Consider the following 87,029-nt stretch of genomic DNA (forward strand, 5'->3'; position numbering starts at 1 on the left):
CCAACCCCTGCTCTCAGTGCGCGGGCTCAATGCCTGGTATGGCGAAAGCCATGCGCTGCACGGCGTCGATCTCGATATCTGGCCCGGTGAAACCATTACGCTTCTGGGTCGCAATGGCGTCGGCAAAACCACAACGCTGCGCGCGATCATGGGCATCATCCGCAAGCGGACCGGCACCATCACGCTTGATGGCAAAGACATTCTGCGCGTGCCGCTGCATCGCATTGCCCGCACTGGCCTTGGCTTCGTGCCGGAAGAACGCGGAATCTTTGCAACGCTCAACGTGCATGAAAACCTGCTGCTGCCGCCCGTAGTCGGCAAGGGCAGCGGAGCCATGTCACTCGACGAGATTTACGAGCTCTTCCCCAATCTCTATGAGCGCCGCAACAGCCCCGGCACCAAGCTTTCGGGTGGTGAACAGCAGATGCTGGCGATTGCCCGTATCCTGCGTACCGGCGTGAAGGTGATGCTGCTTGATGAACCGACCGAAGGGCTTGCGCCTGTCATCATCCAGCGCATCGGTGATGTGCTGGTGGAGCTTAAAAAGCGCGGCATGACCGTGTTGCTGGTCGAGCAGAACTTCCGCTTTGCAGCCAAAGTCGCGGACCGCTTTTATCTGATGGATCATGGTGTGGTGACGGAAAACTTCCCAACCGCCGAGCTGCCAGCACGGATGGCATCGCTCACGCAAGCTTTGGGGGTCTGAACCAATGACAATGATTTTCGGAATACCTTTGCAAGCGCTTCTCGGGCAGTTGCTCGTCGGCCTTATCAATGGCTCTTTCTACGCCATGCTGAGCCTCGGCCTCGCCATCATCTTCGGGCTTTTGCGCATCATCAATTTTGCCCATGGCGCGCAATATATGCTCGGCGCATTTGTTGGCTACCTGCTGTTAAGCGGCCTTGGCATCGGCTATTGGCCAGCGCTTATTCTCGCTCCACTGATCGTGGGTCTGGGCGGTGCCATCATCGAGCGCGTTGCACTTTCAAGGCTCTATAATCTTGATCCGCTCTATGGCCTGCTGTTCACTTTTGGTCTGGCGCTCGTGATCGAAGGCACTTTCCGCTATTATTATGGTGCTGCCGGTCAACCCTATGCCGTCCCGCCATCACTTGCAGGCGGCAATAATCTCGGCTTCATGTTCCTGCCCAACTATCGCGCATGGGTGGTGGTGGCGTCACTCGTCATCTGTATCGGCACATGGCTGCTGATCGAGAAGACCAAGCTCGGTGCTTACTTACGCGCCGCAACCGAAAACCCGACACTGGTCAAAGCCTTCGGCATCAATGTGCCACTGCTGCTCACCTTCACCTATGCGCTGGGTGCTGCCCTTGCTGGCTTTGCCGGTATCCTCGCAGCCCCCATTTATCAGGTCAGCCCGCTGATGGGGTCCAACATCATCATCGTGGTCTTTGCCGTGGTCGTGGTCGGCGGAATGGGTTCGATCCTTGGCGCTATCATCACCGGCTATGTGCTGGGGCTGGCTGAAGGTCTGACCAAGGTGTTCTATCCCGAAGCTTCAAGCATCGTCATCTTCGTTATCATGGCTATCGTCCTTCTGGTGCGACCCGCCGGACTGTTCGGGAAGGAGGCCTGATATGACTGATACTGTTCTCAAAGCAACGGCGGCAAACCATCAGGCAAAAGCGCCAGCCCTCAACAGCCTTTCGGCGGTCGTTCTGGCGATTGCGGTGGCTGGATTGATCGTAGCACCCTTCATGGTCTACCCGATCTTCCTGATGAAGATGCTGTGCTTTGCGCTCTTTGCGTCCGCATTCAATCTGCTGCTCGGCTATACCGGCATTCTGTCATTTGGCCACGCAGCCTTCTTTGGCGGTGCTGCCTATGTGACGGCTCATGCGGTCAAGGAATGGGGTGTAACACCCGAAATCGGCATCCTGCTTGGTATGCTGACAGCCGCGGGTCTCGGCCTCATCATCGGCTATCTCGCCATCCGCCGTCAGGGCATCTATTCAACGATGATCACGCTTGCGCTTGCGCAGATGTTCTTCTTCTTCTGTCTGCAAGCGGCCTTTACACACGGCGAAGATGGTCTTCAGGGTGTGCCACGCGGCTATCTCTTTGGCTTCATCGACCTCAACCAACCGATGAATATGTATTATTTTGTGCTGGCGGTGTTTGTGATCGGGGTCTTTGCGATCTGGCGCATCATCAATTCGCCATTCGGCATGATCCTTAAATCCGTGCGCGAAAACGAAAACCGCGCCGTGTCGCTGGGCTATTCCGTCAATCACTACAAGCTTGCAGCCTTTGTCATGTCGGCAGCACTTGCAGGCCTTGCAGGCGGCATGAAGGCACTTGTCTTCCAGTTTGCCACACTCACCGATGTGGGCTGGCAAATGTCGGGCGAAGTGATCCTGATGACGCTGCTTGGCGGCATCGGAACGCTGATCGGCCCTATCGTCGGCGCAGCCTTCGTAGTCGCTCTTCAGAACTATCTCGCAACCTCGGACTTCCCCGTGACAATCGTTACTGGTGTCATCTTCATGGCCTGCGTTCTGCTCTTCCGTAGAGGCATCGTAGGCGAGTTCTATGCATCGCGGCTTGGAAAGAAATTGTTCGGATAACCGGCACTCCCGGAGCCGCATACTCATAAGATAGCGGCTCCACCTTTTTACTGGATATGAAATCATGACCGACACCTACGATTACATCGTGGTTGGCGCGGGCACGGCTGGCTGCGCCCTTGCGAACCGCCTTTCCGCAGATAAGAACCGTTCCGTGCTGCTGCTTGAAGCAGGTGGTAAAGACAATTATGCGTGGATTCATATCCCGGTCGGCTATCTCTATTGCATCGGCAATCCGCGCACCGACTGGTGTTTCACCACAGAAGCGGAAGCGGGCCTGAATGGGCGCTCGCTCGGCTATCCACGCGGCAAAGTGCTTGGTGGCTGCTCCTCAATCAATGGAATGATCTATATGCGCGGACAGGCACGCGATTATGATCTGTGGCGACAGGCCGGTTGCGACGGCTGGGGCTGGGACGACGTTTTGCCCTTCTTCAAAAAATCGGAAGACAATTTCGCGGGCGCAGATGATCTGCATGGCGCAGGCGGCGAATGGCGCGTTGAAAATGCCCGCCTGCACTGGGATATTCTGGATGCTTTTCGTGATGCAGCCGTTGCTGCCGGAATTCCAGCAACCGACGATTTCAATCGCGGTGACAATGAAGGCGTATCCTATTTCAAGGTCAACCAGAAGCGCGGAATTCGCTGGAATACGGCCAAAGCCTTTCTGCGCCCAGCCCTTGATCGCCCCAACCTGCGCGTTGAAACCGGCGCCCATGTTCGCCGCATCGAGATCGAAGAGCTGCGGGCAACCGGCGTCACTTTCGATCAGAATGGGACAACCCGAACCGTCAAAGCAAAACGCGAGATTATTCTGGCAGCAGGTGCCGTCGGCTCGCCGCAGATATTGGAGCTTTCAGGCGTAGGGCGTGGCGATGTGCTGCAACAGGCAGGCGTTGCGCCTAAACTCGAACGCAGACAGTTGGGCGAAAACCTGCAGGATCATCTGCAACTGCGTTGCGCTTATAAAGTAACCGGCATTCCAACGCTCAATGAAAAGGCGAGCAAACTCTTCGGTAAAGCCATGATCGGCCTTGAATATTTCCTGCGTCGTTCAGGCCCCATGTCGATGGCACCCAGCCAGCTCGGTGTTTTCACTCGCTCGGACCCATCCTATGAAACAGCGAATCTGCAATATCATGTGCAGCCACTGAGCCTTGAGAAATTCGGTGAAGCCGTCCACCCCTTCCCGGCCTTTACCGCATCCGTCTGTAATCTGCGCCCCGACAGCCGTGGTTCGATCCACATCAAGTCCCCCGATCACCGGACCCAACCGGCCATCCAGCCGAACTATCTTTCCGCAGAAAGCGACCGCCGTGTTGCAGCCGATTCCATCCGCCTCACCCGTCATATCGTGGCGCAGGCGCCTTTGCAGAAATATCACCCGGAAGAATTCAAGCCCGGACCAATCTATGAAACGCAGGAGCAGCTGGAAAAAGCAGCGGGCGATATCGGCACCACGATTTTCCATCCGGTCGGCACCTGCCGAATGGGTGTAGATGCTGAAGCGATTGTCGATCCGCGTCTGCGACTTAACGGCATTCAGCGACTGCGCGTGGCCGATGCCTCGGTCATGCCAGGAATCACTTCCGGCAACACGAACTCACCCACGTTGATGATTGCCGAGAAGGCCGCCCAGATGATTATTTCGGATAATTATTAGAACCAGATTCCGGTCAGCCCCGTGAGCGGAAATGGCAATCCGCTCACGGGCCTGTGAACGCAATTTCACAATCGTTGAATCTCGTGAAGCTGAAATAATTTTCCTTGTTTATTGCCGTGCAAACGGGAATTATCGGCATCAAGGTGGGCAGGGGGAGAAAGATCATCTAACATGATCACTTTCCGGGACCGGCTCTCCAAAAAACTTTAGACAAGGAAAATAAGAATGTCGTCAGTCCTTTCCCGCTATTCGCTGACCCGCCGCGCGGGTCTGAAAGCTGCCCTCTTCACCGCTGCAGCTCTCACAGTTGGTTTTGCGAGCGCGCCAAGCCACGCAGAAGACAAGACCATCAAGGTCGGCATCATGGGCGGCGAAGACGAAGACGTCTGGAAAGTCGTTGCCGAAGAAGGCAAGAAGCACGGCCTCAACATCGAGCGCGTGACCTTCAACGATTACAACCAGCCAAATGAAGCGCTGGAACGCAAGGAAATCGACGCGAACGCTTTCCAGCACAAGCCTTACCTTGACGAACAGATCAAGCAGCACGGCTACAAGATTGGCGTTGCAGGTTACACCGCTGTCTGGCCAATCGGCATCTATTCGCGCAAGATCAAGAGCCTTGATGAACTGAAAGAAGGCGCAGTTGTCGGTGTGCCGAACGACCCATCGAATGAAGGTCGTGCGCTCCGCGTTCTCGAAGCAAGCGGCCTCATCAAGCTGAAGCCGGAAGCAGGCATCCTCGCAACGCCAATCGATGTGATTGAAAATCCAAAGAAGATCGAAATCAAGGAACTCGACGCCGGTGTCGTCGGTCGCTCGATTGATGATCTCGATGTCGCAATCGTGAACAACGACTGGGCAGCTAAAGCTGGCCTGAAGAAGGAAGAAGCGATCGGTTGGGAATCCAAGGAAAACAACCCATACAACAACTTCATCGCGGTCCGCACCGAAGATGAAAATGCTGAATGGGTAAAGAACCTTGTTGCCTCCTTCCAGAACGACGCCGTCAAGGCCGAGCTGGACCGCGTTTACAAGGGCACAGGCATTCCGGCCTGGAACTAATTGCTATGAGTGACTGAAAGACCGCGCCGGAAAAAGCTTTTCCGGCGCGGCTTTTATTGACGTAAGCGAAAAAATTGCCCAAAAGCATCGGCGGTGAGCATTAGCTCCATGGCTTAGCCAGGCCTCATCTTTCCTTGAAGCCTTATCCGATTGCAGTTTGCCGCTGTTTTACAGCGGTGCATCTAACTATAGAAGAAACGACCGTGACCATTGAACAGCCACCTGCCGCATTAGCGCCCATCGTCGAAATGAAAGACGTGCGCCGAATGTTCGGCGAAACGGCTGCGATCAGCGGTGTCTCTCTTTCCGTCGCACGCGGCGAAATTCTCGGCATCATCGGTCGCAGCGGCGCGGGTAAATCCACGCTGATCCGTTGCGTCAATGGCCTTGAGAAGCCCGACAGCGGTTCAATCCTGATTGAAGGTCGTGAGATCACCGGCCTTGGTGAAGACGCGCTTCGCCCTGTGCGCCGCCGCATCGGCATGGTGTTTCAGCACTTCAATCTCATGTCGGCCAAAACCGTGGCGCAGAACGTAGCTTTACCGCTCAAGATTGCGGGTATGCCAAAAGCTCAGCGCATCAAGCGCGTGGCAGAACTGCTGGATCTCGTCGGTCTCTCCGACAAGGCAAAGCAATATCCGGCACAGCTTTCCGGTGGCCAGAAGCAGCGCGTCGGCATTGCGCGCGCACTTGCTGCCGAACCCGCTGTTCTGCTTTCTGACGAAGCCACCTCAGCGCTCGATCCGGAGACAACGCAGTCGATTCTGGCTCTGCTCAAAGATATCAACACCAAGCTTGGCCTGACCATCCTGCTCATTACCCATGAGATGGAAGTTATCCGCCGCATCGCCGACCGGGTGATCGTGCTGGATCACGGCGCAATCGCCGAAGTAGGTCCGGTCTGGAAAGTCTTCGCCAATCCGCAGTCGCCCATCACGCAAAGCATGTTGCAAGTGCTGGAGCCGGAACTGCCTGCCGTATGGCGCGAGCGCCTCAACAAGACCGGCGATCTTGCCATTCTCAAGGTCAAGCTTTCAGGAACCGCCGCCAAGGGCGCATTCTTCAGCGAAGCGACACTTGCGACCGGCATTGCGCTTCAACTGATCCATGGCGGTATGGATACCATTCAAGGCGAGCCGGTTGGAACCATGTTCATTGGCCTGCCCACGCAGGACAAGGCAAAACTAGACGCCGCACTCGCCTATATCAACACCCATGCAGACGCCACGGAGGTTCTCGGCTATGTCTCAGGCAATGCTTGATCTTCTCTGGCGCTCCTTCTGGGAGACCATGATCATGACCGGCTTTTCGAGCCTGATTTCGCTCGTCGTCGGTCTGCCGCTGGCACTCATCATGATTCTGACCGAACGTGGTGGCCTTGCGCAAAACCTGACAATCAACGCCATTCTCGGTGCCATCATCAATGGCTTCCGTTCAGTGCCTTTCATCATTTTGCTTGTGGCACTCATCCCGGTAACGCGCTTTGTTGTCGGCACATCAATCGGCACATGGGCATCCATCGTGCCATTGTCGATTGCCGCGATTCCTTATTATGCGCGCATCGCAGAAGTCTCGCTGCGCGAAGTGGATAACGGCCTCGTGGAAGCTGCCCGTTCGATGGGCGCAAACCGCTGGACAATCGTGCGTGAAGTGCTGGTGCCGGAAGCACTTCCGGGCATTATCGCAGGCTTCACCGTGACCATCATCACACTCATTGGCGCGTCTGCAATGGCCGGTGCCATCGGTGCAGGCGGTCTTGGCGATCTGGCTATCCGCTATGGATATCAGCGCTTTGAAACGCAGATCATGATTGCTGTGGTGATTATTCTGATCATCATGGTGTGCGGAATTCAGCTGATCGGCGATTATCTCGTCAATCGCCTCGACAAGCGCAACCTGCGTTCACGCAGCTAAACTACAGACTGAGGGTGTTTATCGCACCCTCCGTCTAAAACCTGCTTCCAGCGTATTGCCATCAGGGTCGAAGACGAGAGCCGCATAATAGCCCATCTCTTCCGGCCCCTGATAGGCCGGTGAGCCGCTCTCCCTGCCGCCACCCTGAACTGCTGCCCGGAAAAAAGCCTCCACATCTTCACGGCTGCTCGCATTGAACATCAGATGAAGATGGTTGCCCGGCTTGCCTTCAGCCACGCCTGCGTCCGCTTTCTGCCCTTTGTGTATCCATAGAAAGGGCACAGGTGCCCTCTCGCCGCCACTCACAAAGAAACCGCTATCCGAATGTGGAATAACAGCGAGCCCAAGTTTAGGCATGCAGCTTTCATAGAAAGAAAGGCTGCGGCGGAGGTCTTTGCTTTGAAAGCCGATGTGATCGAAGAGCGACATAGCAATGATTATATGTCGGCTTTTAATAAAGAAAAGCGGCGCCCCCTATTTTGGAGAGCGCCGCTGTAATTATTCTCGTAAAAGATGGATTAGTGTCTGTGGGGCGTTTTCGAATTTGACGTTTGAAACAGCATTAATGTCAGCCGGGATTCAAACGTCAAATCCAATCCACTAGCCGCGTGTGCGTGCCAGTCCGGCCTTGGCAGGCTGATAGTTTGCATCAAGCTGAATAGCGCGCGAATAAGAATTCGCAGCCTTGGCCTTGTCGCCGCGCTGTTCATAGACCAGCGCCTGATTGGACCAGCTTTCAGCAACATTGCCATCAAGGGTGATCGCCGTGTTGAAATCGTCAAATGCGTTGTCGTAATCGCCCAGCGCCACATAAGAAATGCCGCGACCATTATAAGGTTCAGGCGCTGTTGAATTAAGCGAAATCGCTTTCGAGAAATCCTCAATTGCCTGCTTGTGCTGGCCCTTGGCCTGATAGATCAGACCACGGTTGTGGTAAGCGCGGCCATCGGTCGTCTGCAACGAGATTGCCTGGTTAAAATCGCTAAGCGCCTGATCGAGACGTCCAGCCAGACGATAGACATTACCACGTCCGACATAAGCTGCATCATATTGCGGGTTGATCTGGATCGCGCGGCTGTAATCCTGTGCTGCCTTGCCGCTGTCGCCCATATAACGATAAATCAGCGCGCGGTTTGCATAGGCCTGATAGAAATTCGGGTTGAGCGCAATTGCCTGATCGAAATCACGCAGCGCTTCCTTATAACGGCGGGCCTTGCCATAAGCCGATCCGCGCACGTTGTAAGCTTCGGGATCGCGCGGGTTGCTCTGAATAACGCTGGTGAGCGAGCTGATGTTTTCGCTCGAACCCTGTGCACGATCAACCGTGCTCAATGCGCTATGTGTGCTAGAGCTTTGGCAACCAGCAACCGCAAGAGCCAGAACTGCCGTGACCGCCAATAGGCTGTTTCGTGCAAAATGAGAGCCTGTTGATTTTCCGGCCTTCTCAACAAAGTTCCCGGACGAATGCATCACCTTAAAGCGTGTTGGCAACGACAGCGTTCCTTTCTGCTTGATCGGAGCGAGGGACCTGAAACCCTGAACTTCCGTCAACTTTGTCCCCGGCTGATACAACAGCCACAATACTATATTTGTCTCTATAGCACAGCAAAAGGCCGCAGGAAAAACTGCGCCTTGAAATGCACCCGAAAAACGAAACCGGCTTTCGGATAAGATAGGCGTAAACTCAACTCTTGGAAGCCCGGATCTGATACTATCGGATCTTTGCTCCAGATGGATCAACGCCACAATAAAGGTCAGTATATGGCGGTCCGCTGACACTTCAAATCGGCATGTCTTATCTCGTGAAGCGAACGAGATCATGCTCTGACCTTCAGACATGCAAAAACCGGCGCGAGCCATAAGCTGCACCGGTAAGCAAAAGGCGCCACAAAGGCGGCGCCAATCTCAGGTCACTTAGCGAGCTGCGGTACGACCGCCGCCGATAAGACCTTCACGCTGTGCGCGCTTACGAGCCAGCTTGCGAGCGCGACGAACGGCTTCTGCCTTTTCGCGGGCGCGCTTTTCAGATGGCTTTTCATAATGGCCACGCATCTTCATTTCGCGGAAGATACCTTCGCGCTGCATCTTTTTCTTCAGAGCGCGGAGAGCCTGATCAACATTGTTATCGCGGACGAGTACCTGCACGTGTAATCCCGTATCGGTTAGAATTTCGGTTGAGCCTGAGGCTTTAAGGGCGTCTCTTAACGATGTTCAGTCGACAGAGTCAACTGTCTAAACGCCGAAAGGCTCCCAAGCTTCGCAACATAAACGCTGCAAATTGGGGCTGGCATTACCAGATGGCCCGGCTTTTGTCCACCTCAAGATAAGACTTTGCCCAGCCCTGGGTACAAATAATGGCTTCACGTCGAATTATAATGACCAAATCAGCCTTTATAGGCTAGAGAGCACGCGCTTTTCGCACAATTCAGCCTCATTGCTCCGTCATGAGCTACAGGCTGGTGAAATGTACCGCCCATCCCCATTCATTGATTCCTTCTGTCGAGATTTATGTCTTTCCACAAACGACTCGTTATTCAATTCACAGGCTATGAAGGCCTGCACCCGAAAGCCGTCCGCGTGCGTCATGCGCAAGCGTTGAAGGACTTCGACCGTTTGTGGCACGCAAAGACCAAATTACCTCCGATGAAAGACGAGTCGGATGACTGCGGCAGCCTGACAGCGACGACCAATGGCAATGGCTGGCAGACGGAAACCGAATTCTGTCAGTTTGGCACCGCAGACATCTTTGACGACTACGCAGCCCGCTCTACACCCATGCGTATGCTGACGGGCTTCCGCGCCTTCATGAACATTTTCTTCACAGGCACCCTGCTCCGCTATCTGCTGACCAGCTGGCGCTTCGTGATGTTCTTCATGTGGCCGTTTCTGCTATCCATCGTCATTATCGCAATCGCGGCCCTGATCGCTTCTGCGCCAATGCTTGCTGGTTTCCCATCCTGGAACCTTGTCTGGTCCCTGCCGCTTGCCGCAGTTATCGCGACATTGCTCGTGCGCTGGCCGGGCGACCGATTCTTCATGTCCTATCTGCTCGATGACTGGTCGGCTGCCTATGATCGTATCTATAGCCGCAACGACAAGCTCAAAGCACGTCGTCGCGCCTTTGCGGAAGCACTCAAAAAGAAGATTGAGGAAAGCAACGCCGACGAAGTGATTATCGTCGCCCATAGCCTTGGAACGGTTCCAGCCGTGGAAGCGCTGGCAGATGTTCAGCATGAGCGCCCCGACCTGCTCACAAAGCAACCTGTGTCTATGCTGGCCATTGGCTCGTGCCTTCTGATGATCGCTCTTCACCCAAAGGCACGCGACTTGCTTGAAGACGTGGGCGTGGTGATGAATGAAAGCCCTGTGCTCTGGTCGGAGTTTCAGGTTCTTACCGACATCATCCACTTCTACGGCTCAGATCCGGCGAAGGCGCTGAAGATAAAGGCCGAGAACCCGCCGCTCATCCATCGTATCCGCTTCAAGAACGTACACAGTGAAAACCGCTATAAGCGTTCAAAGGGCAATTTCTTCCTGATGCACCTGCTTTATATGCGCGGTGCCGAGAAGAAGAACTTTTACGACTTTGGCATGTTTCTGCATGGCCCGTTCTTCTTCCGTGAGCTAATGACAACCCACAAAGACAAAGCCGCCCCACTTGATGAAGAGGGACGGCTTCAAAACTCTTAAAGATCGGCACTTACGCCTCTGGTGGCTCCACCACGGCGATGGTAAGCCATGTCGCCGTGAGCGCTGGCTTGATGGTGTTCTCAACTTCCAGCGTCACTTCGTAATGATTGACCACCCGGCCCGATGGGCGAATATCGGCATCGGCAAGCTTGAAACGGGCGCGCACGCGTGCGCCTGTCTTGACCGGTGACATGAAGCGCACTTTATCGAAGCCGTAATTAATGCCCATGGTGGCACCCTGCAGCATCGGCAGCGCTTCAAAAGCCAGTGTTGAAAGCAGCGATAAAGTCAGAAACCCATGCGCAATCGTGCCGCCAAATGGCGTTTCCTTGGCTGCGCGCTCCGGATCAACATGGATGAACTGATGATCATCCGTTGCATCGGCAAACTGATTGATCATTTCCTGCGTGACTTCACGCCACTCGGAACATCCGATTTCCGTGCCGATCGCCTCGCGCAACTGGTCGAGCGTAATTGCGTCCTTCATTCCCTCAAACTTTCTGCTGAACTGATAACGCCTTCTTTAACCTATAAAAAAGGCCCGGCAAATCATAACCTCACGCGGCAACCAGTATTTCACGGGCGATATCATCCCAATGGCCGAAAACGTGGCTCGCACCCTTGGAAGACAAGCGTTCTGCATGACCTTCATAGGTATGACCACCACCCGTATAGCCAAAGGCCGTCATACCGGCTGCAATCGCGCCTTCAACGCCAAACGGCGAATCTTCGATCACCACGCAGCATGCCGGATCAACGCCCATTTTGTCGGCTGCAAAAAGGAAAAGATCAGGTGCGGGCTTGCCGCGCTTGACCATGCTCGATGAATAGACCGCATCACCGAAGTAATGGTTGATACCCGTCTTCTCCAAGCTAAATGCAATGCGCTCCGGCTGCGAGGAGGATGCAACGCAACGCTTGTGCGGCAGGATTTTCAGAAAATCGGCAATGCCGACTGCTGGCTGCAAATGTTCGGCAAACAGAACCTTCGTTTCAGGCCAGAACTGGCTCAAAGCTTCTTCTGGGAGACGATGGCCCGTCAGTCCGGCAATCATTTCAAGAATATCTGCCTGCTTCATGCCGATGCCTTTTGCAACCGTACCCTCCGGCAGCATCATGCCGTGATTGGCATAAACCTGCTCAAACGCGCGGCAGGAAAGCGGCTCGCTATCGACGAGAACACCGTCGCAATCGAAGATAACGAGGTCGAAGGGGGATGCGTTGCTCATAAAGGCTCCGATGGAATGCATATGGGGAATGCGTATTTTGTCGCGCCGATTTGAGATGCGCGCTTTTCACTGTTGATATAGAGACTGTTCGTCCATTGCGCATCTATAACAATATAAGCGTGACAAAATTATCGCGAAATAGATGGTTAGAGCATAAGTCCTGTCGGCGTGAAACGAGGATCGATAAGATTATGCTTCAAATAAAAACGGTTAGAGCGCCAATCTGGTTTTTTCAGATCGAAACGCACTAAGTAATTTGCGGAGACTCTCATGACGACGAATGTGGCACTGGTTGGGCTGGCGCGAGACTTGCAATTGCGCGCTGAAACCGGAAAACCAATCCGCATCGGTCTTATCGGTGCTGGTGAAATGGGCACGGATATTGTCACACAAGTCGCCCGTATGCCCGGCATTGAAGTGGGCGCCCTTTCTGCCCGCCGTCTGCCGAACACCTTCAAGGCTGTCCGCACTGCCTATGGCGACGATGACAATGCACGCGAAGCCAACAGCGAAAGCGCTATGACCAGTGCCATCGAAAGTGGAAAGATCGCAGTCACCGGCGATAATGATCTGATCCTCTCCAATCCGCTGATCGATGTCATCATCGATGCAACCGGCATTCCGGAAGTCGGCGCTGAAACCGGCATCAAGGCCATCGAGCATGGCAAGCATCTTGTAATGATGAATGTCGAAGCCGATGTCACCATCGGGCCTTACCTCAAGGCACAGGCCGACAAGCAGGGCGTCATTTATTCGCTGGGCGCAGGTGACGAGCCTTCCTCCTGCATGGAGTTGATCGAGTTCGTTTCAGCCCTTGGCTATGAAGTGGTCTCTGCTGGCAAGGGCAAGAACAACCCGCTCAATTTTGATGCCATCCCTGACGACTATCAGGAAGAAGCCGACCGCCGAAACATGAATGTCCGCCTGCTGGTCGAATTCATTGATGGCTCAAAAACCATGGTCGAGATGGCAGCCATTGCCAATGCAACTGGCCTTGTTCCTGATATTGCCGGGATGCATGGCCCCCGCGCCAGCATCGACCAGTTGAGCCAAACCCTTATCCCACAGGCGGATGGCGGCGTTCTCAGCAAAAGCGGCGTCGTTGATTATTCCATCGGCAAAGGCGTTTCGCCGGGCGTGTTCGTTGTGGCCAAGATGGACCACCCTCGCCTTAATGAGCGCCTTGAAGATCTGAAGATCGGCAAAGGCCCTTATTTCACCTTCCACCGCCCATACCACCTCACATCGCTGGAAGTGCCGCTGACAGTCGCGCGTGCCGTTCTGTATGGCAAATCCGATATGGTGCCGCTGCCAAAGCCGGTGGCGGAAGTCTGCGCGGTCGCAAAGAAAGACTTGCAGCCGGGTGATCATCTCGATGCCATCGGTCAATATTGCTATCGTTCATGGATCATGACGACACCGGAAGCACGCAGTGCCAAGGCCATTCCTTGCGGCTTGCTACAAAACGGCACCGTCACTGCACCAATCAAAAAGGGTGAACTCATCACCTATGCCAATGCAGCACCACAGCCCGGCTCCAAGATTGCCGAGCTGCGTGCATTGCAGGACAAGATGATCTACGGCTGATCTAACTTATTCGATTATAATAAAAGGGCGGCTCGAAGCCGCCCTTTTTGTTTCTTGCCAGAACACCCCGGCCTTATGAGATTCGGGGAAATGGCGTGCCGAAAATGGTGGGGTTCGAGCACCGGAGCGGAGTGTACTTAAAGTACATGAGCACCGGAAGCGCAGAACCACGCCATTTGCAGGCCGCCAGAACCCGAATATCGAAGGCCTAGTGATCCAAAGCCTTAACGATGCTTTCAACCATCTTCTTCGCGTCGGCAAAGAGCATCATGGTGTTGTCGCGGAAGAACAGCTCGTTTTCAACGCCAGCATAGCCTGAGCCCATGCCGCGCTTGATGAAGAGCACTGTACCGGCCTTGTCGACATCGAGGATCGGCATACCGAAAATCGGCGATTGCGGGTCGGTCTTCGCTGCCGGATTGGTCACGTCATTCGCGCCAATCACGAAGGCAACATCAGCCGTCGCAAATTCCGAATTGATGTCTTCAAGTTCAAACACTTCATCATAAGGCACGTTGGCTTCGGCCAGCAGCACGTTCATATGGCCAGGCATACGACCGGCAACAGGGTGGATTGCGTATTTCACTTCCACGCCTTCGGCTTTCAGCTTATCAGCCATTTCACGCAGCGCATGCTGTGCCTGTGCCACTGCCATACCGTAACCCGGCACGATGATGACCTTGGATGCGTTCTTCATGATGAAGGCTGCATCGTCAGCCGAACCCTGCTTGACCGGACGCTGTTCCACTTCGCCGCTGCCCGCAGCTGCCACGTCACCGCCGAAGCCACCAAGAATAACCGAAATGAACGAGCGGTTCATGCCTTTACACATGATGTAGGACAGGATCGCACCGGATGAACCGACCAGCGCACCGGTAATAATCAGCGCCAGATTGCCAAGCGTGAAACCAATGCCTGCCGCAGCCCAGCCCGAATAGGAGTTGAGCATGGAAACGACAACCGGCATATCTGCGCCACCAATCGGGATGATGATCAGCACACCGAATACCAGTGCCAGAATGACGATCAGCCAGAACACGAAATGGCTTTCGGTGTTGGTCAGAACGGCAATCAGAATCACGATTGCAGCAGCCAGCGCCGCATTGATGACATGACGCCCCGGCAGCATGATCGGCTTGCCCGACATGCGGCCATCAAGCTTCAGGAACGCAATGATCGAACCGGTGAAGGTGATTGCACCAATCGCAACACCCAGCGACATTTCGATCAGCGCCTGACCGTGGATCTGACCCACTTCGCCAATGCCGAAGGAATGCGGTGAGTAAAGGGCTGCGGCAGCAACGAGAACGGCTGCAAGACCAATCAGCGAGTGGAAGGCTGCCACGAGCTGCGGCATGGCCGTCATCGCAATTCGGCGTGCAATCACTGCACCAATACCGCCACCAATGGCGATACCGAGGATAATCAGCACCAGACCGCCAAAGCTTGGACGTGCCAGCAACAGCGTGGTGACGATGGAAATACCCATACCGATCATTCCATAGGTATTACCCTGACGGCTGGTGGTTGGGTGCGAAAGGCCGCGCAGTGCCAGAATGAACAGGACACCGGAGACCAGATAAAGGAAGGCTGCGAGATTAACGCTCATGATGGCTCAGCCCTCACTTTTCTTTTTTCTTGTACATGGCAAGCATACGCTGGGTAACCAGAAAGCCGCCAAAGATGTTTACGCTTGCAAGGATGAGCGCGATGAAGCCGAAGCCGGTTGCCCAGCCCGAAAGCGAAAGACCGACGGCAAGAAGTGCGCCGACCACGATCACCGATGAAATAGCGTTGGTAACAGCCATAAGCGGCGTATGCAGTGCAGGCGTCACCTGCCAGACGACGTAATAACCGACGAAAATCGACAGAACGAAAATCGCAAGGCGGAAGACAAACGGATCAACCACGCCACCGGATGCGGCATGGGCGGCGGCAGCTGCTGCATCACCTAAACCGCCTGCATTTTCCGCTGCCTGCCTGACGGCATCTGCCGCCTGATTGAGGCTCTCAAGAGCTTTTTCAAGTGCTGTATCGGACATTATGCCTCTCCTCCATCAGCGGAAGTTTTTGCAGCTTTTGCCGGTGCTTTTCGGGTTGTCTTGGCTACAGGCTTTGCCGTGGCAGACGCCGCTTCCTTTGCAGCCTCTGCCTTAACAGCAGGCGCTTTTGCCTTCGGTGCGGCTTTAGGTTTAGCGACCTTCTCAGCCACAACGGCTGGCGCTGCTTCGACTTCTGCTTCGGCCTTGGCAAACGCCGGATGCACGACTTTGCCCTCGTGGGTCAGAAGTGTTGCCTTTACCAGCTCTTCCTGCGGATCAAGCTTGAGAAGCTTTGCTTCCTTATCGACCAGCGTTTCGAGGAATGCATAAAGATTGCGCGCGTAAAGCTGCGAGGCAGTCGCCGCAATCCGGCCCGGCACATTGAGATGACCGACGATCTTCACACCGTTCACATCTGCAACCTGACCGGCAACTGCACCTTCGACATTGCCGCCGCGCTCAACTGCGAGATCAACCAGCACAGAACCCGGACGCATGGCTGCGACCATTTCCTTTGAAACAAGACGCGGGGCGGCACGACCCGGAATAAGCGCCGTGGTAATGACAATATCCTGCTTGGCAATATGGTCAGCAACAAGTGCCGCCTGCTTCGCCTGATATTCCTTCGACATTTCCTTGGCATAACCGCCAGAGGTTTCCGCCGCCTTGAATTCCTCATCCTCGACCGCGATGAACTTCGCGCCAAGCGAAGCGACCTGCTCCTTAGCAGCCGGGCGAACGTCGGTTGCAGTCACAACCGCACCCAGACGACGTGCAGTCGCAATCGCCTGAAGTCCGGCAACACCTGCACCCATGACGAAGACGCGGGCTGCAGGCACCGTGCCAGCAGCCGTCATCATCATTGGCATAGCACGGTCATAGACGTCGGCTGCATCAATGACGGCCTGATAACCGGCGAGATTGGCCTGCGACGAGAGAACATCCATCACCTGCGCGCGCGTTATACGCGGCATAAATTCCATCGTGAAAGCGGAAATACCGGCCTTCGCAAGAGCTGCAACCGCTGCTTCCTGACCGTAGGGATCAAGCATCGCGAAAAGTGCTGCACCCGGTTTATACCCTTTGAGTTCCGCATCGTTCGGACGGCGCACTTTCAGGATAACATCTGCCGCTTTGGCGTCAGCCGTAGTGCCTATGCGCGCGCCAGCGCCTGAAAACTCGGTATCGATGATACGCGATTTTTCGCCTGCGCCTTTTTCCACCACGACATCAAAACCAAGCGCGATGAATTTCTTCACCGTCTCGGCAGATGCCGCAACGCGGGTCTCGTTGGGATCACTCTCTTTCGGAATGAATATAGTCTGGGCCAACTGGTTTCCCTTTCGTGGCTTAATCCGACCTCGCAGCCGGGCACAATCCGGGCTTCCGGGAAGAAGCCCCCTTAAAATGATGAAACAGACGACATGCATAAAGCCCCGGCAAGGTGCGAGCTGCACCCATACCAAGGCATTCGATCAAATCATGCGGATTATTGCTGGTTTAGATCCTTAGAGGAGGAACCAGGCAGCGGCGCAGATCAGAACAAACAGAACGGTCGCGGAGAAAAAACCACCCGCGAAAAAGCCGAACGCCATGGCAACCAGGAGGGCAACAACTGCCACTGTGCCCCATTTAAACACACCCATGAAACCAGCATAAGTTTTATCATGCTCTGGATAATCCATCGGCGCGCCGAGTTCAGCCGGAGCTGTAGTGTGATGTTCTGCCATTTTGTAGTTCCACCCATTCAGATATTTTGACTATTCTTAGTCAGACTATCTGTGATCTTTAACGCGCATGCAACCTCAACCGGACCTTGCCTCAGGCTTTGGTCCCCGGCTGTTTGTCGCAGCGCCCCTCCACTCAGTCTGTGACCGCATATGCGGCTACGGCAGCTAACTAACCAGAATTTTCAGAAATTTCTATACTAAAATATTTAGAGCAACTTTCAAAAAGATTTAAATTATCAAAAGTAAGGATCATGCGTATAAATCGCATAGACTCCACAAAAGATTTTATATGCCAAGGCCGGTATATTTCGCTGTTGGCAGGATCGTCAGCGGACCAACACCATTGCTCAGATTGCCGAACATTGCACGCCGCTCATGCGGCTGTGACTTGAAGAACGGGAAGCGGACAGCAACCGCGTCGCGAATATTGCGAATGGGTGCAGCGCCCAGTCCGACCTTGATGCCATAGCCCAGATGCTCACGCGCTTCGGCCATGACAGTGGTGCCGAAAATACGTTTGTAAAATGCCATATGCTCTGGCTTCACCGATGCAAGACATTGATCCGCTTCAAAAAATTCCGAAGCCATCGCAGCAATGCGCAAGGTGACATAGGGAATAGCAGGATATTCGCTCAGCAGATCCGGGTCCGCTGCAAAGCGTGTAGGGTCAACAAAAGCCATGCCGCTGTTGAGCAGAGGATCAAGAATATCGGGAAAGAGCGCATAACTCGTGCCACGACGATGGTCAGGCGTGATGTAATGAATACGCAATGTACTCACTAATTGCCCGTCAATATGAATGCCGAAGACAAACGCATGACTGTCACGATCAATGTCATCAACAATCGATGGCACTTCCGCTTCATGCATCACGTTCGCACTTCGGTAAGACCGGTAACGCAGGCGTCCAATCTCTTCGAGATCTTCCGCGTGTACGATGCGTCGATATTCCACCCGATCCAGAAACTGCAATAGCTGCCGCGCGAAATTGGATAGCGGTGGTTGCCCACCAGAGACAGCTTCATTCGTCATTCAAATAGCATCCGCACCCCGTCAAATCAGTGCGCAGAATAAGGTGCTTTATAAGCGTGTAAAGGTGTAACTTTGAGTTTTTGTCACTTGCCAGTGACAGAAACTCTCATTCACCCTGGATCGCCCGACACGCAGCCGCCAATGCACCTTAATGAGAATTGGAATGGCCGCTGAAACGGCCACTCCCTCTTTGTGCCGATCACTGAATAGAGTTAGCCAGAGACTGGAACATCTCGATTGTTTCAGCTTTCACCTGCTGACCATCAATATTGTAATTGGCGTAGGCCGATGTTTTGACGATTACCACGCGTTTGGCCGGATTGACGTAAATAAACTGGCCGTAAATACCGACAGCAGCGAAATCACCTTGGGGCTCAACCGGAATCCACCATTGATAACCATAGCCAAACGGTATCTTGCCTGACGCATCTTTGCGTCCGGGCATCAAATACGGCTCGTCTGGCGTTACAGAATCGTGAACCCATTGCGCCGGCACGAGCTGCTCGCCAAGATAGTTCCGGCCTTCATTCATATAGAGCAATCCAAAGCGGGCATAATCACGCAACACAGCATTAAGGCCACCCGCAGCGACAACTTCACCCTTCTGATCAGCAAGCCAATACGAATCAGCCTCTACGCCAAGTTTCGACCAGAGCTTGTCCTCAAAATAGTTTTGGATTGGCACACCAGTCGCACCTTCCAGCACCAAGGCGAGAACTTGCGTATCTGCTGAGACATAGCGATTGACTGTGCCTGGCTTGATTTCGTTCTTCAGATGCGCGGTGAAATCGATGACCGACCCCGTAACCATTTGCACAATGTAGCGCACGATATCCGAATTGAGATCGCCGTAATTTTCGTTGAAACCAATGCCCGACGACATCTGCAGAACGTTTTTAACAGTCACGCCCTTATAGCCACCCTCCGCGAGTACCGGCGCATAATGATCGACTGTCTCATCGAGTTTGATCTGACCATCACGCACCGCATTGCCGATCAGAAACGAAACGAACGATTTCGATACAGACATCGCGATGGACTGCGTTTTCTCGGTGTTACCGCGTGCATATTCTTCATGCACGATCTCACCATCCTTCAGAACAATGAAACCTGTTGTTTCCGTCCGTTTGAGAAAATCGGCAAGATTGTCTGTCTCGCCTTTATATGAATAGGTTTCAGGCAATGGCCGCTCGGCCTTCGGCAGCGGACTGACATCACCCGCGCGCGCAACCCGGATCGACGGATAGATCTTATAGAGGGTGCGGAAATTTTCATCGATCACATCAGGCTTGAAAACCTGAGAATACTGATAAACCGCCCAATATTCGTGTAATTTCTTCCTAAAAATCGCAGCACTGACAGCCGCGATAATAATGATTAATATTATTAAATATAAGAAAAAACGGAAATGCCGTTTCATTTCCCATCCTTGCTATTTTACTTATAAAGTAATAACTGAATTACTTATGCCGCTCAAAGACATGGCACTATCTTCACCTTTATTACAAGGAGGAAAATAGCTAAATTTTGCTATGATAAAATAGGGGAATTATCGGTACTGATATGGTTTCACAGAATTGAAACCGCCAGACTTATCCAAAACTCCATCAGTATGCCTCATGGAGTTTTGGATAAGCCCGAGTGGCGATTGAACTTTTTCAAGGCGTGGATAGCGTCAGCATCTTCGCGCCTTGGTATTACTGCGCAAATGTGCGTCCACCGTCGTGCGGCACGACAGCTTTGGCCGATGAAGTCCGGATTTCTGTTGCCGGAACAGGCTTACCCAACAGATAGCCCTGCACGAGGTCAGCGCCCGCCGCCACGCGAACTAACGCCAGCTGCTCTTCTGTCTCGACACCTTCAACAGTGACGGCAAGGCCTAACTCGTGCGACAGCTGGGTAACACCACGCAGCAGCATCAGAGAACGTCGGTCATTGGTGATATCCTGGACAAAGGAACGATCGACTTTGACCTTGGTCAGCGGCAAGCTGTTGAGATAGCTCAAGCTGGAATAGCCCGTACCAAAATCGTCCAGTGCAATGTTGATCCCGGCATTCTTCAGTCGCTGCAAGACCAACGAGGTCTGATTGCGATCAGCGATGATCGCACTTTCGGTCACTTCCACCTCAAGCTGCCTCGCCGGAAGGCCGGATTTCTGTAAGGCATTGGCGATATCGCGAGTAATATCGCTGTTTTTCAAATCAATCGCTGACAGATTGACCGAAACACCAATCCGATCCCCCCATGTCATGCAATCGCGGCAGGCCTGCTCAAGCATGAAACGGGTGATTTGCGAGATAATGCCGATTTCTTCGGCCAATGGAATAAATTCTGCTGGAGGAACATGCCCCAGCTCTGAATGTTCCCAACGCGCCAGCGCCTCATAGGCCACGATACGCAGCGACTGTGCGCTGACGATAGGCTGATAGACGACTTTGATTTCCTGATTTTCAATAGCCAGACGCAAGTCTGCCTTCAGCTTCTGGCGACCGCGATATTTGGTATCCATGGCGTTCACAAACAGCGCCCATTGTTTGCCTTCCTCGCTCTTGGCTTCATAGAGCGCCAGATCGGCATTCATGTGCATATTGCCGACATCGCATTTATCAATAGTCTCGGTCGCAACGCCCGCGCTGATCTCGATATGAACCTGATCGCCATTGAGATCGTAAACACCGCTTGCGACAGAGATAACGTGATCCATGATCGCCGCCACTTCTTCATCGCCATGAAGATTGAAGACGAAAACCACGAATTCATCGCCGCCAAAGCGCGATGCTACAAAGCGCTGCGGATCGAGCGAATTCAGCCTATCTGCAAAAAGCCGCAGAAACACGTCGCCCACATGATGCCCAAGCGTATCATTGACGTGCTTGAAGTGATTGATATCGATGACGATCAGTGCAGCAAGCGTATTTGGCTCCTGATGTATCCGGAGCGAGCGCACCATCGTTTCAAAGTAGTTACGGTTTGGCAGCCCGGTCAGACCATCAAAACGCGCCATATGCTGAATGCGCGCTTCTGATTCAACGCGTTGCGTGACGTCTTCAAACATCAAAACGACACCCGCATTGGATGTCTGATTACCGATACATTCGATATAGCGGTTATCTGCCAATTGCAGGATATCACGCGCTTTGCGGCCCGAGAGCAAATCCTGCATCCGTGTGCGGATGTTGTGCAGGTCATTATGCGGAAACAGGCCCTGTTTGGCGCAATAGCGCAGCAAGACTTCCAGCCTGCGCCCACGCAGTTTGGTATGTTCAGCAATCTTGAGCAGCGATTTCGTCTTGTGATTGATGACCGCAATGCGGTGCTGTGCGTCGAACATCAACAGGCCTTGCGGCATGTTGTTGAGCGCCGCATCAAACCGGCTGGCAACAATAGACAGGCGGCGTTTTCCCATCACAGCTGCGAAAAGAAATTCGCGAAGCCCGTTAGCCATCTGAATATTGGACAAGAAGTATGGGATCAGCAGGAGACCAATCACAACGTGAAAGGGAGTCCCCGCAAGGATAAGCCCCGCAAGCACCGGGATCAGAGTGCAGGCCGACATCAGAACCACGGCTTTTGCCGAGGCATAATTGCGGCCAACGATCGATACGACCGAAGCCAGAAGGATGGTCAGGCTGGCCAGTTCTGCAAAAGAGTCGCGCAGAACATAGCTTGAAAAGAAGCAGAGCATCCCAAGCGTTGCGCAAACCAGCGAAGCGCCAACGAGATAGCGTGCTTCCCACTTATCGAGATCCGCATGAGACAGGGTACCGAGCTTTGCCTCATCGAATTTATGCATGTCATAGAGGCGACCGAATGCGACAACTGTAAAAAAACCGGCAAATCCGAGAAAGCGCCAGTCTGCTGTTTTTACATAAATGACCACACACGCCACGACATGGGCGAGCAAACCAAACCATAATGTTGTGCGATTGCCGTAAAGCGCACGCAAAAAAGAGAGCCGCACATCGGCAGGTATCTCAGGTTGAAGGCTACGCCACATCTCGTTGATTGTACCCCTTTCATAGGGGGTAATATGCCACTAATCACTTAAAAATACCTTTCGCAAAACTAAACCACAAGCTGTTATTGCAACTACCATAAGATGTAATCAGTTTATTATTAAGCAAACACCGAACAGCACAACCAGAAGTAAATAATGCAACCCTAAGATCTCAGATAGAGACATTTAATTTATTTATTGCTCACTGAAAAAGCCCGTCACACAGAGCAGTTTGCAGTTAAGAAAAGCCAGTAATTCCCCAAACTAGCGTCTGACAACTGCGCACAGCTCCATAAAAGCCGCCTTATCTAGTGAAAATCGCAGGATGTGCGCGTAAAACCGACGAAGTTGCGAAGTTGGACGAATAGAAACCAGAATAGTTGCAACTTAGCCTAGATGTGATGGCCACCGTCAATGGTAATCACCGATCCAGTCATGTAACGGCTTGCATCAGAAGCAAGCATTAGCACCACACCGTCAAGATCCTCCATTTCGCCAAGCCGTCGCATGGGGTTGCGGCCTTTAAAATATCCGCCAGCAGGACCCGATAGCTGCCGTTCATTGATTCGCGTTGGAAACCATCCCGGCGCAATCGCATTGACGCGAATATCATGCGACGCCCATTCAAGCGCCAGCGCGCGAGTCATCTGCGTTACGCAGGCTTTGGACATCGCATAGGCAGCAGTCCCCTTCTGAGGACGCTCCGCAAGAATACTCGTTGTATTCACGATGGCGCCGGCCTGCTTTCGGTCGATCATCCGTCGCGCCATTTCCTGTGCAGTGAAGAACGATCCGGCCACGTTCACGTCAAAGATGTGCTCCAGCATATCCCGCGTCGTATCCAGCGCTCTCGCGACATGGGCGACACCTGCATTATTGAAAAGCACATTGATAGGGCCAAGACGCTGTTCCGCCTCATCGAACGCGGTCTTTACCTCGTCTGGGTTGGTGATATCCGCCATGATTTCCAGCACTTCACCACCAGAAGGGCAGAATTTCTCACCATCCCGACTGCGTGAAATTGAAACAACTTTTGCCCCATGGCGCGCAAGCACGCGCACCATGTGCAACCCCAACCCCGAAGAACCTCCGGTCACGGCAATCACCTTGCCTGCGACAGAGAAAACCTGTTCGTCAGCCATTCATCCCCCCGACTGCCAAATATCTTTCTATATCTAGTGCAACATCAATTTTATGTGAACCCGAAAACCCTCTAAAATCTCGCCAGATCAATAGAGTACACAGAAGCTGGCAATAGAGCATAATCCGACTGGACTGAAACGCGCTCTAAGGTGTGGAAGCTGTGATCAGCTTCACGATTGCACGGCAAGACACAGCGCTTTACAAACGCTCCAACAACGCCCCTTCCGCTGGATCGAAATATTTCATGGCAAAAGTTTCTCGCCCTCTCATCGCCGTTCCCACAGACGTAAAGCCGTTTGAAAATTACGTCTGGCATTCTGCGCCCGAGCAATATCTTGCTGCAGCGATTGACGTTGCAGAAGTCACGCCCCTGCTGGTTCCCAGCTTTGGCGCGAAGATGGATCTCGATAGCATTCTCGATAGCGTGGACGGCCTGCTGGTCACTGGATCAAAATCCAACGTCAATCCGGAGCTTTACGGCGTCGAACCGAGTGCGGCCTTTGAGCCTTACGACAACGCCCGAGATGCAACATCGCTGCCGCTCATCCGTGCAGCAATCGACAAGGGCGTCCCCGTGCTGGCGATTTGCCGCGGCATTCAGGAACTGAATGTGGCGCTGGGCGGCACGTTGGCCACCGAAATTCAGGAGCTGGAAGGTCGTATGGACCATCGTGCGCCGGAATCAGACAGCCAGGCCGAGCGCTTTGCCATTCAGCACCCGATCAAGATCGCGCCAAACTCCTGTCTTGCAGAGATACTGAAAACCGACGACGTGAAGGTCAATTCGGTCCATCGTCAGGCAATCGACAAGCTGGCACCGGTTCTGGCGGTTGAAGCCACAGCGGACGATGGCACGATTGAAGCCGTCTCAGTCAAGAATGCAAAGGGTTTTGTCGTCGGCGTTCAGTGGCACCCGGAATACTGGGTGCAATCCGATGCGCCTTCGCGCAAGATTTTCGAAGCCTTTGGCGAGGCAGTGCGCCAACATAAGGCGCAGCGCACAGCCTGAAATGGCAGCACATCGCGAAAAGCGTGAAACGATTTCGCGATGCGTGTAGAAAGAATATTTAGCGCCAGCATCAGTGAGTGAGGCTGGCGCTTTTATCTTACTTTTTCTTGACGTGACTGGTTTCCGGCACCGGCGTAATCGCCTCGCCCTTGTCGAACCACGAGATCAGATTGTCGATCACAAGATTAGCCATATCGCGGCGGGTCTTTTCAGAAGCCGAACCGATATGCGGCAACAATACCGTATTCGGGGCATCAAGAAGCGCCTGCGGCACATTCGGTTCATTGGCAAACACATCAAGACCGGCAGCAGCAATCGTTCCGTCGGTCAGCGCCTGAGCAAGCGCATCTTCATCAACAACCGAACCACGGCCAATATTGATCAGCACACCTTCCGGTCCCAGCGCTTTCAGCACATCTGCATTGATAGCCTTTGCAGTCTCCGCACCGCCGGGGGCAACCAGAATGAGCGTATCCACCGCCTTCGCAAGCTCAAGCAGGCTCGGGTAATAAGTATAGCTCACATCATCTGCCTTACGGCGATTGTGATAGGACACAGGAAGGCCAAAAGCTTCGACACGATGCGCAATCGCCTTGCCAATGCGACCGAGGCCAAAAATACCGACAGAGCGGCCGCGCAGTGACAATTTGGAGAGCGGATAGCGCCCTTCCTTTGGCCAGCGACCAGCGCGCAGAAACTCCTGCGATTTGGACAATTCGCGCACGGTATCAATCAGAAGGCCAAGCGCAGTATCTGCAACTTCTTCCGTCAGAACGTCCGGCGTATTGGTGACCATGACGTCATTGGCACCGGCATGTTTCGCATCAACAGCATCATAACCAACCCCGAAATTACCGATAATTTCAAGATTAGGCAGCGCATCAATCAGCTTTGCATCGACCGTCGACATGCTGGCAGCGCCTTTGACATCACCAGCCCAGGCTGCCTCAACCAGCGCCGCATCGCCTTTGGGAATCCGCTTGATATTGAACTCGCCTGAAAGCCGTTGCACGGCATAATCGTTGAAATTACCGAGCACCAGAATGGTCGCTTCACGTTGAGTCATGGCAGCTTCCTCATGTTCAAGCAGAATCCATCGGGCCAGAGGACCTGGCCCGGCTAATAAGACAGATCAGGCCTATTTGGGCTTGGAAGTCGATTGCCGGATATGCAACTCCGGTTTAATCAGTTCCTGATCATGCGAAACTTCAATGCCATTCAGCTGGTCGAGCAGCGCGCGCGCCGCACGGCGACCGACTTCGCGCTGGCCGTTCCACACAGTGGTCAGCGCCGGTGTCGCGATGGCCGCTTCTTCCAGATCGTCATATCCGGTGACGGAAATGTCTTCACCCGGAACAAGCCCTGCACGCGCGATACCGTTCATCAAACCGATAGCAGTCAGATCGTTCCAGCAAACGGCTGCGGTCGGCTTGTCTTTGAGCGCAAGAAACTGTGGCGCAACTTCAAAGCCGCCCTGCTTGGTACGCGGCCCCGAAATGCGCCATTCAGGCTTCACTTCAAGTCCGGCCTTATGCATGGCCTGCAAATAGCCCTGATAACGGTCACGGCCTGTCGAAGTCTGATCCGTACCACCGATCATGGCGATGCGGGTGTGCCCAAGCGAAATCAGATGATTGGTGGCAAGGCCGATACCATAGGCATCATCCCCCCGGAAAACCGGTGCATGGACACCTTCAACATCACGCGCGATCAGAACGACCGGCAGGCCGTTATCTTCCGCAAGCTGGATATCTTCCGGCGGTGTGCCGATGGCCGGCGACATGATGACGCCATCCGCGCCGAGCTGCAGCAACGTATCCATGAAGGTGCGCTGCTTTTCCAGCTGGTCATAATGGTTGGACAGAATGAAGGTCTGTCGCGAACGGTCCAGCTCCGTTTCAATCGACCGCAAAATTTCGGCGAAGAACGGGTTCATGATGTCATGTACGACAACACCCACGATCCCGGAACGGGACGTGCGCAGGCTGGCAGCGCGACGGTTATAGATGTAACCGATGGCGCGGGCATGTTCCTTGATCTTTTCGCGTGTCTGATCGGCGACAAGAGGACTGTCGCGCAATGCCAGCGAAACGGTGGCCGTCGAAACACCAAGCGCATCTGCGATGGTCGAAAGCTTGATTTTCTGAGCCAAGTCGCCTCCCCGAAAAGGTCATTGCCACAGTCGAAACAGGAAGGCGCCGGCAAGACAATAAAGAGGAGCGGCCATCCCATCTTGTAGATGGTTATGCCATTGCAATCATTGAATTGGAAGTTTTTTCAACGTTCCTTGATGGCCATCTACCTATTCAACATCATCGTCATCAACAACTTCCTTGTCCAACTCGTCGGTCAAACGCGCCGCGCCACGCGCAGCAAGGTTGCTTTCCATGCGCCCAAGCATCTTCAGGAAGGTTTTACGCTCCTTCTTGTCGAGGCCTTTCAGCATATCTTTTTCGGTTTTCTTGATCGACTTTTCGATGATGCGGATCGCTTCAATGCCCTGCGGCGTGAGATAGACATGCGACTGGCGCTGATCTGTCTCAGATGCCCGCTTGACCACGAAGCCCTGGCTCTGCAGCCGGGTAATGGTCTTGGTGATTGTCGGTGGACGCACGCCGAGGCGCTGAGCCAGAACGCCCGGAGGCAAGCCATCTTCAGCTGCAAGTTGCAGCATCACTGCATCCTGACCGGCATAAAGCCCAAGCTCCAGAAGACGTGTAGCCAGTACGGTTCGTGTAAGACGCGCTACCGACTGCATCCGGTAAAGCATCACTGCCTTGTTGGCCTTACTCATCGCCACCTCGCCCTTGGTCATCCGACTAATAAAGTTCAATCTACAGTAAAATATTGTCCGACTTATGAAGCTTCAAGAACAAGCAATGACTTAAGGTTAACTTTGTACCCAAAGCATGTTCTTAGGCACGAAAGAATGAATTTCGCGGCTAACATTGCACGAGTTTATGAGCGGCGAAACCCAAATGTCGGAATCAGACAACTGATTGCTGTTTTATTCGATCACCATTAGGTTCAAACTGTTCGTTTAAAAATATTCAGCACGGAGGAAAATATGAATAACCTGCGCGACCAGAACAGCGACATGATCGTCGTCCTGCCACTTGGCGCCCACGAGCAGCATGGTCCTCATCTGCCATTTGAAACAGATACGATTATCGCCGAAGGCATTGTCGCGCGCATCAATGACGCACTGCCTGCCGATCTCAACGTCAATTTCCTGCCTGCCCAGCCGGTTGGCTATTCCATTGAACATATGGACGTCGAAGGCACCCAAAGCCTCGCCTTCTCGGAAGCCGTCAATCAATGGATCGGCATGGGTGAGAACCTTCATGCAGGCGGCATTCGCAAGCTGGTCATGCTCAATGCCCATGGCGGCAACTCACCGCTGATGACCATCGTTGCAACCGAGCTTCGCACCCGCCTTGATATGCTGGCTGTGGCCACAAGCTGGACCCGCTTCGGTATGCCGGAAGGGCTGATTACACCGGAAGACAAGTCGCTCGATATTCATGGCGGCTTTATCGAAACATCCGTGATGCTGGCGCTGCGCCCCGATCTCGTCGATATGACGAAGGCCGCAGACTTCTCCAATGCACAGTCCGACTTCGCAAAAAAATTCAAACATTTGCGCGCCTATGGCCCTCATGCCTTCGGCTGGAAGATGCAGGATCTGAATACGGAAGGTGTCGCAGGCAATGCGGCAGCTGCAACCGCTGAGGCAGGCGAAAAAATCCTCGCGCACGCTGTTGCAGGCTTTATTGAGCTGCTCCACGATGTGGATCAGTTTGATCTCGCTCGCTTTTCGCCCAAACAACTCGTGGTCTGATTCCGAGCACCTAAATAGTCATCTCGTGGATGCTTTGAATTCGACGTTTGAAACAACGCTCGTGCGCGCGCCATATATCAAACGTCACATTCAATCCGCGAGCGAAAACGTGATTGGCCGCAAGCGAGAACGTGATCGGGACAGATGTAATAATATAGCATTGCATATAGCATTCGCGGGCACCTTCCCTTATATGAAATACCCGATCTGAAGCCCCGGTCGCGTGGATTTGCGCGCGCACCAAAAGGCAGCAACTTCAAGAGGCATGAACAATGAGCCAGGCTGAAGCCCACACTGAGGACAAGTCAAACACAGATGCTGGCACAAACGCTGGCCGTATTCCCGTTACCGTTCTGACCGGATATCTGGGCTCGGGTAAAACGACGCTTCTCAACCGCATCCTTACCGAAAACCACGGCAAGCGTTATGCGGTCATCGTCAACGAATTCGGCGAGATCGGTATCGACAACGATCTGATCGTCGAGTCTGACGAAGAAATCTACGAAATGAACAATGGCTGCATCTGCTGCACCGTGCGCGGAGATTTGATTCGCGTGGTGGAAGGCCTGATGCGCCGTCCGGGCCGCTTCGACGCCATTATCGTTGAAACCACCGGCCTTGCTGATCCGGTTCCTGTCGCGCAGACCTTCTTCATGGATGACGATGTCCGCGCCAAGACCGGCCTTGATGCCGTTGTCGCTCTGGTTGACGCAAAGCACCTTCCGCTGCGCCTCAAGGACAGCCGCGAAGCAGAAGACCAGATTGCATTTGCCGATGTGGTTCTGATTAACAAAACCGATCTGGTGACACCGGAAGAACTGGCCGCGATTGAAGCAACGGTTCGCGCCATCAATCCACACGCAATTGTTCACCGTACAGAACGCGCATCGATTCCGCTTGATCGCGTGCTTGATCGCGGTGCATTCGACCTGAAACGTGCGCTCGAAAACGATCCGCATTTCCTCGATCATGACCATCCGGACCACGTTTGCGGACCTGATTGTGATCACGATCATGGCCACGACCATCATCATCATGGGCACCACCATGATCATGAGCACACCTGCGGCCCAGACTGCAATCACGATCATGGGCATGCCCACGGACATGACCATCACCACCATCATGATCACGATCATCATCATGCATCGCCGATCCATGATGTGACGGTGACTTCGGTGTCGCTGCGTGCGGGTGAAATTGATCCGGCCAAATTTTTCCCCTGGATTCAGAACATCACCCAGACACAGGGTCCAAACATTCTGCGTCTCAAGGGGATCATCGCGTTCAAAGACGATCCGGACCGCTACGTGGTTCAGGGCGTTCATATGATCATCGAAGGTGATCACCAGCGCGCATGGAAGCCTGACGAAAAGCATGAAAGCCGTCTCGTCTTCATCGGACGTCAGCTCGATGCAGCTGAACTCAAAGCCGGTTTTGAAAACTGCCAATCCCAGTAAAATTGGCAAAGTAATCCTGCCAAAGTAAAATTGGACACTGATGCCTACAGTTGCCCCGCTCGACCTTGATGGTCATTGCCTCTACGCCCGTTTTATCAGCGGCGTTCCATTCTTTGCTCTGGCCGATGGTTCTATCCATCGGCTGGACAATGGCCACCAGACCAGCGCCGCTCATGACGGGCTTCTCAGCGCAACGCTAACCTTTGATGGAAAAGCGCTGGTAACGGGCGGTGAAGATGGCCGCGTTTGCCAGACTGCATCGGATGGTACAGTCACGGAACTCGCAAAAGTACCGCGCAAGTGGATGACCGCGGTTGCAAGTGGCCCCAACGGAACGGTCGGCTTTGCCTCTGGCCGCTCGGCATGGGTCCGCACATCCAACGGCAAGGTGCAGGAATTTGCACAGGAACGCAGCGTCGAAGGCATTGCGTTTGCGCCAAAGGGCCAGCGTCTGGCAATCGCGCGCTATAATGGCGCAACATTGATCTGGACTGGCACGGAAGCAAAGCCTGTCGAGCTTGAATGGAAAGGCGCGCATATCGGTGCCACCTTCTCGCCAGATGGCCGCTTCCTGATTACATCCATGCAGGAAAATGCGCTGCATGGCTGGCGTCTGGAAGACAGCAAGCACATGCGCATGACCGGCTATCCTGCCAAGGTCAAAGACTGGTCATGGAGCGTGAAAGCCAAGTGGCTTGCCACTTCAGGCGCACCGGCCGCTATTGTCTGGCCGTTTGCTGGCAAAGATGGCCCTATGGGTAAGGCACCGCTGGAGCTTGGTCTGCGCGGAGACAGCATGGTGACATCGGTTGCCTGCCACCCAATCGAAGACATTACCGCCATTGGCTATAATGACGGCATGATTCTTCTGGTGCGCTTCGAAGATCAAAAGGAAGTGCTGCTACGTCGTGGCGGCAAAGGCGCGATCACCAGCATGGGCTGGGATGGTCAGGGCACTCGTTTAGCCTTCGGGTCTGAAACGGGCGACTGTGGCGTTATTGATATGACGAGCTAAGTAGTTAGGGCAGTAGGGCATTATGTTTCGCTAATTTGAAAACATACTGCCCTATTCGCCTACTGCCTTATTGCCTTACTTTGCCTTCATCGTAACCGTCGGACCACCATCCGGGCCAAGCGACGCAACCCACTGACTGATTGCGGAAGCGTCCTTTTCACCAAGCATATGATCAGCCTCGATCATACGGGCATCGACCTTTGCACCGCCAGAGCGCAGCAGGGCAGAAAGAGCCGGTGCGAAAGGCGAATAAAGCTTGTCTTCCTGACCTGTAATCGTCAGAACGCGCGCCTTGCCCAGATTGGCAACCGGCACGTTGTCCAGAACAGGCATCGAGCGCATCAGCACCGCACGCTTCACCAGATCCGGATGCAGCATCATCGTTGCAGCGAGCAGATTTGCGCCATTGGAATAGCCAACGAAGGTTGCATGTGGGAGATCGAGATCCTTCTCATCAGCAAGACGCGAGAGGAAGGTCACGAATGCGTTGGCTTCAAGCTTCACGTCTTTCTGATCGAACTTGACCGGCGTGATGCGCTTGTACCAGCGCGTGCCGCCATCCTGCATGACGCGGCCACGAACACCAAGCAGCGTTGCACGCGGCCAGATCTTGGATGCCATCGGCACGAGGCTTGCTTCATTGCCGCCTGAACCATGCAACAGGACAATCAGTTCGTTGGAAGCGTTTTCAGGCTTATAGAAACGATAGATGAACTGCTTGCTGCGTGAAAAATTCTGTTCCGGCGTCGTCTCAGCATCCATTTTCTTTTCACGCATCGTTACGCCCTCTCCCAGCTTGGGAGCGACTGTTTCATCTTTCGTCGATGTAGCCATGCTGTTCAGGGCCATGCCCTGCGCCTTGCTCACAACCTTTATAGGCGTGGGCTGTCCTTCCGCCAGAGCGGAACCAGTCATTGCTGCAAACGCCATCATGATGGCGGCTGTAAACGTCTTCTTTACCATAAGCTCAACTTGCCACTGAGATGTTAATGAAGGTTTTAAAGCAGCTCCGCTCGGACCATCTTTTGTGTCCTCGCCGGCTCTGATTAGCATGTCCTTAACAACAGATATTTAGCGAGAATGTGACGAAAACACGGAAAATAACCGATTGTTACATTTGCGTGACACTTCACGAGCCCATCAACAACGCGTGAACCATAATCGAGTGGCAAAAAATTCATGTTTTTGACGCGTTTAGGGGGACAATGGGGTATCATTACAAAAATTGTACGAGGGAACGGATTTTTGACATGAGTAGCTTCAAGCAAGGCCGTTTTTCGTCTGCCCGCCTTAATTCAAGCGACGTGACGCCGAAAAATCTTTATTTGCGTCGCCGCGAATTTCTGATCGGCGCGGGCGCACTGGCCGCGACCGGCATTGCATCGGCGGGATTTGCCGATCCGCTCACGGCCAAAGCCTCGGCCTATAAAGTCGATGAAAAGCTGACGCCGAAAGAATCTGTCACGACCTATAACAACTTCTATGAGTTTGGCACGGACAAGAGCGACCCTTCTGCGAATTCCGGTGATTTCAAACCATTGCCATGGCGGCTGAAAGTCGACGGGTTGGTCAAGCAGCCCAAGGAATTCGACATTCAGGACCTGATGGCCAAGATGCCGCTTGAAGAACGCATCTACCGGATGCGCTGCGTTGAAGCCTGGTCAATGGTCATTCCATGGATCGGCTTTCCGCTGGCAAGCCTGCTGTCTCAGGTCGAACCACTTGGCTCGGCCAAATACATCGCCTTCACGGGCGTCGTGCGCCCTGAAGAGATGCCGGGTCAGAAAGGGCTGTTTCAGGTGCTCGACTGGCCTTATGTCGAGGGCTTGCGTCTGGACGAAGCCATGCACCCGCTGACCATCCTTTCCGTTGGCCTTTATGGTGAAACGCTTCCCAACGCCAATGGCGCGCCCGTCCGGCTCGTTGTGCCGTGGAAATATGGTTTCAAGGGTATCAAATCGATCACCAAAATCAGCTTCGTGGAAAAGCAGCCGCCGACATCGTGGCAGCAGCAGGCCGCCAATGAATATGGCTTTTATGCCAATGTGAACCCGGACGTCGATCATCCCCGCTGGTCACAGGCAACCGAGCGGCGTATCGGCGAAGGCAGCTTCTTTGGCTCCAGCCGTCGTCCTACCTTGCCGTTCAATGGCTATGCCGAAGAAGTCGCATCGCTTTATGCAGGCATGGACCTGGGGGCAAATTACTGACATGGCCGTCGCAGCCACGATCCAAGCCAAAAAGCCCAACCGTCAGGCCCGGTTCAAACCAGGCTGGTGGAAGGTATGGGCGCTTTATGCGGTCGGCTTCATTCCCGCCCTATGGGCGTTTTATCTCGGCGCAACCGACCAGCTCGGCGCAGACCCTGTTAAAAGCTTTGAGCATATGCTCGGCCTCTGGGCACTGCGCCTTCTCATTCTGACCCTGCTGGTGACACCCATCCGTGACCTGACGGGCATCAGCCTGCTGCGCTATCGCCGCGCACTTGGCCTGCTCGCCTTCTATTATGTGCTGATGCATTTCGCGGTCTATATGGTGCTGGATCAGGCGCTCAATCTGTCTGCGGTGATAGCCGATATTGTCAAAAGACCGTTCATCACCATCGGGATGATCAGCCTCGCCCTTCTGGTGCCGCTCGCCATCACTTCGAACAACTGGTCAATCCGCAAACTGGGGCGGCGCTGGACCACGCTGCATAAGCTCGTCTATGTGGCCATTGCAGGTGGAGCGATCCATTTCCTGATGTCGGTCAAAAGCTGGCCAGCAGAACCCGTCATCTATGCTCTGATCGTAGCGGCGCTGCTGCTCTGGCGGGTAGTGCGTCCGCTCTTCAAAGGACGCAGACAGATAAAACCCCAGCGGGAAGCTGCTGTAACGCTAAAGAAATAAGGTATAATATCCTTGTTTTTATAAAGTCTAATCTACGAGATAAAACGCCTTTCCGGCAGGATAGGCCATGACATTCCAATGCAAATCATGTCAGTATCGCCACAACTTCGGTAAATGAAGCGTCAGGCGAATACGGGATGTCCATGTCTTCTATCTTGAAATCAAAGCCCGTCCGCTTTCTAGGCAAGTTCGTCTTCGTATTATTCGTAATCATCTTTGCAATCTGGTCCAGCTTTGCCATGTGGTTCCAGTTGCCTTTCGGCAATGCTGTGCGCGGCTCGATCATCGCCGTCTGGCTGGCAATCGCGCTGTGGGTCATCGCAGGCGAGCGAAACTTCTATTGCATGCGCAAGCGACTGTTCTTCTGCCTGCTGGCACTGTTGATGCTCGGCTGGTGGGCCACGATACGCCCATCGCTCGACCGCATCTGGGCACCAGACGTCGCGCGAACCGTCACCGGCAAGATTGATGGCGATAATGTTACGCTTTTCAATGTTCGCGATTTCGACTGGCGAACACCAAATGATTTCACACCCAACTGGAAAGAAGCCACCTACGATCTGAGCAAGATAAACTCTGTCGATGTTTACCTCTCCTATTGGGCTGGCCCGGCCATTGCGCATACGCTGCTGTCGTTCGGGTTTGAAGACGGCAGACACGTCGTCTTTTCTGGAGAAATCCGCAGGGAGCATCACGAGGTCTTTTCATCCATAGGTGGATTTTTTCGCGAGTTTGAACTGGCGATGATCGCGGCGGAAGAAAGCGACATCATCTATCTGCGGACCAATGTGCGCAAAGAAAATGTCTTTCGCTATCGGGTGGACCTGCCCCCGGCAGGCGCAAGAGAGCTTTTCCTTTCTTATGTCGAGCTTGGCAATGAGCTGGCAGCCACACCAAAATTCTACAACACACTGACTGCCAATTGTACGACGATCATTTTCACAATGGCGCGTGTGCTCGATCCGACATTCCCATTTGATTATCGGATCCTGCTTTCAGGCTATCTGCCGGGATATCTCTACGATCATGGCTGGCTCGAAAATAACGGCACTCTGGAGCAGATAGAGAAACGTGCATCCATCGACGCCAAGGCGCAGGCTGGCGGACGTGAAGGCTATTCCGAACGCATACGCCAATAAAAGAAAACCCCGCTTGAGCGGGGTTTTCAATCAGCAACTGCAATGAATTAGATTGCAGCGGTGATGATGATTTCGACCTTGTAATCAGGCGTTGCAAGCGCTGCTTCACCGGTCGCGCGGGCAGGCGTCTTGGCCTTATCGACCCAGCTGTCCCAGACTGCGTTCATTTCAGCGAAGTCCTTCATGTCTGCAAGCCAGATGATCGCCTGGAGGATTTTGGACTTGTCGGAACCAGCAGCTGCCAACAGACGATCGACTTCAGCCAGAACGGCCTTGGTCTGATCGGTCACGCTCGCGCCTGGCTCGCCAACCTGGCCGGCGAGATAAACTGTATTGCCGTGAACGACGGCCTGGCTCATGCGTGGTCCGACTTCGATACGACGGATGCTCATGGTGAACTCCTCTCATGACTACTGCGGAAACGGGCCCGCATTTAAAAATGTTGCGCATCCTTATTAAAGCCCCTGCCCGCTTTGGCAATGGCTGTTTGAAGCCTCATCCGGACAATTCAAATAAAAACGCACTCCAGGCCGCCCGCTATGCTACGACAGCGACAAGAGGAGAGAAACAATATGCCTGCAGAAACTGACGATGCAAAAACACCTTCGCAGCTGATCGATGGCAGGATCAGGGAACTTGCAGATTGGAGAGGCAAAACGCTTTCTCATGTCCGCGACATTATCCTGAAGGCCGACCCGGAGATTATCGAAGAATGGAAATGGCGCGGTGTGCCGGTGTGGTCCTGCTCGGGGATCATATGCACCGGCGAGACCTATAAGAGCGTTGTGAAACTCACTTTCGCTAAAGGTGCGTCGCTGGACGATCCTTCCAGCCTTTTCAATTCAAGCCTTGAAGGCAACGTGCGTCGCGCGATTGATGTCCGTGAAAACGAAGAAATAGATGCCAAAGCTCTGACGACGCTGATCCATGCTGCAATCGCGCTCAATAAGCTCAAACCACCGCGTCGCTGATCGTGTAGAATATTTGCGGGGCAATTGACTCCTGACGGCCCTTTCCCTATAAGCCGCAGCACGTTCGCCCATAGGGTTAATGGATGGCTTGTGCTATCCTGCTTTTTGGGAAAAGAACCAGCTCCTGTTCAATAGAGCATGATACCGAAAAGTGAAAACCGGTTTTCGGCAAAATCATACTCGATGAAAAGACAGAACCAAGAAGGGCCGCACACCGCGGTATTAAATAAATGAAGCGCACTTTCCAGCCATCCAATCTCGTCCGCAAGCGTCGTCACGGTTTCCGTGCACGCATGGCTACTGCCGGCGGTCGTAAGGTTCTCGCCGCTCGCCGCGCACGCGGCCGCAAGCGGCTTTCCGCTTAATCTTTCCCGCGCGACCAGCGCGGTGATTAAAGATATGAAAAAGCAGAAACAAATACTCCGCCTTCGCAAGAGAGCGGAGTTTTTGTCTGTTAGGAATGGTGAAAAACGGCGTGGTCCCCTATTTCTTCTTGAAGTCCGGAAACGGACGGATGAAGAATCCGAAGCTGCCAAAATCGGCGAAAAACCCCGCGCAGGCTTCACCGTCACCAAGAAAAACGGCAATGCGGTGGTTCGAAACCGCATACGTCGCAGACTGAGAGAAGCGGTTCGTTGTCACGTAGGGAGTGACATGGCGCCTTCGACCGACTATGTGATCGTAGCGCGCGAGCAAGCACTCACTGCGCCCTTCTCGAAACTGACCGGGGAACTTTCCCGCCGCATCACGGCACCGGAGGGACGGCGGGACGAGAAGAAACGCCGAACGGAAAGACCGGAATCAGGACCCGTCAATGGAAAATAATCGTAATTTCTTCATCACCATTGCCCTGTCCATCCTCGTATTAACGCTGTGGCAAGTATTCTATCTGGGACCGAAAACGGAAGCCCAGCGGGAGCAGACACGCATTGAGGAGCAGCAGCGCCAGACCCAGCAGGCAGCCCAGGGCGGCTCGCAGGGTGATACTCCACAAATGTCCGGCACCGCCGGCGCAATTCCAGGCCACAGCGATGGCACAGCCGCAGGCGGCACGCTGACCCGTGAAGCCGCAGCCGCACAGTCGCAGCGCATCGATATCGACACAGCTTCGCTGCGTGGTTCGATCAATCTGACCGGCGCGCGCCTCGATGATCTCTATCTCAAGAAGTATCACGAGACTGTAGACGACAAGTCGCCTGAAATCGAACTACTCGCACCATCGGCTCTCAAGCAGGGTTATTTCGTTGAACTCGGTTTCACCGGCAACGACGCAACCGGCGAAGTTCCTGGTCCAAACACTGTCTGGACCGTTGAAGGCAACAACAAGCTGACGGCATCGACGCCTGTTACTCTGACATTCACCAACGACAAGAACATCACATTCAAGCGCGTCATCTCGGTTGATGATGCCTACATGTTCGAAGTCGACGATACGGTCACCAACAACACCGGCGCACCGATCTCGCTTGCTTCTTATGGCCGCGTAACGCGTTTCAACCAGCCTGAACATGCAAGCGCTACCTATGTTCTCCATGAAGGCCTTATCGGTGTCATGGGTCAGGACGGCCTTCAGGAAATCAAGTATTCCAAGGTTGAAGACGACAAGGACATTTCGTTCAAGGACGTGACTGGCGGCTGGGTCGGCATCACCGACAAGTATTGGGCGGCAACGCTCGTACCGCCGCAGAACGAAAAGTTCACCGCACGTTTCTCGCACTTCACCAATGACCGTCCGCGCTACCAGTCGGATTTCCTCAGTGCGCCGATCACGGTTGCAGCTGGCGAAGCCAGCACCATCAAGAACCACGTTTTTGCTGGTGCCAAGGTTGTCTCGGACATCAAGAACTACGAAGAAAAGCTCGGCATCAAGCAGTTTGAACTGCTGATTGACTGGGGCTGGTTCTACTTCATCACCAAGCCGATGTTCTACCTCATCGACTGGATCTACAAGTTCTCCGGCAATTTCGGCATCGCCATTCTGGTTGTCACCGTTCTGCTGAAGGGCCTGTTCTTCCCGCTCGCCAACAAGTCGTACAAGTCGATGGCTCGTATGAAGCTGGTGCAGCCGAAGATGACGGAAATCCGCGAGAAATATGCGGATGACAAGATGAAGCAGCAGCAGGAAATGATGCAGCTCTACAAGCAGGAAAAAATCAATCCGCTTGCAGGTTGCTGGCCAGTGCTGGTCCAGATTCCGGTGTTCTTCGCACTCTATAAGGTTCTCTACGTCACCATTGAAATGCGCCATGCGCCGTTCTTTGGCTGGATTCAGGATCTTGCAGCACCCGATCCAACATCGATCTTCAACCTGTTCGGCCTTCTGCCATTTGCGGTTCCGGCGTTCCTGATGATCGGCGTCTGGCCAATCATCATGGGCATCACCATGTTCCTGCAGATGCGCATGAACCCAACGCCTCCAGATCCAACGCAGGCGATGATCTTCACCTGGATGCCGATCATCTTCACCTTCATGCTGGCATCGTTCCCAGCAGGCCTCGTGATCTATTGGGCATGGAACAACACGCTTTCGATTACCCAGCAGGGCATCATCATGAAGCGTCAGGGTGTTAAAATCGAACTTTTTGACAACCTGAAAGACCTCTTCAAGCGAAAGCCGAAAGAGGCCAAGAAGTAAAAAGACAAAAAGCCCCGCATCTGCGGGGCTTTTTTTGTGCTCGTTGATCCAGAGCGGTTGACAATGCGGCGCGTAACCGTGATGCGTGTCTTTTACGGAATATACGGATCAGGAAGACCACATTGAGCGATCAGGACAAAAAGCAGGCAGCCATCAATGCCGCTCAGGCAGCAGCAGATGCGACCCGTGCAGCCCATGCGGCTTTGGTCGAAGAAGGGCGCCTGCTCTTCAAGAAGTCGTGGATCTTCATCCGTGGCGTGCCTTCGATGAAGTTTCTGCCATTGGAAGGCCCGGTTGAAATTGCTTTTGCCGGACGTTCAAATGTCGGCAAATCTTCGCTCATCAATGCGCTTGTCGGCAAAAAGGGTCTTGCCCGTACTTCCAACACACCGGGCCGGACGCAGGAACTCAACTATTTCGTTCCCGATGGCTATTCCGGCGAGAATGGCGACCTTCCGCCATTGGCACTCGTCGACATGCCGGGCTATGGCTTTGCAGAAGCACCCAAAGCCCATGTCGATGCGTGGACACGTCTCGTGTTCGATTACCTGCGCGGCCGCACCACGCTGAAGCGCGTCTATCTGCTGATCGACTCACGCCATGGCATCAAGAAGAACGATGCTGAAGTGCTTGACCTGCTCGACAAGGCGGCAGTTTCTTATCAGATCGTGCTGACCAAGATCGACAAGATCAAGGCCGCTGGCATTCCACGTCTGATAGAAGAAACCCACGCGCTCACCAAAAAGCGCGCCGCCTGTTTCCCGGGCATCATCACGACGTCGTCAGAAAAAGGCCTCGGCCTTGATGAACTGCGCGCTGCGATCGCGCTTGTTGCCAAGGAATAGGCAGTCCGTTGCTGAAAAGTGGGAACCGGTTTTCCGATCCCGACACGCGTAAAACAACAAAATAGAGCGAGCGTGGCGTGTATGGTTAAGCACGACACGCTCCAGGAAAAGACATCCGTTTAGCTCGGGCAGCTTGCCGACTGATTGTTTAGACCCTGCTTGAGCTGTTCAAACCGCGTGGTGGTTTTTGCGCCATCACGCGTGATACGCAGAACATACATGCTGTCGAAGTCTTCCCGCGACCACTTCGGCACGAGAGCCTTGTCACCACCGCTATCCTTGACGATGCTTCTGGCAAGCTTCACGATCTGCTTATGTTCCCAACCCACCAGTACTGTCGCGTTGCGATATTCAGGCTGCGCGAGCGTCGCCTGCAGTTCCTCAATATCTTTGAAGCCAAAGCGCGTATCAACGGGCATTCCAAACGTGATAGCCGTCGGTTCGACCGTAGCAAGTGGGCGATTATAGGAATAGATCGCGCCCTTATCTTCTTTCAGCTGCGCCGGATTGGGCGCAAAGATGAAATCCGGTTTTCCGAATTTTTGCTTGATTACGGCAGGCAGTTTCAGCGAGCGATTGAGGCCTTGGCAATTGAGCTGTCCAAGCCCCTGCTCCGGCTTTTCACCATGGCGCAACATGATGATCGTTTCAGTCGTCGCTGCCGCCTGCGAGGCGCTGATGCCCGCCAGAAAAATTAAAGCCGTCAAAAATGCGCGTCGCATGAATCTACTCCGTTCAAGAGCGGGCGTTATGCGCAATCTTCTAGCACTCTCCAAGGATTTTAATTGGGCGATCTTTGGCAACGCATTCAAATAATCGCGAACAAAACGCCTAAAACCGTTTTACAGAACAGTGCATATTGCTTAGAAAAGCCTGCCTCTCTTGCCCTGTCGCCAGCCATGGAGCCCGCGATGACGACTCTTGAAAATCCTGAAATGCAAGCGCAACTCCTTTCCGCAGCCCTGCCTTATATGCAGCGCTACGAAAACAAGAATGTCGTGGTGAAATATGGCGGTCACGCCATGGGAAACCCTGAACTGGGTAAGGCTTTTGCCCGCGACATCGCGCTTTTGAAGCAGTCAGGCATCAATCCGATCGTCGTTCATGGCGGTGGCCCACAGATTCAGGCGATGCTCTCGAAGCTCGGCATTGAATCGCGCTTTGAAGGTGGTCTTCGCGTCACCGACGAGAAGACGGTTGAAGTGGTGGAAATGGTTCTCGCCGGTTCCATCAACAAGGAAATCGTCGCTCTCATCAACGCCGAAGGCGAATGGGCCATCGGTCTTTGCGGCAAAGACGGTAACATGGTTTTCGCGCGCAAGGCGCATAAGACGGTTATCGATCCGGATTCAAACATCGAGAAAGTTCTTGATCTGGGCTTTGTTGGTGAACCCGCAGAAGTTGACCGCACGCTTCTCGATCTTCTGGCGCGTTCAGAAATGATCCCGGTTATTGCGCCTGTCGCACCGGGTCGCGATGGCCATACCTACAACATCAACGCAGACACCTTTGCAGGCGCTATCGCTGGCGCGCTGGCTGCAACGCGTCTTCTGTTCCTGACCGACGTTCCCGGCGTTCTCGACAAGGACAAGAAGCTCATCAAGGAGCTTTCGGTTGCCGACGCTCAGGCGCTGATCAAGGACGGCACGATCTCCGGCGGCATGATCCCTAAGGTCGAAACCTGCATCGATGCAATCCGTCGCGGCGTTGAAGGCGTTGTTATTCTCAACGGCAAAACACCGCATTCGGTACTGCTTGAGCTTTTCACGGAGCATGGTGCAGGAACATTGATTGTACCATAATCCAGTAGCCGCCTTCGGGCGGCTTTTTCTTGGCCCGCCTTCGTGACATAAAGACTTATGACCAATCAACCTGATGCTCCGGCCTTTGCCCACGTTACCGACTGGGTATTCGACCTCGACAATACGCTCTATCCGCACGCAGCCGATCTGTTTTCCCAGATCGATGTACGCATGACGAACTATGTCGAGAACCTCTTGAAATTGCCGCGTGACGAAGCGCGCAAAATTCAGAAGCAGTTTTATCTGGAATATGGCACCACGCTGAAGGGCCTGATGGAGTGCCATGAGATCGATCCTGACGACTTTCTCAAGAAGGTCCACGACATCGACTATTCATGGCTGAAACCCGATCCCGCACTCGGGGCAGCCATTCGCGCCCTGCCCGGCCGCCGTTTCATTTTCACCAATGGTGATCGCGGCCATGCGGAACGTGCAGCACAGCAGCTCGGCATTCTTGATGATTTCGACGATATTTTCGACATCGTTGCAGCAGGCCTGACGCCTAAGCCAGAGCGTGTCACTTATGATCGTTTTCTAGGCGCATTCGGCGTTGACGCACAAAAGGCTGTCATGTTTGAAGATCTGGCGCGCAATCTCGTTGTGCCGAAGACATTGGGCATGAAAACCGTGCTGGTGGTTCCAAACAATTTCGAGCCAACATTCTCCGAAATATGGGAAAGCGACCCGGAATTCACCGATCAGGTCGATTATGTAACCGACAATCTGACCCAGTTTCTGGAAACTATAATTGCAGACCGATAGGCAGTTTACCGGCCTTGAAAAACGTATCGATAAGGCGGCTCATAGCCTTCTCGACAGCTTGCCAAGGCATCGCGTCAGCGATGCGCTGATTGAGTTTCTGGTTTTTGGGTTGAAGCAAGCATGGGCCTGCCTGTTTGGCGGCGCGATGCTGGGTCTCATCATCCTCACACGGTGGTTCTGGCCAGAAGATGGTGCAGGATTTATCACCCGCTACGATTTCCTGTTTCTCTCCGCTGTTGTGATCCAGCTTGGAATGCTTGTCTTCAAGCTGGAGGCTTGGGAAGAAGCCAAGGTCATCGTCATTTTCCATATTGTCGGAACGGCTATGGAAGTGTTCAAAACCCATGCCGGATCATGGATCTATCCGGAGGAAAACTTCTTCCGGATCGGTGGCGTGCCACTGTTTTCAGGCTTCATGTATGCAGCTGTCGGTTCCTATATGGCGCGTATCAACCGCATCTTCGATATCAGGCTCAACCACTATCCGCCGCTCTGGACGACTGTTGTGCTGGCAGCTGCGATCTATATCAATTTCTTCGCCCACCACTTCATCTGGGATATGCGCTGGGTGTTGTTTGCCGCAACCTTCGCGCTCTATTGGCGCACGACCATGCATTATCGCGTGTTTCGCTTCCGGCATAAAATGCCGCTGCTGGTTGCGTTCCTGCTCACATCGCTGTTCATCTGGATCGCGGAAAACATCGGAACCTGGTCGAAAGCCTGGCTCTATCCCAACCAGCGCAATGGCTGGGAGCTTGTTTCAATGAGCAAGCTCGGCTCATGGTATCTGCTGATGATTATTTCCGTTGTGCTGGTGACACTCGTTCACCGCCCGCGCGAATATTCGGAAAACGAAAACGCCCGGGCATAACCGACCGGGCGCTCTGGAATCTTTGCAGCGGTTCCAGTTAAGAAAGAATCGTTGGAACCGCTGTAACTGTTTGTTTTTACGCATTATCCGACGCAAAACCGCTTCGCACTTTTGCTGGAAATGCTATAATCGTAAAGATCAAAGCTTGTAGAAGTTCTTGATCTCGTCCCAAGCTTCGTCAGCCGTTTCCACGAAGGTCAGCAGCTCAATATCGGCAGGCGAAATTGTGCCCTGTTCTGCGAGAAACTCGATATTGATCGCCTTTGTCCAGAATTCCTTACCAAACAGGATGAGCGGCATACGCTCCATACGATCTGTCTGGATCAGCGTCATGGCTTCAAACAGCTCATCCATCGTGCCGAAGCCGCCGGGGAATACGCAGACAGCCTTTGCGCGCATGAGAAAATGCATCTTGCGCAGCGCAAAATAATGGAAGTTGAAGCAGAGTTCCGGCGTCACATAAGCGTTTGGTGCCTGCTCATGCGGCAACACGATATTAAGACCAATGGTCGGCGCACCAACATCGGCTGCACCGCGATTGCCTGCTTCCATCACGCCCGGACCTCCGCCAGTCACCACGATGAATTCGCGATAATAGGTGGTCGCTGAATATTCGGAGCAGATGCGGGCAAACTTCCGCGCTTCTTCATAATAACGCGAATTGGCCTCAAGGTTCTTTTTCTGCACTTCGTTTTTCGCAGCCCAGGCTTCACCGCCCGGTTCCGGAATACGTGCGCCACCAAACATAACGACCGTGGACTTGATGCCGCGATCAGCAAGGATCAGTTCTGGTTTCAGAAGCTCAAGCTGAAGCCGCACGGGACGCATATCGCGTCGCGTCATGAAGTCATCATCCATGAAGGCAAGACGATATGCGGGAGCTTCGGTCTGAGGTGTCTGAGGCACAGTGCGTGCCTGTTTAGCAGCGTCCTCAGAATTGGGGAAAGGCGTCCAGCCAGACTTCTCCATTGGGTTCATGCTTGCCTGCTCCTTCAATTACAATGCGTATTGATGCTTTAGCATCAATTTTGGCGCTAAATTCTTAATCTGTCTCAAATAGGGCCGCGCAATTCGCGTAACAACGCGATTGACCCATATGGTACCTTCGCTTAATCACTTCTGTGACAACTGCCGACCACAAAGACGGCAGCCGCTTATCCTGCCATTTTATGGAGACCGCCATATGACCAAGCCAGATTTCGCCTCCCTTGAAAAGGTCATCGAAAAGGCTTTTGACGAACGCGATGGCATCAACACGGCAACCCGCGGCGAAGTTCGCGATGCAGTTGAGCAGTCGCTTCTTATGCTCGATCGCGGTGAAGCGCGTGTGGCAGAAAAACAGGCGGACGGCAACTGGCAGGTCAATCAGTGGCTCAAGAAAGCGGTGCTGCTTTCTTTCCGTCTCAACCCGATGCAGATCATCAAAGGCGGTCCCGGCGAAGCCTCTTGGTGGGACAAGGTTCCTTCCAAGTTTGACGGCTGGACAGCCAATGAATTCGAAGCCGCTGGCATTCGTGCAGTGCCAAATTCAGTTGTTCGCTTTTCGGCTTACATTGCGCCAAACGCGATCCTGATGCCATCCTTCGTCAATCTCGGCGCTTATGTCGATGAAGGCACAATGGTCGATGCATGGGCAACGGTTGGTTCCTGCGCACAGATCGGCAAGAATGTGCATCTGTCGGGCGGCGTCGGCATCGGCGGCGTCCTGGAGCCAATGCAGGCTGGCCCGACCATCATCGAAGACAATTGCTTCATCGGCGCCCGTTCGGAAGTCGTTGAAGGTTGTATCGTTCGTGAGGGTGCCGTGCTCGGCATGGGCGTCTTCATCGGCAAGTCGACCAAGATCGTTGACCGCGCAACTGGTGAAATCTTCTACGGCGAAGTACCCCCATATTCGGTTGTTGTTGCAGGCACGATGCCGGGCAAAAACGTTCCGGGCGAAAACTGGGGTCCAAGCCTCTATTGCGCCGTGATCGTCAAGCGCGTCGATGAAAAGACCCGCTCGAAGACTTCGATCAACGAGCTGCTGCGCGACTAATACCAAAACTCCGTATGAGTCATACTCATGGAGTTTTGGTTAAGCCCGAGTGGCGATTGAACTTTTTCAAGGCGTGATGCGATAGCATCTTAGCGCCTTGGTATAATTTGCCTGCATAGAGCGGTTTCAGCGAATACTAAGTCATTGAAACCGCTTCACACTTTTCAGGATGCACTCGCATCAAACAAAAAGGCGAAGCCCGAGAGCTTCGCCTTTTTTAGTTTCACTGCCAGAATGATTAGTTCTGGTAGCTCGAAGGCGATGCATCGCCGAAGCGGTGTGCAGAACCGTCGCTATAGGTCTGGTTCTGGATCGAAGCAGGAGCGGTGTAATCAACGCCCTGTGTTGCAACTGGCGTACGATCGTTTGCATAAAGATCAGCTGGTTCACCAACATGTGGGTTTTCAGCGAAAGCAGCACCGGCGCTAAGGGCAACGGCTACGGCAGCAAGAGCAAACTTCTTCATTTTCATAATCCTTATATCACCCCATCGGATGGCAACTTGCCTTTCCCTTCGGGGACTCCGGGATGACATGAAGCCATCCTCCGGGGAGATTCGTTAAAATCGTTGAGTATATAAATCCGGCAGCAAGAACCTTGGGAGGCCGCACTCACTGCCTTCATGTCTTGCTATTCCGATCTGCAATCAGACCGGGATAGCAAAGCTCATTATCGAACGCTTAGTTCGAGAAGCTGGAAGGCGATGCATCACCGAAACGGTTTGCAGAACCATCCATGTAGGTCGACTGACCGATTGCAGCAGTCGCGGTGTGATCAACGCGCTGAGCAGCAACTGGAGTACGATCATTTGCATAAAGGTCGGCTGGTTCGCCTACGCGTGGGTTTTCAGCAAAAGCAGCACCGGCGCTAAGTGCGAGAGCAGCAGCAGCAAGAACAAACTTATTCATTTTCTATCTCCTTAGTCAGATGGGCGACGTTCTATGCGTCGTCCTCATGCATCTCAAATGGGTGACAGTGGGAGAAAGTTCCAGTCACGAAAATGTTTTCTTAATCACACATTCGTGCAGCCAATTTTTTCGAAATTGGATATAAAAACGAAAATTATTAATTAGAAACAGCACCTTAAATCATATATCAGCATTCACAGAACTGTTATATAGGTATTTTTGTTCATTTTCGTTGAACAGACTGTTTGCAATCACTGTATAATAATAGCGAACAATGAGGCCCATTGGCGACAGTTGTGTGGCTGATCGTTTCAACGTTGCCACGATCTGCAAACCGCAAAACAATCAAACGAAGCGCCCTCTTCCAACACAACAAGAGGCTCACAATAAAATAGGGCCGCGAGACGCGACCCTATTAAACTTTGTAATTGCCATGCCGATTTGGAGCTCAGTCAAAAACTGGCCACCGGCCCTAATTATTCGCAACAGCTACCGAACGTCCCGCAATCGAGACCCACTGGCCGGAATTGGCTGGCGATTGCATCTTGATATAACGGTAGGAGGTCTTCTCCACCGGCAGCACTTCCCCGCGCATATTGTCGAGAATGTAATCACCGTGATCCGTCCTTGCCGACAACACAATATGCGGCTCGCTTCCCTGCACCATGGTAATGAGCAACTGCGATGGGCTGATGCCCCGCGCCATCAGCTTGGCGCGCTTCATCAATACATAATCTTCGCAGTCGCCCTTCCCATTGCGGGGAATGGTCCAATAATCGCGCTTGCCGTAATTGTCCTGATCGGACACGGGCTTGATCGCCGCATTGACCGATGCGTTCACGCTTTGCAGAAGCTTCATGCGATCCGGCGTTAGCTTCATCGGCGCCAAAGCACGATGAGCGCCGCAATCACGCGGATTGCGTTTGCAATAATCAAGATGACCGTATGGAATACTGGTAATCCCGCCTGCTTCACTCCATTGAGCTGCCTTGGCCGGAACCAGCGTCGCCCCGGATAAAGCCATTATACCTGCTGCCGCAGAAATCAGTAGACGCATGACGGATTCCCATTATTAAAAATGTCCCTTGGAACAATTCCCCGGTGACCGGTCCGTTTTCCGGATCTCGCTATCAACCTTTTTTTAACTAACGATGACAAAGCCCCTCTGGTCAAGGAAATTTCATTCCCGAATTGCAACGATCTGAGAAAAGCTGCGATTTTTGCGCGTCCTCGAACTTGTTTATCTAAAGAGGCGATTGCTATTTCATCTGGGAGCTTACCGATCTAATCTCAAGCCCATACGATTCTCAGAATGAAGCTTTGACATCATGAGCCTTCCTACCAATCCCGCCGATAACCTCGCCGCTCTCATCCGCTGTCCTTCCGTAACGCCCGCAGAAGGCGGCGCGCTTACGGCACTTGAAGCGATGCTTGAGCCAATGGGCTTTTCCGTTCAGCGCCCCGTCTTCACTGAAGAAGGCACACCGGACATCGAAAATCTCTATGCGCGTAAATCCGGAAACGGTGCTCATCTGATGTTTGCCGGCCACACCGATGTCGTGCCTCCGGGCAATGAAAGCGACTGGAAACATCCGCCTTTCTCCGCCGCTATCGAAGACGGCATCATGTATGGCCGCGGCGCAGTCGATATGAAGGGTGGCATTGCCTGCTTTGTGGCTGCTGTCGCACGACATGTTGAAAAGCACGGCAGCCTCAAGGGCAGTGTCTCCTTCCTCATCACAGGCGATGAAGAAGGCCCGGCAATCAACGGCACAGAAAAGCTGCTGCAATGGGCCAAGGATCGTGGCGAAACATGGGACGCTTCGCTTGTCGGCGAGCCAACCAATCCGGACACGCTCGGCGACATGATCAAGATCGGGCGTCGTGGCTCAATCTCCGGCACGATCACAGTGCATGGCGTGCAGGGTCATGCTGCCTATCCGCATCTGGCCGAAAATCCGGTTCGCGGTGTAACCACGCTTATCGACGGCCTGCTTTATCCGGCTTTCGATGAAGGCACAGATGATTTTCAGGCCAGCAATATGGAAGTGACGACGGTTGATGTGGGCAACACAGCAACAAACGTGATTGCAAACAAGGCAACCGCTTCCTTCAATATCCGTTTCAACGATACTTGGACCGCAGACAGCCTGAAAGCCGAGATCGTCTCGCGTCTCGAAAAGGCTTCGCGAAACGACCGTCTGCGCCCGGGCCGTGAAACGCCAATCAAGTATGAACTGACATGGCGCGAACACCCCAGCCATGTCTTCCTGACCCGCGATGAGAAGCTGATCGGAACACTGACCTCTTCAGTGGAAGCTGTCACCGGCAAACGCCCTAAGCTTTCCACATCAGGCGGCACGTCGGACGCGCGCTTCATCAAGGATTATTGCCCGGTGGTGGAATTTGGCCTCGTCGGACAGACCATGCACATGGTCGATGAACGCGTGGCTCTTGCCGACCTCGAAGGATTGACACAGATTTACGAACGTTTCATCGCTGATTTCTTTGGGTAAAGGAATTACATGCCCAATCTGGATAATATTTTCAGATACTTCACGGGCGTCTGGAAGATGATGCTTGGCCGCAAAGAAGGCCTTGCATATCTCGATATCTCCGCAGAAGATTTCTGGACATCATTCTATGCGATTGTCGTTGCTCTGCCGCCGCTTCTGGCGACCTGGGTTGCCTATTCGGCTGACCTCACGGCCGGACGCGAAGAAGCTGGCCTTCGCCTGGCAATCGTCATTCGTGCAGCAACCGTCGATATTGCAGCATGGGTGATACCGATCGTTATTGTCGGCCTGCTTGCCAAACGTATCGGTATTGCAAAGCGCTACGCCGCTTATGTGATTGCCACCAACTGGGGCAGCGCGCTTCTTGCATGGCTTTTCGCGCCAATAACGCTGTTGCAGCTGTTCTTTCCGGGATTTCTTGATGTCGCGACGCTGTTTGCATTCGTGCTCTTCGGCATATCGATTATCCTGAGCTACCGGTTAACCTTTATCGTGTTGCAACGTCCACACGCCTATGTCGCACCGTTCTTTGCCTGCATGTTCTTCGGCTCACTGTTCATTACAGTGATCCTGCAACAACTCTTCGGCATCGGGATTGGTGCGGAGAGTTTTTAAAGCGCATCCCGAAAACTGTGAAACGGTTTTCGGACAAGATGCGCGCCTAAACAAAGAATGAGAGCGCCGATCTGATTCAATCAGATCGAAAGGCGCTCTAAAACGGAAACGGGTAATCAACGCCAATCAGATAGAGGCCATAGGGTGGCGCGACCTGACCGCAGGCTTTGCGGTCCCTGGCCTCAAGTGCTGCCTGCAGATCATCAGCCGTCCAGCGGCCAACGCCGACTTCCATCAGGCTTCCCGCAAAGGAACGCACCTGATTATGCAGGAACGAACGCGCTGAAACGCGCATTTCGACATAGTCGCCATTGCGCGTGATATCGAGCCGGTCGAGTGTCTTGACCGGACTTTTTGCCTGACATTGCGTTGCGCGAAATGTCGTGAAGTCATGCTCACCCAAAAGCCGCTTTGCAGCCTCATGCATCGCTTCGTGGTCAAGGCGCTTCTGAACCCACCACACGCGCTGATAATCAATCGCCAGCGGCGCACGGCGATTGTGAATGCGATAAAGATAGTGCCGTCCACGCGCTGAGAACCGCGCGTCAAAAGCATCCGTCGTCTTCTCGACATTGAGAATGCTGATACGTTCATCCGCCATCACCAGATGCGCATTGAGCGCATCGCGCACTTTCGCAGCACCCCAATCTTTTGTCAGATCAACATGAATGACCTGCGCGCTCGCATGAACGCCTGCATCGGTGCGGCCTGCCGCACTCAACGTCAGATCTTCTCCGCAGAACTTCTTGAACGCCTGCTCAATCGCGTTCTGCACGGCATGCCCGTTTTCCTGCCGCTGCCAGCCGACATAGGGCGTGCCGTCATATTCGACCGTGATCTTGTAACGAGGCACCGCTCAGAGAACCTTCGTCACAGACGCTCCACGCAGAAACTCCTGCGCGGGCAAAGGCTTGCCGCCTGAACGTTGTAACGTTACGAGCCGCACAGCACCCTCGCCGCACGCAATCGTCAGGCGATCATCAAGTACGGTTCCCGGAGCACCGCTTCCCTCGCCCAATGTGGAGCGCTGGAGTTTGACACGTTCAACGACACCGTTGATTTCCATCTCGCACCAGGCGCCCGGAAATGGTGAGATGCCACGGATCGTATTGTGAACATCCTTCGCAGGCTTCGACCAGTCGATACGCGCTTCGGCCTTATCGATCTTGGCTGCATAGGTCACGCCTTCCTCTGGCTGCGCCTGAAGTGTGAGACTTTCGCGCTCAAGCGCACCCAATGCACGCACCATCAGGTCAGCGCCGATAAGGCTTAAACGATCATGCAGCTCGCCTGCAGTCATGTCCGGCGTGATCGCAACTTTTTCGGCCATAGCGACAGGACCCGTATCAAGCCCTGCATCCATTTTCATGATCATCATGCCGGTTTCTGTATCGCCAGACATAATAGCCCGCTGAATGGGAGCAGCCCCGCGCCAGCGCGGAAGAAGCGACGCATGACCGTTGTAACATCCAAGGCGCGGCGCATCGAGAATGGCCTGTGGCAGCAGAAGGCCATAGGCCACCACGATTGCCACATCCGCTTCCAGGCTCGCAAAAACGTCCTGCTCTTCCGTCCCTTTCAGGCTTTTCGGCGTGAAAACCGGAATGCCGAATTCCTCGGCCTTTTCATGCACAGGCGACTTGGTCAGCTCCAGCCCGCGACGGCCAGCCGGACGCGGCGGCTGCGAGTAAACCGCAACGACTTCATAACCCTGTCCGATGATGGCTGTGAGGATTGGCACGGAAAAATCCGGCGTCCCCATAAAGACGATCCGCATTACAAAGCCCTGTTTGACGCACGCTGACTCGCGAGCTTCTTGAACTTCTTGATGACCATATCGCGCTTGAGCTTGGAGATATGATCGATAAACAGCACGCCATTGAGATGGTCGATTTCATGCTGCAGGCAAGTCGCCATCAGCCCATCGGCTTCCATCGACTTTTCCTTGCCGTCCGCATCGAAATAATTGACCTTGATGGTCGCAGGCCGTTCGACCTCGGCATAATAATCCGGGATCGAAAGACAGCCTTCTTCATAGACGCTGCGTTCGTCCGATGAGGTGACAATCTCCGGATTGATGAAGACATGCGGCGCCTTCGGCTCGTCTTCCTTGGCCAGATCAATCACCAGCATCCGCAGAGGCTCGCCCACCTGAATGGCGGCAAGGCCAATGCCCGGCGCGTCATACATGGTGTCGAACATGTCGCCGGCAAATTTGCGCAACTGATCGTCAACGCGCTCGACAGGCTTGGAAAGCTGGCGCAGGACGGGATCGGGAAGGATGATGAGCGGTTTAATAGACATGCGCTTCACGTAATCGCTTGCGCGAGAATCGTCAATTGTAACTTGTAAAATGTTCTTGTTTTGATCTCATCAAGGCGACACGAATCAGTTAAGCTTGCGCAATGGAAAACCAGAATCTCTTGAACGAACCGCTTTTGCAGCTTGGTGCAACCTCCTTCACGCTGGGAGATATTCTCCTTGCGGGCATTGTCGTGCTGGTCCTGTGCCTCGCCATTTTCCTCATTGCTGCAGCGCGTTCTGCACGTCTTCGCGCGGTTGCGGAAGCACAGGCTGAAGACCGTGCGCGTGACGCGGAATATCGCATGGCAGAGATTCTGAAAGCACAATCCGAAATGCAGGGCCGGATGCAAACCATGGCCGAAGTCTTCGGTTCACGGCAGGCAGAGCTCAACCAGTCGATCCGCGAACGGCTCGACGGCATGACGCATCGCATCGGCCAAACCATGACCGAGCAGACCCGTTCGACCCATGAAAATCTCGCCAAACTGCAGGAGCGTCTTGCGGTCATCGACACAGCGCAGAACAATATCCAGTCGCTTGCCGGTCAGGTTGTGCAGTTGCAGGCGATCCTTGCAAACAAGCAGACGCGCGGTGCCTTTGGCCAGTCGCGCATGGAAGCGATCATTGCCGATGGTCTGCCGCAGGGCGCTTACGAGTTTCAGGCGACACTTTCCAACGGCACGCGCCCCGATTGCCTTGTCAGGATGCCAAACAACGCGCCTTCACTGGTTATCGATGCGAAATTCCCGCTTGAAGCATGGAACTCCATGCGCGAAACGGAACAGCCGGAAGCACGCAAGACAGCCGTTGCACAGTTCCGCCGCGATATGGAAGTGCATATCAAGGATGTTTCAGACAAATATCTGATTACAGGCGAAACACAGGATACGGCTTTCCTGTTCGTGCCATCGGAATCTATTTTTGCCGATATTCATGAGCATTTTGAAGCGCTGATCCAGCGCGCGCACCGGGCGCGGATCGTCATTGTCTCGCCATCGCTCCTGATGCTTTCCATTCAGGTTATTCAGGCGATCCTGAAAGATGCTCGTATGCGCGAACAGGCGCATGTCATTCAGGGTGAAGTGATCCGTCTGATGGAAGATGTAGGCCGCCTTGATGAGCGTGTGCGCAAGCTGCAAACCCATTTTGTGCAGGCCAACAAGGATATTGACGACATTCTGGTGTCTTCAAACAAAGTCACCAAGCGCGGTGCGAAGATCGAAGCACTGGAATTTGGCCCGCCACCGGCTGAAGAGCCGCAGCGCCCGACGCGACAGCCGCCAGATAACACTCCCACCCAAATGCGCCTGCGCGTGGTGGATGAGGATTAGAGCGCATCCCAAAAGTGTGAAACGGTTTTCGGATAAAGATGCGCGTTACAACAAGGATTTAGAGCGACGATCTGATCCACTCGGATCGAAACGCGCTCCAAATCCTACCAAAACAAAGAAGACCGCAACGTGCGGGCTTTGTCTTATTCAGGTTTTGAAGTCCTATCAGAGTGACCAAGATCGCGATCAGGCCCGCCCAGATCACGCACGCGTTGCTTCAATACCTTGGCTTCCGGAAACCCACCGTCACGCTTGCGCTCCCAGATAAGTTCATCCTGACCGCTCGGCATAGACAGATGGATTTCAAACACACCACCTGTGCCGGGCCGCAGAGCGACCTCGCCCAAGTCCTGCCCGAATGTCTGCAGCAACTCCTGCGCCAGCCATGCAGCCCGCAACATCCAGTTACATTGAGTGCAATAGTTGATGGAAATGCGGGGTAAAATATCCATCAAATTTGTCTAGGTTTCTGTCCAACGATAATATCAAAACAAAAAAAGAGGTGCCCAAAGGCACCTCTTTGTATTTTTAATCATCACCCATCTTGAGTGCCTGAATGAAGGCCTCTTGCGGGATTTCCACCTTGCCGAACTGACGCATACGCTTCTTGCCTTCCTTCTGCTTGTCCAGAAGTTTGCGCTTACGCGAAATATCGCCACCATAGCACTTGGCCGTCACGTCCTTGCGCAGCGCTGAAATGGTTTCGCGCGCCACGATACGTCCGCCAATCGCTGCCTGAATAGGAATTTTGAACATATGCTGCGGGATCAGCTCTTTGAGCTTTTCGCAAAGCACACGGCCACGCTTTTCAGCAGCAGAGCGGTGAACGAGCATCGAAAGCGCGTCCACAGGTTCTTCATTCACAAGGATCGACATCTTGACCAGATCACCCTCACGGTAATCCGAGAGATTATAGTCGAACGAAGCATAGCCCTTCGAGATCGACTTCAGACGATCGTAGAAATCGAAAACGACTTCGTTGAGCGGCAGATCATAGGTGATCATCGCACGCGGGCCAACATAGGTCAGATCGATCTGGAGACCGCGACGCTCCTGACAAAGCTTCATGATCGCGCCGAGATAATCATCGGGCGTCATGATTGTTGCGCGAATCCATGGCTCCTCGATTGCATCGATCTTCACAACATCCGGCATATCAGCCGGGTTGTGCAGCTCTTTCTGCGAGCCGTCCTGCATGTTCAGACGATAGACAACCGAAGGTGCCGTCGTGATGAGGTCGAGATCGAACTCACGCTCAAGACGTTCCTGAATGATTTCAAGATGCAGAAGCCCCAGGAACCCGCAGCGGAAGCCGAAGCCGAGCGCCGCAGAGGTTTCCATTTCAAACGAGAACGACGCATCGTTGAGACGCAGCTTGCCCATGGCAGCGCGCAAGTCTTCAAAGTCGGCAGCATCAACCGGGAACAGTCCGCAGAACACAACCGGCTGCGCAGGCTTAAAGCCCGTCAAAGCCGCTGCTGTAGGGCGGCGATCTTCGGTGATGGTATCACCGACGCGGGTATCAGCCACTTCCTTAATGGAAGCGGTGATGAAGCCCAGTTCACCCGGTCCGAGTTCATCCATCTGAACCATTTTCGGCGTAAAGACACCGGTCCGTTCAACCGGATATTTCGCGCCCGTACCCATCATGCGGATGGTCTGGCCCTTTTTCAGCACACCGTCGATAACACGGACCAGAACAATAACGCCGAGATAGCTGTCATACCAGCTGTCGACCAGCATCGCCTTCAACGGCGCATTGCGGTCACCCTCTCTCGGAGGAGGCAGCTGCTCGACAATAGCTTCGAGCACATCAGGAATGCCGAGGCCAGTCTTGGCCGAGATCATCACGGCGCGGCTTGCATCAATGCCGATCACTTCTTCGATCTGGCTCTGAACGCGCTCAGGCTCTGCTGCTGGAAGATCAACCTTGTTGAGCACAACAACAATGTCGTGATTGTTGTCGATGGCCTGATAGACATTGGCCAGCGTCTGCGCTTCAACGCCCTGTGAGGCATCCACCACCAGAAGCGAACCTTCGCACGCAGCCAGCGAACGCGAGACTTCATAGGCGAAGTCGACGTGTCCGGGGGTGTCGATAAGGTTCAGCACATAGTCCTCGCCGTTCTTCGCCTTATAGTTAAGACGAACGGTCTGGGCCTTAATGGTGATGCCGCGCTCGCGCTCGATATCCATCGAGTCGAGGACCTGGTCCTTCATCTCACGCGTGTCCAGCCCGCCCGTCAATTGAATGAGGCGGTCGGCCAGCGTCGATTTGCCGTGGTCGATATGGGCGACGATCGAAAAATTTCGAATATGGTCAAGTGGTGTGCTCATGCGCGCGATTTACCAGTAAGCCGCGAAATCTCAAAGCGGTATTGCGTGTTTAATACGGGAAAAGCGGCCTTTGTCGCAGTCGTGACAACAAGTCCCCTTTGCGTTGTTGCCAAAAGGCGATAAATCACCGCCAGAAAACATGCCGCAATGATAAACTCGGGCATCATATCCGGCGTTATAATCAGGCTTTCATGCAGGAGTTCAGGATGAAGACCGAACCGAACGAAGTTCACAACAGACCAAAGCTGGTCACTGTTTTCGGCGGCTCCGGCTTTGTTGGGCGCGCGGTCGTAGCAAGCCTCACCAAGCGCGGCTATCGTGTACGCGTCGCCGTACGCAAGCCAGAGGTCGCTTATTACATGGCGCCGCTCGGCAATGTTGGCCAGATCCAGATGGTTCAGGCCAATGTCCGCCATCGCTGGTCGGTTGAACGCGCCATCATGGGCGCTGATCATGTCATCAATCTCGTCGGCATTCTTTCGGAAAGCGGCAAACAGCGCTTCAACAGCGTTCAGGTGCTTGGCGCAAAGAACATTGCCGAAGCCACCAAGGCAGCCGGCCTCAAGCTGACACATCTTTCGTCGCTTGCGGCAGACGCAAAATCTCCTTCCGATTATGCACGCACCAAGGCAGAAGGCGAAAAGGCCGTTCTCTCCATTCTGCCGGATACGGTTATCCTGCGTCCGTCGATCATTTTCGGCCATGAAGATCGCTTCTTCAACCGCTTCGCCAACATGGCACGCTTTTCGCCTTTCCTGCCGGTTATCGGCGGTGGTGAAACCAAGCTGCAGCCGGTCTATGTTGGCGATGTCGCGGAAGCTGTTGCACGCGCAGTCGATGGCAAGCTTGAAGCCGGTAGCGTTTATGAACTGGGCGGCCCAGACGCACAGCCATTCAAGAACTGGATGAAGGACATGCTCGGCGTTATCGCCCGCAAGCGCGTCATCGTCTCGATGCCTTGGTGGGTTGCCCGCATTCAGGCATCCGTTCTTGGCTTGCTGCCAAATCCGCTGCTCACCAATGACCAGGTGACGCTGCTGAAATTCGATAATGTCGTTTCGGAACAAGCCACCAAGGAAGGCCGCACACTTCAGGGCATGGGCATTACGCCAGAAGCCGTGGATGCAATCCTTCCAGCCTATCTCTGGCGCTACCGCGTTGCCGGTCAGTACACCAAGACCGGGTTTGCGTGAGACGAAAATCTAGAGCGCATCCCGAAAAGTGCGAAGCGGTTTTCGGAGCAAGATGCGCGTAAAAACAAATTGATAGAGCATTTCCAATGACTCAATCAAAACAGGAAATGCTCTAAATGAATAAAGGGGCCGAAAGGCCCCTTTTCTTTTGTCCGTTCTTTGCGGGTTTACCCCCAGATAAGCAATGCAGCCATTCCGAGTGCGCCGACGATCAGACGCCACCAGGCAAACAGCTTGAAACCATGGCGAGAAACATAGTCGAGCAGGTGGCGCACAACAAATACGCCTGAGATGAAAGCCATCACAAATCCGACTGCGATCAGCGCGCCATCATTCATCGACAGCATATTATGGCTCTTATAGAGATCATAAGTGAAAGCGCCGGCCATGGTTGGCATGGCGAGGAAGAACGAGAATTCAGCAGCCGAACGCTTGTCTGCTCCAAGCAGAAGCGCACCAACAATCGTTGAGCCTGAGCGCGATACCCCGGGGATCATGGCAAGGCACTGGACAAAGCCAATCGCCAGACAGATCGGCAGCGGATAATCCATCACATCGCGATAACGCGGCTTGAGTTCCAGCTGGTCCACCCAGAGTAGAATGAAACCACCGATGATAAGCATGGCGCAAACCAGCATCGGCGTTTCAAAAAGCACGCTCTTGATGAAGCCATGTGCCATTGCGCCGATGACGGCTGCAGGCAGAAATGCAACCAGAATACCCAGCACGAAGCGCCGTGTGCGGGCATCGCGCGGAAAGTCGGTCAGAATTTTGATCAGCTTCGCGGAATAAACCGTCAGAATTGCCAAAATCGCACCGAGCTGAATAAGCACCTCGAAGGTCTTGCCCGTCGATTCAAAGCCAAGAAAATGGCCAACCAGCAACAAATGGCCTGTGGAGGAAACGGGGATGAACTCCGTCAAACCTTCGATGAGACCAAGAAAAGCGGCTTCCAGAAGATTATAAATTTCCATGAAGTCAGTACCTTAGGGAGGTGAGCAGGATGAAAACGGTGCGTCTTGACGAGCTGTTAAGCATGAAAGTGCTACAATAAGCGCTTCCAGCGATTGCTTGTCTCCCGCAGGCATAGCCCTTATAGACTAAATATTCCGTTGAGGTGGCTCGAATCGCCTGACAGCAGAAATAACCTGCTGCCGGTGCAAACGCTAGCCGCAGTGCCTCACCGGGGATCAATTAAAGCTTGTCAGTCGAGAGTACCGCGTCGATTATGCTTACGCTTTTTCATCATCCTATGTCTTCAGGCTCGCGCTACGTGCGGCTTATTCTCGGCGAATATGATGTGGAAGCCGAACTGATCGAGGAACGACCATGGTCGCGCCGCAAGGAATTTCTGGCGTTGAACCCTGCTGCAACACTTCCTGTATTGTTGGCTGAACGCGATCTGCCGGTTGTTGGTGCAACCGTCATTGCAGAATATCTCGATGAAACGCGCGGCGCCTTAAAACGCAGTCGTCGTCTTTTGCCCGAAAGCCCGATGGAACGCGCAGAAGTGCGCCGTCTGGTCGACTGGTTTCTGCTCAAGCTCGAAAACGAAGTGACACGCCACATTGCACGCGAGCGGGTTTTCAAGCTTCAGATGGCCGATGAAATGGGCGGCAGCGCGCCGGATTCGACCGCCATCCGTGCAGCCCGCACCAATATTCGCCAGCACATGAAATATATCGACTGGCTGGCCGCTACCCGTGACTGGCTTGCAGGCAGTCATCCAAGCTATGCGGATATGGCAGCGGCGGCTTCGATTTCTGTGCTAGACTACCTCGGCGAAATTGAATGGGGCGAGACAAAAGCTGCGCGCGACTGGTATGCTCGCATGAAATCGCGACCTGCTTTCCGCCCGCTCCTGGCTGATCGCGTGCGCGGACTGGCTCCAGTGGCTCACTATGGCGACCTCGACTTCTGATAATAGCCAAGCTTCGGACAAAGCTCTCAAGCTGAAACGCTTCCTGATCGAAGAAGCGAAAGCTGTCGGCTTTGATGCGGTCGCTTTCACAGGGCCGGACGCTATTCCGCAGGCACCTCAGCGCTTGCGGCAATATATTGCCGATGGCCACCACGCGGACATGCTTTGGATGGAAGAGACCGAAGAGCGCAGGGCCAACCCTAGCGTTCTCTGGCCGGAAGTGCGTTCGATCATGGTGCTTGCCATGAATTACGGTCCGGATAGCAACCCGCTCAGCATTCTTGAACATAAAGACCGGGCGGCAATCTCGGTCTATGCCCAGAACCGCGATTATCACGACATCATCAAGGGCAAGCTCAAGCACATCGCAAGCCGCTTTGCTGCACGCGCCGGACAGGACGTAAAAGTCTTCGTCGATACGGCACCTGTGATGGAGAAGCCGCTTGCGCAGGCCGCGGGCCTTGGCTGGCAGGGAAAACACACCAATCTGGTCAGTCGCGAACTCGGGTCGTGGCTGTTCTTAGGCTCGATCTTCACAACGGCTGAAATTCCGCCGGATGAACCGGATCGCGATCATTGTGGCTCCTGCCGCGCCTGTCTCGATGCCTGTCCGACAAAAGCTTTCCCCTCACCTTACCGGATCGATGCGGGACGCTGCATTTCCTATCTCACCATCGAGAACAAGGGGCCGATTCCACACGAGTTCCGCAAAGCCATGGGCAACCGCATCTATGGTTGTGACGATTGCCTTTCAGTTTGTCCGTGGAACAAGTTCGCGCAAGCGACCAGCGAGATGAAGCTGAAAGCCCGCGATGATCTCAAGGCACCAAAGCTTGCAGATTTTCTTGCACTCGACGATCCGGCCTTCCGCACACTGTTTTCGGGTTCACCCGTCAAACGCATCGGTCGCGACCGTTTTCTGCGCAATGTGTTGATCGCAACCGGCAATTCGGAAGACCAGACGCTGGTGCCGCACGTGGAAAGCCTGCTTGAAGATCTGGCACCTGTTGTGCGTGGTGCTGCTGTCTGGGCTTTGAAACAGCTCGTAAGCACAGATCGTTTCAAAATTTCACAGAAACGTCTGGCCTCACGCGAAGAGGATGCTACGGTGCGCGCAGAATGGAGCTTAGAGCACCAGTCTGATTAAGTCAGATTGGTGCATCTCAAGCTTTTGTTTAAACGCGCATCTTTTCCGAAAACCGTTTCACACTTTTCGGGATGCGCTCTGGAGGATAGCTAGAATGCGCATTTTTCTGTTTGGAGCCGGTTATTCTGCGAGAGCCTTTTCCCGCCTGATGACCGGAGAGGCAGAGCGCATCGATGGCACCACCCGCAACGAGCAGAATTTCCCCCTCCTCGAAAAATCCGGCATCGCACCGATCATCTTCGACGGCGAAACCGCCTCGCCTGATCTGATCGACCGCCTTGCAAAATCAACCCATGTCGTCATTTCGATTTCGCCGCGCGAAAGCGGCGATCCATCGCTTGCAATTGTTGAGGAGGCTTTACGCCGCCCCGGCAATACCATTCGCTGGATCGGCTATCTCTCGACGGTAGGTGTTTACGGAAATCATGACGGCAACTGGATTGATGAAACAGCACCTTTAGCCCCGACATCGCGCCGTTCGCTTGAACGTGTGGAAGCGGAAAGCGCATCGGAAGCACTAAGCGAACGCCATGGCACACCGGTAGCACTTCTGCGTCTGTCGGGCATCTATGGTCCAGGCCGCAATGCATTCGTCAACCTGGAACGCGGCACCGCGCGGCGCATCATCAAGGACGGTCAGGTCTTCAACCGCATCCATGTGGATGATATCGCCGGAAGCCTGCGTTTTCTGGCAGGCACCAATAGTGGTGGCGCCTTCAACATCACCGATAGCGAACCCGCCCCGCCACAGGATGTCGTCGCTTATGCCGCCGAGTTGATGGGCGTTGCCATCCCGCCGGAAATTCCATTTGAACAGGCTGACCTCACGCCGATGGGACGCTCATTCTACGGCGAAAACAAACGCGTCTCCAACCAGCGCATCAAGGCTCTGGGCTATGATTTTATCTATCCTGATTACAAAGCAGCCTTTTCGGCCATGTGGCAGGATGATCATTGGCGCTAACACATGCCCCCAAAAGTGGATGTCAGTTTTGGGGTGAAGACTGCGTAAAATGAGTAGTTGATTGCCGTTTTGACGAACGCAAAGCATAATCCGGCCCATCGGCTCGAATGATTCGAGCAAAAGTTTTATGGAAAATTGCCCATGGCAAAGAGATCCAGCTCGAAATTCTGGTCGCGTCTTGTTCTTGCAACCTGTCTTGCCACAATGATCGCACCAGACTTTGTCCCGCAGGCTTTGGCGCAGGATGCTCCTGCCAAGCAAGCATTCGGCAGCAAAAAACTTCCGGTTCTGGCGCCATCGCCGCAATCCATCGGCTTTTATGCCAAGGGCTGCCTTTCAGGTGGCGTTGCCCTCCCAATCGATGGCCCCAACTGGCAGGTCATGCGGCTTTCGCGCAATCGCAACTGGGGGCATCCGCGCACCATTGGGCTTCTGGAAAAACTATCCCGCGACGCCGCAAAAGACGGGTGGCCCGGCCTGCTGGTCGGCGACATTTCACAGCCACGCGGCGGTCCGATGCTGACGGGCCATGCTTCGCATCAGGTTGGACTTGATGCCGATATCTGGCTGACGCCGATGCCAAAGAAGCGCTTCACCGATGCAGAGCGTGAAAGCGTCTCGGCTGTATCCATGCTGAAGAAGGATTCGCTTTACGTCGATCCACAGAAGTGGACGCCAGCGCGCACAGCACTCATCAAACACGCTGCCAGCTATCCGGAAGTTGAACGCATCTTCGTACATCCCGGCATCAAGAAGCAGCTTTGCGACACCGTAACCGGAGACCGCAGCTGGCTTGGCAAAGTGCGCCCATACTGGGGCCATTTCTATCATTTCCACGTCCGACTGCATTGCCAGCCGGGATCACCCGATTGCAAACCGCAGCCAAAAGTGGCGGCGGGTGACGGTTGCGACAAGTCGCTGGCATGGTGGTTTACAGATGAACCGTGGAAGCCTGCAAAGCCGTCCAAGGAGCCGCCGAAGAAGCCAAAGCCGGTCATGGTGTCGGATTTGCCAAAGGCATGTGCCGCCGTGCTGAATGGCCCGTCGCCGGATTCGATCGCGGATGTTATCTATGGTGCCAATTAACGTATGTCGCGGAAAAGTGGGAACCGGTTTTCCGATAACGACGTGCGTGGAAATAAAGAGATAGAGCGGGCGCAATGGCTACTATAAAATGCGACACGCTCTAGCATCTGTCAGAAAACATGCTTTTCACAGACCTATGGTGTCGCTATAGGTTTCAAACGATTTAGAACGCAAATGACAAGGTTATCAATCTCATGACGGAACGTCTGCGCATTGCCCTGATCGCTCATGATCTGAAGAAGGACGAGATGGTCGCCTTTGCGCGTACGCATGAGAAAGCCTTGTCTCACTATGATATTGTCGCCACCGGCACCACTGGCGGTCTCATTCAGGAGGCTTGTCCTTCGCTGAATATCCATCGCGTCAAAAGCGGCCCGCTTGGCGGCGACCAGCAGATCGGCGCAATGATCGCGGAAGGCACGGTGCAGGCCTTGATTTTCTTCATCGATCCGCTCTCACCGCTCCCTCACGATGTCGATGTGAAGGCTCTCACCCGTCTGGGCAGCGTCTATGACATTCCGATGGCGCTGAACCCGGCAACAGCCGAAAAGCTGGTGCAAGTGCTGGACTAATAGAGCCACTCTGAACACGCCCGCAAACAATAAGAACAGTCGAAGCAGCAAGGCAGACCATGATTAACGCTGACCAGAGTTTCAAGTTTCCCGTCCTCGTCGGCGATATTGGTGGAACCAATGCGCGCTTTGCGCTTCTTGTTGATTCTCATGCAGAGCCTAAAGAATTTCCGGTCGTCCAGACCGCAGATTATGCAACGATAGACGATGCAATCGAGCAAACGGTTCTCAACCACACTTCCATTCGTCCCCGTTCTGCTATTCTGGCTGTTGCAGGTCCGGTCGATGGCGATGAGATTGATCTCACCAATTGCGATTGGGTTGTCCGCCCGAAACAGCTGATCGCCAATCTCGGATTTGAAGACGTAACCGTCCTCAATGATTTTGAAGCGCAGGCGCTCGCCGTTGTTTCAATTGAAAAAGAATATCTGCATCAGATTGGCGGAAGCGAAGAAGAAGTCGTTGCCACACGCGTCGTGCTCGGCCCTGGAACGGGCTTAGGCGTTGCAGGTCTTGTGCGCACCAGAACCGCATGGGTTCCCGTTCCCGGTGAAGGTGGCCATATCGACATCGGCCCACGCAGCGAGCGTGACTATCAGGTCTTCCCGCATATCGAAACCATCGAAGGCCGTGTAGCGGCCGAACAGATCCTCTGCGGACGCGGTCTGCGCAATCTTTATCTCGCAATCTGCGCGGCTGATAAGGTGGCACCCGTTCTAGACACGCCACCCGATATCACTGCAGCAGGTCTTGATGGCAGCAATCCTCAGGCTGTCGAGACGCTTGAACTCTTCGTGACCTATCTTGGCCGCATTGCCGGCGATTTGGCCCTCATCTTCAAGGCACATGGCGGCGTCTATCTTTCAGGCGGCATTCCCCAGCGCATCATGTCTGCGCTGCAGGCCGGATCGTTCCGCGCAGCCTTTGAAGACAAGGCTCCGCATACGCATTTCATGCGCGATATTCCGGTGCGCGTCGTCGTTCACCCGCTGGCAGCCCTCAGCGGTCTTTCGGCTTTCGCACGTACTCCGATGCGGTTTGAGGTTGCCACCGATGGCCGCCGCTGGCGCGTCAGCTAAGCGGCTTCGCTTTCTCAGGCATGGTCAAGCGACAAAGATAACGCTATAGAAGCGCTGCAATGAAAACACTCATTGCAGCCTTTTGTCGTTTCCAGTCCAAAAGGACGCGCGAAAATGCATGATCAACGACAGCCAGCGGCTGCTAGATAAAAAGCACTTTGCCCGTGAGCCTATTCAAAAAGAAAAAAAATAAGATCGACCCGAGCGAAGCCACCCGCGTCATTCGTCGTATGCTATCGGAAAACGGAAGCCAGTATAAGGCGAGCTATGCGATTGCCATCGCTGCTTCGCTGATCGTAGGCGTTTCCAATGGTGCGCTTGCTTATCTGATGAAGCCGATGATCGACAAGATTTTCTATGAACAGAAGATCGGTCTTATCTGGGTTATCTGCGGCGCCATCCTCGGAATTTTCGTGCTTCGCGGACTTTCAAGCTATGTTCAGGCGGTCGAGCTGGCCAAGATTGGCAACAATCTGGTCGCGCGCTATCAGAAGCGCATCTTCGATCACCTGCTCAAGCTCGGGCTGGATTTCTATAATGATACACGCTCCGGCCATCTGGCAGCGCAGATCAATCAGAATGTGAATGGCATCCGCGATCTTCTGAACATGACGATTACGTCGATTGCGCGCGATTTCGTCGCGCTGATCGGGCTGATCGGTATGATGTTCTATACCGATCCGTTTATGTCTACGGTTGTCTTCCTCGTAGGTCCGCCACTTGTGCTGGCGGTTGCCTATATTTCGCGCCGTATCCGGTCCGTCACGCGCGATCTGGTGCATCTCAATTCCCATCTTCTGGGCGCAATGCAGGAAACTGTGCAGGGCATTTCCATTGTGAAAGCCTTCACCATGGAAGATCAGCTGCGCGGCAAGATCAGCACGCTGATCGATCAGGCTGAAAACCGCAGCAACAAGATCGCGCGCGTTTCCGAACGCACGACACCTATTGCCGAAATTCTTGCGGGCTGTGCTATCGCAGGCGTTTTGGCCTATAGCGGCTATAATGCGATCCTCAACCAGCAGCCTCCCGGTGCGATGTTCGCCTTCATCACGGCTCTGCTTCTTGCCTATGATCCGGCACGGCGTCTGGCACGTCTGCAGGTCGGTCTTGAACGCGCTCTCGTTAATGCACGCATGATCTATGAAGTGCTGGATATTGAGCCTAACCAAGGTGACGCACCTGACGCCAAGCCGCTTACGGCTGGCCCCGGCGAGATCGATTTCAAAGACGTTCGCTTCTCTTACAGCGACATCGCGCCCGTTCTGCACGGTGTGAGCTTTACAGCCAAAGCGGGCGAAACCACAGCGATTGTCGGCGCTTCGGGTGCAGGCAAGTCCACACTGATCAATCTCGTGCAGCGATTCTACGATGTCACCGGTGGGCAGATTCTGTTCGACGGACAGGACATCGCCAAAGTGACAAAGGAATCGCTTCGTCACTCCGTGGCCTATGTTTCGCAACAGCCTTATCTGTTTGAAGGAACGATTGCCGACAACATCCGCTATGGACGTCCGGATGCAACGCAGGAAGAAATCATCAAGGCGGCAGAGCTTGCCAACGCGCATGAATTCATTCTCCAGCAACCACAGGGCTACGATACACCTGTCGGTGAAAACGGTGTGACTCTCTCAGGCGGTCAGCGGCAGCGCCTTTCGATTGCCCGTGCAATCGTGCGCAATGCTCCCGTATTGCTGCTCGATGAAGCAACATCCGCACTCGACAATGAGTCAGAAAAACGCGTGCAGCAGGCGCTTGATCACATCATGCAGGAGCGCACGACCATCGTCATTGCGCACCGCCTTTCCACCGTCGTCAATGCCGACCGCATCGTTGTCATGGAAGCAGGTCATGTGGTTGAAGAAGGTCGTCATAACGATCTCATCACAATACCCAATGGTGTCTATGCCCGCTTCTACCAGCTTCAGAGCGGCAAGGACGACATGCTGATCGGGAACACTGTTACAGAGGAAAAATCCAATGGCTGATAGTGCAGAAATCGGGCTCGTTGTTGTGGGCGCAAATGGTCGAATGGGACAGGCTCTCATCCGCGCCATCCACGCGATTGACGGCGTGCGTCTCACTGGCGCCATTGCGCGTCCCGGCTCGCCATTTCTGGGCAAGGATGCTGGCGAAGTGGCAGGAGTGGGCAATCTCGGTGTCGCGATTACCGATGATCCGCTGCCGGTTTTTGCAAAGGCGCAAGGCGTGCTCGACTTCACCACGCCAGCGACAACGCTCAACTATGCAGGCCTCGCAGCACAGGCACGCATTGCGCATATTATTGGCACCACGGGCCTTTCCGTCGAAGACGAAGAAAAGATCCGCGCCGCAGCGCGACATGCCACAATCGTCAAATCCGGCAATATGAGCCTTGGCGTCAATTTGTTGTCCGGTCTCATCAAGAAAGCAGCACAGGCGCTCGGCCCTGAAGATTTCGACATCGAAATCCTCGAAATGCACCACAAGCACAAGGTTGACGCGCCTTCCGGCACCGCCCTGCTGCTTGGTGAAGCAGCAGCGCAAGGTCGCGCGATCAATCTCGCAGAAAAGAGCGTGCGCGTGCGCGACGGTCACACCGGCCCGCGTGAGCAGGGCACAATCGGCTTTGCAACCCTGCGCGGCGGCTCGGTTATCGGTGACCATGAAGTGATTCTTGCTGGCGAAGGCGAGCGCATCACCCTCGCCCATCATGCTCAGGACCGCACAATCTTTGCGCGCGGCGCGGTGAAAGCCGCTCTTTGGGCACATGGAAAGAAACCCGGTCTTTATTCCATGCTCGATGTTCTTGGACTTAACGACTAACTAACAATTATCCCAACGGAGTGCTGCGATGTCTCGTACCCTCGTCCTGGTCCGCCATGGCCAAAGCGAATGGAACCTCAAGAACCTGTTTACCGGCTGGCGCGATCCGGGCCTAACCGAACAGGGCCACGCCGAAGCTAAAGCTGCCGGTGAACGCCTGAAGGCCGCAGGCCTCAAGTTTGACCTCGCATATACTTCGGGTCTGTCGCGCGCGCAGGTCACATGCCAGCACATTCTTGACGAGCTCGGCCAGTCCGATCTTGAAACGATCCGCGATCAGGCTTTGAACGAACGCGATTACGGCGATCTTTCCGGCCTTAATAAAGACGACGCACGCGAAAAGTGGGGCGAAGAGCAGGTTCACATCTGGCGCCGTTCTTACGACGTCCCTCCTCCAGGCGGCGAAAGCCTGAAGGATACCGGCGCACGCGTCTGGCCTTATTACCTGCACACCATCCAGCCGCATGTGCTGCGTGGCGAAACCATCCTGGTTGCAGCCCACGGCAATTCGCTGCGCGCGCTCATCATGGCGCTCGATGGCCTGACACCGGAAGAGATTCTCAAGCAGGAACTCAATACCGGCGTGCCAATCGTCTACAAGCTGAACGCCGATTCGACCGTCGCTTCCAAGGAAGTGCTTTCTGCATAATGATTTTTCGGGCGCGGCAGCAATTACGCACCGCGCCTGATCTCTGTTTTCATCTCGGTTGCCCGGCCTTTTTCAGCCTTCACGACAGGAATGTGAAAAAAAGCTGATTGAAGTGCGAAATCGTGATTGACAGAGACAGGCCGACCCCTTAGATCGGTCCTCGTCGCCCAGATGGCGGAATTGGTAGACGCACCAGCTTCAGGTGCTGGCGCTCGCAAGGGCGTGGAGGTTCGAGTCCTCTTCTGGGCACCATTTCCAAGTCTTCAGACCACTACCAAGGTCCAGAAGCACCCCAAAAAGCCCGCGCAAGCGGGCTTTTTTGTTGCCTGTGTTTGCCCATTGAGCCAAGCACCAAACGGTTCGGCAAAGACCGAAATCACATCTCATTGCGCAAACACATAAGCGTGATCTGAGCTACTCCAAACCAGAATGAAACTGAAAATCAACGGTTTCAAAATAGACCACGCATCGGGTGGGTTTGGATGAAATCATGGCCGTATATGGCACATGAATGGAAGCGATTTGTTCTTCGATAGAGCATTTCGAAACCGCAGTCTTTTCACTCAACTGACGAGCTTTCCGGCATCCTTCCCAACGGGTGGGTTTCCCGAACGCTTGAGTTCGAAAACCATAGGAAATGAAAATATGAAGAAGCAGACACTCTCCCTCATCGCTGTAATGCTTATTGCTGTGGCAGCAGCGGGATGTCAGTCGACGGACAACAAGACACGCGACTGGGGCAACAACAGGTCGGACGCACCTAGCCGCTCTGCAACGTCACAGTCCATGTAAGGAATTGGGGCTACGCCGCGCGCGTGGCTACAGTCATAAAATGAAAAAGGCCGGCAAATTGCCCGGCCTTTTTTACGCTGTCATCAGTGCTGGTACATCCGCAGTCACGACAACAGCTATAACGCCATAGTGAGCGTGATTGGTTAATAAATGGTTAACGAACAATGGCTTCGTAATCTCGCAATGCTTTGGGCCTTGCCACATGCGAGAACTCCGCGCATCCTTCATTCAAGAATTGCGATTTGAAGGACAAATCAGATGGAGCAACCTGCCTATGACCTTGAGTTTGGGGAGATGATCCGCTGGCTCCGCGAGCACGGGCTTATTCTGCAGTCCGATCTTGAAGGCAATGCCGAACTCTCTACGCGCGCAGAGCGGTTGGGGCGCAAACGTCGGCGTGAGGCAGAACAGACAAAACAATAGTGGGATTTACAGGCTCAAGAACAATAATCATATCAGCCTGGGACGAAGCAAAAGGGGGGAGAACAATGCGCCATAAGGGCTTGCTGGATTTTGGTAGAAACGGCCTGTTTTATCGGTTGTTTCTAGTGAGCGCGATCTGCGCGATCCTGAGCAGCGTATTGAGCCAGAATGGGGAGATTCCGTTCTGGCGCTGGGTTCATTATCTAACCAAACCAACCGCGACATTGCTTCTGCTTTTCGCAATTCTGAACGCCCCCCGTCTCAACTCCAAAACATACGGATTTGCAATCGCGCTTGGGCTTGCATTTGCTGCCGCTGGCGACTTTTTCCTGATGCTTCCCGGTGAATATTTTCTCACTGGTCTGATTTGCTTTCTCATAACTCATTGCATTTACATCTATGCACTGTGCCGAAAGACGCGCTTTGCAGAAAGCAAACTCGCCTTCCTGATCTTTGCACTGCTCGCAATTGCGATCATTGTGGGCCTGTGGGGCAAATTGCCGTCAGCCATGAAAATCCCCGTTGCCATTTATGCGTCAGCAATTGGCATCATGGCGGCCCAGGCCTTTAGCCGTGCGCTTTCGACAAGCCCCGACACCGCATTGCGCTATGCCGCATGGCTTGCCGCTGCGGGCGGCATTTTCTTCATGGTCAGTGATACGCTGCTCGCATTCAATCGTTTTCACACGCCTATTCCGCTCGCGGGCCTCTGGGTTCTCACCACCTATTATGTGGCGCAGTTCCTTTTCGCGCGCTCAACAGAGAGTTTTGCCTATGAGCGCTGATCAGCCTGCTTCGCCAAAATACCAATTACAGGCGACATTAAAGCGTTTGCGACAAAGCTGGCTGGATGATCGGCCAGCCTATGAGCAACGCATCGATGATCTGCGGAATCTGCGTAGAGTTCTCCATGAGCGTCTTGAGGAGATGGCACACGCCATCAATGCCGACTTTGGCAACCGCTCGAAACATGAAACCTTGCTGGGCGAGGCCAGCGTTGTCTTCGCCGAAATCGATCACGCGCTGCATCACCTGAAACGCTGGATGAAGCCACAACGCCGAACCGCAGGCTGGAAACTGTGGCCCGCAAAAGCCGAGCTTCGTTTTGTACCTCTTGGCGTGGTTGGTATTATTTCTCCGTGGAATTACCCGGTCAATCTTGCGCTGGCGCCGCTGGTGGCAGCGGTCGCCGCTGGCAACCATGTCTTTCTGAAACCGTCCGAGCATACGCCACACACATCAGAATTTCTGCGCAAACTGATCGCCGACGTCTTTCCTGATGATCGGGCAACGGTGGTACTTGGCGATGCGCATCTTTCCGCTGAGTTTTCATCGCTGCCTTTCGACCACCTGTTCTTCACCGGCTCGACTGCCGTTGGTCGCAAAATCATGAAAGCGGCAGCCGAAAACCTCACACCCGTAACTCTGGAGCTGGGTGGCAAATCGCCAGCCATTATCGGTGAAGGAGCCAGTCTCAAACGCGCGGCAAGCTCCATTGCTACAGGCAAATATTTCAACGCGGGTCAAACCTGCATCGCGCCGGACTATGTGCTGATCCATCAAAGCAAACGCGATGCCTTCGTAACCTTGCTGCGCGAAGAAACTCGCAAGCGATATGGCGAGGGATCAGCGCAAAGCGACCGCACGACGATCATCAATGATGCGCAATATGCGCGCCTGTCCTCGTTGTTGCACGATGCAGAGGATAACAGCGAAGCAATCGTTCCGCTGATAGATGCGCCGACTTCACAAAGCCACCCACGGCTGATGACGCCCGCAGCAATTCTGGAGCCCGGTCCGACCAGCGCAATCATGCGCGAAGAGATTTTCGGCCCCCTGCTTCCGATTATAAGCTATCGCTCAATTGATGAGGCAATCGCTTATGTTCTCAATCATGAGCGGCCACTGGCGCTTTATTGCTTCAACGACAACACAGCTGAAATCGAGACGGTGCTTTCTCAGGTCGTTGCAGGCGGCGTGTGCATCAATGACACGCTCTATCATTTTGCATGCGGAAATCTGCCGTTTGGTGGCGTTGGCCATAGCGGCATGGGGCATTACCACGGCAAAGATGGCTTCCTGACCTTCTCGAAAGCCATGCCAGTCCTGACCAAATATACGCCTGCAGCAACGGACCTGATCAAGCCACCCTATACTGGACTTGTTGACCAGATAATCCGTTTCATCACGCGATGAGCTGAACTGAAAACAATCTTGTCAGCAATCTGTGATCCAACACTACTGTTCAAACCGCAAAATGACCTATTTAAAAGGATATCCAAAACGGCACGAGGTAGCGGCGGGTGAAGAAAAAGAAAACACCGGGTCGAATTTCTACAAAAATATTGACGGCTATCCGTAATCGGCCCGGCTTCCGACCACTGCATACCAATGTTGCAGACGGCGACATCGTGATCGCCTCCTACAATGTCCATAAATGCATTGGTGTGGACAAGATCTTCGATCCCCAGCGCACAGCCGACGTTATCAGCGAAATCGATGCCGATGTGATCGCTCTGCAGGAAGCAGACAAGCGTTTCGGCGAGCGATCAGGCCTGCTGGACTTAGGGCTGCTTGAGCGCCGCCACGGCCTTGTTCCCGTACCGATCACATCGACCATGCCCAAAGGCCATGGCTGGCACGGCAATGTTCTGCTGTTTCGCGAAGGTGTTGTGCGCAATGTGCGCCAGCTTGCTTTGCCAGGGGTAGAGCCGCGCGGCGCACTGGTTGCCGACCTGCAATTCGCATCCGGCCCTCTGCGCGTGATCGCAGCACATCTGGGGCTTTTGAAGCGCTCTCGCGAACAGCAAGCGGAAAGCATTCTTTCCGCATTGCAGGAAGCCGACACCCTGCCGACGCTGCTGATCGGCGACCTCAATGAATGGCGTATCGGCAAACGATCCTCACTCGCATCGCTCATGCCGGTGTTCAATCATGTATCAACTGCAGTACCCAGCTTTCCATCCCGCTTTCCGGTATTTGCGCTGGATCGCGTTCTTGGAACGCCGCATAATCTGGTAACGGCTGTAGAGGTTCACAACACACCGCTGGCGCGTATGGCTTCTGACCATCTTCCGATCAAGGCGCATCTTGATCTTAAAACCGCAGCGCAGGTCCTCGAAGAATTTAATCCTTCACTGCTGACCAGCAACTCAAGTTCAGGCAGCTAAAAAGCCTTAAAGATAAGGCGATCCGAGCCAGATGATACGGTCGATCAAGCGTTCGTAGAACGGGCGGTTTTTGAGACGCGTCAGGTTCACTTCCCGGCTGCTGTCGATCACCTTGCCGATACGTTCTTCGACTTTCAGCGCAATCTCGCGATCCAGAATTTCGAGATCGACCTCGAAATTCAACCGCAGCGAACGGGCGTCAAGATTGGATGAGCCGACATAGGACCATGCACCGTCAATCGTCATCAGCTTGGAGTGATTGAACGCACCCCCTGCGCGCCAGATACGACAGCCACCTTTCAGCAACTGATCGAATTGCGCGCGCATGGCGCGATCCACCAGCTTGAGATTATTGACCCCCGGAACCACCACATCAACCGACACACCACGCCGGGCAGCAGTGACCAGCGCACTGATAAGTTCGCGGTCTGGCAGGAGATAAGGCGACATGATCAGGATGTGCTCCTGCGCAATCGAGAAGGCGCCCATCATCATGCGATGATTGGTTTCAATGTTCTTATCTGGCCCCGAGCCGACCACGCGGATAAGCTTGCCGGTTCCCGGCGGGTCTTTAGGTGCTGCAATGCTCCAAGCGTCACCGGTCAGCAATTCGCCTGTTGCAAAGCGCCAGTCTTCCGATGCGACATGGAAGAGATCAGCAATCGCCGGACCTTCGACGCGGAAATGCGTATCTAACGCAACCGCATCGCCAGCGATAGCTTTTACAAAGCCTGCACGAATATTCATGCCGCCGGTAAAGGCCAGCTTGCCATCGACGATCAGGATTTTACGGTGGGTGCGCAGGTTTGCATAAGGCAGACGCAGGCCCATAATGATATTGCCGTTGAACACATCAACAGCCACACCATTTTCCTTCAGCAGATTAACGATGCTGGGAATGGAATAGCGCGCGCCGACAGCATCCACCAATACACGAACCTCGACACCACGCTTGACGGCATCACCCAGCGCATCGGCAAATTGCTGGCCGATTGCATCACGGTCAAAAATATAGGTTTCAAGCATGATGCTGCGTTCAGCTTTGCCAATAGCATCCAGCATTGCTGCATAGGCTTCATCACCGGTTTCCAGCATTTCTATGCTGTTGCCGCTGGTAAAATCATAAAGGCTGACAGTGTCGCCAAGAATTTTCATCGCCCCGAACTGACGTCCGAAGGCCGCGCGCACGAGATCATTGGTCGTGTCGAAATGCGATAAATGATAGAGCGCAATATTGCCCATATTATCGCGCTGATGCCCGAGGGTGCTGCGCCGGATACGGTTCACACCTGCCAGCGCATAGACAACCGCACCGACGATTGGCGAAAGCACAATCACACCAACCCAGCCGAGCGCGGTCCGCACCTCATCCTTGGTCATTGTCGCGTGGATAGCTGCAATCGCTCCCAGAACGATCGACAGAACAGCCAGGATATGCGGCCAATAGTGCGAAACCAGATCAAACATCAAACTGACTTTAAGCCAAAAAAAGTTTTTACTGCAAAGACATACCGTGTTCTGGCTCTTACACCAACAGGAGATTTTTGGGCGAGTTCAAGCCTCGGATCCATCTCTGGCCAAATCTTCAGTTTGGCTTATATTGCTGATCGGGAATGAAAATTGAGGGACATCTTATGGCAACAGCACAGAATGACTTTAATCGTCCTACCCTTCCAACCGAGGTCTCATCAAAATGGGGCTGGTTCGTCGCTCTCGGCGTCGCGCTGCTGATCCTCGGCGGTATTGCTTTCGGCAATCTGGTTCTCGCGACGGTCGTTTCCGTCTACTATGTCGGCATCATGATGCTGGTCGCAGGGATCATCGAAATCATTCATGCCTTCGGCGTGAAGACCTGGGGCAGCTTCTTCTTCTGGCTGCTGAGTGGCTTGCTCTATGCAGCCGCAGGCATTGTAGCCTTCGTCAATCCAATTCTCGCCGCCGGGGTGCTGACCTTCCTGCTTGCAGCCGCTCTTCTGGGTTCCGGCTTCTTCCGTATCTGGATGGGCTTCAAGTCAAAGCCAGCAGCAGGCTGGGGCTGGATTGTTGCAGCGGGTGTTATCACCGCTCTCGCAGGTCTCGTCATTGCAATGCAGTGGCCGGTCAACAGCCTGTTCATTCTGGGCCTGTTTTTGGCAATCGATCTGATCTTCCAGGGTTGGTCGTTCATTGCATTCGGCCTCGGCATCAAGCGCTAGAATCCAAAACGGCAAATTTGCGAAGCGGCGTGCCTCACGCCGCTTTTTCATTTCAAACACCGGGCTTGTTGAGATTTTGGCCAATGACTGCTAGATGCAGCGCAACATCTTCGCAGCGCGCGTTTCGCGCAGCCATCACTTCGCCATTACGAGTTTCTTCATGCCCGCTGATCATCCTGTTTCAAAGCGCCGTACCTTCGCGATCATCGCGCACCCGGATGCTGGTAAAACCACGCTGACCGAAAAGCTTCTGCTGTTCGGTGGCGCCATCCAGCTTGCCGGTGAAGTGAAGGCCAAGAAAGATCGCATCCAGACCCGTTCGGACTGGATGAACATCGAACGCGACCGCGGCATCTCGGTTGTCACTTCCGTGATGACCTTTGAGTATAAGGACTGCATCTTCAACCTGCTCGATACACCGGGCCACGAAGACTTCGCAGACGATACCTATCGCACGCTGACCGCTGTGGATTCTGCCGTCATGGTCATCGACGCCGCAAAAGGTATCGAGCCACGGACGCTGAAGCTGTTTGAAGTCTGCCGTATGCGCGATATTCCAATCGTGACCTTCGTCAACAAGATGGACCGCGAAGCACGCGATCCACTCGAAATTCTTGACGAGATCGAAGAAAAGCTGGCGCTTGATACAGCGCCGATCACCTGGCCTATCGGTTCGGGCAAAAGCTTTGCCGGCACTTATGATCTGCACAGCAACACTGTGCGCCAGAAGGATGCCGAAGAGCAGCCCACCAAGGTCAGCGGACCGGAAGAAGCAGCGAAGCTTCTGCCTGAAAACGAACGTGAAGCATGGATTGAAAGCGTCGAACTTGCGCGCGGCGTCTGCCGCCCGTTTGACCTCGCATCCTTCCGCGAAGGCCATATGACACCGGTTTATTTCGGTTCAGCACTGAAAAATTACGGTGTGCGCGATCTGATTGAAGCCTTCTGCGATTTCGGCCCAAGCCCACGCGACCAGCAGGCAGATAGCCGCATGGTTGGCGCGACCGAAGACAAAATGACCGGTTTCGTGTTCAAGATTCAGGCCAATATGGACCCGAACCACCGCGACCGTATTGCCTTCCTGCGCGTCTGCTCCGGCAAGCTTTCACGCGGCATGAAGGCCAAGCTGGTACGTACCGGCAAGCCGATGAGCCTGTCTGCGCCACAGTTCTTCTTTGCACGCTCCCGCCAGATCGCCGACGAAGCTTTCGCGGGCGATGTTGTCGGCATCCCGAACCATGGCACATTGCGCATCGGTGACACGCTGACCGAGGGTGAAGACATCCTGTTCCGTGGCGTGCCGAATTTCGCGCCGGAAATTCTGCGCCGCGTCCGTCTTGATGATGCGATGAAGGCGAAGAAGCTGCGTGAAGCGCTTCAGCAAATGGCAGAAGAAGGCGTCGTGCAGCTCTTCGTGCCGGATGATGGTTCACCGGCAATTGTCGGGGTGGTTGGCGCGCTGCAGATCGACGTTCTGACCGAACGTCTCAAGATCGAATATTCTCTGCCTGTCGGCTTTGAAATGTCGCGCTTCTCGATTTGCCGCTGGATCACAGCGGATGAACCGGCGGAGCTCGACCGCTTCATTGCCTCGCATCGCGCTGATATCGCACACGATCTTGACAATGATCCGGTATTTCTCGCGCAGAATGGCTTCTCGCTCAACTACGAAGCCGAGCGTTGGAAGGCGATCCGCTTTGCCACGATCAAGGACTATCAGGTCCGCGACAAGGCCTGATATCGCGGAGAAACAATGAACGACCCTGTTCTGGCTGCTCTCAACCTGCCCGATGCACTTGCGCATTCTCTGGCAGGCTATCGCAGTCAGCAGGATGGCATTGGCCGATCCACGGCCAATGTTCTTCTTCTGGAGCACCCGGAAAAAGCCCCGCTCGTTTTAAAGATTGAGCCCGCAAGCCCTGTCGGCGAGCTTGCCGATGAAGCGGCCCGGTTGACCTGGCTCAGTCAGCAAAACATAGCCTGCCCTGCTATCATGAGCTTTGTTCAGGAGCCTGATCAAAGCTATCTGCTCATGACACGGCTGGAAGGCCACGACCTCGCATCTGCTGCAGATTGTCTTGCACCCCAGCGCATCATCGAAATTCTCGCAGCAGCGCTGAAATCGTTGCATGATATTGATCCCAGATCATGCCCGTTTGATCATCGGGTCGATATTCGCATTGAAGACGCCCGCAAACGTGTTTTGGCAGGTGCGGTTGATGAAGATGATTTCGATGACGAACGTGCAGGACAAACGGCTGAAGATCTGTTCGCAGAACTCTGCAGCCTTAAACCGGCAAGCGAAGATGTCGTCATCACCCACGGCGATGCTTGCCTACCCAATTTCATGGCCGCTAATGGCAATTTCACGGGCTTCATCGACTGTGGAAGACTGGGTCTTGCCGACCGTCATCAGGACTTGGCGCTGGCTTGCTGGAGTGTTGAATATAATCTCGGCAAAGAATGGGTAATGCCATTCCTCACTCTCTATAACGGGCCTGTAATAGAGGAAAAGAAGATCGCTTTTTATCGCCTCTTGGATGAATTCTTTTAAAGCGCATCCCGAAAGCCGTTTCACACTTTTCGGGATGCGCTTTAAAACATTCTCCGCAAATGGCTGAGCTTGTCAGGATTGCGGATGAGATAGACCCCCCGGATCAATCCATCTTCGATCTCCACCGCAGCCACTTGCGGCAGGCCATCCGCCTCAAGGCTCATATGGCCGGGTAAGCCATCAAACAGCGCAAAATGATTGACGGCGGGCACAAGCCCATCGGTCTTACGCGCAATACCGTCATAAAAGCGCATGATCTTTTCACGCCCATATATCGGGTTGAGCGCTGCATTGCGGATACCACCACCGTCGGAATACATCACAGCATCTTCAGCCAGCAGACCTTTCAGCGCCGTCATGTCACCACTGCGGGACGCCTGAAAGAAAGCCTCCGCAATCGTGCGTCCGCGATCCTCAGGCATCGAAAACCGCGACTTCTCCTGTCGAACATGGCTGCGCGCGCGGCTCGCCAGCTGGCGGCAGGCCACAGCATCGCGATCAAGCACACGCCCGACCTCCTCAAAGCCCATATCGAACACGTCATGCAAAAGAAATGCCGCACGCTCCAGCGGCGACAGTCGGTCGAGCGCCAGCATCAATGTCAATGTGATATCGTCGCTGCGGTCTTCTTCATCCTCGACAAGTGGCTCAGGCAGCCATGTTCCGGGATAGGTTTCGCGTCGTACGCGTGCAGATTTCAGATGATCGAGCGCAAGACGGCTGACCACACGCGTGAGCCAGCCCTGCGGCTCACGGATGGTTGCACGATCCGCAGCACTCCAGCGCAGCCATGCATCCTGCACAATGTCTTCGGCTTCGGCATGGGTGCCCACCATACGATAGGCAATGCGGGTGAGCCGAGGCCGCAAGGTCTCGAACACACCCGCATCATTGATATTTGGCTCAAGCGGCAGCTGCATCGGTTTTAACCGGATGAACGAGACGCAGGCCCACTGCAATCCGGTTCCATGCATTGATGGTGGTAATCAGCATGGTCAGATTGACGATCTCTTCGTCTGAGAAATGCGCTTTCAAAGCATCAAAATCCTTATCCGGTGCGCCCGTCTGTGCCAACAGGGTCAGCGCCTCGGTCCAGCCAAGTGCCGCCCGCTCCCGCGCAGTATAAAGCGGTGATTCACGCCATGCAGCAACCAGATAGAGGCGCTCTTCGGTTTCGCCAGCCTTCCGCGCATCAGCCGTATGCATATAGATGCAATAGGCGCAGCCATTGATCTGCGAAGCGCGGATTTTCACCAGCTCATAGAGGCTATATTCAAGTCCGGATGCCGCAACGCGCTTTTCCAGCTCCACCATTGCCTGCATGATCTGCGGTGCGAAAGTGTAAGGGGCAAGTCTTAGTTCCATGATCTCTTCTCCTGGATGTTGACCCGTATGGGTCGTTCATCATCAAGACGAGATAGCTGCATCGGAATGTGACATGCCCCGCATAAAAAAATCAGCTTTTTATTTCGAGAAGCGCGGCCGCAATTTTTTCTGCAAGCTTTTCAGCAACTTGCTCCTTGCTCATTTCCGGCCATTCTTCGATGCCTGCGCGGCTCAAAACACGCACACGGTTGCGATCGCCGCCCATCACATCACCAGACACATCGTTGGCAACGATCCAGTCGGCACCTTTCTTGTCGAGCTTGCGGCTGGCATTGGCGAGCACGTCCTGCGTTTCCGCAGCAAAGCCCACCACAAGACCGGGACGCTTCTCACTATGACCAACACCGGCCAGAATATCCGGGTTCTCAACCATGCTGAGCGTTGGTGCGCCCTCGCCCGGCTGTTTCTTGATCTTCTGATCGGCTGCATTAGCTGTCCGCCAGTCGGCAACGGCTGCAACCATCACAGCCGCATCAGCGGGAAGATGGCTTTCGACTGCCGCCTGCATTTCCCGCGCGGTTTCAACATGGGTGACGTTGACGCCCCGCGGATCAGCGATCGTGACAGGACCGGAGACCAGATGCACAGTGGCGCCCAGATGTGCTAGGGCCGCAGCGATGGCATGGCCCTGCTTGCCCGATGAACGGTTGGCAATATAGCGCACCGGATCAATCGGCTCATGTGTCGGGCCGGATGTCATGACGACCACTTTGCCCGCAAGCGGCTTTGCCTGTGGCGCGAGCAGGTTTTCAATTGCCGCGACGATAGTCAGCGGTTCGCTCATCCGACCTGTGCCCGCCTCTCCACTTTCCGCCATCTCGCCCTTTTCAGGCCCAATGAAATGCACGCCATCCTTTTCCAATGTCAGGCGGTTGCGCCGGGTCGCGGCATTGTCCCACATGGCAGGGTTCATGGCAGGTGCAATCAGCAACGGAACCTTGCGGGCGAGAAGCACAGCACTGGCCAGATCATCGGTAATGCCAGTGGCCATCTTGGCCATAAGCCCGGCCGTTGCAGGTGCCACAACGATCAGATCGGCATCGCGCGCAAGGCGGATATGGCCGACATCCTGTTCGTCCTCTCGGGAAAAAAGATCTGTAAACACATGATCGGCCGACACAGTGCCGATGGTCAGCGGCGTCACAAACTGCTGCGCTCCTGCGGTCAGGACCGTGCGAACACGCGCGCCGCGTTCTTTCAAACGCCGAATGAGGTCCGGTGTTTTGTAAGCTGCAATCCCGCCGCTGATGATGAGAAGAATACGCTTATCGCGCAATGAACCGGCAATCGGCGACAAAGCAGCGGCTACCGGCTTCGTCTCTTCAAAACCGCCAAGCAGAAGCCTTGCTTCTTCCTCCATGGAGCGCCCGTTTTGAGCGGCTCTCACGCGAAGCCGCTCTTTTGCGGCGTCATCAAGATTGCGGATTGTAATACTGGCCATTTGATTGCACCGGTCTAATGCTGATGCAATCAATGAAATCACTATTTTGTTGAATAATCAACAAACAGATGAAATGTGGTGAAGCTAAAGCTCGATATAGAGCTTAATCGCTATCGCAGCCAATGAAATTGCAATCACTATCTGCGCAATGCGTCCCCAGCGCGAGTGCCGCGCCTCGGCCCGGCCAATGGCTTCTGCAGTCGCATCGTCAAAGCGCAGACCGTTTGCAGCCATCTCGTCAAGCGCCACGGAAGCACGATCCATTCTTGCTACCAGCTCAGGCGTCTTGCGGGTGAAGTGGAGCAGCGCATAGGCGCTGTCCTTGGCATCCAGCAACATACCCTGCGGTCCGAGATTCTTGCGAATCCAAGCGCCCACAACCGGCTCAGCAGCTTTCCACATGTTGAAATGCGGATCGAGCGTGCGCGAAACACCTTCCACCACCACCATCGTCTTCTGAAGCATCAGAAGCTCAGGCCGTGTTTCCATGTCGAACAGCTCAGTCACCTCAAACAGAAGCGTGAGCAGCTTTGCCATGGAAATGGTTTCGGCTGGCTGTCCATGGATAGGCTCACCGATCGCGCGGATTGCCTGCGCAAAACTCGCCACATCGTGCTTGTGCGGAACATACCCGGCTTCAAAATGCACTTCCGCTACGCGCAGATAATCGCGTGTGATGAAGCCATAAAGAATTTCTGCGAGAAAGCGCCGCTGATCCTTGTTGAGCCGCCCGGTGATGCCGAAATCAACGGCGACAATAGTGCCTTTGGGATCGACGAACAGATTACCCGGATGCATGTCGGCATGGAAAAAACCGTCGCGCAGTGTATGACGCAGGAAAGACTGGATCAGTGTTTCAGCGAGCTTCTTGAGATCGAAGCCTGCCGCATTCAACGCCCCGATATCCGACATCTTGATGCCATCGATCCATTCGAGCGTCAGGACATCGCGGCCCGTCCGCTCCCAGTCAACATCGGGAACGCGAAAACCTTCATCATCTTTGATGTTCTCGGCAATCTCGGAAAGTGCCGCCGCCTCAAGCCGCAGATCCATTTCGATGCGTGTTGTCTGCTGAAGCGTTTCAACCATCTCAACAGGCCGCAAGCGGCGCGTGAAAGGCACATGCCGCTCCTGCATACGGGCGACCATGAAAAAGCTTTCAAGGTCGCGCGCAAAACGCTGACGGACACCCGGACGGATAACCTTGACGGCAACCTTGTGCGGTGCGCCATCCTTCATCACATAGGCAGGATGGACCTGCGCCATAGATGCAGCCGCAATCGGCGCATCAAAACTCACATAAAGATCATCAATCTTGCGACCGAGAGAATTCTCGACTGCCGAAACGGCTTCCGCCTGCGGGAAGAAGTCGAGCCGGTCCTGCAACAGCTCCAGATCAGCGGCAACATCCTTGCCAACAATATCCGGGCGCGTGGCAAGAAACTGGCCGAGCTTCACATAAGAAGGACCCAGCTTGTTCATCGCACGCGAAATGCGTTCAGAGCGAGGCGCATCTTTCGCACGTTTGCGCGCAAGCACTTTGGCAAACTTGTGCCCCAGCGCAGGCAGGCCTGCAGCATCATCAACAGGCAGTGAACTCAACACGCCTTCGCGCGCCATGATCCAGCCAGCACGCATCAACCGTATGGCAGCAGAAATATTGCTCATATCAGACTCAGAGCTTCCAGCCTGAATGAAGCGCTGCAATTCCACCCGTGAAATTGCGATAGCTCACACGCTCAAAACCCGCTTCGCGGATCATGCGCGCAAAGTCTTCCTGCTTTGGGAACTTGCGGATCGATTCAACCAGATAGCTGTAGGAATCAGCATCGCCCGTGATCATCTTGCCAATCTGGGGAATGGCGTTGAAAGACCACTGGTCATAAATCTTATCAAGCAGCGGCAGTTCAACCTCGGAGAATTCAAGGCACATGAAACGACCGCCCGGCTTCAACACGCGATAGGCTTCAGACAGCGCCTTGTCGATATGCGGGACGTTACGGATGCCGAATGAAATCGTGTAGGCATCGAAGCTTGCATCTTCAAACGGCAGTTCTTCCGCACTGGCTTCAACAAATTCGAGGTTTTCAGCAAGGCCCTTCTTGATCGCGCGTTCGCGACCGACGCCGAGCATCGAGCCGTTGATGTCGAGAATGGTTACATGGGCCTGACGCCCGGACGCTTCAACAATGCGGAATGCAATATCGCCCGTACCACCTGCGACATCGAGCGAAGTCCAGCCCGGACGCTTGGATGGAGCCAGCCAGCTGATCATCGCATCTTTCCAGACGCGGTGCATACCAGCCGACATGAGATCGTTCATTACATCGTAACGCTTGGCAACCTTATGGAAAACGTCATTGACCAGCCCCTGCTTTTCGCTTTCGTCCACTGCCTTGAAGCCGAACGAATGCTCCATGCCACCATGTGCGCCCACGCGGTCTGCATTGCCTGTCTGCTGGCCCATAACTCACCTGCCGGTTCATGTGCGAAACGAAGCCGATCTCCGTTTTCCGTTTGCCTGATGCATATAAAGCTTGTGCCGGACGATACAAGCACAGACCGCATGCCGATACCCCTTTTGTGATCTGGTGATTAATTTCCGGCAGTTAGCGCGCATAAGCTGGTGGTCAGCCAAGATTCACACGGCAAATTCAAACCACCAGACTTGCGCAAGTGCTGAAAATGGTCAAAGACAGATAAAACTGTGCGTGTGCGCCTGCCACGCGTTTTCTCCGGCATCATTCGCCGTTAAAGTGAAAAACGATAACAAGAAAAGTGGAAAAATCATGGGCGTTAATGTCGTCAGCCATCCGCTTGTCCAGCACAAGCTCACCATCATGCGCAAGCGCGAAACTTCAACCGCCAGCTTCCGGCGTTTGCTGAAAGAGATTTCGCTGCTGCTTTGCTATGAAGTGACCCGCGATCTCGAACTGACCACCATGCAGATCGAAACACCGATGATGCCAATGGAAGCACCAACGCTTGAAGGCAAGAAGCTGGTCTTCGCCTCCATCCTGCGCGCCGGTAACGGCCTGCTGGAAGGTATGCTCGATCTGGTTCCGGCCGCTCGTGTGGCGCATATCGGTCTTTATCGCGATCACGATACGCTGCAGCCAATCGAATATTACTTCAAGGCTCCGGAAGATATCGTCAACCGCCTCATCATTGTGGTCGATCCAATGCTTGCAACCGGCCACTCCGCCATTGCAGCCATCGACAAGCTGAAGGAACGCGGCGCAACCAACATCAAGTTCCTCTGCCTGCTGGCAGCACCGGAAGGCATTGAGCGCTTCACTGCGGCTCACCCTGATGTTGACGTCTTCACCGCCTCCATTGATGATAGCCTTGATGAAAAGGGCTATATCATCCCTGGCCTCGGCGATGCCGGTGACCGCATGTATGGTACGAAGTAAGTTTCAAACCATACGATAAGAGACAGATTGATCCGCGTTCTGACCGCTCGATAATTGTTATTGAGCCGTCAGCGCGGATTTTTTATCATCTGATGATCAGCAAAAACGGAACAGCTTTATGTCCACGGATAACCGCCTGACAGAACTCGAAATTCGGGTCGCCGAACAGGAAAAGACCATTGAAGAGCTATCATCTGTCTTGGCCGAACAATGGAAAACCGTTGATCAACTGAACAAGAAACTGACAGCTCTCACCGATCGCTTTCTTCTGCTGGAAGAACAGACGGCACCTGACGTGCCCGTCACCAAACCTCCACACTGGTAATATCATGATTGAAATCATCAAACTGGACGACCGCAACGATCTTGCAGCCACTTGCGCCAGATGGAACCATGCAGAATGGGGTTATCTTTCAGGCGCAACTGAAGACCAGATCATTGCCGGAATGCAAGAACTTGTCCATGCAACCGATGGTCAGGCCGTTCGTGCAGCCTTGTGGAATGGCGAACTCGCGGGCTTTGTTCTGCTGATTCATAACGATCTCGACAGCCACCCTCACCTCAAGCCGTGGGTTGCAAGCCTGCTTGTTGCACCGGAATTCCGCGGGCGGGGTGTTGCGAAGGCACTCATGGCTTCAATTGAAGCGGCAGCCCACGAGCTCGGCTATAGTGAAGCCTATCTCTATACCGACAAGCCTGATCTTTATCGTAAAATCGCCTGGAATGATTTCGAAGAGCTGACCGGTGACGATGAAGGTATGTTGATCCTGAATAAGAAAATCGCGCGGAGTTAACTGCGCGATTTTTTGCTTTTTATGATGCGGCCGGTATCGGGCAACTCACACCCGTTCCGCGCAAGCCGCAATAGCCATTCGGGTTCTTGGCCAGATACTGCTGATGATAATCCTCCGCATAATAGAATGTCGGAGCATCACCAATTTCTGTTGTAATCGGGCCGAGACCACGCCCAGACAGTGCTGACTGATATGCATCCCGGCTCTTCTCAACCGCTTCGCGATCCGCCTCGTCAAAGGTGTAGATCACCGAGCGATATGTTGTGCCGATATCATTGCCCTGTCGCATACCCTGCGTCGGATCATGCTCTTCCCAGAACAGCGTCAGCAGTTCATCAAGGCTCACAACCTTTGGATCGTAAACCACAAGAACCACCTCGGCATGGCCTGTGAGCCCCGTGCAGGTTTCCTCATAGGTTGGATTGGGTGTGATTCCGCCCGCATAGCCAACGGCTGTCACATAGACACCCGGCACCTGCCAGAAAAGCCGCTCGGCACCCCAGAAACAACCCATGCCGAGCATGACTTGTTTCAGACCTTCCGGCCATGGCCCCTTCAGCGAATGCCCTGAAACAAAATGCGCTTGAGCAGTCGGTATTGGTGCTGCCCTGCCCGGCAGGGCATCCGATTGGGAAGGCATTTCAATTTTCTTGCGATAGCTGTCCAGAAAACCCATCTAACACCTCCTTATGCATGTCATGAAAGGCGCAAACCCTCACACAACACGAACAAACAAATTCATAGAGCGTAGAAGCCGAAGCTAAACCGTTTACCGCGCGGTGAATTGTAAAAAACGTTTCTCGCGGCGATGGCCAGCGACGTAAAACAGTAGCGCCAACACACCGAACAAGACCCAGCCTGGCTTTTCGAGAACAGGAACGAAGATCCCGTTCCACACTCCTGACGATATATAGTGCGTCACATAAGCTTCTGCATCCCCCAGGCTTTCAGGTGCTGCTCTCGCCCATATATCCAAAAGCGGCTTGGTGACAAAAGCTGAGGCGCCCACCGAGCGCGCTCCGTCCAGAATCGCAAATATGACGCCAAGCGCCAGAGAAATCACCGCGAAACCACGCAAAACAAAACGGATCACGATTCTTGTCCTGTTTCTTCAGATGCAGCGCCGTGGAAATCTGCCCGACACTTTATCCTGACTATATCTTTGCAGCACCTTAATTATAGCATGGCACCGGGTTAAGCCCAAAGTGCAGAAATTACCCACCAATCACGCAAAAATTATCCATTTAATAACAATGAGTTACAGGGGTTACAAAAAGCTTCTCACAGGCTGGAAGATTTTAATGCGGAAAAGCCAAATAAGAGTTGAACATCAGCCCATTCTGGCTATATTGCGCGCCGCAGGGGCTTTTTTGGTAGTCAACCAATACCTGATTTGAAAGCCCTTCCTTGCTTGCGTTAGTTCTGATCATCAGACGATATCACAATAGCAATAGACGGAGAGGTGGCCGAGTGGTTGAAGGCGCACGCCTGGAAAGTGTGTATACGGGGAACCGTATCGCGGGTTCGAATCCCGCTCTCTCCGCCAGAAATATCTTCAACTCGATATTCAAACATTCTTATTTCAGGCGTAACAACCTTATCTAAGGTTCGTATTCCCCCCTCATACTCGGTCCATATTTTCTAGCGAGTTCTAACCGCAACATAGCTTCCAACCGATACTATCGATCTCGGGGTATCAACGCTGAAGACCTACATATCCGATAGCCCCAATCTTGCCTGGGAATTTCCCTTTTCCGCAGAGCTATTTGAATGTGGCTAATCACCAATGGATGGTGTGATCTTTCTCCATGAAGCTCATCACGAGCAATACCGCGCCATCTCTGTCTTGCTATTGATCCATGTTGCTGAAATTTCCGGGTCAGCATCTCGAGCCATTTGCTCAAATCAATGATCTCTCGGGCTTTTATAATAACGGCTCGATGCTTATCTGCTTTGATGCTGATAGCGATGCGATCGCACCGTCCGTTCGCATTTATGATTACGCCACGCCGAAAACCTCATCAACGCAGAACCGCTCATACGAAAGTTGCCAAGCGTAGGTCTCATCAGCTCTAAAGGCATTATTCGATGCATAAGGCGGTGCTTGCCGAACGGGAAAACTAAACGAACGAAGGGCTAGCTACCTTCATAACCAGCAGCGCGCATGCTCTCCGATCGTAAACTGCGTAGATTACTTCCGCTTCTTCTTCGTCTGCAGATGGCAGACTTTCACGCGCTCGCCATTCTTGCCTTTTCGCCAGACGCAACCTTCGTTGCGGGGCTTACCTTCGTAGAGATAAACCTTGCCCCGCCGTTTGCTGTTAAAGGTCTGATTGGAGAAATCATGACCACCGACGCGCACATTCTTGCCAAAGCGCACTTCGGCATATGCTGGAAACCCAAGCGAGACAGCGAGCATAATGGCTAACCCAATAGATAGAAGCTTCATCGGCTATTTTCCTGTTACGAGCTTACTAGTTGGCTTAGTATAGGGTTTCAAAGCCACTTTTTCAAAAGCGCCGCGTTGTGTCTTTAGGACCGTTGGATTTGCATTGTTCTGTGAGGCTAGCCGGCGGCCCAGTTTGTAAGCAGCATGGCTTATGTCGGCCTGCCCTTTAGCCTTCTTCATCATCTATCAGAAACGTCAAAAGCCCGGCTTCTTATGCACCGGGCTTTTTGATTTTATTGATGTTTTTGGGGGATGGTTTCGTGTGATGCTTTTTCCCGTTTGTCGGGTCATCGATATTGGATCGATTACTATGCTCCTCACGGTTCAGGTTATGATGCTGATGAGGTGAGAGCGTTCAAAGATCGATTGATTATCGATTTCAGCTCGAACGGGCTGCTCCATGGAGCTTTCACAAGCCGTACAGCTACGAGCATGGCGTATGCATCGCGGGTTTTAGTATTTTCAGGGAAGGATATTGGTTGCGGGGGCAGGATTTGCCCCGTTCGTCGGGTAATCGATACTCAATCGATTACTTATCCTCCTCACCCTTCAGGTTATGGTCCACAGGACGACGAGCAACGATCGCCAGTGAAGATGAAGTCTTCGTGCCAGCGATAATATTTGGTTTATTTTTTGGAGATTTTGGTTGCGGGGGCAGGATTTGAACCTGCGGCCTTCAGGTTATGAGCCTGACGAGCTACCGGGCTGCTCCACCCCGCGCCAGGGTGTTTATTGAACCGGTTGGGTAGTTTGTGCGCATAGCGCTAGTAAAGCTGTTTTGTATTGATTTGAGAAGATGGAATTATTTGTGTGCTTAGCAGACCTGGCAGCGACCTACTCTCCCGTGTCTTAAGACAAAGTACCATTGGCGCTGGAGCGTTTCACGGCCGAGTTCGGAATGGGATCGGGTGCAGCCGCTCCGCCATAACCACCAGGTCGGCGAAGAACACAAATATGAGAAGCTGGTTGTCTTTCGTGCTTTTATCATCATCAAGCTTTGCTTGATGGATATTGTAAATGGGAGTGATCAAGTCGATCGAGCTATTAGTACCGGTAAGCTACATGCGTTGCCGCACTTCCACACCCGGCCTATCAACGTGGTAGTCTTCCACGGCTCTGATAGGGAATACTCGTTTTTAGGTGGGTTTCCCGCTTAGATGCCTTCAGCGGTTATCCCGTCCGTATATAGCTACCCTGCTATGCCGTTGGCACGACAACAGGTCCACCAGAGATACGTCCATCCCGGTCCTCTCGTACTAGGGACAGATCCTATCAATATTCCTACACCCACGGCAGATAGGGACCGAACTGTCTCACGACGTTCTGAACCCAACTCACGTACCGCTTTAAATGGCGAACAGCCATACCCTTGGGACCTGCTCCAGCCCCAGGATGCGATGAGTCGACATCGAGGTGCCAAACAACCCCGTCGATATGGACTCTTGGGGGTCATCAGCCTGTTATCCCCGGCGTACCTTTTATCCGTTGAGCGATGGCCCTTCCACGCGGGACCACCGGATCACTATGACCGACTTTCGTCTCTGCTCGACTTGTCAGTCTTGCAGTCAGGCAGGCTTATGCCATTGCACTCGACGAACGATTTCCGACCGTTCTGAGCCTACCATCGCGCGCCTCCGTTACTCTTTAGGAGGCGACCGCCCCAGTCAAACTACCCACCATACACGGTCCTGGACCCGGATAACGGGCCGCAGTTAGACATCCATATAGATAAGGGTGGTATTTCAAGGATGACTCCACAATGGCTGGCGCCACTGCTTCAAAGTCTACCACCTATCCTACACATGTCGACACGAATGCCAGTGTAAAGCTATAGTAAAGGTGCACGGGGTCTTTCCGTCTAACCGCAGGAACCCCGCATCTTCACGGGGAATTCAATTTCACTGAGTCTGCGTTGGAGACAGCGGGGAAGTCGTTACGCCATTCGTGCAGGTCGGAACTTACCCGACAAGGAATTTCGCTACCTTAGGACCGTTATAGTTACGGCCGCCGTTTACTGGGGCTTCAA

Annotated in this window: 87 protein-coding genes, 3 tRNA genes and 2 rRNA genes (2 of these 92 cut by a window edge); 51 read left to right on the forward strand and 41 right to left on the reverse strand. The window is 53.9% G+C overall.

From position 1 onward, the window contains the following. The 7 genes from KMS41_08310 to KMS41_08340 all read left to right on the forward strand — a co-directional run. Positions 1-706, forward strand: partial view of an ABC transporter ATP-binding protein gene (locus KMS41_08310; protein ID QWK77107.1) — the 3' portion only. 11 nt of this gene lie to the left of the window's left edge; only the last 706 of its 717 coding nucleotides appear in the window; the start codon falls outside the window, past its left edge; the stop codon is at positions 704-706. Between the two features lie 4 nt (positions 707-710). Continuing rightward, positions 711-1,598 (forward strand): branched-chain amino acid ABC transporter permease, encoded by an 888-nt coding sequence (locus KMS41_08315; GenBank protein ID QWK77108.1) that lies wholly within the window; start codon positions 711-713, stop codon positions 1,596-1,598. 1 nt (position 1,599) lies between these two features. Then, positions 1,600-2,589, forward strand: a complete 990-nt coding sequence (locus KMS41_08320) for a branched-chain amino acid ABC transporter permease (protein QWK77109.1) — start codon at positions 1,600-1,602, stop codon at positions 2,587-2,589. 64 nt (positions 2,590-2,653) lie between these two features. Next, the gene (locus KMS41_08325; GenBank protein QWK77110.1) at positions 2,654-4,252 is read left to right on the forward strand and encodes a GMC family oxidoreductase N-terminal domain-containing protein; all 1,599 of its coding nucleotides are present in this window, start codon (positions 2,654-2,656) and stop codon (positions 4,250-4,252) included. A gap of 225 nt (positions 4,253-4,477) precedes the next feature. Beyond that, positions 4,478-5,314: a MetQ/NlpA family ABC transporter substrate-binding protein gene (locus KMS41_08330; protein ID QWK77111.1), complete on the forward strand. Its 837-nt coding sequence runs from the start codon at positions 4,478-4,480 to the stop codon at positions 5,312-5,314. Between the two features lie 203 nt (positions 5,315-5,517). Next, positions 5,518-6,576 carry a methionine ABC transporter ATP-binding protein gene (locus KMS41_08335; protein QWK77112.1) on the forward strand — a complete coding sequence of 353 codons (1,059 nt, stop codon included), beginning with the start codon at positions 5,518-5,520 and terminating at the stop codon, positions 6,574-6,576. After that, on the forward strand, positions 6,557-7,228 hold the full coding sequence (locus tag KMS41_08340) for an ABC transporter permease (GenBank protein ID QWK77113.1): 672 nt from the start codon (positions 6,557-6,559) through the stop codon (positions 7,226-7,228). The genes KMS41_08335 and KMS41_08340 overlap by 20 nt, the downstream gene beginning before the upstream one ends. Positions 7,229-7,246: 18 nt before the next feature. Here the strand turns inward: KMS41_08340 and KMS41_08345 are convergent, their stop codons facing one another. The 3 genes from KMS41_08345 to rpsU form a co-directional block, all read right to left on the reverse strand. Further along, positions 7,247-7,657, reverse strand: coding sequence for a VOC family protein (locus tag KMS41_08345; protein QWK77114.1), 411 nt, complete (start codon positions 7,655-7,657; stop codon positions 7,247-7,249). A gap of 171 nt (positions 7,658-7,828) precedes the next feature. Next, on the reverse strand, positions 7,829-8,779 hold the full coding sequence (locus KMS41_08350) for a tetratricopeptide repeat protein (protein ID QWK77115.1): 951 nt from the start codon (positions 8,777-8,779) through the stop codon (positions 7,829-7,831). Between the two features lie 363 nt (positions 8,780-9,142). Beyond that, positions 9,143-9,373, reverse strand: coding sequence for a 30S ribosomal protein S21 (gene rpsU / locus KMS41_08355; protein QWK77116.1), 231 nt, complete (start codon positions 9,371-9,373; stop codon positions 9,143-9,145). Positions 9,374-9,736: 363 nt separating this feature from the next. On the opposite strand from rpsU, the gene KMS41_08360 reads away from it, so the two are divergent. After that, positions 9,737-10,918 carry an alpha/beta hydrolase gene (locus KMS41_08360; GenBank protein QWK77117.1) on the forward strand — a complete coding sequence of 394 codons (1,182 nt, stop codon included), beginning with the start codon at positions 9,737-9,739 and terminating at the stop codon, positions 10,916-10,918. A 10-nt stretch (positions 10,919-10,928) separates the two neighbouring features. On the opposite strand, the gene KMS41_08365 is transcribed toward KMS41_08360, so the two are convergent. Beyond that, positions 10,929-11,405, reverse strand: coding sequence for a MaoC family dehydratase (locus KMS41_08365; GenBank protein ID QWK77118.1), 477 nt, complete (start codon positions 11,403-11,405; stop codon positions 10,929-10,931). Between the two features lie 70 nt (positions 11,406-11,475). Beyond that, positions 11,476-12,147, reverse strand: a complete 672-nt coding sequence (locus tag KMS41_08370; GenBank protein QWK77119.1) for an HAD family phosphatase — start codon at positions 12,145-12,147, stop codon at positions 11,476-11,478. A gap of 270 nt (positions 12,148-12,417) precedes the next feature. Between KMS41_08370 and KMS41_08375 the strand changes: the two genes are divergently transcribed. Then, the gene (locus KMS41_08375; GenBank protein QWK77120.1) at positions 12,418-13,734 is read left to right on the forward strand and encodes a 1-deoxy-D-ribulose 5-phosphate reductoisomerase; all 1,317 of its coding nucleotides are present in this window, start codon (positions 12,418-12,420) and stop codon (positions 13,732-13,734) included. A gap of 208 nt (positions 13,735-13,942) precedes the next feature. On the opposite strand, the gene KMS41_08380 is transcribed toward KMS41_08375, so the two are convergent. From KMS41_08380 to KMS41_08415, 8 genes are all read right to left on the reverse strand, one after another. Further along, entirely contained in the window at positions 13,943-15,343 is a 1,401-nt protein-coding gene (locus tag KMS41_08380) for an NAD(P)(+) transhydrogenase (Re/Si-specific) subunit beta (protein ID QWK77121.1), read from the reverse strand. Between the two features lie 13 nt (positions 15,344-15,356). Continuing rightward, positions 15,357-15,776 carry an NAD(P) transhydrogenase subunit alpha gene (locus KMS41_08385; GenBank protein QWK77122.1) on the reverse strand — a complete coding sequence of 140 codons (420 nt, stop codon included), beginning with the start codon at positions 15,774-15,776 and terminating at the stop codon, positions 15,357-15,359. Next, entirely contained in the window at positions 15,776-17,107 is a 1,332-nt protein-coding gene (locus KMS41_08390; protein ID QWK77123.1) for a Re/Si-specific NAD(P)(+) transhydrogenase subunit alpha, read from the reverse strand. Before KMS41_08390 ends, KMS41_08385 begins: the two co-directional genes overlap by 1 nt. A 177-nt stretch (positions 17,108-17,284) precedes the next feature. Next, entirely contained in the window at positions 17,285-17,506 is a 222-nt protein-coding gene (locus tag KMS41_08395) for an aa3-type cytochrome c oxidase subunit IV (GenBank protein QWK77124.1), read from the reverse strand. 285 nt (positions 17,507-17,791) lie between these two features. Continuing rightward, the gene (locus tag KMS41_08400) at positions 17,792-18,538 is read right to left on the reverse strand and encodes an acetyltransferase (protein ID QWK77125.1); all 747 of its coding nucleotides are present in this window, start codon (positions 18,536-18,538) and stop codon (positions 17,792-17,794) included. Positions 18,539-18,737: 199 nt separating this feature from the next. Continuing rightward, the gene (locus KMS41_08405; GenBank protein ID QWK77126.1) at positions 18,738-19,958 is read right to left on the reverse strand and encodes a beta-lactamase family protein; all 1,221 of its coding nucleotides are present in this window, start codon (positions 19,956-19,958) and stop codon (positions 18,738-18,740) included. A 277-nt stretch (positions 19,959-20,235) separates the two neighbouring features. Next, entirely contained in the window at positions 20,236-22,536 is a 2,301-nt protein-coding gene (locus tag KMS41_08410; protein ID QWK77127.1) for an EAL domain-containing protein, read from the reverse strand. A 392-nt stretch (positions 22,537-22,928) separates the two neighbouring features. Next, positions 22,929-23,678: an SDR family oxidoreductase gene (locus KMS41_08415; GenBank protein ID QWK77128.1), complete on the reverse strand. Its 750-nt coding sequence runs from the start codon at positions 23,676-23,678 to the stop codon at positions 22,929-22,931. Positions 23,679-23,923: 245 nt separating this feature from the next. On the opposite strand from KMS41_08415, the gene KMS41_08420 reads away from it, so the two are divergent. Next, positions 23,924-24,688: a gamma-glutamyl-gamma-aminobutyrate hydrolase family protein gene (locus KMS41_08420; protein QWK77129.1), complete on the forward strand. Its 765-nt coding sequence runs from the start codon at positions 23,924-23,926 to the stop codon at positions 24,686-24,688. Between the two features lie 97 nt (positions 24,689-24,785). On the opposite strand, the gene KMS41_08425 is transcribed toward KMS41_08420, so the two are convergent. The 3 genes from KMS41_08425 to KMS41_08435 form a co-directional block, all read right to left on the reverse strand. Continuing rightward, a complete protein-coding gene (locus KMS41_08425) occupies positions 24,786-25,754 on the reverse strand; it encodes a 2-hydroxyacid dehydrogenase (protein ID QWK77130.1) in 969 nt (322 codons plus the stop codon). Between the two features lie 72 nt (positions 25,755-25,826). Continuing rightward, positions 25,827-26,840: a LacI family transcriptional regulator gene (locus KMS41_08430; protein QWK77131.1), complete on the reverse strand. Its 1,014-nt coding sequence runs from the start codon at positions 26,838-26,840 to the stop codon at positions 25,827-25,829. A 150-nt stretch (positions 26,841-26,990) separates the two neighbouring features. Continuing rightward, complete coding sequence (locus tag KMS41_08435; protein QWK77132.1) at positions 26,991-27,482, reverse strand: MarR family transcriptional regulator; 492 nt, start codon at positions 27,480-27,482, stop codon at positions 26,991-26,993. A 273-nt stretch (positions 27,483-27,755) separates the two neighbouring features. Between KMS41_08435 and KMS41_08440 the strand changes: the two genes are divergently transcribed. The 3 genes from KMS41_08440 to KMS41_08450 all read left to right on the forward strand — a co-directional run bounded on the left by KMS41_08440 (position 27,756) and on the right by KMS41_08450 (position 31,004). Then, a complete protein-coding gene (locus KMS41_08440) occupies positions 27,756-28,529 on the forward strand; it encodes a creatininase family protein (protein QWK77133.1) in 774 nt (257 codons plus the stop codon). A 272-nt stretch (positions 28,530-28,801) separates the two neighbouring features. Further along, positions 28,802-29,989 carry a GTP-binding protein gene (locus KMS41_08445; protein QWK77134.1) on the forward strand — a complete coding sequence of 396 codons (1,188 nt, stop codon included), beginning with the start codon at positions 28,802-28,804 and terminating at the stop codon, positions 29,987-29,989. Positions 29,990-30,029: 40 nt separating this feature from the next. After that, complete coding sequence (locus KMS41_08450; protein ID QWK77135.1) at positions 30,030-31,004, forward strand: WD40 repeat domain-containing protein; 975 nt, start codon at positions 30,030-30,032, stop codon at positions 31,002-31,004. A 75-nt stretch (positions 31,005-31,079) separates the two neighbouring features. On the opposite strand, the gene KMS41_08455 is transcribed toward KMS41_08450, so the two are convergent. After that, the gene (locus tag KMS41_08455; GenBank protein ID QWK77136.1) at positions 31,080-31,967 is read right to left on the reverse strand and encodes an alpha/beta hydrolase; all 888 of its coding nucleotides are present in this window, start codon (positions 31,965-31,967) and stop codon (positions 31,080-31,082) included. Between the two features lie 287 nt (positions 31,968-32,254). On the opposite strand from KMS41_08455, the gene msrP reads away from it, so the two are divergent. The 3 genes from msrP (at position 32,255) to KMS41_08470 (ending at position 35,032) form a co-directional block, all read left to right on the forward strand. After that, entirely contained in the window at positions 32,255-33,214 is a 960-nt protein-coding gene (gene msrP / locus KMS41_08460; GenBank protein ID QWK77137.1) for a protein-methionine-sulfoxide reductase catalytic subunit MsrP, read from the forward strand. 1 nt (position 33,215) lies between these two features. Next, positions 33,216-33,893: a protein-methionine-sulfoxide reductase heme-binding subunit MsrQ gene (msrQ, locus tag KMS41_08465; GenBank protein QWK77138.1), complete on the forward strand. Its 678-nt coding sequence runs from the start codon at positions 33,216-33,218 to the stop codon at positions 33,891-33,893. Between the two features lie 143 nt (positions 33,894-34,036). Then, a complete protein-coding gene (locus KMS41_08470) occupies positions 34,037-35,032 on the forward strand; it encodes a DUF4105 domain-containing protein (GenBank protein ID QWK77139.1) in 996 nt (331 codons plus the stop codon). A gap of 47 nt (positions 35,033-35,079) precedes the next feature. Here the strand turns inward: KMS41_08470 and KMS41_08475 are convergent, their stop codons facing one another. After that, on the reverse strand, positions 35,080-35,424 hold the full coding sequence (locus KMS41_08475) for a RidA family protein (GenBank protein QWK77140.1): 345 nt from the start codon (positions 35,422-35,424) through the stop codon (positions 35,080-35,082). 180 nt (positions 35,425-35,604) lie between these two features. Here KMS41_08475 and KMS41_08480 point away from each other — a divergent pair, with 180 nt between their 5' ends. The 5 genes from KMS41_08480 to yihA all read left to right on the forward strand — a co-directional run bounded on the left by KMS41_08480 (position 35,605) and on the right by yihA (position 39,483). Further along, positions 35,605-36,003 carry a DUF1801 domain-containing protein gene (locus KMS41_08480; protein QWK77141.1) on the forward strand — a complete coding sequence of 133 codons (399 nt, stop codon included), beginning with the start codon at positions 35,605-35,607 and terminating at the stop codon, positions 36,001-36,003. Between the two features lie 230 nt (positions 36,004-36,233). Beyond that, complete coding sequence (rpmH, locus tag KMS41_08485; protein ID QWK77142.1) at positions 36,234-36,368, forward strand: 50S ribosomal protein L34; 135 nt, start codon at positions 36,234-36,236, stop codon at positions 36,366-36,368. Positions 36,369-36,402: 34 nt separating this feature from the next. Then, the gene (gene rnpA, locus KMS41_08490; GenBank protein QWK77143.1) at positions 36,403-36,828 is read left to right on the forward strand and encodes a ribonuclease P protein component; all 426 of its coding nucleotides are present in this window, start codon (positions 36,403-36,405) and stop codon (positions 36,826-36,828) included. Continuing rightward, positions 36,818-38,638, forward strand: a complete 1,821-nt coding sequence (gene yidC, locus KMS41_08495) for a membrane protein insertase YidC (protein ID QWK77144.1) — start codon at positions 36,818-36,820, stop codon at positions 38,636-38,638. The genes rnpA and yidC overlap by 11 nt, the downstream gene beginning before the upstream one ends. A 101-nt stretch (positions 38,639-38,739) precedes the next feature. After that, a complete protein-coding gene (yihA, locus tag KMS41_08500) occupies positions 38,740-39,483 on the forward strand; it encodes a ribosome biogenesis GTP-binding protein YihA/YsxC (protein QWK78819.1) in 744 nt (247 codons plus the stop codon). 119 nt (positions 39,484-39,602) lie between these two features. Here yihA and KMS41_08505 read toward each other — a convergent pair whose 3' ends face one another. After that, positions 39,603-40,205 (reverse strand): hypothetical protein, encoded by a 603-nt coding sequence (locus tag KMS41_08505; GenBank protein QWK77145.1) that lies wholly within the window; start codon positions 40,203-40,205, stop codon positions 39,603-39,605. A 189-nt stretch (positions 40,206-40,394) separates the two neighbouring features. Here KMS41_08505 and argB point away from each other — a divergent pair, with 189 nt between their 5' ends. The 3 genes from argB to KMS41_08520 are packed head-to-tail and all read left to right on the forward strand — an operon-like array spanning position 40,395 to position 42,918. Next, positions 40,395-41,285, forward strand: a complete 891-nt coding sequence (gene argB / locus KMS41_08510) for an acetylglutamate kinase (GenBank protein ID QWK77146.1) — start codon at positions 40,395-40,397, stop codon at positions 41,283-41,285. A 57-nt stretch (positions 41,286-41,342) separates the two neighbouring features. Beyond that, complete coding sequence (locus KMS41_08515; protein ID QWK77147.1) at positions 41,343-42,047, forward strand: pyrimidine 5'-nucleotidase; 705 nt, start codon at positions 41,343-41,345, stop codon at positions 42,045-42,047. Continuing rightward, entirely contained in the window at positions 42,034-42,918 is an 885-nt protein-coding gene (locus KMS41_08520; GenBank protein QWK77148.1) for a DUF817 domain-containing protein, read from the forward strand. Before KMS41_08515 ends, KMS41_08520 begins: the two co-directional genes overlap by 14 nt. A gap of 138 nt (positions 42,919-43,056) precedes the next feature. Here KMS41_08520 and KMS41_08525 read toward each other — a convergent pair whose 3' ends face one another. Next, complete coding sequence (locus KMS41_08525; GenBank protein QWK77149.1) at positions 43,057-43,896, reverse strand: LOG family protein; 840 nt, start codon at positions 43,894-43,896, stop codon at positions 43,057-43,059. A 205-nt stretch (positions 43,897-44,101) separates the two neighbouring features. Between KMS41_08525 and dapD the strand changes: the two genes are divergently transcribed. Continuing rightward, on the forward strand, positions 44,102-44,956 hold the full coding sequence (gene dapD / locus KMS41_08530) for a 2,3,4,5-tetrahydropyridine-2,6-dicarboxylate N-succinyltransferase (GenBank protein QWK77150.1): 855 nt from the start codon (positions 44,102-44,104) through the stop codon (positions 44,954-44,956). 238 nt (positions 44,957-45,194) lie between these two features. On the opposite strand, the gene KMS41_08535 is transcribed toward dapD, so the two are convergent. From KMS41_08535 to KMS41_08545, 3 genes are all read right to left on the reverse strand, one after another. Next, complete coding sequence (locus tag KMS41_08535; GenBank protein ID QWK77151.1) at positions 45,195-45,422, reverse strand: hypothetical protein; 228 nt, start codon at positions 45,420-45,422, stop codon at positions 45,195-45,197. Between the two features lie 214 nt (positions 45,423-45,636). Continuing rightward, a complete protein-coding gene (locus tag KMS41_08540) occupies positions 45,637-45,864 on the reverse strand; it encodes a hypothetical protein (GenBank protein ID QWK77152.1) in 228 nt (75 codons plus the stop codon). Positions 45,865-46,336: 472 nt separating this feature from the next. After that, positions 46,337-46,888 carry a transglutaminase-like cysteine peptidase gene (locus KMS41_08545; GenBank protein QWK78820.1) on the reverse strand — a complete coding sequence of 184 codons (552 nt, stop codon included), beginning with the start codon at positions 46,886-46,888 and terminating at the stop codon, positions 46,337-46,339. A gap of 304 nt (positions 46,889-47,192) precedes the next feature. Between KMS41_08545 and dapE the strand changes: the two genes are divergently transcribed. Continuing rightward, positions 47,193-48,380, forward strand: a complete 1,188-nt coding sequence (gene dapE, locus KMS41_08550) for a succinyl-diaminopimelate desuccinylase (GenBank protein ID QWK77153.1) — start codon at positions 47,193-47,195, stop codon at positions 48,378-48,380. 9 nt (positions 48,381-48,389) lie between these two features. After that, positions 48,390-48,995, forward strand: a complete 606-nt coding sequence (locus KMS41_08555; GenBank protein ID QWK77154.1) for a hypothetical protein — start codon at positions 48,390-48,392, stop codon at positions 48,993-48,995. 97 nt (positions 48,996-49,092) lie between these two features. On the opposite strand, the gene truA is transcribed toward KMS41_08555, so the two are convergent. The 3 genes from truA to def are packed head-to-tail and all read right to left on the reverse strand — an operon-like array spanning position 49,093 to position 51,299. Beyond that, positions 49,093-49,848: a tRNA pseudouridine(38-40) synthase TruA gene (gene truA, locus KMS41_08560; GenBank protein QWK77155.1), complete on the reverse strand. Its 756-nt coding sequence runs from the start codon at positions 49,846-49,848 to the stop codon at positions 49,093-49,095. A 3-nt stretch (positions 49,849-49,851) separates the two neighbouring features. Continuing rightward, positions 49,852-50,772 (reverse strand): methionyl-tRNA formyltransferase, encoded by a 921-nt coding sequence (fmt, locus tag KMS41_08565; protein ID QWK77156.1) that lies wholly within the window; start codon positions 50,770-50,772, stop codon positions 49,852-49,854. Continuing rightward, entirely contained in the window at positions 50,772-51,299 is a 528-nt protein-coding gene (def, locus tag KMS41_08570) for a peptide deformylase (GenBank protein QWK77157.1), read from the reverse strand. The genes fmt and def overlap by 1 nt, the downstream gene beginning before the upstream one ends. Positions 51,300-51,400: 101 nt before the next feature. On the opposite strand from def, the gene KMS41_08575 reads away from it, so the two are divergent. Continuing rightward, positions 51,401-52,630, forward strand: coding sequence for a DNA recombination protein RmuC (locus KMS41_08575; protein QWK77158.1), 1,230 nt, complete (start codon positions 51,401-51,403; stop codon positions 52,628-52,630). 143 nt (positions 52,631-52,773) lie between these two features. On the opposite strand, the gene KMS41_08580 is transcribed toward KMS41_08575, so the two are convergent. Both KMS41_08580 and lepA read right to left on the reverse strand, forming a co-directional pair. Beyond that, entirely contained in the window at positions 52,774-53,082 is a 309-nt protein-coding gene (locus KMS41_08580; GenBank protein ID QWK77159.1) for a SelT/SelW/SelH family protein, read from the reverse strand. A 76-nt stretch (positions 53,083-53,158) separates the two neighbouring features. Further along, positions 53,159-54,967 carry a translation elongation factor 4 gene (gene lepA, locus KMS41_08585; protein QWK77160.1) on the reverse strand — a complete coding sequence of 603 codons (1,809 nt, stop codon included), beginning with the start codon at positions 54,965-54,967 and terminating at the stop codon, positions 53,159-53,161. Between the two features lie 206 nt (positions 54,968-55,173). Here lepA and KMS41_08590 point away from each other — a divergent pair, with 206 nt between their 5' ends. Next, positions 55,174-56,160 (forward strand): complex I NDUFA9 subunit family protein, encoded by a 987-nt coding sequence (locus KMS41_08590; protein QWK77161.1) that lies wholly within the window; start codon positions 55,174-55,176, stop codon positions 56,158-56,160. A 167-nt stretch (positions 56,161-56,327) separates the two neighbouring features. Here KMS41_08590 and KMS41_08595 read toward each other — a convergent pair whose 3' ends face one another. Next, the gene (locus KMS41_08595; GenBank protein QWK77162.1) at positions 56,328-57,134 is read right to left on the reverse strand and encodes an undecaprenyl-diphosphate phosphatase; all 807 of its coding nucleotides are present in this window, start codon (positions 57,132-57,134) and stop codon (positions 56,328-56,330) included. 254 nt (positions 57,135-57,388) lie between these two features. Here KMS41_08595 and KMS41_08600 point away from each other — a divergent pair, with 254 nt between their 5' ends. The 15 genes from KMS41_08600 to KMS41_08670 all read left to right on the forward strand — a co-directional run bounded on the left by KMS41_08600 (position 57,389) and on the right by KMS41_08670 (position 70,768). Further along, the gene (locus tag KMS41_08600) at positions 57,389-58,081 is read left to right on the forward strand and encodes a glutathione S-transferase family protein (GenBank protein ID QWK77163.1); all 693 of its coding nucleotides are present in this window, start codon (positions 57,389-57,391) and stop codon (positions 58,079-58,081) included. Next, entirely contained in the window at positions 58,062-59,228 is a 1,167-nt protein-coding gene (gene queG / locus KMS41_08605) for a tRNA epoxyqueuosine(34) reductase QueG (protein QWK77164.1), read from the forward strand. The genes KMS41_08600 and queG overlap by 20 nt, the downstream gene beginning before the upstream one ends. Before the next feature lie 94 nt (positions 59,229-59,322). Next, the gene (locus KMS41_08610; GenBank protein ID QWK77165.1) at positions 59,323-60,192 is read left to right on the forward strand and encodes an SDR family oxidoreductase; all 870 of its coding nucleotides are present in this window, start codon (positions 59,323-59,325) and stop codon (positions 60,190-60,192) included. Between the two features lie 141 nt (positions 60,193-60,333). Then, positions 60,334-61,278, forward strand: a complete 945-nt coding sequence (gene mepA, locus KMS41_08615; GenBank protein QWK77166.1) for a penicillin-insensitive murein endopeptidase — start codon at positions 60,334-60,336, stop codon at positions 61,276-61,278. Positions 61,279-61,472: 194 nt separating this feature from the next. Next, positions 61,473-61,850, forward strand: coding sequence for a methylglyoxal synthase (locus KMS41_08620; GenBank protein ID QWK77167.1), 378 nt, complete (start codon positions 61,473-61,475; stop codon positions 61,848-61,850). Positions 61,851-61,909: 59 nt separating this feature from the next. Further along, positions 61,910-62,929 carry a glucokinase gene (locus KMS41_08625; GenBank protein QWK77168.1) on the forward strand — a complete coding sequence of 340 codons (1,020 nt, stop codon included), beginning with the start codon at positions 61,910-61,912 and terminating at the stop codon, positions 62,927-62,929. A gap of 164 nt (positions 62,930-63,093) precedes the next feature. After that, the gene (locus tag KMS41_08630) at positions 63,094-64,917 is read left to right on the forward strand and encodes an ABC transporter ATP-binding protein/permease (protein QWK77169.1); all 1,824 of its coding nucleotides are present in this window, start codon (positions 63,094-63,096) and stop codon (positions 64,915-64,917) included. Further along, positions 64,910-65,734 carry a 4-hydroxy-tetrahydrodipicolinate reductase gene (gene dapB / locus KMS41_08635; protein ID QWK77170.1) on the forward strand — a complete coding sequence of 275 codons (825 nt, stop codon included), beginning with the start codon at positions 64,910-64,912 and terminating at the stop codon, positions 65,732-65,734. The genes KMS41_08630 and dapB overlap by 8 nt, the downstream gene beginning before the upstream one ends. Before the next feature lie 28 nt (positions 65,735-65,762). Further along, the gene (locus KMS41_08640) at positions 65,763-66,383 is read left to right on the forward strand and encodes a 2,3-bisphosphoglycerate-dependent phosphoglycerate mutase (GenBank protein QWK77171.1); all 621 of its coding nucleotides are present in this window, start codon (positions 65,763-65,765) and stop codon (positions 66,381-66,383) included. A 165-nt stretch (positions 66,384-66,548) separates the two neighbouring features. Beyond that, positions 66,549-66,635, forward strand: a tRNA-Leu gene (locus KMS41_08645). 393 nt (positions 66,636-67,028) lie between these two features. Next, the gene (locus KMS41_08650) at positions 67,029-67,175 is read left to right on the forward strand and encodes a hypothetical protein (protein ID QWK77172.1); all 147 of its coding nucleotides are present in this window, start codon (positions 67,029-67,031) and stop codon (positions 67,173-67,175) included. 258 nt (positions 67,176-67,433) lie between these two features. Then, on the forward strand, positions 67,434-67,598 hold the full coding sequence (locus KMS41_08655) for a hypothetical protein (GenBank protein QWK77173.1): 165 nt from the start codon (positions 67,434-67,436) through the stop codon (positions 67,596-67,598). 65 nt (positions 67,599-67,663) lie between these two features. Further along, entirely contained in the window at positions 67,664-68,383 is a 720-nt protein-coding gene (locus tag KMS41_08660; GenBank protein QWK77174.1) for a lysoplasmalogenase, read from the forward strand. Further along, the gene (locus tag KMS41_08665; protein QWK77175.1) at positions 68,373-69,794 is read left to right on the forward strand and encodes a coniferyl aldehyde dehydrogenase; all 1,422 of its coding nucleotides are present in this window, start codon (positions 68,373-68,375) and stop codon (positions 69,792-69,794) included. The genes KMS41_08660 and KMS41_08665 overlap by 11 nt, the downstream gene beginning before the upstream one ends. A 107-nt stretch (positions 69,795-69,901) precedes the next feature. After that, the gene (locus tag KMS41_08670; GenBank protein ID QWK77176.1) at positions 69,902-70,768 is read left to right on the forward strand and encodes an endonuclease/exonuclease/phosphatase family protein; all 867 of its coding nucleotides are present in this window, start codon (positions 69,902-69,904) and stop codon (positions 70,766-70,768) included. Positions 70,769-70,774: 6 nt separating this feature from the next. Here KMS41_08670 and cls read toward each other — a convergent pair whose 3' ends face one another. After that, a complete protein-coding gene (gene cls, locus KMS41_08675; protein QWK77177.1) occupies positions 70,775-72,235 on the reverse strand; it encodes a cardiolipin synthase in 1,461 nt (486 codons plus the stop codon). A gap of 167 nt (positions 72,236-72,402) precedes the next feature. Here cls and KMS41_08680 point away from each other — a divergent pair, with 167 nt between their 5' ends. The 3 genes from KMS41_08680 to KMS41_08690 all read left to right on the forward strand — a co-directional run bounded on the left by KMS41_08680 (position 72,403) and on the right by KMS41_08690 (position 75,517). Then, positions 72,403-72,963: an HdeD family acid-resistance protein gene (locus KMS41_08680; protein ID QWK77178.1), complete on the forward strand. Its 561-nt coding sequence runs from the start codon at positions 72,403-72,405 to the stop codon at positions 72,961-72,963. A gap of 160 nt (positions 72,964-73,123) precedes the next feature. Continuing rightward, positions 73,124-74,701 (forward strand): peptide chain release factor 3, encoded by a 1,578-nt coding sequence (locus tag KMS41_08685; GenBank protein QWK78821.1) that lies wholly within the window; start codon positions 73,124-73,126, stop codon positions 74,699-74,701. A gap of 15 nt (positions 74,702-74,716) precedes the next feature. After that, positions 74,717-75,517, forward strand: a complete 801-nt coding sequence (locus tag KMS41_08690; protein ID QWK77179.1) for an aminoglycoside 3'-phosphotransferase — start codon at positions 74,717-74,719, stop codon at positions 75,515-75,517. A 41-nt stretch (positions 75,518-75,558) separates the two neighbouring features. Here the strand turns inward: KMS41_08690 and KMS41_08695 are convergent, their stop codons facing one another. From KMS41_08695 to ubiE, 5 genes are all read right to left on the reverse strand, one after another. Continuing rightward, positions 75,559-76,437 (reverse strand): sigma-70 family RNA polymerase sigma factor, encoded by an 879-nt coding sequence (locus KMS41_08695; protein QWK77180.1) that lies wholly within the window; start codon positions 76,435-76,437, stop codon positions 75,559-75,561. Then, positions 76,421-76,882: a carboxymuconolactone decarboxylase family protein gene (locus tag KMS41_08700; protein QWK77181.1), complete on the reverse strand. Its 462-nt coding sequence runs from the start codon at positions 76,880-76,882 to the stop codon at positions 76,421-76,423. The genes KMS41_08695 and KMS41_08700 overlap by 17 nt, the downstream gene beginning before the upstream one ends. A gap of 91 nt (positions 76,883-76,973) precedes the next feature. Next, on the reverse strand, positions 76,974-78,179 hold the full coding sequence (gene coaBC, locus KMS41_08705; GenBank protein ID QWK78822.1) for a bifunctional phosphopantothenoylcysteine decarboxylase/phosphopantothenate--cysteine ligase CoaBC: 1,206 nt from the start codon (positions 78,177-78,179) through the stop codon (positions 76,974-76,976). A gap of 249 nt (positions 78,180-78,428) precedes the next feature. Further along, positions 78,429-80,012 (reverse strand): 2-polyprenylphenol 6-hydroxylase, encoded by a 1,584-nt coding sequence (gene ubiB / locus KMS41_08710; GenBank protein ID QWK77182.1) that lies wholly within the window; start codon positions 80,010-80,012, stop codon positions 78,429-78,431. Between the two features lie 7 nt (positions 80,013-80,019). Further along, positions 80,020-80,811, reverse strand: coding sequence for a bifunctional demethylmenaquinone methyltransferase/2-methoxy-6-polyprenyl-1,4-benzoquinol methylase UbiE (gene ubiE / locus KMS41_08715; GenBank protein QWK77183.1), 792 nt, complete (start codon positions 80,809-80,811; stop codon positions 80,020-80,022). A 322-nt stretch (positions 80,812-81,133) separates the two neighbouring features. Here ubiE and upp point away from each other — a divergent pair, with 322 nt between their 5' ends. The 3 genes from upp (at position 81,134) to KMS41_08730 (ending at position 82,554) form a co-directional block, all read left to right on the forward strand. Beyond that, positions 81,134-81,760 carry a uracil phosphoribosyltransferase gene (upp, locus tag KMS41_08720; GenBank protein QWK77184.1) on the forward strand — a complete coding sequence of 209 codons (627 nt, stop codon included), beginning with the start codon at positions 81,134-81,136 and terminating at the stop codon, positions 81,758-81,760. Positions 81,761-81,878: 118 nt separating this feature from the next. Beyond that, positions 81,879-82,085 (forward strand): SlyX family protein, encoded by a 207-nt coding sequence (locus tag KMS41_08725; GenBank protein ID QWK77185.1) that lies wholly within the window; start codon positions 81,879-81,881, stop codon positions 82,083-82,085. Positions 82,086-82,089: 4 nt separating this feature from the next. Beyond that, entirely contained in the window at positions 82,090-82,554 is a 465-nt protein-coding gene (locus KMS41_08730; GenBank protein QWK77186.1) for a GNAT family N-acetyltransferase, read from the forward strand. A 19-nt stretch (positions 82,555-82,573) separates the two neighbouring features. On the opposite strand, the gene msrA is transcribed toward KMS41_08730, so the two are convergent. Together msrA and KMS41_08740 are read right to left on the reverse strand one after the other, a co-directional pair. Continuing rightward, a complete protein-coding gene (msrA, locus tag KMS41_08735) occupies positions 82,574-83,230 on the reverse strand; it encodes a peptide-methionine (S)-S-oxide reductase MsrA (protein ID QWK77187.1) in 657 nt (218 codons plus the stop codon). Positions 83,231-83,323: 93 nt separating this feature from the next. Further along, complete coding sequence (locus tag KMS41_08740; protein ID QWK77188.1) at positions 83,324-83,647, reverse strand: hypothetical protein; 324 nt, start codon at positions 83,645-83,647, stop codon at positions 83,324-83,326. Between the two features lie 363 nt (positions 83,648-84,010). On the opposite strand from KMS41_08740, the gene KMS41_08745 reads away from it, so the two are divergent. Beyond that, positions 84,011-84,100, forward strand: a tRNA-Ser gene (locus tag KMS41_08745). Between the two features lie 645 nt (positions 84,101-84,745). Here the strand turns inward: KMS41_08745 and KMS41_08750 are convergent. The 4 genes from KMS41_08750 to KMS41_08765 all read right to left on the reverse strand — a co-directional run. Continuing rightward, on the reverse strand, positions 84,746-85,003 hold the full coding sequence (locus KMS41_08750; GenBank protein QWK77189.1) for a hypothetical protein: 258 nt from the start codon (positions 85,001-85,003) through the stop codon (positions 84,746-84,748). Positions 85,004-85,646: 643 nt separating this feature from the next. Continuing rightward, a tRNA-Met gene (locus tag KMS41_08755) sits at positions 85,647-85,723 on the reverse strand. A 101-nt stretch (positions 85,724-85,824) separates the two neighbouring features. Beyond that, positions 85,825-85,939 (reverse strand): 5S ribosomal RNA (rrf, locus tag KMS41_08760). A gap of 87 nt (positions 85,940-86,026) precedes the next feature. Continuing rightward, a 23S ribosomal RNA gene (locus tag KMS41_08765) occupies positions 86,027-87,029 on the reverse strand; it runs 1,809 nt beyond the window's last position.

It is taken from the genome of Ochrobactrum sp. BTU1 (assembly GCA_018798825.1).
Taxonomy (GTDB): Bacteria; Pseudomonadota; Alphaproteobacteria; order Rhizobiales; family Rhizobiaceae; genus Brucella.

What these genes read in the sequence shown, in the direction of transcription:
- KMS41_08315 (QWK77108.1), top strand. Translation starts at nt 711, where the DNA reads ATGACAATGATTTTCGGAATACCTTTGCAAGCGCTTCTCGGGCAGTTG.
- KMS41_08320 (QWK77109.1), top strand. Translation starts at nt 1,600, where the DNA reads ATGACTGATACTGTTCTCAAAGCAACGGCGGCAAACCATCAGGCAAAA.
- KMS41_08325 (QWK77110.1), top strand. Translation starts at nt 2,654, where the DNA reads ATGACCGACACCTACGATTACATCGTGGTTGGCGCGGGCACGGCTGGC.
- KMS41_08330 (QWK77111.1), top strand. Translation starts at nt 4,478, where the DNA reads ATGTCGTCAGTCCTTTCCCGCTATTCGCTGACCCGCCGCGCGGGTCTG.
- KMS41_08340 (QWK77113.1), top strand. Translation starts at nt 6,557, where the DNA reads ATGTCTCAGGCAATGCTTGATCTTCTCTGGCGCTCCTTCTGGGAGACC.
- KMS41_08345 (QWK77114.1), bottom strand. Translation starts at nt 7,657, where the DNA reads ATGTCGCTCTTCGATCACATCGGCTTTCAAAGCAAAGACCTCCGCCGC.
- KMS41_08360 (QWK77117.1), top strand. Translation starts at nt 9,737, where the DNA reads ATGTCTTTCCACAAACGACTCGTTATTCAATTCACAGGCTATGAAGGC.
- KMS41_08365 (QWK77118.1), bottom strand. Translation starts at nt 11,405, where the DNA reads ATGAAGGACGCAATTACGCTCGACCAGTTGCGCGAGGCGATCGGCACG.
- KMS41_08370 (QWK77119.1), bottom strand. Translation starts at nt 12,147, where the DNA reads ATGAGCAACGCATCCCCCTTCGACCTCGTTATCTTCGATTGCGACGGT.
- KMS41_08375 (QWK77120.1), top strand. Translation starts at nt 12,418, where the DNA reads ATGACGACGAATGTGGCACTGGTTGGGCTGGCGCGAGACTTGCAATTG.
- KMS41_08380 (QWK77121.1), bottom strand. Translation starts at nt 15,343, where the DNA reads ATGAGCGTTAATCTCGCAGCCTTCCTTTATCTGGTCTCCGGTGTCCTG.
- KMS41_08385 (QWK77122.1), bottom strand. Translation starts at nt 15,776, where the DNA reads ATGTCCGATACAGCACTTGAAAAAGCTCTTGAGAGCCTCAATCAGGCG.
- KMS41_08395 (QWK77124.1), bottom strand. Translation starts at nt 17,506, where the DNA reads ATGGCAGAACATCACACTACAGCTCCGGCTGAACTCGGCGCGCCGATG.
- KMS41_08400 (QWK77125.1), bottom strand. Translation starts at nt 18,538, where the DNA reads ATGACGAATGAAGCTGTCTCTGGTGGGCAACCACCGCTATCCAATTTC.
- KMS41_08405 (QWK77126.1), bottom strand. Translation starts at nt 19,958, where the DNA reads ATGAAACGGCATTTCCGTTTTTTCTTATATTTAATAATATTAATCATT.
- KMS41_08410 (QWK77127.1), bottom strand. Translation starts at nt 22,536, where the DNA reads ATGTGGCGTAGCCTTCAACCTGAGATACCTGCCGATGTGCGGCTCTCT.
- KMS41_08415 (QWK77128.1), bottom strand. Translation starts at nt 23,678, where the DNA reads ATGGCTGACGAACAGGTTTTCTCTGTCGCAGGCAAGGTGATTGCCGTG.
- KMS41_08420 (QWK77129.1), top strand. Translation starts at nt 23,924, where the DNA reads ATGGCAAAAGTTTCTCGCCCTCTCATCGCCGTTCCCACAGACGTAAAG.
- KMS41_08425 (QWK77130.1), bottom strand. Translation starts at nt 25,754, where the DNA reads ATGACTCAACGTGAAGCGACCATTCTGGTGCTCGGTAATTTCAACGAT.
- KMS41_08435 (QWK77132.1), bottom strand. Translation starts at nt 27,482, where the DNA reads ATGAGTAAGGCCAACAAGGCAGTGATGCTTTACCGGATGCAGTCGGTA.
- KMS41_08440 (QWK77133.1), top strand. Translation starts at nt 27,756, where the DNA reads ATGAATAACCTGCGCGACCAGAACAGCGACATGATCGTCGTCCTGCCA.
- KMS41_08445 (QWK77134.1), top strand. Translation starts at nt 28,802, where the DNA reads ATGAGCCAGGCTGAAGCCCACACTGAGGACAAGTCAAACACAGATGCT.
- KMS41_08450 (QWK77135.1), top strand. Translation starts at nt 30,030, where the DNA reads ATGCCTACAGTTGCCCCGCTCGACCTTGATGGTCATTGCCTCTACGCC.
- KMS41_08455 (QWK77136.1), bottom strand. Translation starts at nt 31,967, where the DNA reads ATGGTAAAGAAGACGTTTACAGCCGCCATCATGATGGCGTTTGCAGCA.
- msrP (QWK77137.1), top strand. Translation starts at nt 32,255, where the DNA reads ATGAGTAGCTTCAAGCAAGGCCGTTTTTCGTCTGCCCGCCTTAATTCA.
- msrQ (QWK77138.1), top strand. Translation starts at nt 33,216, where the DNA reads ATGGCCGTCGCAGCCACGATCCAAGCCAAAAAGCCCAACCGTCAGGCC.
- KMS41_08470 (QWK77139.1), top strand. Translation starts at nt 34,037, where the DNA reads ATGTCTTCTATCTTGAAATCAAAGCCCGTCCGCTTTCTAGGCAAGTTC.
- KMS41_08475 (QWK77140.1), bottom strand. Translation starts at nt 35,424, where the DNA reads ATGAGCATCCGTCGTATCGAAGTCGGACCACGCATGAGCCAGGCCGTC.
- KMS41_08480 (QWK77141.1), top strand. Translation starts at nt 35,605, where the DNA reads ATGCCTGCAGAAACTGACGATGCAAAAACACCTTCGCAGCTGATCGAT.
- rpmH (QWK77142.1), top strand. Translation starts at nt 36,234, where the DNA reads ATGAAGCGCACTTTCCAGCCATCCAATCTCGTCCGCAAGCGTCGTCAC.
- rnpA (QWK77143.1), top strand. Translation starts at nt 36,403, where the DNA reads ATGAAAAAGCAGAAACAAATACTCCGCCTTCGCAAGAGAGCGGAGTTT.
- yidC (QWK77144.1), top strand. Translation starts at nt 36,818, where the DNA reads ATGGAAAATAATCGTAATTTCTTCATCACCATTGCCCTGTCCATCCTC.
- KMS41_08505 (QWK77145.1), bottom strand. Translation starts at nt 40,205, where the DNA reads ATGCGACGCGCATTTTTGACGGCTTTAATTTTTCTGGCGGGCATCAGC.
- argB (QWK77146.1), top strand. Translation starts at nt 40,395, where the DNA reads ATGACGACTCTTGAAAATCCTGAAATGCAAGCGCAACTCCTTTCCGCA.
- KMS41_08515 (QWK77147.1), top strand. Translation starts at nt 41,343, where the DNA reads ATGACCAATCAACCTGATGCTCCGGCCTTTGCCCACGTTACCGACTGG.
- KMS41_08525 (QWK77149.1), bottom strand. Translation starts at nt 43,896, where the DNA reads ATGAACCCAATGGAGAAGTCTGGCTGGACGCCTTTCCCCAATTCTGAG.
- dapD (QWK77150.1), top strand. Translation starts at nt 44,102, where the DNA reads ATGACCAAGCCAGATTTCGCCTCCCTTGAAAAGGTCATCGAAAAGGCT.
- KMS41_08535 (QWK77151.1), bottom strand. Translation starts at nt 45,422, where the DNA reads ATGAAGAAGTTTGCTCTTGCTGCCGTAGCCGTTGCCCTTAGCGCCGGT.
- KMS41_08540 (QWK77152.1), bottom strand. Translation starts at nt 45,864, where the DNA reads ATGAATAAGTTTGTTCTTGCTGCTGCTGCTCTCGCACTTAGCGCCGGT.
- KMS41_08545 (QWK78820.1), bottom strand. Translation starts at nt 46,888, where the DNA reads ATGGCTTTATCCGGGGCGACGCTGGTTCCGGCCAAGGCAGCTCAATGG.
- dapE (QWK77153.1), top strand. Translation starts at nt 47,193, where the DNA reads ATGAGCCTTCCTACCAATCCCGCCGATAACCTCGCCGCTCTCATCCGC.
- KMS41_08555 (QWK77154.1), top strand. Translation starts at nt 48,390, where the DNA reads ATGCCCAATCTGGATAATATTTTCAGATACTTCACGGGCGTCTGGAAG.
- fmt (QWK77156.1), bottom strand. Translation starts at nt 50,772, where the DNA reads ATGCGGATCGTCTTTATGGGGACGCCGGATTTTTCCGTGCCAATCCTC.
- def (QWK77157.1), bottom strand. Translation starts at nt 51,299, where the DNA reads ATGTCTATTAAACCGCTCATCATCCTTCCCGATCCCGTCCTGCGCCAG.
- KMS41_08575 (QWK77158.1), top strand. Translation starts at nt 51,401, where the DNA reads ATGGAAAACCAGAATCTCTTGAACGAACCGCTTTTGCAGCTTGGTGCA.
- KMS41_08580 (QWK77159.1), bottom strand. Translation starts at nt 53,082, where the DNA reads ATGGATATTTTACCCCGCATTTCCATCAACTATTGCACTCAATGTAAC.
- lepA (QWK77160.1), bottom strand. Translation starts at nt 54,967, where the DNA reads ATGAGCACACCACTTGACCATATTCGAAATTTTTCGATCGTCGCCCAT.
- KMS41_08590 (QWK77161.1), top strand. Translation starts at nt 55,174, where the DNA reads ATGAAGACCGAACCGAACGAAGTTCACAACAGACCAAAGCTGGTCACT.
- KMS41_08595 (QWK77162.1), bottom strand. Translation starts at nt 57,134, where the DNA reads ATGGAAATTTATAATCTTCTGGAAGCCGCTTTTCTTGGTCTCATCGAA.
- KMS41_08600 (QWK77163.1), top strand. Translation starts at nt 57,389, where the DNA reads ATGCTTACGCTTTTTCATCATCCTATGTCTTCAGGCTCGCGCTACGTG.
- queG (QWK77164.1), top strand. Translation starts at nt 58,062, where the DNA reads ATGGCGACCTCGACTTCTGATAATAGCCAAGCTTCGGACAAAGCTCTC.
- KMS41_08610 (QWK77165.1), top strand. Translation starts at nt 59,323, where the DNA reads ATGCGCATTTTTCTGTTTGGAGCCGGTTATTCTGCGAGAGCCTTTTCC.
- mepA (QWK77166.1), top strand. Translation starts at nt 60,334, where the DNA reads ATGGCAAAGAGATCCAGCTCGAAATTCTGGTCGCGTCTTGTTCTTGCA.
- KMS41_08620 (QWK77167.1), top strand. Translation starts at nt 61,473, where the DNA reads ATGACGGAACGTCTGCGCATTGCCCTGATCGCTCATGATCTGAAGAAG.
- KMS41_08625 (QWK77168.1), top strand. Translation starts at nt 61,910, where the DNA reads ATGATTAACGCTGACCAGAGTTTCAAGTTTCCCGTCCTCGTCGGCGAT.
- dapB (QWK77170.1), top strand. Translation starts at nt 64,910, where the DNA reads ATGGCTGATAGTGCAGAAATCGGGCTCGTTGTTGTGGGCGCAAATGGT.
- KMS41_08640 (QWK77171.1), top strand. Translation starts at nt 65,763, where the DNA reads ATGTCTCGTACCCTCGTCCTGGTCCGCCATGGCCAAAGCGAATGGAAC.
- KMS41_08650 (QWK77172.1), top strand. Translation starts at nt 67,029, where the DNA reads ATGAAGAAGCAGACACTCTCCCTCATCGCTGTAATGCTTATTGCTGTG.
- KMS41_08655 (QWK77173.1), top strand. Translation starts at nt 67,434, where the DNA reads ATGGAGCAACCTGCCTATGACCTTGAGTTTGGGGAGATGATCCGCTGG.
- KMS41_08660 (QWK77174.1), top strand. Translation starts at nt 67,664, where the DNA reads ATGCGCCATAAGGGCTTGCTGGATTTTGGTAGAAACGGCCTGTTTTAT.
- KMS41_08665 (QWK77175.1), top strand. Translation starts at nt 68,373, where the DNA reads ATGAGCGCTGATCAGCCTGCTTCGCCAAAATACCAATTACAGGCGACA.
- cls (QWK77177.1), bottom strand. Translation starts at nt 72,235, where the DNA reads ATGTTTGATCTGGTTTCGCACTATTGGCCGCATATCCTGGCTGTTCTG.
- KMS41_08680 (QWK77178.1), top strand. Translation starts at nt 72,403, where the DNA reads ATGGCAACAGCACAGAATGACTTTAATCGTCCTACCCTTCCAACCGAG.
- KMS41_08685 (QWK78821.1), top strand. Translation starts at nt 73,124, where the DNA reads ATGCCCGCTGATCATCCTGTTTCAAAGCGCCGTACCTTCGCGATCATC.
- KMS41_08690 (QWK77179.1), top strand. Translation starts at nt 74,717, where the DNA reads ATGAACGACCCTGTTCTGGCTGCTCTCAACCTGCCCGATGCACTTGCG.
- KMS41_08695 (QWK77180.1), bottom strand. Translation starts at nt 76,437, where the DNA reads ATGCAGCTGCCGCTTGAGCCAAATATCAATGATGCGGGTGTGTTCGAG.
- KMS41_08700 (QWK77181.1), bottom strand. Translation starts at nt 76,882, where the DNA reads ATGGAACTAAGACTTGCCCCTTACACTTTCGCACCGCAGATCATGCAG.
- ubiB (QWK77182.1), bottom strand. Translation starts at nt 80,012, where the DNA reads ATGAGCAATATTTCTGCTGCCATACGGTTGATGCGTGCTGGCTGGATC.
- ubiE (QWK77183.1), bottom strand. Translation starts at nt 80,811, where the DNA reads ATGGGCCAGCAGACAGGCAATGCAGACCGCGTGGGCGCACATGGTGGC.
- upp (QWK77184.1), top strand. Translation starts at nt 81,134, where the DNA reads ATGGGCGTTAATGTCGTCAGCCATCCGCTTGTCCAGCACAAGCTCACC.
- KMS41_08725 (QWK77185.1), top strand. Translation starts at nt 81,879, where the DNA reads ATGTCCACGGATAACCGCCTGACAGAACTCGAAATTCGGGTCGCCGAA.
- KMS41_08730 (QWK77186.1), top strand. Translation starts at nt 82,090, where the DNA reads ATGATTGAAATCATCAAACTGGACGACCGCAACGATCTTGCAGCCACT.
- msrA (QWK77187.1), bottom strand. Translation starts at nt 83,230, where the DNA reads ATGGGTTTTCTGGACAGCTATCGCAAGAAAATTGAAATGCCTTCCCAA.
- KMS41_08750 (QWK77189.1), bottom strand. Translation starts at nt 85,003, where the DNA reads ATGAAGCTTCTATCTATTGGGTTAGCCATTATGCTCGCTGTCTCGCTT.